The organism is Streptomyces sp. NPDC002788, assembly GCF_053592115.1.
Window position 1 is genome coordinate 112,617 of record NZ_JBSFVB010000015.1, and the last position, 111,891, is coordinate 224,507.

The following is a 111,891-nucleotide window of genomic DNA, read 5'->3' on the forward strand; positions in this document are numbered from 1 at the left end:
TCGGGATCCAGGCGTTGCCGAGCGTGGGCGCGCCGGTGGTCGGACTCACCGGCTGGTTCTTGTCGTCGACGACGGTGAGGCCCTGGACGTCCACCTCGGCGCGGGCCGCGGCGACCCCGTCGACCTGCCGCACCCGCTCGGCGAGCGAGGCCGGAAGGGTGGCCGTCCGGCCCGAGGGAACCGCCCCGTCGAGGTCCTCCTTCGGGCTGACCGTGACATCGGCCGCGGTGGAGGCGAAGAGCCGGTCGAAGGTACGGCTGACGGTGTCCGAGAAGATGAGGCTGCCCGTCACGAACGCGACGGACAGCAGGACGGCGAGCGCCGACAGCAGCAGCCGCCCCTTGTGCGCCAGGAAGCTCCTCAGGGTCGCCTTGAGCACGGGGTCAGTTCCCCTCGCCCGACGCCGGGGCGTCCTCGAACGGGGTCCGGATCACGTCGAACCTCTTCATCCGCTCCAGCACGGCCTCCGCCGTCGGCCGTGGCATCTCGTCGACGATCCGGCCGTCCCCGAGGAAGAGCACCAGGTCCGAGTGGGCGGCGGCGCCCGGATCGTGGGTGACCATGACGACGGTCTGCCCGAGCTGGTCCACGGCCTCGCGCAGGAAGCCGAGCACCTCCAGACCGGCGCGCGAGTCGAGGTTGCCGGTCGGCTCGTCCGCGAAGATCAACTCGGGCCGGGAGGCCAGGGCCCGCGCACAGGCCACGCGCTGCTGCTGTCCGCCGGAGAGCTGCGACGGCCGGTGCCCCAGCCGGTCGCGGAGGCCGAGGGTGTCGATGACCTGGTCCAGCCACGCGTCGTCGGGCTTCTTGCCCGCGATGTCCATGGGCAAGGTGATGTTCTCCAGCGCGTTCAGGGTCGGGATGAGGTTGAACGACTGGAACATGAACCCGATCCGGTCGCGGCGCAGCCGGGTCAGTTCGCGCTCCTTCAGCCCCGTGATCTCGGTGTCGCCGAGCCACACCTGCCCGGCCGAGACGGTGTCGAGCCCCGCAAGGCAGTGCATCAGCGTGGACTTCCCGGAGCCCGACGGTCCCATCACCGCGGTGAACCGGCCGCGGACGACGTCCACGTCCACCGCGTCGAGCGCGTGCACGGTCGTCTCACCCGAGCCGTACGCCTTGGTCAGGCCGCGGGCGCGGGCCGCGATCCCGTCGGACGACGCGAGGCCGGGAGCGTGCTCCGCAGCGGGTGTGGACAAGGCCGTCTCCTCTGTGTGGCGAGTGTGCTGCTCTGCCGTGCTCGTCTTCCTTGTGCCGGCTCTTCCCTGTTCCAGCCGAGGGTAATGTGACCCGGCGCACACTCGGTATCCTCCGCGGGTCGGAGTCCCGCCCTTGCCGGTGCTAGCGTCTGCGCGCTAGCGTCGAGGTATGGCGAAGACCCAGCTGAACGTGCGCGTCGACGAGGGCACTGCCCGCGCCGCCCGCGAACGCGCCCAGGCCCGCGGGATGAGCGTCAACCGCTATATCGAGGAACTGGTCAGACAGGACACCGGCGAGGTCGGCCACACGTTCGTGGAGGCCGCCGCCGACTTCATGAAGCAGTACGAGTCCGTCTTCGCCGACGAGTTCGGCCCGGACCGCGAGGGCGCGCGCGAAGGTCGTCACTGAACCGTTGAACCACCTCGAGATCGATCTCGCCTGGCTGCTGATGCTCGCCGAGCAGAAGACCCCGGGAGACCCCCAGGTCACCGACTGGGGAGCCCTCGTCGCCGCCGTCGCGCGCCACGGGGCCCGGATATTCGGCGTCCCCGTCTACGACAGCCCGCACGCCCGCGCCGCCGCGCTGCTCCAGCTCCTCCTCCACGTCCCCGCGCTGGAACGCTCCAACGCCCTGTTCGCCTCCGCCGTCGCCTACGCCTACCTGGTCGCCTGCGGCGCCAAGGTGGTCACCTCGCCCGAGCAGGTCCGCGACCTGGCCCGGCTGGTCAAGAGCGGCGAGGCGTCCGTACGGGACATCGAGCAGGAGCTGCGCAAGTGGAGCCTGTGACCAGAGCCCGTCGTTCGATCACGCCGGACGGTGACGGGCCGCGGCCGATTCTCCGCGACCCGGTCCGGTCGACGGGCTCAGGGCCCTCTCGTTCGGATCATGCCGGTCTCGCGGGTCTGCCACCCCGCCTGTCATCTCTCGTCAGGGCTCCGCCCTGACTCCCTCCTCGCTTCGTGATCCACGGCACCGGACCCGGTTCCCCGGTGCGGCCGGCTCCGAGCGAAGGACCTTGGGAGGGCGCCCTGGTGCGCCTGGGGACCACGATCTGTGGTCCGAAATGATTCATGGTGTCTTCGCGGTGCCCGTAGGCTCTGGGCGCGCGGTCGACCTCGGGCGCGTCGGGCCTGTGCCCGAGGAGTTCGGCGAAGGGAGCGTCCCGCTGTGACGGATACTCACGAGGAAGAAGTCGCGGCCCGGATCGCCAGGGGGCTCGTCTACACCGAGTCGGAAGCGGCCTTCCAGGCCCCTCGGCGCCGCACGGACCAGATCTTCGAGTACAACCAGACACCACCGAGTGAAACGGAGAGGCGTCGATCGCTGCTCGTCGCGATCTTCGGCTCGGTCGGTGAACGCACGGTGCTGATGCCTCCGTTCCACGCTGGGTTCGGCAGCAACGTCCACATCGGGGACGACTTCTTCGGGAACGTGAACCTGACGTTCGTGGACGACGTGGACATCCGCATAGGCAACGGTGTCATGATCGCTCCCAGCGTGACACTGACCACGACGGGACACCCGGTGCACCCCTCGCGACGCGCCGACTTCGGGCGGTACTCCGAGCCGATCGTGATCGAGGACAAGGTGTGGATCGGCAGCAACGCGGTGGTCCTGCCCGGCGTCCGTATCGGATACGGGTCGGTCATCGGCGCGGGCAGCGTCGTCAGCCGCAGCATTCCCCCGATGACCGTCGCGCTCGGAACACCTTGCCGGGTGGTCCGCCCCATTACGGACGAGGACCTCACCACACGTACTGTCGGGCATTAACCCGACGAAGCACTACCCGGTGCCGATCGGCCGCCACGCGGTGCCGAGCACGCAGTACGAGCTGGGCAGCACCGGTCCCCGCTCCGGCATCATCACCCGTCGGTAGGGGCCGAGTTCGAACCCGGCGTCCCGCAGCGCCCGCACCGGCTCCCGGGCCACGTGACAGCCCCCGTTCAGCACCGGCCACACCGTCCGGTCCAGCGCGTGCTGCGTGAGGACCATCGCCCGGCCGCCACCCCGGCCGTGCTCGAAGAACCGCACCTCACCGCCCGGCCGCAGTACCCGCCGCAGCTCCCCGAGCGCCCGGGGCACGTCCCGCACACTGCACAGCACCAGTGACACCACGGCCGCGTCGAAGCCCTCGCTCTTGACCGGCAGCGCCTCGGCCGCACCCGGCACCACGTCCACCGGCACCTCGGCGCGCAGGGCGGCTTCCACGGCCAGCTGCCGCAGCCGCCGCTCCGGTTCGATCGCCACGACCTCCGAGACGGTCCCCGGGTAGTGCGCGAAGTTCAGTCCGTTGCCCGCGCCGATCTCGATCACCCGCCCGGACAGCCCGTCGAGCAGTCTCCCGCGCACCCCGCCCATGCCCATCCGGGTCTCGGCGGACACGCTGACCCGGGCGTAGTAGCGGGCGAACAGCGGATGGTGCACGGCATCCCGCGGCACCTTGCCGGAGCGGAGCGGCATGGGGACCTCCCTGACGCGGCGGGCCTTTCCGCGATTGTCCCCCGGACGGGCCCGGAGCGCCCCCGCCCGTCACCGCAGCAGTACGTGGCCCAGCACCGGCCGATGGTCACTTCCGGTCGCGGCCAGCGCCGACACGGTCGTCACCTCGACGCCCCTCCCCAGCACCTGGTCGATCCTCGCCACCGGCAGGACGGCCGGCCAGCTGAAGGCGAATCGCGAGGGCGGGTCGTCCAGTTGCGAGGTGAGCGGGCCGAGCCCCCGGTCCCGCACCGTGCCGTTGAGGTCGCCCACGACCAGGAGCCGGTCGGCCGGATCGTTCGCGATCCGGGCCCCGAGCAGGGCGGCGCTCTCGTCCCGGGCCGCCGAGGTGAGGCCTGCCGGGCCCAGCCGGACGGACGGCAGATGGACCACGTACACGGCGACCTCGCCGCCCGGCGCGGACACGGTGGCCCGCAGCCCGCGGCGCCAGCTGTCCGGGAAACCCTCGGGCCGGATGTCCACGGGCCGCACGTCCGACAGGGGCCAGGCCGACCAGAGTCCGACCGTGCCGTGCACCGCCGCGTGCGGGTGGGAGACGCCCAGCACGTCCTGGTACACGGGCCGCGCCGCGGGCGTCAGTTCCTCCACTGCCACCAGCCCGGCACGTGCGGCGAGCAGCGCCCGAGCGGTGCCGGCGGGATCGGCGTTGTCGTCGGCCACGTTGTGCTGAACGACTCTCAGCTCCGACGAGCGCGGGGGTGCGGCGAACCACATCCCGCCGAACATCCAGAGCCAGACGGCGGCGGGTGCCAGGCAGGCGAGCAGTCCCGGCACCGACCGTCTGAGCGCGGCGACGCAGCCGAGAAGCGGCACCGCCGCGCCCAGCCACGGCAGGAACGTCTCCAGCAGGCTCCCCAGACGCCCGACCCCGTTCGGCACAGCGGAGTGCAGGGCCAGCACACCGGCGACGCCGACGGCACCGCCGATCAGCCAGGCGTCCTGGGAGGTCCTGCCGTCGGCGACCACCCTAGGCGAGTTCCGCCGCCAGCAGCTCGGCCGTCCGGGCCACCAGCGGATTGTCGGCCGGGGCGTCCTCCTCCGGCTGGGTGGTCAGAACGGACATCACGATCGGCGTCCCGTCCGGCGGCCAGGTGATGCCCACGTCGTTGTTGCCGCCGTGCCGCCCTCCGCCGGTCTTGTCGGCGATCAGCCAGTCGGCCGGCAGGGCCTTGCGGAACTTCTCGCTGCTCGTGGTGTTGCGGAGCAGCCAGTCCGTGAGCCGTGCCCGGTCCCGGGGCTCCAACGCGTCGCCGAGCACCAGACGGGCGTAGGTCAGGCCGATGGCGCGCGGGGAGGTCGTGTCGGTCACGCGCCATGGTTCCGCGGAGTTGAGCTCGGGCTCCCAGCGGTCGAGCCGTGTGACCCGGTCACCGACCGAGCGGGCGAAGCGCGTGACGGCGGTCGGCCCGCCCAGCTCCTCCAGCAGGAGGTTGCCCGCGGTGTTGTCGCTGAAGCGGATGGTGGCGTCGCACAGTTCCCCGACGGTCATGCCGGTCGCGACGTGGTCCTCGGTGACGGGGGAGTACCCCGACCTCGTGACGTAGTCCTGGGTGTAATGGACGCGCCTGGCCAGGAACTCGCCGTCGCGGTCGAGGTCGCGCAGGACGGCCGCCGCCGCCAGCGTCTTGAACACCGAGGCCATCGGGAAGCGTTCGCCGGCCCGGTACGCCACCGTCCGGCCCGTGCGCACATTGCGCGCGTACACGCCCAGCCGGGCGGTGTGCTCCTGCTCGAGTTCCCTCAGCCGCGCGGTGACGCCGCCCGCGCCGGTCGACGCGTGGGCCGTGCCGCCGCCCAGCGAGAGAGCGGCGGCCGCGCCCAGAGCGAGGGCCGTACGGCGGGACGGGCGTAAGTGCTTCGCGTGCAAGGTGGTCCCTTCGGAGGTGATCACGTACGTGGTTCAACACGCGATCACGCTCGCGCCGGTTCCACCGCGCGCACACCGGGGCGCTCAGGACGCCCGGGCGCCTCCCGCACCCGGAACGCCTCCGCGTCCCACATGCCGTCCAGGCGCGGCGCCAGCCAGTGCGGAGCCGACGACCGGAACTCGGCGGGGGAGAGGGCCCCCGACCCGGCGGGAACCGACCCCAGCAGGGGTGCTGCGGCCACCTCCGGCAGGTCGGCGAGGTTGCAGCGCGCGGCGAGATCCGGCTCGGCGGGCCAGCTGCCGATCACGATCCCTGCCAGGTCCAGCCTCCGGGAGCGCAGTTCACGCGCCGTCAGCTCCGTCGCGTTCAGGGTGCCGAGCCCCGCCGGCACCACGACCAGCACCGGCGCCGACAGCAGCCCGGCCGCGTCCGCCAGGGTGCCGCCGGCCGCGTCGAACCGTACGAGCAGCCCGCCCGCCCCCTCGACCAGCACCAGGTCGTGCTCGGTGGCCAGCTTGGCGGCGGCCTCCGCGACCTCGTGCGGATGCACCGGGGCGCGGCCGGCCCGGCGGGCGGCGGTGGCCGGGGCCAACGGGTCGGGGTACCGGGCGAGTTCGGCCGTCGTCACGGGGCCCGCGAGGCGCGCGACCTCTGCGGCGTCCCCCGGTTCGTCCGGCCTTACACCCGTCTGCGCGGCCTTCAGCACGGCCACCGTACGGCCGGCCGCCAGCGCTGTCGTGGCGACGGCGGCGGTCACGACCGTCTTGCCGACCTCCGTGCCCGTGCCCGTGATCACCAGTACCGGCATGTCATCCCTCTCGTGCCGCCGCGCACACGGCCCGCGCGATCCGCGCCACGTCCGCGTCACCCGTCACGTACGGCGGCATGGTGTAGATCAGATCGCGGAACGGCCGCAGCCACACGCCCTCGCGTACGGCCGCCGCCGTCGCCGCCTCCATGTCCACGGCGTGGTCCAGCTGCACGACCCCGATGGCGCCGAGAACCCGTACGTCCTTCACGCCCGGCAGGTCCGAGGCCGCCGCGAGCCCGTCCCGCAGCCCCGTCTCGATCCGCCTGACCTCGGCGAGCCAGTCCTGCCCGAGCAGCAGCTCGATCGAGGCGCAGGCCACGGCCGCGGCCAGCGGGTTGCCCATGAAGGTCGGGCCGTGCGCGAGCACCGGCACCTCGCCCCGCGAGATGCCGTCGGCCACCCGCGCGGTGCACATCGTCGCCGCCATCGTCAGGTAACCGCCGGTCAGCGCCTTGCCCACACACATCACATCGGGCGTCACGGCCGCGTGCTGCGCCGCGAACAGCGCGCCCGTGCGGCCGAACCCGGTGGCGATCTCGTCGAACACCAGCAGTACGTCGTGCGCGTCGCACGCCTCGCGCAGCACCCGCAGGTAGGCGGGGGAGTGGAACCGCATACCGCCCGCGCCCTGCACCACCGGCTCGACGATCACCGCGGCCAGCTCGTCGGCGTGCCGCTCGATCAGTGACCGCAGGTGCGCGGCGTAGGCCTCCTCGAAATCCGCCGGGGGCTGGTCGGCGAACACCTGGCGCTGGAGCACCCCGGTCCACAGCTCGTGCATCCCGCCCTCGGGATCGCACACGGACATCGGCTGCCACGTGTCGCCGTGGTAGCCGCCGCGCCAGGTCAGCAGCCGCTGCTTGCCGGAGCGGCCCAGCGAACGCCAGTACTGCAGGCACATCTTGACCGCGACCTCGACCGACACCGACCCGGAGTCGGCGAGGAACACGTGCTCCAGCCCATCGGGCGACATGTCGACAAGGAGTTTCGCCAGGCGTACGGCGGGCCCGTGGGTCAGCCCGCCGAACATCACATGGCTCATCCGCCCGAGCTGCTCGCGCGCGGCCTCGTTCAGGACCGGGTGGTTGTAGCCGTGGATCGCCGACCACCAGGACGACATCCCGTCGACGAGCTCTCCCGAGCCGTCGGCGAGCCGGAGCCGCACCCCGCTCGCCGACTCCACCGCAAGGGGTTCCTGCCGGCCGGGCATCGGCCCGTACGGATGCCACACGTGCCGCCGGTCGAGCTCCAGCAGCTCGGGGACCGTCAGCTCAGGCATTGGGCGCGAGGTCCGTCCCGGCGCCCCGGCGGCGCACGGCGACCAGGTCGGTACGCGGCTCGGCGGCCGTTTGTGCCTCGGCGACCTGCGGCGCGGCGTCGGAACCACACGCTCCGCCACCTTCGGGGCCGCACACTCCGCCGCCGTCGTGGCAGCCTCCGGCCCGGTGCTCGGGCAGGGTCACCCGGTCGGTGCCCTCCACCTCGAACCCGGCGTCCGCGATCATCTCCAGGTCGGCCTTGCCCGCCTGGCCCTCACTGGTGAGGTAGTCACCGAGGAAGATCGAGTTGGCCAGGTGCAGGGCGAGCGGCTGCATCGTGCGCAGATGGACCTCGCGCCCGCCCGCGATGCGCACCTCGACGTCCGGGCAGACGAACCGCGTCATCGCCAGGATCCTGAGGCACCGCTGCGGGGTCAGGTTCCACTCCTTGCCGAGCGGAGTGCCCTCGAACGGGATGAGGAAGTTGACCGGAACCGAGTCCGGGTCCAGCTCACGCAGCGAGAAGACGACGTCGACCAGGTCCTCGTCCGTCTCGCCCATGCCGGCGATCAACCCGGAACAGGCGGACAGGCCCGCCGCGTGCGCCTTGTGCACGGTGTCGACGCGGTCGGCGTAGGTGTGCGTGCTCGTGATCTCCCCGTACGTCGCCTCGGACGTGTTGAGGTTGTGGTTGTACGCGTCGGCGCCCGCCTCGCGCAACCGCTCCGCCTGGCCGTCCGAGAGCAGGCCGAGGCAGGCGCACACCTCGACGCCCTCGTTGTTCTCCTTGATGGCCTTGATGGTCTCGGAGACCCGGTCCACGTCCCGGTCGGTCGGACCGCGCCCGCTGGCCACCAGGCAGACCCGCTTGGCGCCCCCGGCCACACCGGCCGCCGCCGCGTCGGACGCCTGGTCGGGTTTGAGCCAGGTGTACTTCAGGATTTCGGCCGTCGAGCCGAGCCGCTGCGAACAGTAGGAGCAGTCCTCCGGGCACAGGCCGGACTTCAGGTTGACGAGATAGTTGAGTTTCACCCGTCGGCCGAACCAGTGCCGGCGCACCTTCCCGGCCGCTGCCACCACATCGAGCAGGTCGTCGTCGGACGTCGCGAGGACGGCCAGTGCCTCGTCACGGGTCGGCAGCTCGCGCCGAAGCCCCTTGTCCACCAGCGTGTTCAGCAGGTCCATGAGAGCCGATCCTGTCCTACGCACCCGCTCGGGGCCAAGGAGACTTCACACAAGAGAGTCGCTTCGAGGTGTGGGTATTGCCACACACTGACCTGCTGGGCGTCCCGCTAGTGTCTGTGCACTGCCTACAAATTCCCCGGAGGACCACCCATGGCGTTCGGCTGGATCGACGAGCAGGCGGAGCTGCGCCGCCACGCCGGACTCGTACGGGCACTGCGCCCCCGTCCGGCCGACTCACCGCTCCTCGACCTGGCGAGCAACGACTACCTGGGGCTGACCCGCCATCCCGAGGTCACCGAGGGCGCGGCCCGGGCCGCACGGGTCTGGGGCGCCGGCTCCACGGGCTCCCGGCTCGTCACCGGCACCACCGAACTGCACACCGAGCTGGAACGCGAACTGGCCGATTTCTGCGGTTTCGAGGCGGCCCTGGTCTTCTCCTCGGGCTACGCCGCCAACCTCGCCGCGGTCACCGCGCTGGCCCCGCACGGCTCGCTGATCGTCTCCGACGCGGGCAACCACGCCTCGCTCATCGACGGCTGCCGGCTGGCCCGCGGAACGACACAGGTCGTGGCGCACGCCGAACCGGACGCGGTGCGCAAGGCACTCCGGACGCATGACGGACCCGCGATCGCCGTGTCCGACACGGTCTTCTCGGTCGACGGCGACGCGGCCCCGCTCACGGCGCTGGCACAGGCCTGCCGCGAGCAGGGCGCAGGGCTCGTGGTCGACGACGCCCACGGCCTGGGCGTCCTGGGCGACGGCGGCCGCGGCGCCCCGCACGCGGCGGGACTCTCCGGCGCGGACGACGTCGTCACGACGGTCACGCTGTCCAAGTCGCTCGGCGGCCAGGGCGGAGCCGTCCTCGGACCCGCACGGGTCGTCGACCACCTGGTCAACGCGGCCCGGACGTTCATCTTCGACACGGGTCTCGCCCCGGCCGCGGCAGGGGCGGCCCTGTCGGCACTGCGGCTGCTGCGCCGCGAACCGGAGCGGGCCGCGCGCGCCCGGGCCGTGGCGGGCGAGCTTTACGCACGCCTGACCGCCGCGGGTCTGGAAGCGGTCCGTCCGGACGCCGCGGTGGTCTCGGTGCGCGCGTCCTCCGCCGAGGACGCGGTGCGCTGGGCGGCCGAGTGCCGCGCGGCGGGCCTGGCCGTGGGATGCTTCCGTCCCCCTTCCGTGCCCGACGGCATCTCACGGCTCAGGCTGACCGCCCGCGCGGACCTGACCGGTGAACAGATCGAACGCGCTGTACGGCTGATCGGCGAGGCGCGGCCATGAGTCGGCGTGACACGGCCGTGCGTCGCGCGATGACGGACTGATCAGGCGGGGTTCACATACGGTCCACAGCGGCCGTGAACCCCGCCCAGCTCTCCGGTGAGAAGAGCAGTGCGGGCCCGTCCGGGTCCTTGGAGTCGCGCACGGCGAGGAGTCCGGCCCAGGGCGGAGTGTCCGGACACGCGGTCTCGACGCAGTTGTTCGCGCCGGTGCTGTAGCTGCTGCGCAACCACCGCACACCGTGCAGTTCGATGCTTGAGGGGACGTGACGAGGCAGTGCACGCATGGTGCCTCCTTACGCGCCGGCGGCTGTCCCGGCGATGAAATCCAACGAGTCCTCGGGCGAGAGGGCGTGGATCTGAAGGGCGTTGAAGGCCTCCGTGTAGGCCTGGAGGTCTTCTTTCCGTTCGAGGTAGAGGCTACTCGTCAAGTGGTCGAGAACAACCACATCTAGATCAGAAGTGCTCGGAAATGAGAAGATAACGAAAGGTCCGGTGACGCCGATGTGCGCCCCCGCGGCGAACGGCAGGACCTGGAGCCGCACTTGGGGCAGCCGCGCCGCCTCGACCAGCCGTTCCAGCTGCCGGGCCATGACGCCGGGCCCGCCCACCTCCCGTCGCAGCACCGCCTCGTCCAGGACGGCGCTCAGTTCCAGGGGAGGATCCGCGCGCAGGACGTCCTGCCGGGCCAGCCGCACCTCGACCAGGGTGTCGATCCGGTCCTCCGGCAGATTCTCCACCGCGGCCTGCGTCACCGCACGCGCGTACTCGGGCGTCTGGAGCAGGCCCGGGACGACGGTCGTCTCCAGCGTGCGCATCGCGGTCGCCTGGGACTCCAGGCTGATGAAGTCGCGGTAGGTCGGCGGCAGCACCCCGCGGTAGGCGTGCCACCAGTGATGTTGGCCGCCACCGTCCTCGGCCCCGGCCAACACCAGGAGCAGTTCGCGAAGTTGTGAGTCCGCCACACCGTAGACGTCGAGAAGTAACCGCACATCGGCCGGTTTCACTCCGCTCGTGCCGGTCTCGATCCGGCTGACTTTCGACTGGTGCCAGCCCACCAGCCGGGCCGCCTCACCGCTGGTGAGCCTCGCCGAGGTGCGCAGCGCACGCAGTTCGGCGCCCAGTTTCCGGCGGCGCACCGCGGGACCGTGCTGCATGGGCTCCTCCTTACTCCTTCCGAGCCACCCAAATACGGTCTCGCGTCGCAGAGTTCACCGCTTTGAGCGACAGATATATGCATATCTTGGTGGATCGCCGTCCTTCGGGGTGTTCTGGTGGCAGTCTGGCGACGAAGCACCAGTCCGGGACCGTACTCGAACCATCCGCTCCTTGTCGGACTGCGGTCCCGTGGGAAAGGGACGACGTCGCCATGGCAGACCATCTGGAAGCATCCGTCACTCTGCCGAGCGATCCCGCCTCGGTCTTCGCAGCGCGCGCCTACGTGGTGGGCACGCTGGCGGAGTGGGGCCTGCCGGCGGGCACGGAAGTGTCCGACGCCGTCCGGCTGATCATCTCCGAGCTCGCCACCAACGCCGTCCAGCACACCTTCGGCCAGTCGCCCACGTTCACCGTGGACGTCGTACTCGACCGCGACGAACACCTGCGCATCGGCGTCACGGACAGCCACCCCCGCTTCCCCAGACGCCTGCCCGCCGCCGTCCAGCAGGACAACGGCCGCGGCCTGGTCATCATCCGCTGGCTGGCCTCGGAATGCGGCGGCAGACTCCGGATCCGCCCCACCCGTGAGGGCGGCAAGACCATCTCGATCGAACTTCCGTGGGTGATCCCGGCCCAGCCCGTGCCGGCGGCGGGCCAGCAGGAGCCCTAGGAGCCCCGCAGTCCCGCGCTCGCGCCTTCCGCGCTCCCTGTGCGGGCACATCCCGGCCTGTCCGACCGGCGGCCCCCGCCGGCGCCGGCCGTCGCTACCGGGCCCTCTTAGGCCCCCTGCGGGCCGCTGCCGCGCGTGTCAGTGGCGCCGGGCCGACGCCTCCCGTTGCCGCCCTCCTCCCCGGACGACCGACGGCTGCATGACGGTGCGCCGCAAGGGCGCGGGGATCTTGACGTCCTCCTGGGGCGTTTCCTCACCAGTGCTCTCGGGGGCGGTCCCGTCCGCCTTCCCGCGCGACCCGACTCGCCGCACCAGCCGCGGCAGCACACCCCACAGACCGACGCAGACCAGGAACGTTCCCGCGCCCGCAGCGATTCCGCCGGCCCGGCCGGTCGTCACATCCACCACCAGCAGGACCGAACCGCTGAACGCGAACACCAGCACGACCAGACCGGTGGTCGCCAGGCGCGAGGAGACCTGCACGATGCGCGGCTTGGCGCCCTGCTGGAAGAGGGAGCGGTGCAGCGCGGCCGGCGCGGTGAAGAGGGCCGCGGCCAGGACCGCCAGCAGCAGCGTGACGACGTAGGTGACGCGCTGGACCGAGTCGAGGTCCCCGAAGCGCGAGGTGAAGGCGAGAGACAACAGGAAGGCGAACAGGATCTGCACGCCCGTCTGGGTGACGCGGAGTTCCTGGAGCAGCTCGACGAAGTTCCGGTCGGCGCGTTGCAGTGGAGTCTCGTTGCGCGCGGTGCAGGGACGGTGCTCGGCCATACCTCGACGGGTATCCACTCGGGCCCGTCTCACGCTCCGGCGTGCGGCGGCGTGTGAGGAACGCCGCCGCACGCCGGGCGGATCACTTCACGCGCCCGTACCAGACGCTCTTGGTCCAGATCTTCTGCAGGCGCACCACGTCCCCGGACTTGGGGGAGTGCCAGAGCTTGTTCTTACCCGCGTAGATACCCACGTGGTACACGTTGCTGCCCGAGTGGAAGAACACCAGGTCTCCCGCCTTGCGGTTCTTGGCGGAGATGTGGCGCGTCTTGTTGTACTGCTGGGCGGCCGTGCGCGGGAGCTTCTTGCCCGCCTTCTTGAACGAGTACAGCGTCAGCCCGGAGCAGTCGAACCGGTGCGGACCGGTGGCCCCGTACTTGTAGGGCGATCCCTTCTTCGATGCCGCTATCTGGAGTGCCTTGGTCGCCGGTGTGGCTGCCGCGGCCTCGGAGGAGAAGCCGGGGGCCACGACCGAGCCGCTTACGGCGGCGATGGTGAGGGCCGAGGCCGTACCGGCCCGGACCATGAGCGACGGGACACGATTGAGCGCAGTCATGCGCAACCCTTCGTCAGCCGCCTGTGAAGGATGACCTGTCGGATTCGGGCTGGCGAAGTTGCCCGGCCGCTGACGCGGCTTCACCCCAAGGGCTGCTCGGGTCCGGTCATGGCGTGACCGTCCCGGCGACCCGTCGTGCTTGGGTCCTCCACTCCTGCCGATCCACTCCTGTCGACCGGTCATCCGGGCGGCGGCAGGACTCGGCGTCCGCCCGGATCGCCCCGCCGCTGTGGCGGGGGCTTGTCGTCAGTCAGGGATCTTGACTCATGGATGTCCCGAAATCCCAACGGAACCGTGGATTTGTGTTGTTCCTCACCACTCACCCGTTCGGGTGGACACGTCTGCGATCGAACCGCCGTCCACCCACCCGCAGGCCGCCGGACCAGCGGTGGAATGTCCTATTCCGCTCCTCGGCCACGCGCGCTGCGCAACTTCGGCGGCCCGAAAATTGGAGGAGCGTCTACTCCGGACAGGGGTACGTCTTTTGGTCCGTTTCGACTCGGAGCCGGACGCTCCGATCGACCCGGCGCGCCTCCGGGCCGAGGATCCGCTTCAACTGACGGACCCCGGGGGCAGCGTGACCCGGGCCGTGCGCCGCTCGCCGTCCAGCCCCCGCAGCGCCCGGGCCGGCGTGCCGGGGTGCAGTTCCGTCTCCCCCGCTGGTGCATCAGGGTGAGCGCGTCACGCAGCCGGTCGCCTTGCCCACCAGGGCCTGGGCCGCGCGCAGTCCGCGGTAGGTGTCGCCGGGCAGTGCCGGATTGATCCGTCCGAGCAGGTCGACGACGTCGAGGTAACGGTCGATCAACTCGGCCTCGGCGTGCGTCAGCGCGGGCAGCGGCGTCGGTTCGGGAGGCAGCACCGCCGGCTCACCTTCCGGTCGGCACGGCCAGGGTGGCCTTGCGATCGGGGACGATCCGGTCCGCCAGGCCGTACCGCACCCCCTCCTGGGCGGTGAGGACCTTGCCCCGCTCGATGTCCGCGCTCACCTGCTCCCGGGTGCGCTCCGTGTGCCGCGCGAGCCTCTCCTCCGTACCGGCCCGGGCCCGCGTCAACTCCCCGGCCCGGATCGTCAGATCGCTCGCCTGTCCGCGGACCGGCTCGGGCAGGGCGGGCTGATGGAGCACCAGGCGTGCGTCGGGCGGCACCGACCGCCTGCCCGGGGTGCCCGCCGCCAGCAGCACCGAGGCGGTGGCGCCGACCTGGCCCAGGCAGATCGTCTGCACAACGCAGGAGACGTAGCGCATCGTGTCGTAGATCGCCGCCATCGCGTGGAACGCGCCGCCGGGCGAGTCGATGCGAAGGGAGATGTCGCGGTCCGGAGCCTGGTGCTCCAGGTGCATGAACCGGGCCATCACATGCTTCGCCGACGTCTCGTCCACCGGCGTCCCGATAAGGACGATCCGCCCTGGGCGTGCGGTCGCTCTGCCGCGGGCGGGGGTCAGCCGACGGTCGCCAGTTCCCGCCCGTCGGCCGCGGTTTCGCTGCCCGCCTTCCGTGCCCGCAGTGAGCTGCCGAGCAGTACGGCGCCCAGGCCCAGCGTCGCCCACCAGGTCAGGGTCAGGGCGGGGCCGGTCGCCGCCGCGCCGTCGAAGTACGTCACCGAGCGCAGCAGGGTCGTGCCCGCGCCGGGCGGCAGCCACTGGCCGATCGCGCCGGCCGGCTCCGGCAGCATCTGCGGGGCCGAGGGGGCGCCGGAGAAGGGGTTGCCGATGAGCATCACCACGGCTGACACGATCCCGGCGCCGGCGGTGCCGACCAGGGCGGCGAGGCCGGCGACGGCACCACTGACGGCCAGCGCCGACAGGCCGAGCACCGCAGCCTCCGCCCACCAGTCGCCCGTGAGGACCCCGAGCCAGCTGTGTGCGATCCCCGCCGCGGCCACGCCCACCAGCGCGGACGCGCCGAGCAGCGCCGTCACGGCCCGGAGGCCGCGCAATCCCAGCAGGGTGACCACCGCGCCGGCCGCGATGCCGGCCAGGCTGAGCGGCAGCACGGCGGCGTTCAGTGCCGCGCCGCGGGGATCGCCCGCCGGGGTGGGCACGACATCGACCGTCTTCATCTGCGCGCCCTCGGCGGCGGCCCGCTGTGTCACGGCCTGCCGCAGGAACTGGGCGACGGCCGGCCCCGCGGCGGACGCGGTGAGCAGTTCGGGCCCCTGGGGTGTGACCACGACCGCGCCGTAGACGCTCCGGTCCTCGACGGCGTCCCGGGCGGCGGCCTCGTCGGCGTAGCGATGGATCTCGAAGGCACCCTCGTGCCGCAACAGTTGCCGCTCGACCCGGGTCGCCGCGGCGGGCGGTCCGGCCACGCCCAGCGGCAGGTCGCGAGGGGCGGTGCGAGCGGCCGGCCAGGCGAAGGCCCACAAGGCCAGGGTCGCGAGGACGGGTACGAGTACGACGACCGCGATCACGTGGCGGGTTCGGGTGGACGGCATGGGGGCTCCTGTCGGCGAGCGGAACGGGACGCTAAAAAGAAGGATCGTTCGTTTTTGCTCTGTCACCACCGTGCTCCGCATGTCCTCCCTTGTCAAGAATGAATATTCGTTTTACGTTGTGGACCATGGCTCGCGTGTCCCAGGAACACCTCGACGCCCGTCGCCGTCAGATCCTCGACGGCGCCGCGCTCTGCTTCGCCCGCAACGGCTTCCACGCCACCTCGATGCAGGACGTGCTGAAGGAGGTCGGACTCTCCGCCGGGGCCGTCTACCGCTACTTCAGCGGCAAGGAGGAGTTGATCGCCGCGATCGTCGGCGAGGTCCTCGACGTCGTGGGCGGCGTCTTCGAGAGCGCGGCCGAGCAGAGCCCGCCACCGTTGCCCGACGAGATGATCCCCAAGCTCCTCACGACCTTGAAGGAGCTCAGGCCCGGAGTCGTCCATGACGGCCAGTGGATCTTCCCTCGCCTGATGCTCCAGGTCTGGACGGAGACCCTGCGCAACGAGGACCTGGCCGACCTGATGCACACCGGCTACGCCCGGGTCCGCGCCGCATGGGTGAAGGTCGTGGAGGGCTACAAGGCCGCCGACCTGATCTCCGGGGACGCCGACGCCGACGCCATGGCACGCGTCATGATCGCCCTCGCGCAGGGCTTCGCGGCACAGATGGCCGTGTTCGGGGAGATGCCGCCGGAGATCCTCCGGGACGGGATCCGGGCGATGACGAGCATGCGTGACCCGCGCACGCGCAGCTGAAAGGATCACAGCTCGGTTAACGTCCCTGAAACCCGGTCCAACTAGCCTGCCGCCACGCCACCAGGGCTTTTCCCCGGGGCTGCGGCAACCCGGGCCCCGCACGGTCCGGAGCGAGGACTGTGAGGTGGGACGTGCAACTGACCCCGCACGAGCAAGAGCGACTGCTGATCCATGTGGCGGCCGACGTGGCGGAGAAGCGCCGGGCCCGCGGCCTGAAGCTCAACCACCCCGAGGCGGTCGCGCTCATCACGTCGCACATCCTCGAAGGCGCCCGTGACGGCCGTACGGTCGCGGAGCTCATGTCCTCCGGGCGCAAGCTCCTGACCAGGGACGACGTCATGGAGGGCATTGCGGAGATGATCCACGACGTCCAGGTCGAGGCCACCTTCCCGGACGGCACCAAGCTCGTCACCGTCCACGACCCGATCGTCTGACGGAGGCGCCGCCGTGATTCCCGGAGAGATCCTTTTCGCCGACGGGCCGATTGCCTACAACGAGGGCCGCGAGGTCACCCGCCTCACCGTCCTCAACGCCGCCGACCGGCCCGTCCAGGTCGGCTCCCACTACCACTTCGCCGAGGCCAACCCCGGTCTGGAGTTCGACCGCGCCGCCGCGCACGGCAAGCGGCTCAACGTCGCCGCCGGCACGGCCGTGCGCTTCGAACCCGGGATCCCCGTCGATGTCGAACTCGTTCCGCTCACCGGCGCCCGCGTCGTGCCCGGTCTGCGCGGGGAGACCGGAGGTGCCCTCGATGCCTGAGATCTCGCGTGCCGCCTACGCCGACCTGTTCGGCCCGACGACCGGCGACCGGATCCGGCTCGCCGACACGGACCTCCTGGTCGAAATCGAGGAGGATCGTTCCGGCGGTCCCGGTCTCTCCGGTGACGAGGCCGTGTTCGGCGGTGGCAAGGTCATCCGCGAGTCCATGGGCCAGGCCCGTGCCACACGTGCGGAAGGCACCCCGGACACCGTCATCACCGGCGCGGTGATCATCGACCACTGGGGGATCGTCAAGGCCGACATCGGCATCCGCGACGGGCGGATCACCGGCATCGGCAAGGCGGGCAACCCGGACACCATGGACGGCGTCCACCCGGACCTGGTCATCGGCCCGGAGACCGAGATCATCGCCGGCAACGGGCGGATCCTCACGGCGGGCGCCATCGACGCGCACGTCCACTTCATCTGCCCGCAGATCGCCGACGAGGCGCTGGCCTCGGGAATCACGACCCTCGTCGGCGGTGGCACCGGCCCGGCCGAGGGATCCAAGGCGACCACCGTGACCCCCGGTCCCTGGCACCTGGCGCGGATGCTGGAGGCCATGGAAGCCCACCCGCTGAACATCGGCCTGCTCGGCAAGGGCAACACCGTCTCCCACGAGGCGATGCTGTCGCAGATCCGGGGCGGCGCGCTCGGCCTGAAACTGCACGAGGACTGGGGCTCCACCCCGGCCGTCATCGACGCCTCGCTGACCGTCGCCGAACAGACGGGCATCCAGGTGGCCATCCACACGGACACCCTCAACGAGGCCGGATTCGTCGGCGACACGCTCGCCGCGATCGCCGGGCGCGGCATCCACGCGTACCACACCGAGGGCGCGGGCGGCGGGCACGCGCCGGACATCATGACCGTGGTGTCCGAGTCGTACGTGCTGCCCAGCTCCACCAATCCGACCCGGCCGTTCACCGTCAACACCGCCGAGGAACACCTCGACATGCTGATGGTGTGCCACCACCTCAACCCGGCGGTGCCGGAGGACCTGGCCTTCGCCGAATCCCGGATCCGGCCCTCCACGATCGGGGCGGAGGACGTGCTGCACGACATGGGCGCCATCTCGATCATCTCCTCCGACTCCCAGGCCATGGGACGCGTGGGCGAGGTCGTCATGCGCACCTGGCAGACCGCGCACGTGATGAAGCGCCGCCGCGGAGCGCTGCCCGGGGACGGGCGGGCCGACAACCACCGCGTACGCCGCTATGTCGCCAAGTACACGATCAACCCCGCCCTCGCCCAGGGACTGGCCCGCGAGATCGGGTCGGTGGAGAGCGGCAAGCTGGCCGACCTGGTGCTGTGGGAGCCGGCGTTCTTCGGCGTCAAGCCGCAGCTCGTCCTCAAGGGCGGGCAGATCGCGTACGCGCAGATGGGCGACGCCAACGCCTCGATCCCCACGCCGCAGCCGATCCTCCCGCGGCCGATGTACGGGGCGATCGGGCGGGCCCCCGCCTCCAACTCCGTCAACTTCGTCGCCCCCCTCGCCGTCGAGGACGGGCTGCCCGAGCGGCTGGGGCTCGGGAAGAGGTTCGTGGCGATCGAGTCCACGCGTGGGGTCACCAAGGCCGACATGCGGGAGAACGACGCGCGGCCCGACGTGCGGGTGGATCCCGACAGCTTCGCCGTGTACGTCGACGGGCAACTGGTCGAGGCCTCGCCGGCGGCCGAGCTGCCCATGGCCCAGCGGTACTTCCTGTTCTGAGGGTGTTCTGATGTCGCGTGCGGCGCTTCTCGTACTGGCCGACGGGCGGTTTCCCGCCGGTGGGCATGCGCATTCCGGTGGGGCCGAGGAGGCCGTCAAGGCCGGACGGATCAGTGGGGCGGCGAGTCTGGGGCAGTTCTGCCGGGGCCGGTTGCACACGGCGGGGCTGACGGCGGCGGGACTCGCGGCGGCCGCGGCGCTCGGCATCGACCCGGTCGCCCTGGACCGTGCGGCGGACGCCCGTACACCCTCACCCGCACTGCGGGCCGCCACGCGGAAACTGGGGCGGCAGTTGATGCGGGCCGCCCGGGCGACCTGGCCCTCCGCCGAACTGGCCGCGTTGGCGCGGGAGTTCCCCAAAGGCGCCCATCAGCCGGTGGTGCTGGGGCTGGCGGCTCGGGCCGCGGGGCTGGGTCCGGTCGACGCGGCGTACTGTGCCGCGTACGAGAGCGTGAGCGGGCCGGCCACGGCGACGGTGCGGCTGCTGAGTCTGGACCCCTTCGACGCGACGGGGGTGCTGGCCCGGTTGGCGCCCGAGATGGACCGGGTGGCGGACCGGGCGGTGGAGGCGGCGCGGCAGGTGGTCGACGAGGGGGTCGACGCGCTGCCGGCCGGGTCGGCACCGCTGCTGGAGATCGGCGCGGAGGCGCATGCGGGGTGGCCTGTACGGCTGTTCGCATCTTAGGCAGTCGATCCCCCCGGTCACCCCCCAATCAGTCATACAAGAACGAAGGAGCCGCGCTCATGCATCTCGACCACACCCACACCCACGACGGCCCGGGGGCCGTCAGCGCCGACGCCCTCCGGCCCGACGGCGGTCGCCGCGCCCTGCGGATCGGACTCGGCGGCCCCGTGGGGTCCGGGAAGACCGCCACCGTCGCCGCGCTGTGCCGGGCGTTGCGGGACGAGCTGTCCCTCGCTGTCGTCACCAACGACATCTACACCCGGGAGGACGCCGAGTTCCTGCTGCGGGAGGCCGTGTTGCCGCCCGAGCGGATCACCGCCGTGGAGACCGGGGCCTGCCCGCACACCGCGATCCGCGACGACATCTCCGCGAACCTGGAGGCGGTGGAGGATCTCGAGGACGCGGTCGGGCCGCTGGATCTGGTGCTCGTGGAATCCGGTGGCGACAACCTCACCGCGACCTTCTCCAAAGGACTCGTGGACGCGCAGATCTTCGTGATCGACGTGGCCGGGGGCGACGACATCCCGCGCAAGGGCGGGCCGGGCGTGACCACTGCGGACCTCCTCGTCGTCAACAAGACCGACCTCGCCCCGTACGTCGGCTCCGACCTCGCGCGGATGGCCGCCGACGCCAAGGCGCAGCGGGCCGAACTGCCTGTTGTCTTCCAGTCGTTGCGCAGCGAGGCCGGCGTGACGGAGGTCGCGGCGTGGGTGCGGGCCCAGCTCGCCGCGTGGACGGCATGACCGCGCACGGCGCGGGCGTCCGGTCCGTTGCGCGGATCGTCGCCCGCGCCGACGGCCGGGGCGGGACCTCGCTGCCCGTGCTGGAGAGCGACGGTCCCCTGGCGCTGCGGCGCACCCGGGCCACCGGCCCCGAGGCGCGGGTCATGCTGGTCGGCGCGATGAGCGGGCCGCTCGGCGGGGACCACTTCACCGTGGAGGGGCGGGTGGAGGAGGACGCACGGCTGACCGTGCGGTCGGCCGCCGCGACCATCGCGCTGCCGGGGCAGGCGAAGGGCGAGGCGCGCTACGACGTCCGGCTCGCTGTGGCCGATCACGCCGAACTGCGCTGGCTTCCCGAGCAGTTGATCTCCGCCCGCGGCAGTGACCTGTACGTCACCACCCGGGTCGACCTCGCCGCCACGGCCCGGCTCGTGCTGCGCGAGGAGCAGGTGCTCGGGCGGACCGGTGAGGAACCCGGGCGGCTGACGAGCCGGCTGACCGTGCGGGTCGCCGAGCGGGTGGTGCTCGACCAGGAGCTGGCCTGCGGGCCCGGCGCACCGGGCGGCTGGGACGGGCCCGCTGTACTCGCCGGGCACCGGGCTGTCGGACAACTCGTGGTGGTGCGGCCGGAGTTCACCACGAAGCCGGTGACGGCCCGGACGGTGGGGGAGGGGGCCTGCGTGGTGCCGCTCGCCGGGCCCGCCGCACTGGTCACCGCCGTCGCGCCGGACGCCCTGCGCCTGCGGCGCCTGCTCGACGAGGCGTTGGAGTTTCTCGCTCAGTGGTCGGCCCGAAATCTTTGATCCTGGTCGGAGTTCCCTCCGGGGCGAACGAGTGGTGGAAGGTGAAGGCGTGCGGCGCGGAGCCGTGGTCGTGGAGGTGTTCCAGCCTGGAAACCCCGTCCTGCCAGGTGGGTATCACGCCGTCGGAGACCCACCAGATCACGTAATTCGGGTGCCCTGTCCTCTCGAACCAGTCGTAACGCCTGTTCAGCGCCTCTCGGTGCAGACCGGTGTAGACGGCGTCGAAGGCGGGGCGCAGGTCGGTCCAGAGTGAGAGGGTCGCGGCCAGCGCGGTGGTTTCCACCGTATGTCCTTTGCCGTACCAAGTCGGTACGGCGAACTCTCCCCATGCACCCCAGTCCGCCTCGAAGAGCATGCCCCGTTCACCGTCTGGCGCTTCAGCACGCGCGAGGTACCCGGGGTGCTGACTGATCTTCCGGTAGACGGCCTCACCGATGTCGCAGAACTCACGCGTGAGAGGTGCGGGATCGGCGAGAGGTGACTTCAGGACGCCGAATGTGTACAGCGCAAGACGGGGCATGCGTCTCTTCCTGGTTGGGGGCCTGGTGTGGGCCCGGTTCGGTGGCTTACGCATGGGGGCGAGGATTCGTGGAGCGTGACCGACTCATCCCCTCGCGGGTGGCTCAGCCTTACGGAACTCCCGTGCGACCATGGGCGATCGCCGAAGACCAGGTGAAGGTAGCTGCCTCCGCGGGTCATGTCGAAGTTGCGTTTTCCCTGTCCAAGTGGCCTCTTGCACTGGTCATCGCGGGGGCTGGGGCCGGTGACGGACGGGGCAGGCTGCGGGGGTACCAGTGATCCCCTTCGGCCGATCGGTTAGCCCGCCGTGTCCATCCGCACCCCTGACGGCAAGGCCTGGATCGCAGGCGTCCGTAGAGCAGCATGACTTCTCCGTTTATCGGATTGGCAAAGAAGGGCTACCACCCCTGTTCTCAGGCACCTCACAGCCGCGAGGATCCCCCGTACTGATCGCAACGATGTACGGGGAGGTCCCACTTGAGGGGTACGAGACCGAAGAGGCGGACGGCGGCGCTCGGTTCGGCCGGCGCGCTCGTCACGGCCACGCTGATAGCCGGCGCCGTCGCGGCGCCCACGGCGAACGCGAGCGCGAGCAGCGGCTCCGGCCACGGCCAGGACCGCGAGGCGCGGGGCGCCGCGATCGCCGCCGCCCGGGCCGCGAAGACCGGCGTCGACTGGCAGGCCTGCCCCGCCGACTGGAATCTGGCCAAGCCGATCCAGTGCGGGTACGTCACCGTGCCGCTCGACTACGCCAAGCCGTACGGCAAGCAGATCAAGCTCGCCGTCGACCGCATCGGCAACACCGGCACGAAGGCCGAGCGGCAGGGCGCGCTCATCTACAACCCCGGCGGCCCCGGCGGCTCGGGACTGCGCTTCCCGGCCCGGGTCACCAGCAAGAACCCCATCTGGGCCAACGCGGCCAAGGCCTATGACTTCGTGGGCTTCGACCCGCGCGGTGTGGGGAAGTCCACGCCCATCTCCTGCGTCGACCCCCAGGAGTTCGTCAAGGCACCCAAGATGGACCCGGTGCCCGACTCCGAGGCCGACAAGCTCGCCCAGCGCAAGCTGGCCCGCGAGTACGCCGAGGGCTGCTACGAGCGCAGCGGCTGGATGCTGCCGCACATGACCACGCCGAACACCGCCCGGGACCTCGACGTCATCCGCGCCGCCCTCGGCGAGAAGAAGCTCAACTACCTGGGCGTCTCCTACGGCACCTACCTCGGCGCCGTCTACGGCACGCTCTTCCCGGGCCACGTGCGCCGCATGGTCGTCGACAGCGTCGTCAACCCGTCCCGGGACAAGATCTGGTACCAGGCCAACCTGGACCAGGACGTCGCCTTCGAGGGCCGTTGGAAGGACTGGCAGGACTGGGTCGCGAAGAACGACGCGACCTACCACCTCGGCACCACCCGTGCCGCCGTCCAGGCGAAGTGGCTGGAGCTGCGGGCCACCGCGAAGAAGAGCCCGATCGGCGGGGTCGTCGGCCCGGCCGAGCTCATCTCCTTCTTCCAGGGCGCCCCGTACTACGACTCCCAGTGGGCCCCGGTCGCCTCGGTCTTCAGCAAGTACGTCGCCGGCGACACCCAGGCGCTCGTCGACGCCGCCGCCCCCGACCTGTCCGACACGGCGGGCAACGCGGCCTCGGAGAACGGCAACGCCGTCTACACGGCCGTGGAGTGCGCCGACGCCAAGTGGCCCACCAGCTGGCGGACGTGGGACCGGGACAACACACGGTTGCACAAGGACCATCCGTTCCTGACGTGGGCCAACGCGTGGATGAACCTGCCGTGCGCCACCTGGCCGGTCAAGCAGCAGACGCCGCTGAACGTCAGGACCGGCAAGGGCCTGCCCGGGGTGCTCATCGTCCAGGCCGAGCGTGACGCGGCCACCCCGTACGGGGGCGCCGTCGAGCTGCACAAGCGGTTCAAGGGCTCCCGCCTGATCACCGAGAAGGACGCGGGCTCCCACGGCGTCACCAGCCTGGCCAACCCGTGCATCAACACCCGGGTGGACAGCTACCTGCTCACCGGCAAGCTGGACGGCGCGGACGTGACCTGCGCGCCGCACGCCACCCCGAAGCCGTAAGCAGTCGTCCGTACGACGGTGAGGGGCGGCCGGGTCATCCGGCCGCCCCTCGCTCATGCCGCGAACCAGGCGTCCTCCGTCGCGTAGTCGAACAGATCCGGATAGATCCGCGCGAGAGAGGGGAACGCCTCCCGCCAGTCTTGCCCGGACAGCCGGCGGGTGAGCCATTCGACCGTCTCCGGCAGGCTGCCGGCGTAGGACACGACCGGCCGGTAGCCCAACTCCCGCTCCGCCGCGGACATGTCGCACACCACCGGCAGCGGCGTCGACCACGGGGAACGACCCACGGCCGGCGACGGTCCCGGCCCGTCCAGCAGCGCGGTCTCCGTCTCCACGCCCATGACCGAGTCGATCGCCGCCCCGATCTCGGCCACCGTCGGCGGCCGCGGGTCGCAGGCGTTGAGCACCCGCGAGCCGGGCAGGGCCGCCGCCAGCCGGACCAGCTCGGCGATGTTGCGGGCGGCGGCCGGGTGAAAGCGGCTCTCGCCCCGGTGGGCGAGCACCCGCCGGCGCCGGCCGTCCAGGTTCCGCTTCACGAAGTACAGCTCGCGGGGGAGGGGGCTGTACGGACCGTGGATCGCGCCCGCGCGCAGCAGGGTCGTCGGCAACCGGTCGCCCGCCGCGAGGAGTTCACGCTCCAAGGCCACCTTGCCGGTGCTGTACGTGGCGTCCCCCGGCGGGACCGTCGGCTGCCCCTCCCGGATCGGTTCGGGGTACCGGGGGAAACCGTCCGGCTCGCTCATGGTGTCGAAGCCGCGGCCCCTGCCGTCCTCGTACACCGACACGCTCGACACGACCACGGCCGAGCCGACGCGGTCGGCCAGCCGCGTCAACTGCCGTGCGTGCCGGGCCCCGTAGGCGACGATGTCGACCACGAGGTCGCAGCCGTCTCTGATCAGCGCGGCCAGCGCCGCGTCGTCCTCGCGGTCCAGTCGCCGCGTCCGGACCTCGCCGGGCCAATTCTGGGCCCTGCCTCCGCCGCGCGACGCGGCCGTCACCTCCCAGCCGTCCCGCGCCAGGGCCTCCACCGTCGGCCGGCCGATCTGCCCGTTGGCCCCGATCACCACAGCTCGTCTCATGCCGTGACCGTAGATCGCCGCAGACCGGCCGCGGAACGGCGTTCTGCCGACGGCAGATCTCATCTCAGCGGCATGCGCCGGAACTTCCGCTCCTTCGTGGCGGCCTCCTCGGCCTTCACGACGGCCGCGTACCGGTCGACGTACTCCTGCTCGGACAGCGAGAGGATCGCGTACATGATCTCGTCGGTGACGGCGCGCAGGATGGCCTTCTCGTTCTCCATGCCTTCGTAGCGGGAGAAGTCGAGGGGCTCACCGAAGCGGATCACGACCGGGTGGATGTTGGGGATGACCTTGCCGGGCGGCTGGGCCTCGAAGGTGCCGATCATCGCGCAGGGCACGACCGGGACGCCGGCCTTGAGTGCCATCACGGCGACCCCGACCTTGCCCTTGTAGAGCCGGCCGTCGTGCGAGCGGGTCCCCTCGGGGTAGATGCCGAGCAACTCGTCCTTGCTCAGCACGCCGAGGCCCTCGCGGATCGCGGCCTGGCCCGCGTCCTTGCCGGAGCGGTCGACCGGGATCTGCCCCGCGCTGCGGAAGAAGAAGGCCGTCAGGCGGCCCTTGATGCCCGGGCCCGTGAAGTACTCGGCCTTCGCGAGGAAGGTGATGCGCCGCTTGAGGATCGCGGGCATCAGGAAGTGGTCCGAGAACGACAGGTGATTGCCGGCGACGATGGCCGCACCCTCCGAGGGGACGTGCTCCAGGCCCTCTATCCGAGGCCGGAAGACCAGTCGCAGCAGCGGGCCCAGCAGCACGTATTTCAGCAGGTAGTAGAACAAAGCGGGCGCTCCTCGACTCTCGCGGTGGCCGCAACCGCCGCGTTCCAGCAGGTCAACCGGCATGTCGTGGGGTGCCAGTCTAGGTGCAGGCGTAACAGCCGGGCACCTCGTGCGGCCGGACGGCACAGATCCTTTGCCGATTGACTGACGGTCAGTCAGGAGGGCGCGACCGTTGGTGCTCATGCGGCTGGGGAGGGCCGCGTGACCGGCGTGCTGCGCCATGCGGATGACGGGCATGCCGAACGGGGGGCGTGGCGGGTTGGCGGGGGTGGGGCGGGGCCGGCTCTTGCGGCGGCCTGCCCCGGCCCCGCGGGGCCGGTGGCGTCGCGGGCACCGCCGAGTAACCTGCCAGACATGCGCATCTCTGTTTCCTCGGACATGGACGAGCCCGTCGCCCGCTCCCTCGTGGCCGCGCTGCGCGACCGGGGGCATGAGGTGCGCCCGCACGGCGCGCTGCGCCCCGGGGACGACCCGCAGTGGGCGGTGTGCTCCGAGGCCGCGGCCCGTGAGGTCGCCGACGGGACGGCCGACCAGGCCGTGGTGTGCTGCTGGACCGGCACGGGCGCCTCGATCGCCGCGAACAAGGTGCCGGGCGTACGGGCCGCCCTGTGCACGGACGCCTACTCCGCCGACGGGGCCCGCCGCTGGAACGACGCCAACGTGCTCGCGCTCAGCCTGCGGCTGACGTCCGAGCCGCTGCTCGGGGAGATCCTCGACGCCTGGTTCGCAGGCGAGCCCAGCAGGGACGCCGAGGACCGGCAGAACGTGGACCGCGTCCGGCTTCTCGATCACGGCAGGTCCCGCCTGTAAGGGGTCCTTGCAGGATGAGCGTCCGACCCGGGCGGGCAGTGCAAGGACCCCTGAGTCACAGACGCACGATGATGAGCGCGGTGTCGTCCGTCGCACCGCCGGGCGGCAGCAGTTCCAGCAGGACGGTGTCGGCTAGGGTCTCGGGGTCCTGGTCCCGGTGCCGGCGCAGGGCGTCGGCGAGCCGGTCCAGACCCGTGTAGATGTCCTCGCGGCGCCGTTCGACCAGTCCGTCGGTGTAGAGCACCAGCGTGGCGCCCGGCGCGAACGTGGTCTCGGCCTGGGGTCTGGCGATCGGGTCGGGGCGGGCGTCGAGCGGCGTGTCCGTGGCCTGGTCGAGGAACTCCGTGCGGCCGTCGGGGTGGACCAGCACGGGTGGGGGATGACCGGCGCTGCTGTACGTGATGACCTGCCGGTCGAAGTCGATGAAGGTCGTCACCGCCGTCGCCGACTCGGCACCTTCGACCACGTGCGCATACCGCCCCAGCACGTCCAGGGCCTGCGCCGGCCCGTCCGCGACCCGGGACGCCGCGCTCAGCGCGCTGCGCAGCTGGCCCATGACCCCGGCGGCCTCCAGCCCGTGCCCGACCACGTCGCCCACGGACACACCGGTGCGGTGGCCGCCGACCAGGTCGACCAGGTCGTACCAGTCCCCGCACACGTTGAGCGCGCCCACGGCGGGCCGGTACCGGACGGCGGCCCGATGGTGGTGCCGGGTCTGCGGACCGGCGGGCAGCATCGCCTTCTGCAACGCCAGCGCCACCTCCCGCTCCCGGGAGTGCGCCAGGCGCAACCGCTCGTTGAGCTCCTGCAGCTCACGGGCGCGGGTGTACAGCTCCGCCTCCAGCATCCGGGCGCGGGTGTTGCGGTGCCCCCCGTGGCGGCCACGGGCTCGGATCAGCTCCGTGACCTCCTCGACGCGGTGCAGGATCAGCGTCACCTTCCCGTCGGGCCCGAGCAGCGGCGCGTTCACCGGGCTCCAGTAGCGCTCCTCCCACTCCCCGGGGCGCTCGGGATCCTCGACGTCGTAGCGCTGCAGAGCCATCGCGTCCCGCTCGCCGGTCGCCAGGACCCGGTACAGCGAGGCCTCCAGGTTCCGCACGCCCGTCGCACCCGGGTTGTTGGGGTTGTCGGGGAAGACGTCGAACAGGTAGCGGCCGACCAACTGCTCGCGCGAGCGGCCGGAGACCCGGACGAACTCCTCGTTGACGTCCGCGTAGACGAGCTCGGGCGTCAAGAGCGCCACCATCCCGGGCAGGGCGTGGAACACCGCCGTGTAGTCGATCGCCGAATCCGTCATGGCTGCTGCCTCACCACTGCCGGGATCATCCCAGTTTCCCACGGAATGGTTCCCACGGAATGGAAGAATCTCGCCCTGGCGTCACTCCCCCGGAGCCGTCAGGGACTGCTCGGCCCAGATGATCTTCCCGTCGGGGACGAACCGCGTGCCCCACCGCTGCGTCAGCTGCGAGACCAGCAGCAGCCCGCGCCCGCCCTCGTCCGTCGTCCGCGGGTGACGCAGATGGGGCGCGGTGGCGCCGCCGTCGAAGACCTCGCACACCAGGGCGCGCTCGCGGATCAGCCGGAGCCGGATGGTGCCGGCGGCGTACCGGATGGCGTTGGTGACCAGCTCGCTCACCACCAGCTCCGTGGTGAAGGCCAACTCCTCCAGGCCCCAGTGCGCCAGCTGGCGGGTGGCCGCGCGGCGGGCCTCGGCGACGACGGCCGGGTCCGAGGGCAGCTCCCAGGCCGCGACCTGCTCGCTGCCGAGACGTTTCGTCCGGGCCATCAGCAGGGCCACGTCGTCGTGGGGGCGGGCGGGGACGAGCGCGTCGACCACGGTCCGGCAGTGCGACTCCAGCGGACCCGCCAGCTCCAGCGCCCGGCGCAGCCGTTCCCGGCCGGCGTCGACGGCCCAGGTCTCGCCCCGGGCCAGCAGCCCGTCGGTGTGCAGGGCGAGCGTGCTGCCCTGCGCGAGGGGCATCTCGACCGCCTCGAAGGGCGGGCCGCCCACGCCGAGCGGTGGCCCCTGCGGGAGGTCGACGAACACGACCGAGCCGTCGGGCAGGACCACGGCCGGTGCGGGGTGCCCCGCGGCGGCCATCGCGCAGCGGCCGTCGACCGGGTCGTAGACGACGTACAGGCACCCCGAGCCCACACGCTGCGTGCCCGCGGATCCCGCCGTACCCGGCTCGGCACCCTCTTCCCGCGCCGACCGCGCCACCAGGTCGTCGAGGTGCGCCAGCACCTCCTCGGGCCGCAGATCCAGAGCCGCCAGGGTCCGTACGGCGGTCCGCAGCTGGCCCATGGCCGCGGCGGCGTCGATGCCGTGCCCGGGCACCTCGCCCACGACGAGCGCCACCCGCGCCCCGGACAGCGGGATGAGGTCGTACCAGTCGCCGCCGAGGCCGGTCAGCTCGTCGGCCGGCCGGTAGCACGCGGCCACCTCGACCGCGTCCTGCTCGGGCAGGCGGTGGGGGAGCAGACTGCGCTGCAGGACGAGCGCGGCGTCCCGCTCACGGGTGTAGCGGCGGGCGTTGTCCACACAGACGGCCGCACGGGCGACGAGGTCCTCTGCCAGGCGCAGATCCTCCTCGTCGAAGGCTTCCCGGCGGTCCCGCCGGAAGAAGGTCGTGAGGCCGAGGGTGATGCCGCGCGACCGGATCGGCACGGTCATGACGCTGCGCAGACCCAGCTCCCGGAACGTGGCGTGCCGGCCGCTCGGGACCTTCGTGGTCCAGTCAAGGGCCTGCGGGTCGAGCCGCTCCCCGCGCCAGGAGCGTCCCGTGGCCAGGCAGTGGACCGGGGGCGTCCCGGCCCGGAACTCCACCATCCCGCCGATCGCGATGACGGCCTCCACGAGGTCGTCCTCCGCCGCCGACCGGTAGCCGGCGCGGCGCAACGGCACCGGGTCCTCCGCGTCCGCGAGCGGCCCCGGAGCCGGTTCGGCGCCCCGCAGCACCGTCTCCAGCAGGTCCACGGTGACGAAGTCGGCCAGTCCCGGCACGGCCACGTCGGCCAGCTCCTGCGCGGTGCGCGTGAGGTCCAGGCTGCGGCCGATGCTCTCGCCGGCCCGGTCGAGCAGCGCCAGCCGCTGTCGGGCGCGGTGCCGCTCGGTCATGTCGACGACCGTGTAGTACACACCTATCGGGTGGCCCTGATCGTCCTCGAGCCGGGTGAACGACAGCATGTGCGCCGTCTCGCGCAGCGGCGCCGACCGCACACGGCCCACGTGCTCGTAGCCGACGACCGCCTCGCCGGTCTCCAGTACGTGCCGCATCTGCGCCTCGACCGCCTGGGCGTCCAGGCCCGGCTGGACGTCCGCGAAGCGCAGGCCGAGCCGGCGCGCTGCCGGTCCGCCGCCGAACTGCTCCAGTGCGGCGTTCGACCACACGAAACGCAGGTCCGTGTCCACGATCGCGATACCGACCGGCGCGTCGGCCACCATCTGCTGCAACACCGTGCGGCTCATGTCCCAGCCGGGGGCGTCGGCCAGCTCCGACAGCAGCATCAGCCACCGCGAGCCGCCGTGCGCCTCGTCGGCCGGGGCGATCCGGACCGCGACCCTCACCGGCTGCCCGTCCTTGCGGCGGGCCGTCAGCAGCCCCGTCCAGCCGCCGTCCCCGCGGCACCGCTCGACCAGGTCCGGCACGCGCTCGGCGTCCTCGGTGACCAGCAGATCGGCCAGCTTCCTGCCGACCGCCTCGGATGCCGGGTACGCCAGCAGCCGCCCGGCATCAGCGGTCCAGCCCGTCACCACGCCCTGCGCATCGAGCAACAGGGGCGCGGCGTCGGCCACGTCGAACCGCTGCCGGGCAACGCCGGACTCCTCGTGTGCGCCCACGGCCGACCTCTCTGTCGCTGAGAGAGTGGTCTACCACCTCTTGCCCCAATCTTCACCCTTCCGGTGAGCGGGGGCGGCTCGTGCGGTCCGGTCGGGGAGGCAGGGGGCGGTTGGGACGGCAGGGCCGGATGCGGTGCGCCTGGGGCCGGATCGTCCGCCCCCAGGTGACTCACCCCAGCGCCTTCTCCAGTGCCCCGAGTGCCCCTCGCAGCTCCTCGGCCGTGATCGTCAGCGGTGGGGCCAGCCGGATCGTCGAGCCGTGGGTGTCCTTGGCCAGGACCCCCTCCCGCATCAGGCGTTCGCTGATCTCGCGGCCGGTGCCGAGGGCGGGGTCGACGTCGACGCCCGCCCACAGCCCGCGTGCGCGGAAACCGACCACACCCTTGCCGACCAGCCCCGTCAGACCGTCGCGCAGGACCACGCCCAGCTCGGCCGCCCGGCGCTGGAACTCGCCCGTCTCCAGCAGCTCGACCACCGCCGTGCCGACAGCCGCCGCCAGCGGGTTGCCTCCGAAGGTCGACCCGTGCTCGCCCGGGTGCAGCACCCCGAGCACCTCCCGGCGTCCGACCACCGCCGACACCGGCACGATGCCGCCGCCCAGCGCCTTGCCCAGGAGCAGCACGTCCGGCACCACCGACTCGTGCTCGACGGCCAGGGTGCTGCCCGTCCGGCCGAGCCCGGACTGGATCTCGTCCGCGACGAACAGACAGCCCTTGCGCCGGGTCAGCTCGCGCACGCCGGCCAGGTAGCCGTCGTCCGGGACGACCACCCCGGCCTCACCCTGGATCGGCTCGATCAGCACCGCCGCCGTCGTCTCGTCGACCGCCGCCTCCAGCGCGGCCAGGTCGTTGTACGGCACGACCCGGAAGCCCGGGGTGAAGGGCCCGAATCCCGCCCGGGCGGTCTCGTCCGTGGAGAAGCTGACGATCGTCGTCGTACGGCCGTGGAAGTTGTCCGCCGCGACGACGATGGTCGCCCGGTCGGCCGGGACGCCCTTGACGTCGTAGGCCCACTTGCGGGCCACCTTCACCCCGCTCTCCACCGCCTCCGCGCCGGTGTTCATGGGCAGCACCATGTCCATGCCGGTCAGCGCCGCGAGCCGCTCGGCGAACTCGGCGAGCCGGTCGTTGTGGAAGGCGCGCGAGGTGAGGGTCAGCCGGTCGAGCTGGCGGTGGGCCGCCTCGATCAGCGCCGGGTGCCGGTGCCCGAAGTTCAGGGCCGAATAGCCGGCCAGCATGTCGAGGTAGCGCCGCCCCTCCACGTCCTCCACCCAGGTGCCCTCGGCGCGGGCGACGACCACGGGCAGCGGATGGTAGTTGTGCGCGAGGACCGGCTCCTCCGCGCGGATCAGCTCCTGCGAGCCTCGGGTCTCCCGCGAGCCCCGGGCCCCTTGCGAGTCCCCGGTGCGGACAGGTGCGGTCATGAGCGGATCTCCCGGATCTCCTGGGTGCAGCACTTGATGCCGCCACCGGCCTTCTGGAACTCGGACAGGTCGACGGGGACCGGGACGTAGCCGCGGTCGGTCAGCTGCCCCGCCAGGCCCCTCGCCCCGGGCGAGATGAACACATGGCGCCCGTCGGAGACGGAGTTGAGCCCGAACGCCATCGCGTCCTCGCGGGATGCGAGCACCGCGTCCGGGTACAAGCGGGCCAGCACCTCGCGGCTGCCCGGCGAGAACGCCTCGGGACAGTAGGCGATGTTCTCCTCGTCGAGGACGAACAGCGCCGTGTCCAGGTGGTAGAAGTACGGATCCACCAGCGTCAGGCTGATCACCGGCACACCGAAGTACTCCTGCGCCTCCCGGTGGGCCTCCCGCGTGGTGCGGAAACCCGTCCCGGCCAGGATCCAGCGGCCGGCCGGCACCAGGTCGCCCTCGCCCTCGCACACCGACTCGGGGTGGTACACCTCGTAGCCCTCCGTCTTGAACCACGCCTCGTACGGCACGGACTCGGGACGGCGCTCGGGCGCGTGGAAGAGGGAGCCGAAGACGCGGCCGTCGACGACGACCGCCGCGTTCGCGGCGAAGACCATGTCGGGCAGGCCGGGAACGGGTTTCACAGCATCCACGGTATGGCCGTGGGCGCGGTACGTGTCGACCAGCGCCTGCCACTGGTCCAGGGCGCGGATGACATCGACGGGTTCGCCGGGACGCATCCACGGGTTGATCGCGTACTGCACGGCGAAGTGTCTGGGTTCGCAGACGAGGTAGCGCCGCCGGCGCGGCACACGGGAGTCGGGCACAGAGGGGTCCCTCCGCTTCCTCACGGTGTGTGACGGGTTGTTGACACAACGGTAGGAACTGGCGGAGGGCCCCGGCAAGGAACAAAGGTTGCGCGTCCGCGCAGGAACACTGCGTCTTGCGGCCGCTCAGCGCACGTTGGCTGCGCCGCCCGGAGATCCCTCAGGCGCCGGCTGGCTGGCCCCGGCCTCCGGGCTCTCCGGCAGCAGATGGGACAGCACCATCACGCTGATCGTCTTCCGGATGAACGGCTCCTGCCGGATCCGCTCCAGCACCTCCTCGAAGTGCTCCACGTCCCGCGCCCGTACGTGCAGCAACGCGTCCGCGCCGCCCGTCACGGTCATCGCCGCCGCGATCTCCGGGTAGTCGCGCACGACCTCGGCCAGCCGCCGCGGCGGCGCCGCGCCCTCGCAGTACACCTCGACATAGGCCTCCGTGCGCCAGCCCAGCGCCGACGGCTTCACCGTGGCCGAGAACCCGGTGATCACGCCCGTCTCGCGCAGCCGGTCGACCCGGCGCTTGACCGCCGTGGCCGACAGCCCGACCGCCGTGCCGATCTCGGCGAACGACGTCCTGGCGTTGGCCATCAAAGCGGTGATGATCTTCCGGTCGAGTTCGTCGAACGGCGTGGACCTGCTGTTCATGCGGGCACTGTATCCACCGGCATCCCGGCCCGCCCCGGCCCGGCGCGGGCACCGTGTCCAGCGCAGACGTCCACCCCCGGCACGTGTCCGGACGCACGGATCGCCCCTACACTCCGGGTTCATGCTGCGCGCCCTGGCTGTCGACGACGAACGCCCCTCGCTCGAGGAGCTCCTCTACCTGCTGCAGGCCGACCCCCGCATCGGCAGCGCGGAAGGCGCCGGCGACGCGACCGAGGCGCTGCGCCGCATCAACCGGGCCCTGGAATCCGGCCCGGGCGGACCCGAGGCCATCGACGTCGTCTTCCTCGACATCCAGATGCCCGGCCTCGACGGCCTCGACCTGGCCCGGCTGCTCACAGGCTTCGCGCAGCCGCCGCTCGTCGTGTTCGTCACCGCCCACGAGGACTTCGCCGTCCAGGCCTTCGACCTGAAGGCCGTCGACTACGTCCTCAAACCCGTACGCAAGGAACGCCTCGCCGAGGCCGTCCGCCGGGCCGCCGAGGTGCGCGGCACCGCCCCGCGCATCCCCGTGCACGAACCCGACCCGGACCACATACCCGTCGAGCTCGGCGGTGTGACCCGCTTCGTCGCCGTCGACGACATCACCCACGTCGAGGCCCAGGGGGACTACGCCCGTCTGCACACCGACAAGGGCAGCCACCTGGTCCGCATCCCCCTGTCCACCCTGGAGGACCGCTGGCGCTCCCGGGGCTTCGTCCGCATCCACCGCCGCCACCTCGTCGCTCTGCGCCACATCGGCGAACTCCGCCTCGACGCGGGCTCGGTCAGCGTCCTCGTCGGCTCCGAGGAGCTCCAGGTCAGCCGGCGCCACGCACGCGAACTGCGCGACCTGCTCATGAGGAGGCCGTGACGGTGCCCCAGGACCACACCGAACGCCGCGTCGTCGTCACCGGCCCGCCCCGCCAGACCCGGCGGGCTTCCGGCTACTACCGCCCGCGCACCGAGATCGACGAACAGACCACCCTCGGCCACACCTACGTCCGTTCCCTGATGCGCACCCAGTTGCGCGCCGCCCTGACCGTGTTCGCGATCCTCGGTCTGCTCGTCGGCCCCCTCCCGCTCCTCTTCGCCGCGATGCCCGACGCCCGCCGCCTCGAATGGGCCGTCCTCGGCTTCGGCCTCTACGCCCCGCTCGTCCTCCTCGCCCGCTGGTACGTCCGCCGCGCCGAACGCAACGAGCGTGACTTCGTGCGCCTCGTCGAAGACCGCTGACCCCCACGCCGATGAACTCCAGCTACGCCGTCCCAGCCGTCGCCCTCGTCGTGGTCGCGACGGTCCTCGTCGGCGCCTTCGGCCTGCGCATCTCCCGCACCACCTCCGACTTCTACGTCGCCTCCCGCACTGTCGGACCCCGCCTCAACGCCACCGCCATCAGCGGCGAGTACCTCTCCGCCGCCTCCTTCCTGGGCATAGCGGGCCTCCTCCTCGTCCAGGGCCCCGACATGCTCTGGTACCCGGTCGGCTACACCGCCGGCTACCTGGTGCTGCTCCTCTTCGTCGCCGCCCCGCTGCGCCGCTCCGGCGCCTACACGCTCCCCGACTTCGCCGAGGCCCGTCTCGCCTCCCAGGGCGTAAGGCGCCTCGCGGGCGCCTTCGTCGTCGGCGTCGGCTGGCTGTACCTGCTGCCCCAGCTGCAGGGCGCGGGGCTCACCCTGACCGTGCTGACCGGGGCGCCCGACTGGCTCGGCGGTGTGATCGTCGCCGTCGTCGTGACCGCCACCGTCGCCGCCGGCGGCATGCGCAGCATCACCTTCGTCCAGGCCTTCCAGTACTGGCTGAAACTCACCGCCCTGCTCGTCCCCGCCCTGTTCCTGGTCCTCGCCTGGCAGAGCGACGGCGCCCCCCGCCACGCCTTCGACGAACCGGCCACCTTCCGCGAGCAGCGCGTCGTCCGCGTCGACGACGGCATCGACCTGAAGCTGGACCGGCCCCTGACCGTCACGGTCACCGGCACCGTCGACGGCCGCACGCACACCGACACCCGCCTGGACCTGCCCGCCGGCAGCCACCACATCGAACGCGGCACCCGGCTCACCTTCGCACGGGGCGCCCCCGTCCCCGAGGCCGAGCGCGGCAACGGCGGCGACCTGTCCCCCTCCCAGGCCGAGAGCCGCGAGGAACGCCCCCTGTACGCCACGTACGGGCTGATCCTCGCCACGTTCCTCGGCACCATGGGCCTGCCGCACGTGGTGGTCCGCTTCTACACCAGCCCGCACGGTGTCGCCGCCCGCCGCACCACCGTCGTGGTCCTCGGCCTGATCGGTGCCTTCTACCTCCTGCCGCCCGTCTACGGCGCCCTGGGCCGTCTCTACGCTCCCGAACTCACCCTCACCGGAGACCCGGACGCCGCCGTCCTCCTGCTGCCCGACCGCATGATCGGGGGACTGGGCGGCGACCTGCTGGGCGCGCTGGTCGCCGGGGGTGCCTTCGCCGCGTTCCTCTCCACGGCCTCGGGCCTGACCATGGCGGTCGCGGGCGTCCTCACCCAGGACGTCCTGCCGTCCCGGGGCGTACGGCACTTCCGGCTCGGGACGGTCCTCGCCATGGCCGTGCCCCTCGCGGCGAGCGTCCTGGTCGGCGGGCTCCCGGTCGCCGACGCCGTCGGGCTCGCCTTCGCCGTGTCGGCGTCCTCGTTCTGCCCGCTGCTCGTCCTGGGCATCTGGTGGCGGCGGCTGACCCCGCCCGGCGCGGCCGCCGGCATGCTGGTCGGCGGCGGCTCCGCCCTGCTCGCGGTCGCCGCGACCATGGTCGGCTACCCGGGCGAGGGAGCCCTGCACGCCCTGCTCGCCTGGCCCGCCCTGTGGTCGGTGCCGCTGAGCTTCCTCACCATGATCCTGGTGTCCCTGGCCACCCCCGGCCGGGTGCCGCCGGGCACGGCGGCGGTACTGGCCCGGTTCCACCTGCCCGAGGAACTGCGTACGGAGGTGACGACATGAGCGGCTTCCTGGCGGGCCTGTGCGTCGCCGTGCTCCCGGTGCTGGCCGTCGGGGTCTGGCTGGGCCGGCGCACCGCCCGGGCCAACAGCCTCGCCGGCCTCGGCACGCCTGTCGAGCACGCCACCTTCGAGACCCTGCACACCGCGTCCCTCGCCGCACCCCCGCTGCGGGCCGGCCTGACCGAGGAGACCGCCCGCAAGTCCGCCCGCAAACTGCGCTCGCTGCTCGGCACCGACGCCCTGTGCCTCACCGACCGCGAACAGGTCCTGGTCTGGGACGGCGACGGCGCTCACCACCGCACCGAGATCATGGAACGCCTCGCGGGCCCCCTGGACACCGGCCGAGGCGAGGCCTTCCGGCTCACCTGCGACAGCCTCGACTGCTCGGTGCGCTGGGCGGTCGTCGCCCCGCTCACCGTCGACGACCGCGTGCACGGCGCGCTGGTCGTCTGCGCGCCCCGCGAGTCCGCCGTCCTGGTCCGGGCCGCCGGCGAGGTCGCCCGCTGGGTCTCGGTCCAGCTGGAGCTGGCGGATCTCGACAGCTCGCGCACTCGTCTCATCGAGGCCGAGATCAAGGCGCTGCGGGCCCAGATCTCCCCGCACTTCATCTTCAACTCGCTCGCCGTGATCGCCTCGTTCGTCCGCACCGACCCCGAGCGCGCCCGCGAGCTGCTCCTGGAGTTCGCCGACTTCACCCGCTACTCGTTCCGTCGGCACGGCGACTTCACCACGCTCGCCGACGAGCTCCACGCCATCGACCACTACCTGGCGCTGGTCAGGGCGCGATTCGGCGACCGCCTCTCCGTGACCCTCCAGATAGCACCGGAGGTGCTGCCGGTCACCCTGCCCTTCCTGTGCCTCCAGCCGCTCGTCGAGAACGCCGTCAAGCACGGGCTGGAGGGCAAGGCCGTGTCCTCGGGCAAGTGCCACATCCAGATCACCGCCCAGGACACGGGCGCCGAGGCGCTCGTCGTCATCGAGGACGACGGCGCCGGCATGGACCCGGACCTGCTCCGCCGCATCCTCGCCCGCGAGACCAGCCCCTCCGGCGGCATCGGCCTGTCCAACGTCGACGACCGGCTCCGCCAGGTCTACGGCGACGACTACGGCCTCGTCATCGAGACCGCCACGGGTGCGGGCATGAAGATCACCGTCCGGCTCCCGAAGTACCAGCCGGGCGTGCACTCGGCGGGCCGGCTGACCCGGCAGTGAGCCCTCAGGTGCTGCTCGAGGTGACCACCATCCCCAAGGTGATCAGGCCCAGGACGACCCAGCCGAACCACAGCCAGCCGTTGCTCCCGAGCGCCACCGTGTAGGCCGTCACGACGACGAGACCGCCGACGGTGAGCACTCCCATGGTCTTCGTCGAGTTGGAACCGTTCGTGGAACCGGGCATCGCGACACCCTCCTCGTGGTCCGGTCCCCCCATGGTGCCTGCCGGACGCCGGGCGCGCACGGGCCTTGCCCGAGCCGTCTTCAGCGCCCCTGCGCGTTCAACGAGGCCAGATAGGCGTTGTACGCCTCCAGCTCCCTGTCCCCGTCCCGGTCGGCGGCCCGGTCCGTGCGCCTGGCATACCGCTGCTCCGAGGCGTACCACTGGAACAGCAGCGCGACCAGGACCAGCACCGACGGGATCTCGCTGAACGCCCAGGCGATGCCGCCCGCCGCGTTCTGGTCGGAGAGCGCCTCGACGCCGAGCGAGGCGGGCGGGTTCTTGAACGTCTCGACCATCGGCTCGGTCGCCATCATCAACGCGATCCCGAAGAACGCGTGGAACGGCATCCCCGCGAACAGCTCCAGCATCCGCATCAGGTAGCCCGGCCGGTGCGGGCCCGGGTCCACACCCATGATCGGCCAGAAGAACACCAGACCCACGGCCAGGAAGTGCACCATCATCGCGATGTGGCCCACCCTGGAGCCCATCAGCGTGTCGAAGATCGGCGTGAAGTACAGCCCGTACAGGCTGGCGATGAACAGCGGGATCGTGAACGCCGGGTGCGTGACGATCCGCATGTACCGGCTGTGCAGGAACATCAGCAGCAGCTCACGCGGCCCCTTGCGGCCCCGCCCTGTCGTGGGCAGGGCCCGCAGCGCCAGCGTGATCGGCGCCCCGAGCAGGATCAGGATGGGCGACACCATGCTGATCACCATGTGCTGCACCATGTGCACGCTGAACATGACCATGCCGTAGTCGTTCAGCTGCGTGCACATCATGAGCATGATGCTCAGCACGCCCAGGGCGTAGGTGACCGTCCGCCCCACCGGCCACTTGTCCCCGCGCCGGACCAGCCGGACGACGCCCCATCCGTACAGGGCCAGCCCCACCAGGCATCCGACGAGAAAGAACGGGTCCGCCGACCACTCCAGCCCTCGTCCCAGCGTGAACGGCGGCAGATCCGTGGTCATGCCGTGCCCGCTGTGATCCATTCCGCCGGCTCCTGTTTCGTGGGGGTGTGCAGCAATCTGTCCGCCCCAAGAGTAGAGCCGCCCCCGGCCGCACGAGCGACCGGGGGCGGTGAGGCGTACTCAGGGGCTCGGCGAACTCAGAGAACACACTCCGCCTCGTCGTACCGGTCCTCCGGCACGGTCTTCAGCGTCTCCACGGCCTCGGCCAACGGCACCATCACTATGTCGGTGCCACGCAGCGCGGTCATCTGCCCGAACTCACCCCGGTGCACAGCCTCCACCGCGTGCCACCCGAACCGCGTGGCCAGCACCCGGTCGTAGGCGGTCGGCGTCCCACCGCGCTGCACATGCCCGAGGATGACCGGCCGTGCTTCCTTCCCCAGCCGCCGCTCCAGCTCCACCGACAGCTGCCGGGCGATCCCGGCGAACCGCTCGTGCCCGTAGATGTCCTTGCCGCCCTCGTCGAACTCCATGGTTCCGGCCCGGGGCTTGGCTCCCTCCGCCGCCACGACGATCGCGAAGCGCTTGCCGGCCTCGAACCGCTCTCCGACCCGCTGGGTCAGTTCCTCTATGTCGAAGGGCCGCTCGGGAACGACGATGGCGTGCGCGCCCGCCGCCATGCCGGAGTGCAGCGCGATCCAGCCGGTGTGCCGGCCCATGACCTCGACGACCAGGACCCGCTGGTGGGACTCGGCGGTGGTCTTCAGCCGGTCCAGCGCCTCGGTCGCCACCCCCACGGCCGTGTCGAAGCCGAACGTGACGTCCGTGACCGCGATGTCGTTGTCGATGGTCTTCGGCACGCCCACGACGGGCAGACCGCTGTCCGACATGAGCCGGGCGGCCTTGAGCGTGCCCTCGCCGCCGATGGGGATGATCGCGTCGAGGCCGAGCTCCTCGACATGGCCCCTGGCCCGCTCCACACCGTCCCGCAGATGGGAGGGCTGGACCCGGGAGGACCCGAGAATCGTGCCGCCGCGGGCGAGGATGCCGCCCACCGCGTCGAGGTCGAGCTTGAGGTAGTCGCACTCCAGGAGACCCTTCCAACCGTCCCGGAAGCCGATGACCTCGTCGCCGTGGTCGACGACGGCGCGGTGCACGACGGACCGGATGACGGCGTTCAGGCCGGGGCAGTCGCCGCCGGACGTGAGGACACCAATGCGCATAGCCCGAAAACCTTCTCCACATGGGCCGGGACCGGACCACGTCGTCCGGCTCGAGTCACCGCCACCCTAGCGGCATCGAGGGGCCGGACCGAAGCACGCGTCCGCCTGCTGGACGACCCCGCTCACCTGTGCGGATGTGCCGTCAGACGGGCTGTTCGACCAGCAGGTTGACGCATCCTCGCCGTACGCTGCCGCGCAGCGCTCAGGCAGGCTGCTCGGCAGCAGCGATGCGCTCGTCGCGCAGTGCCTCGTACCAGCGGTCGTCGGTCGGCGGCAGCGCGTTGACGTCGAGGGCCAGCTTCAGCAGCAGGTCCGCGATCAGCGGGTTGCGCGCGAGCACCGGGCCGTGCATGTACGTGCCGAAGACGGTGTCGTTGTACGCGCCCTCCGTGCCGTCGCCCGTGCCGTTGCCGTTGCCGAAACGCACCCGGGCGAGCGGGCGGGCGGTGGGGCCGAGGTGGGTGACGCCCTGGTGGTTCTCGAAACCGGTCAGCGGGGGAAGTCCCAGGCGCTGGTCGATGTCGCCGAGCACGTCACCGACGCACCGCGCGCCCTCGCCGCGCACCGACACCACGTCCAGCAGCCCGAGGCCGGGCTCGCGCTGGCCGAGGTCGTTGATGAACTCGTGGCCGAGGATCTGGTAGCCGGCGCACACGGAGAACACGATGGCGCCGTTCTCCACGGCCCGGGTCAGCCCGGTGTCCCTGCGCAGCCGCTCGGCGGCGAGCCGCTGCGGGCGGTCCTCACCGCCGCCGATCAGGTAGATGTCGCCGGAGGTCGGGATCGGCTGGTCGCTGCGCACGTCCAGCCGGGCCACGTCCAGGCCGCGCTGCCGTGCCCGGCGCTCCACGACGAGGACGTTGCCCTGGTCGCCGTAGGTGCTGAGCAGGTCGGGATAGATCCAGACGATGCGCAGTTGGTTGTCGCTCACAAAAGTCCCCTGACGTCTCGTGCTCAGTTGCCGACGCGGCGGCGCAGGTCCTGGAACGCCGTGTAGTTGGCGATGACCTCGATCCGGCCCGGCGGGCACGCCTGCACGGCCTGGTCGAGGTTCTCGTAGACCTGGAAGTGCTGGTCGGCGACCTCCAGGCGCACCGCCAGGTCCAGCCTCCGGTCGCCGACGACGCAGATCGGGTGGCCGCTCAGGCGCGTGTAGTCGACGTCCCACAGCCAGGAGGTGTCGGTGCCGTCGGCGGAGCGCGCGTTCACGGACAGGATGACCGGCGCGGGCGGCGGGTCGATCAGGGAGAACGTCTCCAGCCAGCCGGCCGGGTTCTTCGCGAGCAGGAGCCGGAGGTCACGGCCCTGGAACTGGACGACGTCGTACCGCCCGGCCACCGCCTGCACCTGGTACATGCGCTCCAGCGCGACCTGCGGCGGCACCCCGAACACGGCGGCGACGGCGGCCGAGGAGGCGGCGTTGGCCTTGTTGGCGCGGCCGGGGAGCTGGAGGTGGATCGGCCAGGCGGAGCCGTGGGGGTCCAGCACGTGGTCGCCGGAGAGTGCCCAGCTCGGCGTCGGACGGCGGAAGCCGCACTCACCGCAGTACCAGTCGTCGCCCGGGCGCTGCATCACACCACCGCAGGACGGGCAGGACCAGGCGTCGTCCTTCCACATCTGCCCGGCGGCGACCCAGATCACGTTGGGGGAGGAGGACGCCGCCCACACGACCAGCGGGTCGTCGCAGTTGGCCACGACCACGGCCTTGGAACCGGCGAGTCCCTCCCGCCAGTTCTCGGCGAGCATGCGGGTCTCGGCGGCACGGTCGAGCTGGTCGCGGGAGAGGTTGAGCAGCGCGATGCACTTCGGGGCGGTGTCGCGGGCGACACCGGCGAGGTACTTCTCGTCGACCTCGATGACGCCGTACCGGGCGTCCGAGCTGCCGGCGAGGGCCGAGGTGATGCCGGCCGGCATGTTGGCGCCGAGCGCGTTCGAGACGACCGGCCCGGCCGCGCGCAGGGCCTCGGCGATGAGCCGGGTGGTCGTGGTCTTGCCGTTGGTCGCCGAGACCAGGATCACGTCCAGGTTCTGGGCGAGCCGGGCCAGGAGGTCGGGGTCGAGCTTGAGAGCCACCCGGCCGCCGATCACCGATCCGCTGCCGCGTCCCGCGGCGCGGGACGCCGCCGCGACCGCCTTGCCCGCGGTCACGGCCAGCTTGGCCCGCGGCGAGAGCGGGTCCGAGTTGCCTGCCATCAGTTCTCGATCCTCCTTGCGTACGCGCCGCGCCTTGAAGCCTGACGGCCACGTGGTGTGGACCTCAGCCTATCGAGATCCATTCGCACTCCCGAACCGCGGCACTGTGACGAACTCGTGTGGGAGGCGCGGACCGACAGGACCTTACTCTTGCCGCCATGCGACACAGCCCCATCCCAGGTGCCCACGGCCGCGTGAGACCCCTCACCCTGCACGGCGACCCCGTCCTGCACGCGCCCTGCGCGGAGGTCACCGGCTTCGGCCCCGAACTGGCCCGACTCGTCGAGGACTTGTTCGCGACCATGTACGCCGCCCAGGGGGTGGGCCTGGCCGCCAACCAGATCGGCGAGCCGCTGCGCGTCTTCGTCTACGACTGCCCGGACGACGAGGACGTCCGCCACCTGGGCCATGTGGTCAACCCCCGCCTGGTCGAGGCGGACGGAGTGGTGATCCGCGGCCCGGAGGGCTGCCTGTCCCTCCCGGGCCTGGAAGCGGGCACGGAACGTTACGACCACGCGGTGGTCGAGGGCTTCACGGCGACCGGCGACCCGGTCACCGTCCACGGCACGGGCTTCTTCGCCCGCTGCCTCCAGCACGAGTGCGACCACTTGGAGGGCCGGATCTACGCGGATCACCTGACGGGCCGGCGCCACCGCAAGCTGATGCGCCAGATGGCCAGGGCTTCTTGGCACCGCTGAGTGTCCTGGCCATTCAGGGCCGGGGGGAACCGCGCGGACAATCCCCACCGGCCCGCACGCGACGCACGACGGTCAGAACCCCGGACCGCCCACCCGGTCTCCCGCGGCAGCGAGACGTCCCCACAACAGGTCCGCCAGACTCCGCACCAACTCAGCCCGAGAACAGGGCCGTTCCCCCAGCCACCAGTCCCCGGCGGCGTGCATCATGCCGACGATCCCGTGCCCCCACACCCGGGCCAGCTGCTGCCCGCCCGGCCCGAGGTCCAGTCGTTCCCCGATGACCTGGGCGAGTTCCTCGCCCATCCGACGCAACAGCGGCGCACTGTGCTTGCCGACATCGAATCCCGGATCCCCCGGCTGGACCCCCTCCGCCGGATGCATCAGGAACCGGTACACCTGGGGCCGCGCCTCGATCGCCGCCAGGTACGTCTCCAGGGTCGCCTCGACCCGCTCCCGCCGATCCGCCGGCGCGTCCAGCGCCGCTCGCAGCGAGTCCAGCAACGCGTCCGTGTGCCGTTTGGCAAGCGCCGCGTAAAGTCCGCCCTTGTCACCGAAGTGCCGGTAGAAGATCGGCTTGGTGATGCCGGCCTCCGCCGCGATCGCGTTCATCGAGGCCTGCGGGCCGTCGCGCAGCACCACTCGGTCGGCGGCCTCGAGCAGCTCGCGCCGCCGGCGATCGGCGGACCGTTGCTGATCGGTCCGCTGCGTGGTGTCCATGTGCTCTCCCCACCCGTGGTGTTTCCATGACGCCTGCGCAAAGTAACACTGAAGCACGTCCCGGCCATCGGACGGGTGCCGACCGGTCGGTAGGAGTTGACGCGGACTACCCGCCGGTAACAGACTGCTGTTACCGCAAGTAACATGCATGTGCGCCGCTGGAGGGGACCGACATGGCCGAGTTCACCATGGAGCTCAACGACGAACAGAAGGAGGTCCGCGACTGGCTGCACGGCTTCGCCGCCGATGTGATCCGCCCCGCGGCCGCCGAATGGGACGAGCGTGAGGAGACTCCCTGGCCGGTCATCCAGGAGGCCGCCAAGGTCGGCATCTACTCCCTGGACTTCTACGCCCAGCAGTACTTCGACCCCACCGGCCTCGGCATCCCCATGGCCATGGAGGAGCTGTTCTGGGGCGACGCGGGCATCGCCCTGTCCATCGTCGGCACCGGCCTCGCCGCCGTCGGCGTCCTCGCCAACGGCACCGAGGAGCAGATCGGCACCTGGATTCCCCAGATGTACGGCGACGCGGGCGATGTCAAGGTCGCGGCGTTCTGCTCCTCCGAGCCCGACGCCGGCTCCGACGTGGCCTCCCTGCGCACCCGGGCCGTCTACGACGAGGCCAAGGACGAGTGGGTGATCAACGGCACCAAGACCTGGGCGACCAACGGCGGTATCGCCAACGTCCATGTCGTGGTCGCGGTCGTCGACCCCGAGCTCGGCTCCAAGGGGCACGCCTCCTTCATCGTCCCGCCGGGCACCGAGGGCCTGTCCCAGGGCCAGAAGTTCAAGAAGCACGGCATCCGCGCCTCGCACACCGCCGAGGTCGTCCTCGACAACGTGCGGGTGCCTGGCTCCTGCCTGCTCGGCGGCAAGGAGAAGCTGGACGAACGGCTCGCCCGGGCGCGGGAGAAGGCCAGGCAGGGCGGGGAGCGGGTGAAGAACGCGGCGATGGCCACGTTCGAGGCCTCGCGCCCGGCCGTCGGCGCCATGGCGGTGGGCACCGCCCGGGCCGCGTACGAGGTCGCCCTCGACTACGCCAAGACCCGGGAGCAGTTCGGGCGGCCGATCATCGACAACCAGGGCGTGGCGTTCCAGCTCGCGGACATGCGCACGTCCATCGACGCCGCCCGGCTCCTGGTCTGGCGCGCCTCCTGGATGGCGATCAACGGCAAGCCGTTCACGGCCGCCGAGGGCTCGATGTCCAAGCTGTTCGCGAGCGAGACCGCCAAGAAGGTCACGGCCCAGGCGATCCAGATCCTGGGCGGCAACGGCTACACCAGGGAGTACCCGGTCGAGCGGATGCACCGCGACGCGGCGATCTACACCATCTTCGAAGGCACCAGCGAGATCCAGCGTCTGGTGATCGCCCGGACGCTGTCGGGCAAGCCCATCCGCTGACGCCGGCTGAGCGGCGCCGGCTGCTCGATGGTCGTACCTCGCCCGTAGCTCCCGGATCGCCGCGTGATCCTGCGGGGGACCGGCGCTGCCGAGGATCTCCAGCAGTTCCTCGAAGCGCCGCTCGTGATCCGGCGGCGGGCTCGCCTGGATGGTTGCCTTCGCGGGCTCGTCCGTCGGGTTCACTGATGCGTGCGGGGCACCCCCGGGGGTACGGCGATCACCGTTCCCGGTGTCGCCCGCTCCGCCCGGTTGCCCGGGCGGATTCACGCGTCTGCCCGTTGCGTGCGCACACCGGTGCTCTCGATCAGCCGGAGAGCCGGCTGCAGTCGGGGGTGGTCGGCGTGGCGCTCACGCGCCGGTGTAAACCCTGCGATCACCTGCCGGCACGCCGACTTCGCGCCGGACGGCTCCGTATCCGGGGGCGTCGTGCCACGCTCGTCCCGACACCTCGACGACGGAGGACGCGATGACGCACCCGGCCCGGGACCTGCTGAAGACGACCACCGCGGACCTCGCTCCGGACCCGCGGGCCAACCCCTTGGTCCCCCGGATCGCCGACGGCACGGCGCCCCGCTCCACTCTCGCCGCGCTCGCCCTGGAGCAGATGTGGGTGATTCCCGCGGACCGCCGCGCGTTCGAGTACGTGGCGGAGCGTTCCCTCGCGACCGACCCGGAGTCCGCGGCCTTCTTCAGGGCCCTCGCGGAGGGCGAGGCGCTGGCGGGGGAACGGCTGGTGACCTTCGCGCGAGCATGTGGCGTGGACGAGGCCCGGGAGGCGTCGTACGAGCCGCTTCCCGGATGCCAGGCGTACCCCGCGTACGTGGCCTGGCTGGCTCTCAACGCCTCGCCCGCGGATGCCGTCCTGGCCCTGGCCGCCAACTTCTCGGCGTGGGGCGGCTATTGCGCGACGATCGCCGGGGCCCTGCGGGGCCACTACGGTTTCACGGACGGGGCGTGCGCCTTCTTCGACTTCTTCGCGGAGCCGTCACCCGAGCTGGACAGGCTGGCGACGGAGGCGGTGCGGGCGGCTCTGGACGCCGGGCGCCTCGACAAGGCACGAGCACGTGCACACGGCCGACTGCTTCAGACATACGAGGCGATGTTCTGGTCCGCGCTGGTGGATCCGCTCTCGTAGCAGGCGGGGAAACTGCGCGGCCGGCCACAGGGAACCCGCACACGCACAGCTCAGGGCGCGCCCCCACTGCTGTGCGCGATGCAGGCGACATCGATGCGGTCGGCCAGCTTCGCCAGCTCGATCGTCAACGCGGCGACCGTGTCCTCGTCGAGCCCCGACTCCCCGGCCTCGACAAGCCGCACCCACCGGCCCCCCACCGTCCGCAGCAGCTTGCTGACATCCGCCGCAGCCACCTGCAAGGTCCCGCGGTTGTCGACGATCAGAGGCAGAGTCACTTCGCGGTTCACAGACGGGATCGTAGCCCCGCAACACTCACGCACCATGCCAAACAGTGGTGATGTTGCAGAACTCCCGGATTCCGTGCCCGGACAGCTCACGCCCGTACCCGGACCGCTTCACCCCGCCGAACGGGAACGCCGGATGGGAGGCCGTCATCCCGTTGACGTACACACCGCCCGCCTCCAGGTCCCGGACGAACCGGTCCACCTCGGCCTCGTCCCGTGTCCACACGTTGGAACTCAATCCGAACGGCGAGTCGTTCGCGATCAGCACCGCCTCGTCCAGGTCGGCCGCCCGGTACAGGGTGGCGACCGGCCCGAACGCCTCCTCCCGGTGGATCCGCATCTCGCGGGTGATGCCGGCGAGGATGGTCGGCGCGTAGTACCAGCCCGGCCCGTCCGGCCGTTCGCCACCGCACAGCGCCTCCGCTCCGCCGCGCACCGCGTCGTCGACCAGCTCCTCCAGATCGCGCAGCCCCTGCTCGCTGGAGAGCGGCCCGACCTCGGTGTCGTCGGACAGGGGGTCGCCGACCTTCAGCGCCCTCATGCCTTCGGCGAAGCGCTCGGCGAAGGCGTCGTAGACGTCCGTGTGCACGATGAACCGCTTCGCGGCGATGCAGGACTGCCCGGTGTTCTGCACCCGCGCGGTCACCGCGACCTTCGCCGCGCGGTCGAGGTCGGCGGAGGGCATCACGACGAACGGGTCGCTGCCGCCCAGCTCCAGCACCGTCTTCTTGACCATCTCCCCGGCGGTGGAGGCCACCGCGCGGCCCGCGGGCTCGCTGCCGGTGAGGGTGGCCGCCTTGACCCGCTCGTCGCGCAGGATCTCGTCGACCGCGGCGGAGCCGATCAGCAGTGTCTGGAAGCAGCCCTCGGTGAAGCCGGCCCGGTGGAAGAGGTCCTCCAGGTAGAGGGCGGTCTGCGGGACGTTCGAGGCGTGCTTGAGCAGGCCCACGTTCCCCGCCATCAGCGCGGGCGCGGCGAAGCGGATCACCTGCCACAGCGGGAAGTTCCACGGCATGACCGCCAGCACGGGGCCGAGCGGCCGGTAGCGCACCAGGACGCGGGACGCCCCGGAGTCCTTGACGTCGGCGTCGGCGGGTTCCTCGTCGGCGAGGAGTTCCTCGGCGTGGTCGGCGTACCAGCGCATCGCCTTGGCGCACTTCGCGGCCTCTGCCCGGGCCTGCTGGATCGGCTTGCCCATCTCGGTGGTCATCACGCGGGCGATGTCCTGCTGGTCCTCCTCGAGGAGGTCGGCGGCCCGGTGCAGCATCCGGGCCCGCTCGTCGAAGGTCGTCGTCCGATAGGTGCGGAACGTGGCCTCCGCGAGCTGGAGCCGCCGCTCGATCTCCTCCTCGCCCATGGCCTCGTACGTCTTGAGCGTCTCGCCGTTCGCCGGGTTCACCGTCGCGATGGGCATGGCTGACCTCCCTCGGTGCGGGCTGTAGTCCGACCCTCCCGCGTGGCGCAGGTGACCGCAACGCGGGAGCGTCTCCTCAGGGCGAGTGCTCCGCCAGGCGGTCGAGAAACGCCGTCTGCGCCTTGACGATCACCGCGCGGGCCCGGTCGAGGCCGAACCACGCCACCCGGTCCAGCTCGGGGAACTCCTGGAGCTGCCCGGAGCGCGGCGGCCACTCCATCCGGAACGTGCCGGGCGCGATCGTCGCCGGGTCGAGGTCCGCCTCGACCGCCCAGGCCGTGACGATCTTGCCGTTGGTCTGCCGGACCTCGCCCAGGGCGATGGCCTCCCCGTCGGGCGGGGGCAGCCCCAGTTCCTCCTCGAACTCGCGGCGAGCAGCGTCCCAGGCGGGCTCGTCGGGCTCGTACTCGCCCTTGGGGACGGTCCACGCCCCGGCGTCGCGCCGGGCGAAGAAGGGGCCGCCCATGTGGCCGAGCAGCACTTCGAGGCCGTCGTCGGTGGGGTGGAAGAGCAGCAGACCCGCACTGCGCTTCACGGCCTCACCTCCGGATGGGCGGCCAGCAGCGTCTCGACCGTGTCGGCGTCCTCGGGCCGCTTGTCCTCGCGGTAGCGGATCACGCGGGCGAAGCGGAGGGTGACGCCGGCCGGGTAGCGGGTGGAGCGCTGCAGGCCGTCGTAGGCGATCTCGACGACGAGTTCCGGGCGGACGGTCACCACGTGGCCGTTGTCGTCGACGGCGAGCTGCCGGAGCCGTTCGGTCTGCCAGGTGAGCATCGCGTCGGTCATGCCCTTGAAGGTCTTTCCGAGCATGGCGAGGCCGCCGTCGGCCGTGCGGGCGCCGAGGTGGAGGTTGGAGAGCTTGCCGGTGCGGCGGCCGTGGCCCCACTCGGCGGCCAGGACCACCAGGTCGAGGGTGTGGACAGGCTTGACCTTGAGCCAGGACGCGCCGCGCCGGCCCGCGCTGTAGGGGGCGTCGAGAGCCTTGGCGACGACGCCCTCGTGGCCGCGCTCGAGGGTCTCGGCGAGGAACTCCTCCGCGGTGGACGTGCCGTCCGGCCCGGACACCAGCGCACGCCGCACCCGCATCGGCTCGGGCACCAGGCGTGCCAGCTCGGCGTGCCGCTCGGCGAACGGCAGGTCGAGCAGGTCGTGGCCGTCGACGGACAGCGCGTCGAAGAAGACGGGGGAGACCGGGACCGCGCGGGCGGCCGTCGCCACGTCCGTGCGGGAGCCGACCCGTCCGGCGGTCTCCTGGAACGAGCGGGGGCGCCCGGCCTCGTCGAAGGAGATCACCTCGCCGTCGAGGACGAACCGCTCGCCCCGCAACTGAAGGGCGGCGGTCGTCACTTCGGGCAGTCGGTCGGTGATGTCGTCGAGGGTGCGGGTGTAGAGCCGTACGGTGTCGCCGTCCCGGTGCACCTGGACGCGGATGCCGTCCAGCTTCTCCTCGACCGCGCAGGCCCCGAGCTTGTCCACCGCCTCGGCGACCGAGGAGGCGCTGTGGGCCAGCATCGGCAGGACGGGGCGGCCGACGGTGAGGCGGAACCGGTCGAGGGAGGCGGGGCCGTCGGCGAGCAGGGCCTCGGCGACCGCCTGGAGGGAGCCCGCGAGCATCACGGCCCGCCGTACGTCCGCGGAGGGCGCCCCGGTCGCCTGGGCCAGGCCCTCGACCGCGACGGCGTCCAGCGCGCCCTGCCGCACCTCGCCGGTGAGCAGCCCGAGCAGGAACCGCTGCTCGTCCTCGGTGGCCGTGCCCATCAATTCCCCGACCAGCCGGGTGCGTTCCGCCTGGGAGCCGGGGCCGGAGACCTTGGCGAGCGCGGACAGCCGGGCGTCCACGTCCCGGACGGTCAGGCTCGGCTCGGCGGCCGGGGGAACCGGGTGGCCGAGCACCTTCCACCCGACACCGATCCGGCCCTGCGGCAGCCGTCCGGCCAGGTAGGGGATGACGATCGGCACGTCGTCCGCCTCCGCGTCCCGGAAGAGCTCCGCGAGCAGGGCCGTCTTCCTGGACCGCGCCGAGGTGGCGGCGACCTCCTGGGACACTCGGGCCAGCCGGTGCAGCAGCATGCAGTCATGGTGCACCGGAGGGGCCGCCTCCACACCCCGGCCGGGGTGTCACCGGTGAGAGCCCTCAGCGGGCGTCCAGGTCCGCCATCAGCAGATCCCCGACGATCGCGGAGGCCGCCCGGTACCCGCCGCTCGCCGCGTGCACGACCTGCTCGGCGAAGCCGATCGCGTTGCCAGCGGCCCACACGCCCGGCACGGTCGTCAGGCCGTTCGCGTCGACCACCGGGTACGCGCCGAAGGGCGTCTCGTGCAGCTCGGCGCCGAGCCGCTCCAGCAGACCCGTCCGCGGTACCGGTCGCGGGCCGACGAACAGCACTGAGCGGGCGTGCGTCGTGCCGTCGGCCAGCCGGACCCCGGTGAGCCGGTCGTCCTCGACCACCAGCCCCGCGACCTCGCCGGGCACCACATCCACCCCGGCCGCGGCCAGCCTGCGCAGGTCGATGTCGGACAGCTCCTCCTCGGCGACCGTGTGCAGGAAGAACCGCACGTCCTTCGACCACTGGGACACCATCAGCGCCTGGTGCGCGCTCGCCGCGCTGGAGGCCAGCACCCCGAACGGCTGGTCACGCACCTCCCAGCCGTGGCAGAACGGGCAGTGCAGCACGTCCCGGCCGAACCGCTCGGCGACCCCGGGGACGGCCGGCAGCTCGTCCTTCAGCCCGGTCGCGACGACCAGCCGCCGGGCGCGTACGGTCCGGCCACCGGCCAGGACCACGGTGAAGTCCTCGCCCTGCTCGACCTCCACCACCTGCTCCCGCACCAGCTCGACGCCGTAGCGCGCGATCTCCTCCCGGCCGATCGCGAGGAACTCGGCGGGCGGCATGCCGTCCCGCGACAGGTAGCCCTGCATGTGCGCGGCGGGCGCGTTGCGCGGCTCACCCGCGTCGACGATCAGAGTGCGGTGCCGGGCCCGCCCCAGCACCAGCCCGGCGGACAGGCCCGCGGCACCGCCGCCGATGACGACCACTGCGTACTTCTCGGTCATGGGTGACCACCTCCACCGGCGAGCGTCCCTCCGGCCCCCGGTATTGACAAACGTGTTTGCCGAATCTGCAATACGACCATGACTACGGACGAGGTACTGGCGGGCGTCGGCCCTCGGCTGCGGCAGATGCGCAAGGAGCGGGAGGTGACCCTGGCGGCGCTCTCCGAGACCACCGGCATCTCCGTGAGCACCCTCTCGCGGCTGGAGTCCGGCCTGCGCAAACCCAGTCTGGAACTGCTGCTGCCGATCGCGCGCGCTCACCGGGTGGCCCTGGACGAGCTGGTCGGGGCCCCGCCGGCCGGTGATCCGCGGGTGCGGTCGAAGCCGATCGTGATGTTCGGCCGCACCCACTGGCCGCTCACCCGCCGGCCCGGCGGCCTCCAGGCCTACAAAGTGCTCGAACCCCAGCGCCGCCAGGAGCCGGATCCGCGAACGCACGAGGGCTACGAGTGGCTGTACGTGCTGTCCGGGAAGCTGCGCCTGGTGCTCGGCGAGCACGACGTGGTGCTCACGGCCGGCGAGGCCGCCGAGTTCGACACCCGGGTGCCGCACTGGTTCGGGTCGACGGGGGAGGGGCCCGTGGAATTCCTCAGCCTGTTCGGGCCGCATGGCGAGCGGATGCATGTGCGCGCGCGGCCGAAGCGGGCGTGACGTACGGGCATACCGGATGGCCTGACTCATCTGCCGGAGGCTGTTCCCTGATCGGCAAGCGACCGCTTAGTATGCGAACCGACCCCGGTCAGACGAAGCAGTCCCCCGTGGAGGCCCCGCATGCAGGCATGGCACGTGCACGAGAACGGCGAGCCGGGCGAGGTGATGCGGCTCGAGGAGGTGGAGCCGCCCACCCCCGGCGACGGCCAGGTCCTGCTGAAAGTACGGGCGGCCAACATCAACTTCCCGGACGCCCTGCTGTGCCGCGGCCAGTACCAGGTCAGGCCGCCGCTTCCGTTCACCCCGGGCGTGGAGATCTGCGGCGAGACCGCGGACGGCCGCCGCGTGATCGCCAATCCGGCGCTGCCGCACGGCGGCTTCGCCGAGTACGCCGTCGCGGACCTTGCCGCCCTGCTGCCCGCGCCGGACGCCCTGGACGACGCCGAGGCCGCCGCCCTGCACATCGGCTACCAGACCGGCTGGTTCGGCCTGCACCGCCGGGCCGGTCTTGAGGCCGGCGAAACCCTGCTCGTCCACGCTGCCGCAGGAGGGGTCGGCAGCGCGGCCGTGCAGCTCGGGAAGGCCGCCGGCGCCACCGTCATCGGTGTCGTCGGCGGCTCCGCGAAGGCGGCCGTCGCCCGCGAGCTGGGCTGTGACGTCGTGATCGACCGGCACTCCGAGGACGTCGTCGCCGCCGTCAAGGAGGCCACCGGCGGCCGGGGCGCAGACGTGATCTACGACCCGGTCGGCGGCGAGGCCTACACCCAGTCCGCCAAGGCCGTCGCCTTCGAGGGGCGCATCGTCGTCGTCGGCTTCGCCAGCGGCACGATCCCCAGCCCGGGTCTGAACCACGCCCTGGTGAAGAACTACTCGATCCTGGGCCTGCACTGGGGCCTGTACCACACCAAGCACCCGAAGCTGGTCCGGCACTGCCACGAGCAGCTCACCGAGCTGGCCGCCCGGGGCGCCATCAAGCCGCTGGTGAGCGAGCGCCTGCCGCTCGGCGGGGCGGCGGCCGCCGTGCAGAAGGTGGCGGACGGCCTGACCACCGGCCGGATCGCCGTCGTACTGGGGGAGGCAGCGTGACCAGCGCACAGCAGCGCGGTGTGGCCAGCGCCGAGAAACTCGGCCGCCGCACGCGGGAGTTGCTGGCCGCGCATCCGCCCGCCTCGACCGACCGCCTGGACTTCCTCCGGGCCCGCTTCGACGCCGGACTGGCCTGGGTGCACTACCCGGAGGGCCTCGGCGGACTCGGCGCGCCCCGCTCCCTCCAGGCCGTCGTGGACGCCGAGCTGGAGGCGGCCGGGGCGCCCGACAACGACCCGCGGCGCATCGGCATCGGCCTCGGCATGGCCGCGCCGACGATCCTTCAGTTCGGCACCGACGAGCAGAAGCGGCGCTACCTCCGGCCGCTGTGGACGGGGGAGGAGGTCTGGTGCCAGCTGTTCAGCGAGCCGGGCGCCGGATCCGACCTGGCCGCGCTCGGCACCCGGGCCGTCCGCCAGGGCGACGTCTGGGTCGTCAACGGGCAGAAGGTCTGGACGTCCAGCGCCCATGTGGCCCGCTGGGCGATCCTCATCGCCCGCACCGACCCGGACGTGCCCAAGCACCGGGGCATCACGTACTTCGTGTGCGACATGACCGACCCGGGCGTCGAGGTGCGGCCACTGCGGCAGATCACCGGTGAGGCCGAGTTCAACGAGGTGTTCCTCACCGACGTCCGCATCCCCGACGCTCGGCGCCTGGGCGATGTCGGCGACGGTTGGAAGGTCGCGCAGACCACGCTGAACAACGAGCGCGTGGCCATCGGCGGCATGCGACTGCCCCGTGAGGGCGGCATGATCGGCCCGGTCGCCAAGACCTGGCGTGAACGGCCCGAGCTGCGCACCCACGACCTGCGTCAGCGGCTGCTGAAGCTGTGGGTGGAGTCCGAGGTCTCCCGCCTCACCGCGGAGCGGCTGCGCCAGCAGCTCGTCGCGGGCCAGCCAGGCCCCGAGGGCGCCGGCATGAAGCTGGCCTTCGCCCGCCTCAACCAGGAGATCAGCGGCCTGGAGGTGGAACTACTCGGCGAGCAGGGCCTGTTGTACGACGACTGGACCATGCGGCGCCCGGAGCTGGTCGACTTCACCGGCCGCGAGGCCGGCTACCGCTATCTGCGCTCCAAGGGCAACAGCATCGAGGGCGGGACCACCGAGGTCCTGCTGAACATCGTCGCCGAACGCGTCCTGGGCCTGCCCGCCGAGCCGCGCACCGACAAGGACGTCGCCTGGAAGGACCTCGCCCGATGAGCGACCTGTTGTACTCGGAAGAGGAGGAGGCGCTGCGCGCCGCCGTCCGCGACCTGCTCACCGACCACTGCGACGCCCCCGGCGTCATCGCCCGCACCGAGTCGGACGCCCCGCACCACCTGGCCCTGTGGAAGACCCTCACCGACGGCATGGGCCTCGCGGGCCTGCTGGTGCCCGAAGAACTGGACGGGCAGGGCGCAACGCACCGGGAAGCCGCCGTGGTGCTGGAGGAACTGGGCCGCGCGGTCGCGCCCGTGCCGTATCTGACGAGCGCGGTCGTCGTCACGGAGGCGCTGCTGGCCTGCGGCACCGACGACCTCCTCCGCGAACTCGCGACCGGCACGACGATCGGCGCCCTCGCGGTGTCCCTCAATGTCGCCCCGGGCGCCGCCCACAAGGTCGTCCGGCACGAGAGCGGCGTGCTGCGCGGCGAACTGACCGGCATCGCGGACGCGGCCGTCGCCGGCGTCCTGCTCGTACCCGGCGACGACGGCGGCCTGTACGCGGTCGACGCCACCGACGCGACCGTCACCCCGCAGATCTCCCTGGACCTGACCCGGCCGCTCGCGACCGTCACCCTGGACGGGGCGCCGGGCCGACTGCTGGGCGACGCCGAGCCCGCCGTACGCCGGGCCCTGCGCGCCGGAGCCGGACTGCTCGCCTCCGAACAGCTCGGGGTCGCCGAGTGGACGCTCACGGAGACCGTCCGCTACCTCAAGGAACGCAAGCAGTTCAACCGGTCCGTCGGCGGCTTCCAGGCGCTCAAGCACCGCCTCGCCCAGCTGTGGCTGGAGGTCGCTGGCCTCCGCGCGGCCGCACGCAACGCCGCCGACGCCCTGGCCACCGGCGAGGACGCCGACATGGCCGTCACCGTCGCCCAGGCCTACGCGGCACCCGTGGCCGTCCACGCCGCCGAGGAGGCAGTGCAACTGCACGGCGGCATCGGCATGACGTGGGAGCACCCGGCGCACCTGTACCTGAAGCGCGCGAAGGCCGACTCGATCGCCTACGGCACGGCGGGCGCCCACCGGGAGGCACTGGCCGAACTGGCCGACCTCCAGGCCCCTTGACATACACCTGGCCGACTCCGGGCAACAGCCCGGGGAAAGCGCGGAGAAGCCCGTCCCACCAGGGGCGGGCCTTTTCGCGTGCCCCTGCCCGGGTGAAGTGAACGCATGGCGGCAGTCCGGCCAACTCCGTGCACAGGCCTGCTTCTTGGTCCGTCCGGGACCCCATACTCGCAGGGTTCCCGTACGGCACTCCCAGGGAGGCAGAGCATGCTCCTCACCACCCGTCGCAGAGCCCTCACCACCCTCGGCGCCGCCCTCGCGGGCTCGGTCGCCCTCCCCGCCGCCGACGCCCTGGCCGACGAACGACGGCATCGGCCGCGCCCCTTGTGGCGCGCCCACGCCCACAACGACTACGAACACCCGCGCCCGCTGTTCGACGCCCTCGACCACCGCTTCGGCAGCGTCGAGGCCGACATCCACCTCGTGGGCGACCAACTCCTCGTCGCCCACGACCCGGAGGACCTCGACCCCTCCCGCACACTCGAATCCCTCTACCTCGACCCGCTGGCCGCCCGTGTCCGGGCCAACCGCGGCTCGGTGTACCGGGGGCATCGCCGCCCGCTGCACCTGCTCGTCGACATCAAGACCGAGGGCTCGTCGACGTACCTCGAACTCGACCGCCACCTCCGGCGCTACCGGCACCTGTTCACCACATACGCCCACGGCCGGGTCTTCCCCGGCCCCGTCACCGCGGTGATCTCCGGCGACCGCGCGGCCCGTGTGCCCATGGCGGCCCAGACCGTCCGGCGCGCCTTCTACGACGGCCGCCTCGCCGACCTCGGCAGCCAGGCACCGGCCTCCTTCATCCCGCTGATCAGCGACAACTGGACGCTCCACTTCACCTGGCAGGGCGTCGGAGCCTTCCCGGAGGCCGAGCGGAAGAAGCTGCGAGGCATCGTCACGGCCGCCCACGCGCGGAGGCAGCGGGTGCGGTTCTGGGCGACCCCGGACCTGGCCGGACCCGCCCGCGACGCACTGTGGGGCGAACTGCTCGCCGCGGACGTCGATCACCTCAACACCGACGACCTCGCCGGACTCGAGGCGTTCCTGGACGCCCGGCGGGCGGCTTAGGGGTCCTTGCACCATGCCCGCCCGGGTCGCGCGGCCTGGCACCGCGGGGCCGCCCTCCGGGCGACGACGGGAAGGTGACGACAGGCCCCGGGGAAGCCGGGCCCGCGGGTGGACATCACACGTTCGGCGGACAGGTCAGCCGCCCGGACGAACCCTCCGCTGCGCCACACTTACGGCCGAACGCCGTGAACCGCACAAGGCGGCGTGGCGGAGGAGTTGACGATGGCCATTTCCATCTCTGTGGTGCTGCTGCTCTCGATCCTGGCGGTGATCTTCCTGCGCAACGGCGGGCTGAAGGTCTCCCATGCGCTGGTCTGTCTGCTGCTCGGCTTCTACCTGGCCAGCACCAGCATCGCCCCCACCATCCACAGCGGCCTCACGGCCACGGCGGACATCGTCAGCGGCCTGCGGCCCTGACGTCACGTCCCGGAGAACACGCCGATGCCGTTCGGGACGGCCCGTTCGGCACCGCCGCTGGGGTGGTTGCGCACCGCGACGCTGCTCGCGCCCGGCTTCCGGGCCACCAGCGTCGACGACCCGCCGCCGTCCAGGCTGAAGGCGTCGTCGGAGCCCAGCTTCCGCATGATGTCGGCCACTTCGGCGATCGTCAGGCCGCTGCGGTAGGCGGCGGCGCCGTCCAGCGCGAGCAGCAGTACACGCCGTCCGCCGTCGGCGATACCCACGGCCGTACGGACGGCCGACGTCGTGTCGTCCAGACCCGGCAGCGGCCGGTGGCCGGCCAGGACCGGGTAGCCGCCGAGGGCGAGGCGGTACGCGGCGCCGTCCGTGGCCGCCACGAGGCGGTGTTCGACCTCGATCGGCTCGCCCGTGGAGAACTTCCGCAGCCGCTGGGCGCCCGCCTCCCGGCCGACCAGCACGGTCGTCCCCGCTGCGATGGGGCCGCTGCCCGGGGTGTCGACGGCCGACACGACCTCGCCGTCGCGGACCGTCACCTCGTAGGTGTCGGTGCTGCAGGGCGCGGTCCGGTCCGTGTCCGTGCCGCACGTGGCGCGCACCCGGGAGCCGCTGCCCCACTCGGCGGTGAACGCGCCGACCGAACCCACCGGCAGCGCGTACTGGTTGAGGCCGCCGAGCGGCACCTGTGCCTCGGCCGTACGGACCGAGCCGTCCAGGGCGAGCCGGTCCAGCCGCGCCCGCCCCTCGGCGTCCACGCCGAACACGTCCTCGGTGGACGTGCCGGGCGGCAGCGCCGGCCCGAATCGCTGCCCGTTCGGCACGGCCGCCTTGAGCGTCCGGCCGGCCGCGATCGCCGGACCCACGCTCGCACCGGTCGCCTCGACGCCCGGGTACTGCGGCTCGGTGATGTTGAAGAAGTCGCCGTTGACACCGGCGACCGCCCCCTGCGCGTTCGCCATCCGCGAGACCTGGGCGCGCGAGGCCACCGCCCCCGGGTACAGCAGATCGACCCGCACCTGCGGATTGCTCAGGTCGACCCTCAGCACGTGCGCGTGCGTCACCCCCTTGGCCGCCTTGATGTCGAACTCCTCGTACGTGACGCCCGGCGCCACCCGTGCGCCCCTCTGGACGGCGCCGGCCGGAGCCGCCCCCGCCAGGGCCGCGCCGGCCAGCGCGCCGAACGCCGTGAGCGACGCCAGGACCGCTCTGCCTGCTCCCCGTCGCCTGTGACGACCTGCCACCGTGCCCCCTGATGCCTCGTCAACTGTCGGGACGTCTCAGGGGGAGTGCACCAGAGCACGGGGGCCGGCAGGGCTGCTGAGCGCAAACTACGCGGGAACGGCTGAAAGAACGCACCCCTCCGGGTACTTCAGCCGTCACCCGTTCCGGTGGCGTACGGCGTGAAGTGCGCGGGGGTGTGGTCGATCGGCAGGCCGGGCCGCCAGGCGGTGAGGGCCTGCGCGCTGCACACGAACAGTTGCTCCGGCAACCGGTCCAGGTCGAACCAGCGCCAACGGCCCACGCTCTCCCCGGGCTGGTCCGCCGGCTCGCCCCGCCAGGCGGTGACCCGGGCCGCCACGGTCACCCGGACGACACCGCCCACGTCGTCCAGGAGCGTCCCCAGCAGCCGGACGTCCTCCGGCCGGGCCTCGAGCCCGGTCTCCTCGCCGAGCTCGCGCACCACCGTCTCCCGCAGCGACTCCCCGGGCTCCACCGTCCCGCCGGGCAGCTCCCACGTCCCGCGTCGGTGCCGGCCCAGCAGCAGGCCGCGGGGCCCGTACAGCACCGCACCCACCCCGAGCGCCGCGTGCGCAGGCGGCGGCTTGGCGACGCGCGGCCGGGAGGAGACCCGGACGGGTCGTGTCACCTGGAACAGCAGGTAGGACGCGTGGTTGCCGGCCTGCGGCGTGTCGAGGACGTCGACCTGCTCCACGCGCAGTCCGTACTCGGTGAGCAACCCCGTCCAGAGATGCGGTGTGAGGACCCACATGTGCACGGTGACCTCACCGCCACCGGCCAGCCCTAAGGTCTCGGGCCGCGCGGCGATCCGGTCCGAGGGTCCGTCACCGCGCGAGTTGGTGTGCAGCGCCGTGAAGCAGAGCCTGCCGCCCGGCCTCAGCGCCCCGGAGAGGGCGGGCAGCAGCCGGTGCGGGTCGATGAACGGGACGGCGTTGACCGAGTAGATGACGTCGTACGGCTCCGCCGAACGCAGATGCTCCACCCCGTCGGCCAGGATCAGCCGCAGCCCGGGCAGCGAGCCGTAACGGGCGCTCGCCCGTTCGTACTGCCCCGCCGAGGCGTCGACCGCGTCCACCAGCGCGCCCTGGGACCGGACCAGATGGGCGGCGTGCCGCGCGGGACCGCACCCGAGATCCAGCACCCGCCGGCCTGTCAGATCCCCGAGGATCTCGGTGCCCGGCCCGCCGCCCTCGAACCCCCAGTCGATCCGGGCCGCTTCGGACAGCACCGTGCCACGCCGTAGATGGTGTGCCCCGTACGCCTCCCAGGCCCCCGCGTTGACGGCCTCCGGTTCGTCCGCCACGGCTCAGCCTCCCGCCACGGCGTCACGCGGCAGCACCGTGACCCGGTGGAAGTTGCAGCCGACCGGCCGCGGCTCGTCGCCGGCGGGCGGGGTCTGGTGGGCCTTGAGGGCGATGCTCACCAGGCTGAGCAACAGATCGACGTCCGCCTCGCAGTCGAGGTGGACCGTCACCCAGCACGATCCGGGCAGCAGATGGATCGCACTCGAACCGGCCAGGTCGTACCGGAAGCGCTGGATGGCCCGGCGGGTGAGGTGGAGGTCCACGTCCCGTGCCGAGTGGAAGTGGACGATCTCGTCGCGGGCGGAACGAAGCGCCCGTCCGGTACCGCAACTCGCCGGGCCCGCCATCAGGTCGGGCCAGGCCTGCAGGCGCTCCATGGCGCGCTGGGCCAGAGTCATGGTCCTATCGTCGCCTGATCACCCCGCCGCAACCAGAGGTTGAGTGATTTGTCACCGGGACGTGAGGTAGGGAGGAACCAACCGGCGTGTCAAGCGTAGTTCTTGACCAGTCTGAGGTAGCGCTTCCAGTCCCAGTGCCGGCCCGGGTCGGTGTGGTCGCTGCCGGGTACCTCGTGGTGGCCGATGATGTGCGCGCGGTCCGGGGGGATGTCGTACCTCGCGCAGATCGCCGCGGTGAGCCGGGCCGAGCTTTCGTACATGGCGTCGGTGAAGTACTCGGGCCGGCCCACCCAGCCCTCGTGCTCGATGCCGATGCTGCGGGTGTTGTAGTCCCAGTTCCCCGCGTGCCAGGCGATGTCGGCCTCGCGTACGCACTGCGCCACGCGGCCGTCCGACGAGCGCACCACGTAGTGCGCGGACACCTTCTGCCTGGGGTTGCGGAAGACGGACACGGTGCCGGAGTAGGTCGTCTGCGCGACGTGGACGACGACGTAGTTCACGGGATGGGCGCGTGGGCGGTTCGACGGCGTGTAGTTGGCGCGGCTCGCCGGGTGCCACGCGGCACCGGGGTGGTCCACGGCATGGCGCCGGGCGTGGGCCCGGGCGTCGGGGAGCAGGGCGTACGGGACGGCGAGGGCGGCGCCCATCAGGATGCCTCGCCTGCCGGGTAGAGGAGTCGTGCGGTCCATGAGGGTGTCCTTCCGGGGTCGACTGCGGGTATCACTCGATCAACTGCGGAGAGCGGCGGCCGTCGTGGTCGCGGCCCGCGTCGATCAAGTTACGGCGCCTGCCGGTCGGTCAGAAGGAAGCGATGCGATTCCGTGGACGGATCCGGAGATGTGGACAACGCGCTCACCCGGTCGGGGGATTGCAGAAGCGGGTCCGTCCGGTGCCGGTTGGTCTCGAACCGTCTTCAGGGCTGCCCGGCGAACGCCGCCGGGTCGTCCAGGACCGCCCGCACCACCGAGTGCGCGGCTCCGAGCAGCGGACCCTGAGGGCCCAGCCGTGACACGGACACCGGGCAGGCCGGACCCTGCGCGCGTCGTGCCAACTCGTCCTGCAGCGAGGGCAGCAGCCAGGGCGCCAGCCCGGACAGTTCGCCGCCCAGCACGACGCTCTCCGGGTCGAGCAGGTTGACGGCCCCGGTCAGGGCCACCCCGAGCGCCGTGCCCGCGTCGCGCAGGGCGCGGCGGACGTCCTCGTCGCCCTGCGCGGCGCGCCCCGCGAGCAGTCCCACACGGTCCTGGTCCGGCTCCAGACCGGCCGCACGCAGCACCGCCTCCTCACCGGCGTACTGCTCCAGGCACCCGCGCCCGCCGCAGGCGCACTCCGGCCCGTCGGGCCGGACCGGCATGTGTCCCAACTCGCCCGCGAAACCGCGGGTGCCGCGCAACAGTCCCCCGTCCACCACGACCGCCGCACCGATGCCGATCTCCGCCGACACGTGCAGGAAGTCGCGCGGCGTGCCGTCGCCGAGCCACAGTTCGGCCAGCGCACCGAAGTTGGCCTCGTTGTCCACGGTCAGCGGCAGGTCCGCCGGCAGAAGCTCACCGAGGTCGGTGTCGTGCCAGTCGAGGTTCGGGGCGCGGACCACCGTGCGGGCGTCGCGCGCCACCAGACCCGGTACGGCCACGGCCAGCCCCGCCGGCCGCAGGCCCTCGCCCTCCGCCTCGGCGACGACCTGCCGGATCAGCTCGGTGAGCTCCGCTGCCACGGGCCCGGGGGAGCGCCCGCGGTTCGCGCCCTGACGTATCGCCCGCGAGCGCGTCGTGCCGGTGAGGTCGACGGCGCAGACCGCGAGATGGTCGACGCCGACCTCCGCGCCGATCCCGGCCGGGCCGCGTCCGCTGACGGCGAGCGCGGAGCCGGGGCGGCCCACCCGGCCGGGCCGCTCGGGCCCCAGCTCCTCGAGCAGCCCCGAGCGGATCAGTTCGTCGACGAGCGTCGACACCGCCGCCCGGGTCAGGCCGATGCGCGAGGCGACGGCGGCCCGGGAGATCGGCCCTTCGGCGCGGACGGCGTGCATGACACGGGCGAGGTTGCGGCGGCGCATGCCCTGCTGGGTGTCGGGCAGTGCGCGTCGCGGCCCGACGGGGTGAGCATCGTGCAGCGGTGCGGTCATGCCTGACGCCAGTCCTCAGTGGGTGTTCGTGGGCCGCTCCAGCAGCGGAGCCGCGTCGGAGAGTACCCCGGCGATCCTGGCCAGCGTCTCCTCGTCCCGCTCGACGGCGTCGAGCACCGGCCCGGCGGCCGTGTCCCAGCGTCGGGCGACCGCCGCCGGGTCCTCCCCGGTCAGCAGCCCGGCCGCCTGCGCGGCGGCGCCGAGCGCCACCAGTTCCTTGGCCTCGGGCAGCTGCACGGGGCGCCCCGACAGCCGTCGTACGGTCTCCTGCCAGGCCGTGCCCCGGGCGCCGCCGCCGATCAGCAGCAGGGGCGCCGAGGGGTCCGCGTCCTCGTCGAGGACCAGGTCGAGCGCGCCGAGCAGGGAGTGGACGGCACCGTCGTAGGCGGCCTGGAGGAGCTGGCCGGCGGTCGTGTCGTGGCGCAGGCCGTGCAGCAGGCCGGAGGCGTTCGGCAGGTTCGGGGTGCGTTCGCCGTCCAGGAAGGGCAGCAGAGTGACGGCCGTGCCGGGTTCGACGGCCTCGCGGTCCAGGCCCAGCAGTGTCGCCACGCGGTCGACAGCGAGTGTGCAGTTCAGGGTGCAGGCCAGCGGCAACCAGTCGCCGCGGGCGTCGGCGAAACCGGCCACTGTCCCGCTCGGGTCGGTGGGCCTCCGGTGCGACACGGCGTACACCGTGCCCGAGGTGCCGAGGCTCATCACCGGCACGCCCGGACGCACCCCGAGACCGAGCGCCGCGGCGGCATTGTCGCCGGTGCCGGGCGCGACCAGGGTGCCCTTGGAGAACGGCAGGTCATGCCCGTCGCGCACCGTGCCCGCCACCTCGCCGGGCCGGACCACCCGCGGCAGCAGGGCCGGGTCCAGCCCCACGTGCGCCAGGATCTCCTCGTCGTACGCCTCCGTCCCGGACGCCCACCAGCCCGTCCCGGAGGCGTCGCCGCGGTCGGTCGTGCCCTGCCCGGTGAGCCGCTCGGTCAGGTAGTCGTGGGGGAGGCGCACGGACTTCGTGGCGCGGACCGCCTCCGGCTCGTGCGCGGCCAGCCAGGCCCACTTGGTCACCGTGAAGGAGGCGGCGGGGACGCTTCCGGTGCGCTCGGCCCAGAGCTTCGCGCCGCCCAGTTCCTCCGTGAGCCGGCGTGCCTGCGGCGCCGAGCGCACGTCGTTCCACAGCAGGGCGGGTCGCACCGGCTCACCCCGGTCGTCCAGGGTGACCAGGCCGTGCTGCTGACCGCCGACCGAGACCGCGGCGGCCTCGTGCGCCGCGTCACCGCACTGGCGCAGGGCCTCGCACAGCGCGTCCCACCACTGGCGCGGATCGCTCTCGCGCCCGGCCCCCGAGGAGACCGTGTGCGGCGCCTGACCGCTCGCGACGACCCGGCCGGTCGACGCGTCGACGACCAGCGCCTTGGTCGACTGGGTGGACGAGTCCACGCCGACGACGAGCGGACCCTCGGCTGCTGACATCGGGTTTCTCCCTCTGCTCTCGTCCCGAGACACCTTGTCTCTTCCCAGGAAGGTGCTCGCATACTAATTTGTAAATCGGCATGACGAAATAGCCTCAGCGAGCAAGGAGCCGCGGCATGAGCTACCAGCCCACCCCCGAGGACAGGTTCACCTTCGGCCTGTGGACCGTCGGCTGGCAGGGGCGGGATCCCTTCGGCGACGCCACGCGGCGTGCCCTGGACCCGGTCGAGACGGTGCAGCGCCTGGCCGAGCTCGGCGCCCACGGCGTCACCTTCCACGACGACGACCTGATCCCGTTCGGCTCGAGCGACACCGAGCGCGAGGCCCACATCAAGCGCTTCCGGCAGGCGCTGGACGCCACGGGCATGAAGGTCCCGATGGCCACCACCAACCTCTTCACGCACCCGGTCTTCAAGGACGGCGCGTTCACCGCCAACGACCGCGACGTGCGCCGCTACGCGTTGCGCAAGACCATTCGCAACATCGACCTCGCCGTCGAGCTCGGCGCCCAGGTGTACGTGGCCTGGGGCGGCCGGGAGGGTGCCGAGTCCGGCGCCGCCAAGGACGTCCGCGCCGCCCTGGACCGGATGAAGGAGGCCTTCGACCTGCTCGGCGAGTACGTCACCTCCCAGGGCTACGACCTGCGCTTCGCGATCGAGCCCAAGCCGAACGAGCCGCGCGGCGACATCCTGCTGCCGACCGTCGGCCACGCCCTGGCGTTCATCGAGCGCCTGGAGCGTCCGGAGCTGTACGGCGTGAACCCCGAGGTCGGGCACGAGCAGATGGCCGGGCTGAACTTCCCGCACGGCATCGCGCAGGCGCTGTGGGCGGGCAAGCTGTTCCACATCGACCTCAACGGCCAGTCCGGCATCAAGTACGACCAGGACCTGCGCTTCGGCGCCGGCGATCTGCGTTCCGCGTTCTGGCTGGTCGACCTGCTGGAATCGGCCGGCTACACCGGCCCCCGGCACTTCGACTTCAAACCGCCGCGGACCGAGGACCTCGACGGGGTGTGGGCCTCGGCGGCCGGCTGCATGCGCAACTACCTCATCCTCAAGGAGCGCGCCGCCGCCTTCCGCGCCGACCCTGAGGTCCAGCAGGCCCTGCGTGCGGCCCGCCTGGACGAGCTGGCCCAGCCCACCGCCGCGGACGGCCTCCAGGCCCTGCTCGCCGACCGGTCGGCCTTCGAGGCCTTCGACGTCGAGGCGGCCGCCGCCCGCGGCATGGCCTTCGAGCACCTGGACCAGCTGGCGATGGACCACCTGCTGGGCGCCCGGGGCTGACCTCACGCGCGGGTGCGGGGCCGTCGGCCGGTCACTGTGACCGGCCGACGGCCCCGGCATGCTCCGGAATCATGCGATCCACGCCACGAGCCCGTACCGACTTCCCCTGCGCCCCTCCCGCCTTGAACGGAACGCGGCGACTGTGGTCGGTATGGCCATGCCGCCCGTACCGCCTCGCCCGCCCGGACCTCCCCGGCGCCGGAATCCGCTGCTCGTCCTGCTCGCTGTGCTCGTGGCCGCCGCGGCCGTGTCCGTCGTCGTGCTGATGGCCTCGGGACGGGACCGCGCGCCGGACAAGGAGCCGTCCGGCGAGAGCAGCCGCACGCCCGCGCCGTCCTTCGGTATCCCCACCGAGCTGCCCACCACGTTGCCTAGCGAGCTGCCCACCACGTTGCCGAGCGAGCTGCCGCCCCGGCTGCCGTCGGGCTTCCCGACTCGGTTGCCGAGCGGTCTGCCGAGCGACCTCGAATCACTCCTCGCGTCGCCGTACACCGGCGAGCTACTGCCCTGACGCCGCCCTGACGCCGGCCTCGCCGGGAGGCCGGCCCGGAGCGACGAACACCACCATGTCCGTCTCCTCACCCGGCAGCGGTTCGGGCTCCCACCATCCGGCACGGCGGTAGAAGGCGAGCGCGTCCGGCGCCTGGTTCCAGGTCATCAGCCAGGCCCGGCCGCCGGGCGTTTCGGCGCTGAGAGCGGACAGCAACCGCTGCCCCAGACCCGTACCGCGAGCCCGGGAGCGTACGCCCAGCTCGTCGATCTCGAAGGAGCCCACCAGGAGTTCGTCCACCCGATCGGTGCCGAGCCGCCGGGTCACCTTCCCGTAGGCGCGGTCGGTGCGGAAGGGCGCTTGGGTGATCCAGCCGGTGGCGAAGCCGTCCACACCGCCGTCCCCCGACAGTGCCAGCACCGCCCGGAAACCCGGACGGCGCACGTCCTTCTCCAGCCGCTCGCGGAACTCCAGCCGGGTCTCCTCGACGCCCCGGGGCTCCCAGGGCGGTGCGGTGAAGACCTCGGCATACGCCTCGGTGAGCCTGTCGGCGACGGTGAGGACGTCCCGGCCGTATCGGTGGATCGTCACAGGGAGTTCACCCCTCCGGGGACGACGTCCGCCGATGTCAGGGCCGTCGCCGGATCCTGGGCGGCGCCTCCCGCGGGCTGCCAGCGGCCGCGCTCCTTGCGGTACGGCCACCAGCGGCCGTCCCGGCCGAGGCGCAGCTGGACCGGCCTGCCCACGGCCGTCCAGCGGTTGCCGCGGGCCCGCAGCTCCGGCCGCTCGTCCGCGTCCCAGGCCGACTCCAGGGCGGCACGCGCGCGTGCGAGCGCTTCACCCTCCACCGGCCATTCCTCGTCGAGCACGGACAGCGCGTCCGTACCGCCGTGGCGCCAGGCGCGTACGGCCGTCGCCAGCCCCTCCCGGCCGCGTCCCGACCCGTCGGCGAGCCGGTCCGCCACCTCCCGTCCGGGGTCGCCCGCGGCCAGCCGCACCGCGTCCTGCGCCACGGTCAGCTCCTCGTCGAAGGCACCCCGGAGCGCCTCCGCGAGCAGCCGGTGGGCCCGTACGGCGGTCCGTGCGGCCAGGAACTGCAGCGCGGCCGGGTCGATGCCGGGCGCGGGCGGCGTCTCGGTGTCCAGGGACGGCGGTGCACCGGGCTCGTCGGGGAGGCCGGGCGGACCCGGGAGCGGCGGCAGGATGTCACCGGCGGCGTAGGCCTCGGCCGCGTCCACGCCCTCGTGCTCGCAGGAGCCCGCCGCGGACGCGCCGCTGCGCGCCTGCAGGTCCTCCAGCAGGGCTGCTTCGTGACGTCCCCGCAGCAGCAGCAGGACGAACGGATCCTGGTCCAGCAGCCTGGCCACCTGGTAGCAGAGCGCCGCCGTGTGCCCGCAGTGGTCCCAGGCCCCGCAGTCGCACTCCGGCTCCAGATCGCCAAGGCCGGGCAGCAGTTCGACGCCCGCGGCCGCCGCGTCCTCGACCAGGTGCGGCGGCATCTCCCGGTCCAGCAGCGCCGCCACATGACCGGCCCGCTCCACCGTCATGTCCAGGACGCGGTCCCACTGTCCGGGCGAGAGCTCCGCAAGCAGGACGTCGGCCCGGTGCGCCGTTCCGTCGCGGTCCCGCACGACGGCCGTGAGCCGTCCCGGGCGCACCGACACCGCGCCGACCGCTCCCGCGCGGGCGAGCCGGCGGCCCGTCTTGAGCTGCGCCGAGTCCAGCGCCGTGTCCTCCAGTGCCCTCAGCCAGGCCTGGCCCCACCAGGTCCGCGCGAAGCCCCGCCCGCGCGCGGGCGGCAGCGCGGCGAACGTGCGCTGCGTGTCACCGTCGTACCGAGTCATCGCAGGCTCCCTCGCAGTTGGACGAGATCCGCCAGTTCGGCGTCCGTGAGCTCCGTGAGCGCCGCCTCGCCGGAGCCCAGGACCGCGTCCGCCAGCTCCCGCTTGCGGGCCAGCAGTGCGGCGATGCGGTCCTCGATCGTTCCCTCCGCGATGATCCGGTGCACCTGCACCGGCCTGGTCTGGCCGATGCGGTACGCGCGGTCGGTCGCCTGCGCCTCGACGGCCGGGTTCCACCAGCGATCGTAGTGGACGACGTGCTCGGCCCGGGTGAGGTTCAGCCCGGTGCCCGCCGCCTTCAACGACAGCAGGAACACCGGCACTTCGCCGTCCTGGAAGCGCCGCACCATGGCCTCGCGCTCGGCGACGGGCGTCCCGCCGTGCAGGAACTGCGAGGACGCGCCCCGGGCGGCCAGGTGCCGTACCAGCAGTCGGGCCATCTGCACGTACTGCGTGAAGACCAGCACGCCCGCCCGCTCGGCGAGGATCGTGTCGAGCAGTTCGTCCAGCAGCTCCAGCTTCCCGGAGCGTCCGGCGATCACCGGCCGCTCCTCCTTGAGGTACTGCGCGGGGTGGTTGCAGATCTGCTTGAGGCCGGTCAGCAGCTTCACGATGAGGCCGCGTCGCGCCATGCTCCCCGCGCCGGAGATCTCCGCGAGCGCCTCGCGCACCACGGCCTCGTACAGCCCCGCCTGCTCCTGGGTGAGCGACACGGCGTGATCGGTCTCCGTCTTCGGCGGCAGCTCGGGGGCGATCCCCGGGTCCGACTTGCGGCGGCGGAGCAGGAACGGCCGTACGAGCCGGGCCAGCCGGTCCGCCGCGGCCGGGTCCTGACCGCCCTCGACGGCCTCCGCGTACCGCCGGCGGAAGGTGCCGAGGCGGCCCAGCAGCCCCGGAGTCGTCCAGTCGAGGATCGCCCACAGCTCCGACAGGTTGTTCTCCACCGGCGTGCCGGTGAGTGCCACACGCGCGCGTGCGCCGATGGAACGCAGCTCCCGCGCGGTCGAGGAGTACGGGTTCTTCACGTGCTGGGCCTCGTCCGCCACGAGCATGCCCCAGGACGCCTCGGCGAGCCGCGGCGCGTCCAGGCGCATGGTGCCGTACGTGGTGAGCACGAACTCCCCGTCTGCCAGGCCCTCCAGGCTGCGCCGCGGGCCGTGGAAGCGCCGTACGGGTGTGCCGGGCGCGAACCGTTCGATCTCCCGCTGCCAGTTGCCCATCAGGGACGTCGGGCAGACGACCAGGGTGGGCCCGGCGGACTCGGCGTCGGTCTGCCGGTGCAAGTGGAGGGCGATCAGCGTGATGGTCTTGCCGAGTCCCATGTCGTCGGCGAGGCAGCACCCCAGGCCCACCGACGTCATCCCCGCGAGCCAGTTCAGGCCCCGCCGCTGGTAGTCCCGCAGGGGGGCGGCCAGGGCGGCCGGCTGCTCCACGGGCTGCTGCGCCTCGGGGGCCGCGAGCCTCTCCCGCAGCGCCGCCAGCCAGCCGGTCGGCCGCACCTCGACCCGGTGGCCGTCCACCTCCGCCCAGCCGGTGAGGGCCGCGCCCAGCGCGTCCACCGGCGTGACCTTGTGGTCCTGCCGGGAACGTGCCAGACGTACCTCCTGAGGGTCGATCAGGACCCACTGGTCGCGCAGCCGCACCACAGGGCGCTTGGCCTCGGCCAGACGGTCCAGCTCCTCGCGGCTCAGCCGCCGGTCGCCCAGCGCGAAGGACCAGTCGAAGGCGAGCAGTGCGTCGGCGGACAGGAACGACGGCATCGCCGCGAACGCCCTGCCGGACTCCGCATCGTCATCGGAGGGCCCCACCTCCGCGCGCGTGGTGAACTCCCGGGTCAGCCCCTTGGGCCAGTGCACCTCCACTCCGGCCGCCGCCAGCGCTCGGGTACCCGCATCGAGGAGCTCGGTGACCTCCTCGTCGGCGAGTTCGACCGCGTCCGGCACGGCCGCCGACAGCAGGGGGGTGAGCGGGGCCCAGGCCCGGGCAGCCCGGCGCAGGGCGAGCAGCACGTCCATCCGCGTGCGGGGACCGAAGGCCTCGGCCCCGGTGCCGGCCCAGACGTCCGTGGCGTCCGCGACGAGCGCGGGATCGCTCACGCTGTGCACCTGTAGCACGGCCCGGAAGGTCACCTCCGTCTCGTCGGCCGCCGCGTCCGTCAGGCCGTCCGCCTCGATCCGCAGGGAAAGCCGCACACCCGCGTCGAGCCCCGCGGCGACGTCGGCGGCCCAGGCGCGCTGCTCGGGCAGGCGCACAGGCGCGTGCGACGCGTAGGCGGCGCCGCCCGTCACCAGCGGCGCGGCGGGGGAGCGGGGCAGGGTGTCGGCGACCGCGTCCAGGAAGGCGCGCAGGAGCACCTCCGGGTCGGGCAGCCGCAGCCGCCCGGAACCGGCCAGCGGCACGGAATGCGCCTCGGGTGGCATAGCGGCGGCCAGGCGGCGCAGGGCCTCGACGTCCCGGGGACGCAGGGGGCCGGTGCGCCAGGCGTCGTGATCGCCCTGGGAGAGCCCCGGAAGCAGCAGTCCGCGCGCCACGAGGTGCAGCGCGTGCAGGGCTGCCGCGCCCCAGAACACGGTGGAGCGGTGCCCCCGTGCGTCGGCACGCGCGCGCGTGAGGACCGGTAGGGCCGCGCGCACCGGTACCAGGGCGGCGTGCACGCTCACAGCCTCGACCTGACCGCCGCCGGGCACGACGACGGTCAGGTCCGTGGCGGACGCCGACGCCATGAGCGGAGGAGCGGCGCCGTCGGGCCTCCAGAAGGCGACGCCGCCGGCGCGGGCCGGGTCTCCGGGCAGGAACACGGCGCGGCAAAGGGCCGGTTCGGGAATGGCGGAGGAGGGTGCCGGGGGAGTCGGATGCTCGGCTATGGCTGATTCCTCAAATTTGACTAGTGGGCCGGAGTCGCCGAGAGTACAGCACTTTCGGTGCGCATGGGTATGGCTGTGCTGTGAACTGGGTCACCATGGAGGTCTCAGGGGTGCGTCGGGGTCGCACCTCAGGGATGTCTCAGGGTCGCGGTCCGGAACCGCCGTGAGCGCGGGTCCGTTTTCGAGACAGAGAGCGGCAGTGGCCGCGAAGGAGGCGACAGTCATGTCCAAGAACGCCAAGATCGCCGCAGGGGGTGTGGCGGCCGGGCTCATCCTGCTGATCTGGCTGCCCTGGTGGGTATCGCTCCTGATCATCCTGGGAGTGCCGGCCGCCGCGTACCTCACCCTGGACCCGTCGCAGCGGCGCAGGCTGCGCCGTGCCACGCGCAAGGAGATCGGCCGCTGAGGCGCTGACCGGAACGACCGCCTCAAGGGGGCCTCCCGGCCGCACCTGCGGGCGCGGCCGGAGGGAGCCCGGCCGACCGGCTCAGTTCGGCCGCACGGCCATCTTGTCGAGCGCCTCGAGGAGGCCCGGCAGCTCCGGCCCCCGGCCCACCGGCAGGACCTCGCCGGGCTCCTCGTCGAGCAGCACGAAAGCGATGTCGTCGGTCCTGGCCACGAGCGACCAGCCAGGACCGTCGGCCCGCAGGGTGCGGGCATCGCCCGGCGCGAACGACGACCTGACCCGGCCCAGCGGTGGCGGCGTGTCGATGTAGGCGCGGGCCTCCGCGAGGACGCGCCGGATGCCGCTGTGGCCGCCCCTCTGCCCGTTCTCCCCGCTGCTGTCCGGCGTGTCGCCCTCGGCCGCTGACCCCGGCTTGGGGAAGGCCTCGTCGTCGACCTGCTCCCGCCACGTCGCCCACTGCAGGGCGATCTCGTCCGCCCCCAGGCGCCGCTGGGCCGGCCCCCAGACGGTGGTGTCCGGCGGAGCCAGCGGGGGACGGTCGTCGGCCTCAGGGCCGGGATCGTGCGGCGCGGGCACCCCGGGAGCCGCGACCGCGACCGCGAGGGGCCAGCCGGGCAGGGCGGCCACGACCGTGCGCTCGTCCGGCGACAGGTCGTACTCCATGCCGCAGTCCCAGGACGCGATGGCGACGGCCACCAGAGAGACGTCGTCGATGACCACGGTCCACCGGGCGCCCTCGCCGTCCTGCCCGAGCACCAGCCCGTATCCGTCGGCGAGCGGCGCGAGACCGAGCGCCGCGCACGCCTCGGGGTAGTCGTCGCCGAGCACACTCGGGAACTTCGCCGGCGTCAGCAGCACCGCCGTGAGTACATAGAGCGCATCGTCCTCGGCGGCGACGGCGTCCACCTCGTCCGTCCCGGCCATCCCAGCCTCCCCATCGGTTCGTCCAACCGCGCGCACCCTAGTGCGCGCGGAAGCCGCTTGTCACGACCTCGCAGGCGCACGCGAGCTGCAGCTTTCCGGCGGACGGGGCGAATCGGCCGTCCAGGAGGCCGCGTCACCCCCGCGGCAGGCCCAGCAGCTCACGGGCCACGCTCTCGGGTGACTCGCCGCGCTCCCGCGCGAGCGCGATCACGGCCCGGCAGGCCAGCTCGTTCACCCCGAACGACAGCGCCTCCGGTGACACCCAGCCGGCCGCCTCGTCGGCCCGCTCCTGGTCGTCCTCGGCGCAGGCCGTGACATAGCAGGCCGCGGCCTCGAAGAGATTGTGCGGACGCTTGTCCCCCTCGGCCTTCGGCTCCGTGCGCAAGGCATGAGCGACTCTGCCCCCGGCCTTGCGGACCCTGTCCCACATGCGGAACCACCTTCCCCCTGTGCGGTGTCGCGCCGGTCGGTCATCTCCCTGCCACCAACGTAGAGTTGCAGAACCTGCGACAGAAGGGGGACGGCGCGGTGAGGCGCTTCGAACGTCTGGAACAGATCCGGCGGATGGACCCGTACCGGGAGGCCACGGACATCTACCGGTTGAGCGCGGCGTACGAGTTCCCCTGGGACTTCACCCGCGCGCTGGAGCTGGCCCTGTACCGCACGTACGCCGTCCCGAGCATCGGCCGGCTGCTCGCCCGGACCGCGGAGCTCACGGAGCGGACGCAGAAGCGCTACGACGACACGTCGCTCCTTCTGGACACCGTCGTCGAGCACGGCTTCGGCAGCGACCAGGGCAGGACCGCGATCCGCCGCATCAACCAGATGCACCGCAGCTACGACATCAGCGACGACGACATGCGCTACGTGCTCTGCACGTTCGTCGTCATGCCCAAGCGGTGGATCGACGCCTACGGCTGGCGCCGGATGTCCCGCCACGAGATCGTCGCCAGTGTCGTCCACTACCGCACGCTGGGCCGGCACATGGGCATCAAGGGCATCCCCGAGACCTATGAGGAGTTCGAGACCTGCCTCGATGCCTACGAGGCGGCGCACTTCGCCTGGGACGAGGACGCCCGGCGCGTCTCGGACGCCACCCTCGACCTGATGGCCTCCTGGTACCCCGGCCCGCTCGCCCCCCTGCTGCGCACCACGACCCTCTCCCTGCTCGACGACTCGCTCCTGCGCGCCTTCCGCTACACCCCGCCGAGCGCCGCCACGCGTGCGTGGGTGCGTCGCGCGGTCCGGCTGCGGGGACGCGCCGTCCGGCTGCTGCCGCCCCGGCGCGCCCCGCACTTCGCCCGCCAGAACTGGGAGATCAAGGGTTACCCGTACGGCTATCGCATCGCCGACCTGGGCACGCGCCCGGTCCCGGGCGTCCGGGGCTGCCCCGTGCGGCACGGGGAGCCGTCGGACGCCGAGGCCGGGTGAGGCTAGGGCCGGGTCCGCCGCAGGCCGAACCCCGGGTGAGACGCCGGCTGCTTCCGCCGGAGGCCGAATCAGGGTGACGCGTCGGCTCGGTCCGCGCGGACTGCGAGCGCCAGGAAGCGGGAGTCCTCGTCCACGTACGACGTCAGGCGCCACCCGGACCCGGCCAGCAGTGGACGGAGGTTGGGCTCGGCGCGCAGGTCGTCAGGGGTGAGCGGGCGGCCGTGACGGGCAGCGAGGGCCGCCCTGCCGATCGGGTGGAACAGTGCCAGCACCCCGCCGGGGCGCACCACACGCGCCAGTTCGCGCAGGTTCTCGTCCGGACTCGGCAGGTGCGAGATGAGGCCCGCACCGAACACGGCGTCCAGCGACCGTGTGCGCAAGGGCAGCGCGGCGACGTCCGCGAGCAGCAACTGCCCGTCACGGTCCCGTCCGGCCCCCACGGCCTCCCGCAGCATGGCCGGGGTCAGATCGGCCCCGAGCACGACTCCCGAGGGCCCGACGGCGGCACGCAGTGGCGGCAGAGCGCGTCCCGTGCCGCATCCGGCGTCCAGCACACGGTCGCCGGCCCGCAGTCCGAGCTCCGCGACCGCGGCGGTGTAGGCCGGTCCGTCGTAGGGGAACCGGCTGTCCCAGCCGGCGGCGCGGGCGGTGAAGAACTCCTGGACATGCGTCTGGTCGTCGCTCATGTACCGCATGATTCCTCACCGGCACGGATGACGCCTCAGGGGTCCTTGCACTGTGCCCGCCCGGGTCGCGCGGCCTGGCACCGCGCCTCGCGCGCTGCCGAAACGCCCTGGTGGCTCCGCTGTCAGGGTTCTCCGGCGCCGATGCACGGCACCGGACCACGCGACCTGATCGGACGCTCAGAGTGCCAGGACCCTTTAGTGCGCACGTTCGGGCGTGACCCGATCGTTCCGGTACATCCTCGCGTCATATTCCAACGCCTTTCGAAATGCGCCCCCCTCGTGCGCTCCTGCCGGGTCTAGCGTCCCGGAGCCATGGGACACCTGGACCACGCCGCCCTGGGGTGGCTGACCCCCGCGCTGTCATACGTGATGGCCTGCACAGGTGCCGCGCTCGGACTGCGCTGCACCGTTCGCGCGCTCGGCGCCACCGGGCGTTCGCGCCGCAACTGGCTCCTCACCGCCGCCTCGGCGATCGGGACCGGCATCTGGACCATGCACTTCGTGGCCATGCTCGGGTTCAGCGTCTCCGGCACCGACATCCGCTACGACGTGCCGCTCACCCTCCTGAGCCTGCTGGTCGCCATGGTCGTCGTCTGCGCCGGCGTCTTCGCCGTCGGCTACAGCCGCGACCGCGGCCGGGCCCTCCTTCTCGGCGGACTCACCACCGGCCTCGGCGTGGCGAGCATGCACTACCTGGGCATGGCGGCCGTCCGGCTGCACGGCGACGTCGAATACGACCCGGTGCTCGTCGGGCTGTCCGTCCTGATCGCCGTCGTCGCCGCGACGGCGGCCCTGTGGGCGGGGCTCAACATCAAGTCGCCGGTCGCGGTCACCATCGCCTCCCTGATCATGGGTGCGGCCGTCAGCAGCATGCACTACACCGGCATGTTCGCGGTGGCCGTGCGCGTGACGCCCTCCGGGCAGGCCCTGCCCGGGGCCACGGCGATGCAGTTCATCTTCCCCCTCGCCGTCGGCCTCGGGTCCTACCTCTTCCTGACCTCGGCCTTCGTCGCGCTGTCACCGACGGCAGGGGAGCGCGAGGCGTCCGCCTCGGCCCAGCGGCCGGTCGAGAGCGCCGCCTCGTAGGCGCACCGCCCCGTGGCCCAGCGGTCCGTACACGACCTCCGGCGGCCCGGGCGGCACGCCCCCGACCCACTCCCGAGCGAGGAGTCCATGCGCACACCCCCGAGGACCCCCACAGCCGGCGCCGAGGCGCCGCCCCCACCCGTGCGCGGTCGCCGCGCGCACGCCGGGCCACCGGCCGACGAGGGCACCGAGCCGCCACCGGGCACCGCATCGGACGGGCTGCCCACACGCGCGGAGCGCTGGCACATACGCCCGCGTACCGTGCGCGCCAAGATCGTCTGCCTGCTGATGGTGCCGGTCGTCTCCCTCCTGGCCCTGTGGGCCTACGCCACCGTCACCACCGCCCAGGACGTCTCCCGGCTGCGGCAGGTCCAGCGCGTGGACGCCGGGGTCCGCGCCCCCGTCTCCGCCGCGGTCGCCGCCCTCCAGGCCGAACGCGCGGCAGCGGTACGCCGCGCCACCGACCCGTCCGCCGTACGCGCCGACGAGTTGGACGAACTCGCCCGGCGCACCGACCGGGCCGTCGCGAGACTGCGGCTCGGCAAGCACAACACCGTCGCCGACAGCGAGGAACTACCCGCCGGAGTCGCCCGCCGGCTCGAGGAGTTCGTCACCGGTGCCGAGCGACTGCGCCCGCTGCGGACGGCGGTGCTCGACCGCCGTGTGGGCTGGGACGAGACGTACGAGCGGTACACGAGCACCATCGCGACGGCCTTCGGCGCGGTCGGCTCCCTCACCGGGATCCAGGACGCCGCACTCGGTTCCGACGCGCGCGTGCTGCTCGAGTTCTCCCGCGCGGGCGAGGCACTGGCCCAGGAGGACGCGGTACTGGCGAGCGCCCGCCTGACCGGCACCCTCACCGGGGAACGACTCCGGCTGTTCACCGGCGCCGTCCACCTGCGCCGCACGCTCACCGAGTCATCCGTGGCGGACCTGCGCGGCACCGAACGCGCGGCCTGGACCAGCCTCGCCGACCACGGTGCCCACGACACCCTGGGCGCCGCCGAGGACAAGGTGCTGGCCGCCGGCCCGGGCGCCCGCGCGGTGGACGCGGTTCCCGAGGAGACCTGGAACACGGCCCACACGCGCGTGCGGAACGGCATGCGCACCATCGAGGACGACGCGGCCCGCGGTGTCGCGGAGCGGGCCGACCCGTTCACCCGAGGCCTCCTCAGCCCGGCCGGCGCCGCCGTCCTGCTCGGTCTCGCCGCCGTCGCCGCCTCGCTCGTCATCTCCGTGCGCATCGGACGCGGCCTCGTGGTGGAACTGGTGAGTCTGCGCAACAGCGCTTTGGAGATCGCCCGGCGCAAACTCCCCGATGCCATGCGGAAACTGCGCGCCGGCGAAGAGATCGACGTCCGCGCCGAGGCACCGCCGGGGGCACCCGCGGACGACGAGACCGGCCAGGTCGCCGAGGCCCTCACCACGGTCCACCGCGCCGCGCTTCGAGCCGCCGTGGAACGCGCCGAACTCGCCAGCGGCATCTCCGGCGTCTTCGTCAACCTCGCCCGCCGCAGCCAGATCCTCGTCCACCGGCAGCTGAGCCTGCTGGACAGCATGGAACGCCGCTCCGAGGACCCGAACGAGCTGAGCGACCTCTTCCGCCTCGACCATCTCACCACCCGCATGCGGCGCCACGCGGAGAGCCTGATCATCCTCTCCGGAGCCGCCCCCGGCCGCGCCTGGCGCATGCCCGTCTCCCTGACAAGCGTGGTCCGCGCGGCCGTCTCCGAGGTCGAGGACTACGCGCGCGTGGAGGTACGGCAGCTCCCCGAGGCGGCCGTCGTCGGTACGGCCGTCGCCGATCTCACCCACCTGCTGGCCGAACTCATCGAGAACGCGGCCCAGTTCTCGCCGCCCCACACACGTGTGCGCGTCACCGGCGAACCCGTCGGCAACGGCTACGCCGTCGAGGTCGAGGACCGCGGCCTCGGAATGGGCAGGGAGACCCTCGCCGAGGCCAACCGCCGCATCGCGCAGTCCGAGGCGCTCGACCTGTTCGACAGCGACCGGCTCGGCCTGTTCGTCGTCAGCAGGCTCGCCGCCCGGCACGAGGTCAAGGTGAACCTGAGGACCTCGCCGTACGGCGGCACCACCGCGGTCGTCCTGCTGCCCACCGCCCTGCTGCACACCGGGGCGGCGGAACGTTCTCCCCGCGCGGCGGCCCACGTGCCCCGTCAGGAGGAACGAGCCCACGCGCGCGAGCCCGACGCCGGCCCGCTCCAGGACGCCGTCCCCGCACACGCCGACCGGCGCGCCCTGGTGGCCCCCGTACCGGCCGTTGCCGAGACGACCAGTCACACGGAGACCCCGAGCCACACCCCACCGCCAGGAGTCGCCACCTTGCGACTGCACCGTCCTCCGGAGCAGCCCGAGGGCTCCGACGACCTCCCGCGCCGCGTGCGCCAGGCCAGCCTCGCCCCCCAACTGCGCGACGGGCGCCCCGAGGAACCGCTCCCGACGCCCGCACCCCGTGACGACGAACGCACCCCCGAACTCGTACGGGAGCGCATGGCGGCCTACCGCGACGGCTGGATGCGCGGCGGCGGTCGACCCGGCCGCGGAACCACGCCCGGCCCGGTGGCCGGCCGCGACAGCAGCGAAGGAGACCCCGCATGATCCAGGACCCGAGCACACAGGACGCCCCCCGCTCCGGCGAACTCGACTGGCTGCTGGACGACCTGGTGCTCCGCGTGAGCGAGATCCGGCACGCCGTGGTGCTGTCCAACGACGGCCTCGCCGTGGGCGCCTCGAGCGACCTGCGCCGGGAGGACGCCGAACACCTGGCCGCGGTCGCCTCGGGCTTCCACAGCCTCGCCAAGGGAGCCGGACGGCACTTCGGGGCCGGGGGTGTCCGCCAGACCATGGTGGAGATGGACGAGGGCTTCCTGTTCGTGGCCGCGGCGGGCGACGGCTCCTGTCTCGCCCTCCTCACCGCCGTGACCGCCGACATCGGCCTCGTGGCCTACGAGATGGCACGCCTGGTCAAACGCGTCGGCGAGCACCTCGGCACCGCGCCCCGCGTCGGCGCGCGCCCACCAGCCGCCGGATGAACGGGGAGAACGGTCCGCGCAGATGACCGAGGACATGACGGGCGCCCCGCACGAGCAGGGCAGCCAGTGGTTCGACAACGAGGCCGGTCCGCTCGTCCGCCCCTACGCCATGACGGGCGGACGGACCCGGCCCGGCCCCACCGGCGTGCGGTTCGATCTGATCGCCCTGGTCACGCTGGACCCGCGAGCACCCGGCGTGGACGACGCCCTGCTCGGCCCGGAACACCGCGGCCTCCTCGACCTGTGCCGCACGGAGACCCAGTCGGTCGCCGAACTCGCAGCCGGTGCGGACCTGCCCGTCGGCGTGGTCAGAGTCCTCCTCGGCGACCTCCTGGAACTCGGCCGCGTCACCGTCAGCCGCCCCGTACCGCCCGCGCAGCTGCCCGACGAACGCATCCTGCGCGAGGTGATCGAGGGCCTGAGGGCGCTGTAGATGAACGCCCACCCCACCCGCATGTACGTCACCCGTTGCCGGCACTCCCGAGAGAAGTGATCAATGGTCTCCGAGCACTCCGACGCCGCAGGCGGCGAGACCGCCGCGCTGGCGTTGAAGATTCTGGTCGCCGGCGGGTTCGGCGTGGGCAAGACCACGCTGGTGGGCGCCGTCAGCGAGATCCGGCCACTGCGCACCGAGGAACTGCTCAGCGAAGCAGGCCGGTCGGTGGACGACACCGACGGCGTGGACCACAAGACCACCACGACCGTCGCGATGGACTTCGGACGCATCACCATCCGGTCCGGCCTCTCCCTGTACCTGTTCGGCACGCCCGGCCAGGACCGGTTCTGGTTCCTGTGGGACGAGTTGTCGCAGGGGGCGCTCGGTGCGGTGGTCCTCGCGGACACCCGGCGCCTGGAGGACTGCTTCCCCGCGGTCGACTACTTCGAGCACCGGCGCATCCCGTTCGTGGTGGCCGTCAACTGCTTCGCGGGCGCCCGGCGGCACGGCGCCTCGGACGTGTCGCGCGCCCTCGACCTGGACCGGGGCACGCCCGTGGTGCTGTGCGACGCGCGGGACCGCGACTCGGGGAAAGAGGTGCTGATCCGGCTCGTCGAGTACGCCGGGCGGATGCACACCGCCCGGCTCCTCGACTCGGTCGGCTGACGGGCTGCCCGGCGGTCGGTCCGCGCGTAGCGCACCGCCGGAGACCGGTCGATGGTGACGCGGACGAGGAGTTCGCCCCGGGACGCCGCTGCGGGCACCGAACTCCTCGGCGCGCTCCTCGCCCGTGTATCGGGCGCCGACGCGGGTGGCCCGGTGCCGTATCTCGTCGAGGTCCTCCGAGACGCGGCAGCCCCACAGCACCACGAAGGAGTACGGCGGCCGGTCGTCGTCCACACACAGGGCGACCCGGCCGTCCCGGACGAGGTTGCGCCCCTCCACGCTGTCCTCGGCGGTGTCGAACCCCAGCTCGTCCGCGTCCATCACGCATTGCACCGGGGGCACGTGCGGGCTGCCGTCGGCCCCGGACCGTGGACTGCCGTCCGGTGCGGGTGCCGTGGGAGACCAACTCCCGCCCTTCGCGCGTCGGTCATCTTCTGCCATGGCTCCCTTCCTCCTTGCCCCGGCCGCGGTCCTGGGGAAGGCTGGCGTGGAGATCCTCCGGCAAGGAGGAGAATCGCACGGGGAGAAAACGGGGAGAGCGGAACATGGCGCACAACCAGGGACTCGGCTGGCTGCTGGACGACCTGACCGAACGCGTCCACGAGGTGCGGCACGCACTGGTCCTGTCCAACGACGGCCTGGTGACCGGGGCGAGCACCGGACTGCGCCGCGAGGACGCAGAGCACCTCGCGGCCGTCTCGTCCGGACTGCACAGCCTGGCCAAGGGGTCAGGGCGGCATTTCGGCGCGGGCAGCGTACGCCAGACGATGATCGAGTTCGACGACGCGGTGCTGTTCGTCACCGCGGCCGGCACGGGCAGCTGTCTGTGCGTCCTCAGCGGCGCGGAGGCCGACATCGGCCGGATCGCGTACGAGATGACACTTCTGGTCAACCGGGTCGGCGAGCACCTCGACGTGGACGCACGCCATCCCGAGAAGCCGAGCACGGACCTCTGACCCGCAGGTTCGTCATCCCCTGTGGGTTTCTCACAAGCTGACCACGCAGTGCGGTGAACCGGCTCCGTCTGTTCCGGCGATCGCACAGGGCGTGAGCCGTCGCTCCCGGGGGAGACCGACCAGGTTCCAGGGGCCGGCAGTCCGCGGGGTGGCCCCGCGGCGCCGCGACATCCCGACGGGCTACCGATGAGTTTCCGGATGCGCACCGGTCGGACTTCCGAGGACACTGTGCCCAGGAGGCGATCATGTTCCGTACCACGAAGGCGTACAGCGGCTTCTCCGTGAACGACATCGAAGCGGCCAGGAGGTTCTACGGCGACACGCTCGGGCTCCGGGTGTCGGAGGAGCACGGCATGCTGATCCTGCACATCGCGGGGGACCGGGACACCCTGGTCTACCCCAAGCCGGACCACACCCCGGCGACGTTCACCATCCTCAACTTCCCCGTCGACGACATCGAGGCCGCGGTCGAGGAGCTGGGCAGGAGAGGCGTGCGGTTCGAGCGCTACGACCACCTCAAGACGGACGACAAGGGAATCTTCCGTGGCGGCGGCCCGCTGATCGCCTGGTTCACGGACCCGGCGGGGAACGTGCTGTCCGTCCTCCAGGAAACCTGACGCCCCGGTCATGCCCGAACTCCCCGACGTCGAGGGCTTCCGGCAGGTGCTCGAGTCCTGCGCGAAAGGGCGCGTCATCCGGCACGTCGACGTGCGGGACGCGGGTGTCCTGCACGGGGTCGACGAGAGGCGGCTGCGCGACGCGCTGGAGGGGCGGCGGTTCGGCACGCCGCAGCGGCACGGAAAGTGGCTGCTCGCCCGCACCGGCGGGCCCACCCTCGTGCTGCACTTCGGCATGACCGGCCGGCTGGTCTGCGGGCAGTCCGACGACGCCGTCGAGGCCCATGACCGGGTGCTGTTCACCCTGGGCGGTGGCCGCCAGCTGCGCTTCCGTGACCAGCGCAAACTCCAGGGGCTCTGGCTGGCCCACGACGAGTCCGACATCGACCGGCTGCTCGGGCGGCAGGGCCCCGACGCGCTGGCGGTGGAGCGGGCGGAGTTCGAGAGCGTGCTCGCGGCACGGCGCGGCGTGCTCAAGACGGCGCTCACCGACCAGTCGGTTCTGGCCGGGCTCGGCAACCTGCTCGCCGACGAGATCATGTGGCGGGCGCGCCTGCGCCCCGACCGTCCGGCGCGTGATCTCACCCAGGCCGACCGTCGTCTCCTCTACAGCGAGATGCGGCGCACCCTGCGCTCATCGGTCACCGCTGGCTGCGTGCCGCCGCGTGACTCCTGGCTCACCGGGCACCGCGACGACCCGGACCCGAGGTGCCCGCGCTGCGGCACCGGCCTGCGCCGGTCCCGGCTGGCAGGCCGTGGCACGGTGTGGTGCCCGCGGTGCCAGCCGGACGGCTGAACCGAGCCAGAGGGCGACAACGGGCAAACCAGCCGACAGGAGGCGGTCGCCGAGCGCGGTCGGACCGTTATGCCCTCCGCCCGGCCTGTCACCGGGGCTCTGCTTGTGGCCTTCTCGCTCTCAGGGCGCTGCCGCTTTCCGGCGCTCCTCGTCCGGAGCCACCAGCGACTGGGCGAACGGGATCCGGGCCAGCGTGAGGACCCCGGCGGCGATCAGCGCGACGCCGAACAGCTGGGGCACCAGCCACCACCCGGAGCGGATGGTCTCCTCGTACAGGAGGATGCCGAGGGTGAGGCTCACCAGCGCGTCACCGAGGGTGAGCGCGGGCTGCGAGGCGACCAGCGGGCCGGCCTGCATGGCGTTCTCCAGCAGGAACAGCGCGCACACGCCGGTGACGGCGAAGGCATAGGTCTGCCAGCTGGTGAGGAAGCCCACGAGTCCCTGGTCGTCGAGGATGTGCATGGCGGCCTTCATCAGGGCGGCGGTCACCGCGTAGCTGATGGCCGTCGCGGTTCCCAGGCATGCCGCCCGGGCGCGGCCCTCCGGGCGACGCAGGGCCGTGAGGGAGAGGGCGACGACCGCCGCCGCGCACACGGCGAGTGCGGGGATCCAGCGGTCCAGGGACACATGGGTGCGGTTGCCGGCGGGGGAGGCGGCGGCGAGGGCGACCGCCAGTCCGGCCACCACCACCGCCACGGCCAGCCAGCCCGCTCCCGGCAGATGCCGGTGCATCAGCAGCGACGCGACGACCAGGGTGAGCGGCAGCTCCAGCACGAACAGCGGCTGCACGATCGTCAGCGGCCCGGTCGCCAGCGCCAGCGCCTGGCAGACGGCGGCGGCGATCACCGCGAGGATGCCGGCCAGCCAGACGGGCCGCCGCAGCAGATCGACGAGCAGCCCGGCCCGGAACCCCTGGGAGCTCGGCACGGTGAGCGCCGCCTTGCGCTGCAGCACCGTCGCGACGGCGTTGCTGAGGGCCGCGCAGACGGCGAACACGACGGGGAACACGGTGTGCAGCGCGGTCACCTCCTGGATCGGCGGGCGTGCGACGCCGGCTGGGCCTTCTCCTGACATGGTCACCGGAGCGGGCCACGGGCGCGATCGGAGACCCGAAGGCGCCGGGCCCGCGATCGGCGAAGTGCCAGGTCAGCCCAGCTTCCGGAAGAGCCCCTCCTGCACGACCGATACGACCAGCCGGCCCTCCAGGTCGTAGATCCGGCCCCGGGCCAGACCACGGCCGCCGACCGCGATGGGCGACTCCTGGTCGTACAGCAGCCATTCGTCCGCGCGGAACGGACGGTGGAACCACATGGCGTGGTCCAGCGACGCCATGTCGAAGCCCCGCGGGCCCCACAGCGGCTCCACCGGGATGCGGACGGCGTCCAGGAGGGTCATGTCGCTGGCGTAGGTGAGGGCGCAGGTGTGGACCAGCGGGTCGTCGCCGAGCGGTCCGACGGCGCGCATCCACACGGCGCTGCGCGGTTCGGCGTCCCGGACCTCCTCGGTGGTCCAGCGCAGCCGGTCCACGTAGCGGATGTCGAAGGGCTGGCGGCGGGCCATCCGCTCCAGCTGTTCGGGCAGCGAGCCCAGGTGCTCCCGGATCTCGTCGGTGACCGTGGGCAGGGACTCGGGGTCGGGGACCTTGCGGGCGGGCGGCAGCTGGTGCTCGAAGCTGCCCTCCTCCGGCTTGTGGAAGGAGGCCGTGAGGTTGAAGATCGTCCGGCCCTGCTGCACGGCCGTGACCCGCCGAGTGGTGAACGACCGCCCGTCGCGCACGTGCTCGACCTGGTAGACGATCGGCACGCCCGGCCGGCCCGGGCGCAGGAAGTACGCGTGCAGCGAGTGCACGGGGCGGTCGCCCTCCGTGGTGCGGCCCGCGGCGACCAGAGCCTGGCCCGCCACCTGGCCGCCGAAGACCCGCTGCAGGGACTCCTGCGGACTGCGGCCGCGGAAGATGTCGACCTCGATCTGCTCCAGGTCGAGCAGGTCGACGAGCCTCTCGGCCGGATTCGTCGTCATGGGTGGGATTCTCCTGTGCTCGCTGCTGCCCTGCCGGTCACAGCTGGCCGACGTCGGTGACGCGGACGACCGCGCGGCCCTCCGCGTCCGAGGCGGTGAGGTCGACCTCCGCGCTGATGCCCCAGTCGTGGTCGCCGTTCGGGTCGTGGAAGATCTGCCGGACCCGCCACAGGGCGTTCTCCGGCTCCTCCTCGATGATCAGCAGTTTCGGGCCGCGGGCGTCGGGGCCGGTGCCGAGGTCGTCGTACTCGTCCCAGTACTGGTCCATGGCCTCGCCCCACGCTTCGGCGTCCCAGCCGGACTCCGCGTCCATCTCGCCCAGTTCCCCGACCTGGTCGAGGGCGGCGAGCTCCACGCGGCGGAACAGGGCGTTGCGGACCAGAACCCGGAAGGCGCGGGCGTTGGCGGTGACCGGCTTGACCTCGTCGGCCTTCTCCTGGGCCTCCTCGGCGGTCATCTCCTCCGGGTTGGCGAGCTGCTCCCACTCGTCCAGCAGGCTGGAGTCGACCTGGCGCACCATCTCGCCCAGCCACTCGATCAGGTCCTGGAGGTCCTCCGACTTGAGGTCGTCCGGGACGGTGTGGTCGAGGGCCTTGTAGGCGCTGGCCAGGTAGCGCAGCACGATGCCCTCGGTGCGGGCCAGCTCGTAGTGGGACACCAACTCGGTGAAGGACATCGCCCGTTCGTACATGTCCCGGATGACCGACTTCGGCGACAGCGGATGGTCGCCGACCCAGGGGTGGCTCTTGCGGTACGTGTCGTACGCGTGGAAGAGCAGCTCCTCCAAGGGCTTCGGGTACGTGATGTCCTGGAGGCGCTCCATGCGCTCCTCGTACTCGACGCCGTCGGCCTTCATCGCGGCGACGGCCTCGCCGCGCGCCTTGTTCTGCTGGGCGGCGAGGATCTGCCGCGGGTCGTCGAGCGTCGACTCCACGACGGACACCATGTCGAGCGCGTACGACGGCGACTCGGGGTCGAGCAGCTCGAACGCGGCGAGCGCGAACGTGGACAGCGGCTGGTTGAGGGCGAAGTCCTGCTGGAGGTCGACCGTGAGGCGGACGACCCGGCCCTCGGCGTCCGGGGCGTCGAGCTTCTCGACGATGCCGCCGTCCAGCAGCGAGCGGTAGATGGCGATGGCCCGGCGGATGTGGCGCAGCTGCTGCTTGCGCGGCTCGTGGTTGTCCTCCAGCAGGTGGCGCATCGCCTCGAAGGCGTTGCCGGGGCGGGCGATCACCGACAGCAGCATGGTGTGCGTCACCCGGAACCGGGAGCTCAGCGGCTCCGGTTCGGAGGCGATGAGCTTCTCGAAGGTCTGCTCCGACCACGCGACGAAGCCCTCCGGGGCCTTCTTGCGGACGACCTTGCGGCGCTTCTTCGGATCGTCGCCGGCCTTGGCGAGGGCCTTCTCGTTCTCCACGACGTGCTCGGGCGCCTGTGCGACGACGAAGCCCTCCGTGTCGTAACCGGCCCGCCCGGCACGGCCCGCGATCTGGTGGAACTCCCGGGCGCGCAGGGTGCGTACGCGGGTGCCGTCGTACTTGGTGAGGGCCGTGAACAGCACGGTGCGGATGGGCACGTTGACGCCCACGCCGAGTGTGTCCGTGCCGCAGATGACCTTCAGCAGACCGGCCTGCGCCAGCTTCTCCACCAGACGCCGGTACTTGGGCAGCATGCCGGCGTGGTGCACGCCGATGCCGTGCCGGACGTAACGGGAGAGGTTGCGGCCGAACTTGGTGGTGAAGCGGAAGTTGCCGATCAGGTCGGCGATCTGCTCCTTCTCCTCACGCGAGCACATGTTGATGCTCATCAGCGCCTGCGCCCGCTCCACGGCCTGCGCCTGTGTGAAGTGCACGATGTAGACGGGTGCCTGCCGGGCCTGAAGCAGGTCGGTGAGCGTCTCGGTGAGCGGGGTGAAGCGGTACTCGTAGGACAGCGGCACCGGGCGGGTCGCGGAGCGGACCACCGCCGTCGGGCGGCCGGTGCGGCGGGTGAGGTCCTTCTCGAAGAAGGAGACGTCGCCGAGTGTCGCCGACATCAGCACGAACTGTGCCTGCGGCAGCTCCAGGATCGGGATCTGCCAGGCCCAGCCGCGGTCGCCCTCCGCGTAGAAGTGGAACTCGTCCATCACGACCTGGCCGACGTCCGCGTTCTTGCCGTCGCGCAGCGCGATCGACGCGAGCACCTCGGCGGTGCAGCAGATGACGGGGGCGTCGGCGTTGACCGAGGCGTCGCCGGTCAGCATGCCGACGTTCTCGGTGCCGAAGATCTTGCACAGTTCGAAGAACTTCTCCGACACCAGCGCCTTGATCGGGGCGGTGTAGAAGGTGACCTCGTCCCGGGCGAGGGCGGCGAAGTGGGCGGCCGCCGCGATCATGCTCTTGCCGGAGCCGGTGGGCGTCGACACGATCACGTTCGCGCCGGAGACCACCTCGATCAGCGCCTCCTCCTGGTGGGGGTAGAGCGTGAGCCCCCGCTCGCCGGTCCACGACTCGAAGGCTTCGTACAGGGCGTCGGGGTCGGCGGTCCGCGGCAGCTGATCGATGAGGGTCACGCCCCCATCTTGCCTGGCCCCGTGCCCGATGCGGGAATCGGCTGTGGGCCCGAAGATCACCAGCGCTACGCTGGGGCGCCGACGGGACGTCAGCGCACCCGGTCAACTGGACAGCGGCACATGAGGAATGGGGCGGGCCACGGCCATGATGGGACCAGCACACTCACTGTCGGGCGCCGCCGCCTGGCTCGGCGTCGGTGCCGCCGCCGCGGCGGCCGGGCACCCGATGCCCTGGCCGGTCCTCCTCGTCGGCGCCCTGATCTGCGCCGGTGCCGCCCTCGCCCCGGACCTCGACCACAAGGCGGCCACCATCTCCCGGTCCTTCGGACCGGTGTCGCGCTGGTTGTGCGAGATCGTCGACAAGTTGTCCTACGCCGTCTACAAGGCCACGAAGAAGCAGGGCGACCCGCGCCGCTCCGGCGGGCACCGCACGCTCACGCACACCTGGCTGTGGGCGGTGCTGATCGGTGCGGGCACCTCGGCCGTGGCGATCACCAGCGACCGCTGGGGGGTGCTGGCGATCCTCTTCGTGCACATGGTCCTGGCCATCGAGGGCCTGTTGTGGCGGGCGACGCGCGGCTCCAGCAGCGAGGTCCTGGTGTGGCTGCTGGCCGCGACCACCGCCTGGATCCTCGCGGGCGTCCTGGACAAGCCGGGCAACGGCGCGGACTGGCTGTTCACCGCGCCGGGCCAGGAGTACCTGTGGCTGGGGCTGCCGGTCGTGCTGGGCGCGATCGTGCACGACATCGGGGACGCGCTCACCGTCTCCGGCTGCCCGATCCTGTGGCCCATCCCCGTCGGCCGCAAGCGCTGGTACCCGATCGGGCCGCCCAAGGTCATGCGCTTCCGGGCCGGCAGCTGGGTCGAGCTCAAGGTGCTGATGCCGGTGTTCATGCTGCTCGGCGGGGTGGGCTGCGCGGCGGCGCTCAACGTGATCTGAACGCGCCCGAGTCCGCACGTGAGGGGGCCGCCCAGGCGGAACGTCCTTCTCAGCCGCTGCCGTACCGCCGCTCGAACGCCGCGTCGCGGCCCTCCGTGTCCACCGTGCGGGCCTTGCCCATGCAGAAGGGGTGGCTCTCCGAGGAGATCTCCGCGTCCACGGCCGGGTATGTCTCGCCGTCCCCATCGACGGTCTGGTCGCTGGCTGGGTCGTGGTGGGCCGGGTGAGGAACGCGCGACCGGCGGCGCGGTCGGAAGACGACGGGGTTGGTCGGGGTGCTCGTCCTGCTGCACCAGCGGCTCGGGCCGGTACCGCGATCAGCCGGACAGGGCGTCCTCGTCGACGATGTGCACGGCGGCCTCCTCGGCCGACGCCGCGGCACCGTCGATGCCTACGTCCATGGCGACCAGCGCGGCCTCCTCGTCCTCGTGGGCGCCCTCGTCCGGTGCCACGAGGCGGCCGGAGCGGGCCGCGCCGACCTCGTTGTCCAGGAGTTCCCCGTCGGTGCCCGCGCAGTCCCCGAGGCCGTCACCGTCGGGGGCGACGGTCTCCGGCAGCTCCTCGGAGAGCCGCTGGTCCAGCGTCTCGCCCCGCTGCCGCTCGGCCGCCGTCACGCCGAGGTGTTCGACCGCCCAGGGCCGCTCCGGAGGGGACCAGCCCCGGTCGAGGGGATCGTCGACGCCGTCGTACTCCAGGGTGTCCTCGGCGTCGAGCAGCCCCGTGTCCTCTCTCTGCTCGTCTTGATCCGGCTGGTAGACGTCGTCTCCCCAGCCGTCGGAGCTGTTCACGGGTACCTCCAGGGGGTGGGGACGGGCCCGTTCTCACCGGGCCGCGCCGGGCCGCCGCCACGCACGGAGCACTGGCGCGCCCGTCGCCGAACCACTGCCGCGGTTCCCGGGCGTTCCCCGAGCCGGTGCCTGATTCCAGCCTTCCACCGAGCCTCGGGACTGCGCAACGCCAAGGATCGCAGGCCGCTCGGACGGTGCCTCCGTCCCCGCCCCTCATCCGTGCCAGGACCTCCACAAGGCCGCGTACGCCCCGTCCGCCGCGACCAGCTCGTCGTGGCTGCCCAGCTCGCTGATCCGGCCGTTCTCGACCACCGCGATGACGTCCGCGTCATGCGCGGTGTGCAGCCGGTGGGCGATGGCGACGACCGTACGGCCGTCCAGCACTCGGGCCAGGGAGCGTTCCAGGTGGCGGGCGGCGCGCGGGTCGAGCAGGGACGTCGCCTCGTCCAGGACCAGCGTGTGCGGGTCGGCCAGCACCAGGCGGGCCAGCGCGATCTGCTGGGCCTGCGCGGGAGTGAGCGCCAGGCCGCCCGAGCCGACCTCCGTGTCCAGACCGTCGTCGAGCGCCCGGGCCCAGCCGTCCGCGTCGACCGCGCCCAGCGCCGCCCACAGCTCGGTGTCGACGGCCCCGGTCCGGGCGAGCCGGAGGTTGTCGCGCAGGGACCCCACGAAGACGTGGTGCTCCTGGTTGACGAGCGCGACGTGCTCACGGACGCGCTCGGCGGGCATCCGGGACAGCTCGGCGCTGCCCAGCGTGATCCGGCCGTCCCGGGGCGCGTAGATCCCGGCGAGCAGCCGGCCCAGCGTGGACTTGCCCGCACCCGAGGGGCCGACGAGGGCCAGCCGGGTGCCGGGGGAGACCTCCAGGGAGACCTTGCGCAGGACGTCCACGCCCTCCAGGTAGCCGAAGCGCACCCGGTCGGCGTGCACGTGGCGTCCCTCGGGTGCCACCGTGTGATCCCCCTCGTCCGGCTCGATGTCCCGGACCCCGACGAGCCGGGCCAGCGACACCTGCGCCACCTGCAGCTCGTCGTACCAGCGCAGGATCATGCCGACCGGGTCGACGAGCATCTGGGCGATCAGCGCGCCGGTCGTGAGCTGGCCGACGTCGATCCACCCGTGGAGGGCGAACACGCCGCCGATCATCAGGACCGAGGCGAGCACGGTGAAGTGGGTGACGTTGATGACCGGGAAGAGCACCGACCGCAGCCAGAGCGTGTACCGCTCCCAGGCGGTCCACTCCCGGATCCGGCGTTCCGACAGCGCGATGCGCCGGTCGCCGAGGCGGTGGGCCTCGACGGTGCGCCCGGCGTCCACCGTCTCGGCGAGCGCGGCGGCCACGGCGGCGTACCCGGCGGCCTCGGAACGGTAGGCGGCCGGCGCCCGCCGGAAGTACCAGCGGCAGCCGATGATCAGCAGCGGCAGGGCGAGCAGTACGGCGAGCGCCAGCGGCGGCGCCGTGACGACCAGTCCGCCCATCAGCAGGACCACCCACACCACGCCGATCGACAGCTGCGGCACGGCCTCGCGCATCGCGTTGCCCAGCCGGTCGATGTCCGTCGTGATCCGCGACAGCAGGTCCCCGGTCCCGGCCCGCTCCAGCACTCCGGGCGGCAGCCCGACCGACCGGACGAGGAAGTCCTCGCGCAGGTCGGCCAGCATCCGCTCGCCCAGCATCGCCCCGCGCAGCCGCACCTGACGGACGAACACGGCCTGCACGGCCAGCGCGGCCACGAAGAGCCCCGCGGTGAGTTCCAGCCGCAGCTCCCGGGTCCCGTCGGACACCCGCTCCACAAGCCCGCCCAGCAGCCACGGACCGGCCATCGAGGCGATGACGGCCGCCGTGTTGACGGCGACCAGCAGCAGGAACGCCCGGCGGTGCCGGCGCAGCAGTTCGACCACGTAGGCGCGGACGGTCGCGGGGGCACCGACCGGCAGGGTGTTCGCCGTCGTCGGGGCCGCCGGGTCGTACGCCGGTGGCGCGACGCCGATCATGCCTTCTCCTCGATCTCTTCCAGTTCGCGCAGTACGCCGCCTTCATGCAGTACGCCGTCTTCGCGCAGTACGTCGTCTTCGTGCGGTGCGGCGTCCGTGCGGAGTACGCCGTCTTGGTGGAGTGCGGCGTCCTCGTGCGGTACGTCGTCACGAACGACCCCGCCGGCCCGTGCGCGCAGGGTGGCCTCGTCGTCGGTCTCGCGGGTGACCACTGCCCGGTACCGCGGCTCGCTGTGTACCAGCTCGCGGTGGGTGCCGACCGCCGCCACCTCGCCCTCGTGCAGGAACACCACCCGGTCGGCCCGGTCCAGCAGCAGCGGGGAGGAGGTGAACACCACGGTCGTGCGCCCCGCGCGCAACTCCCGTACACCCTCGGCGACTCGGGCCTCGGTGTGCGAGTCGACGGCCGAGGTCGGTTCGTCCAGGACGAGCACCTCCGGGTCGGTGATCAGCGACCGGGCGAGCGCGAGCCGCTGGCGCTGACCGCCGGACAGGGACCGGCCGCGTTCGGTGATCCGTGCGTCCATGGGGCCGGCGGCGTCCAGCGAGCCCTGTACCAGCGCCGCCAGCACGTCGTCGCACTGCGCCGCAGCCAGCGCGTCGTCCGGCTGCACGTCGCCCGAGGCGGGTACGTCGAGCAGCTCGCGCAGCGTGCCCGACAGCAGCACCGGATCCTTGTCCTGGACGAGGACGGCGGTACGGGCACTGTCCAGCGGGAGGTCGTCGAGCGGCAGTCCGCCCAGCAGCACCGAGGTGCCCTCCTGCGAGGGGTGCCCGCCGAGCCGTTCGGCCAGCAGGCCCGCCGCGTCCGGGTCGCCGCACACCACGGCTGTGAGCCGGCCGGCCGGCGCGAGCAGCCCCGTCTCCGGGTCGTACAGCTCCCCGGAGGGCGCGTCGGCCGCACGCGACCCGGCGGCGTCCGTGGCCCGCTCCAGCGACAGCACACCCGCGGCCCGTGTGGCCGAGGGCCGGGAGAAGGAGTACGCCATGGCGATCTCCTCGAAGTGCCGCAGCGGATAGGTGAGGATCATGACCGAGCTGTAGACGGTGACCACTTCGCCGACCGTGATCCGGCCCTGGCCCGCCAGATGCACACCGTGCCAGACGACGGCGACGAGCAGCAGCCCGGGCAGCAGGACCTGGATCGCGGAGATCAGCGACCACATGCGGGCGGTGCGCACGGCCGCGTGGCGGACTTCCTGGGAGGCGCGGCGGTAGCGGTCGAGGAACAGTTCCTCACCGCCGATGCCGCGCAGCACGCGCAGGCCGGCGACGGTGTCCGTGGCGAGTTCGGTGGCGCGTCCGGCCTTCTCGCGCTGGACGTCCGCCCGTTGGGTGGCGCGGGGCAGCAGGGGCAGCACGGCGAGCGCCAGCACGGGCAGGCCGACGGTGACGACCACGCCGAGGGCCGGCTGGTACACGAGCAGGCCGACGCAGACCAGCACGACGGTGACCACGGCCGCGGTGAACCGGGACAGGGCCTCCACGAACCAGCCGATCTTCTCGACGTCACTCGTGGAGACGGCCACGACCTCACCGGCCGCGACGCGCCGGGTCAGCGCCGAGCCCAACTGGGAGGCCTTGCGGGCGAGGAGCTGCTGGACGCGGGCGGCCGCCGTGATCCAGTTGGTGACGGCGGCGCGGTGCAGGAAGGCGTCGCCGACCGCGCTGCCGACGCAGGCCAGCGCCAGCAGGCCGCCCGCCAGGGCGAGCCGCGAGCCGGAGCGGTCGACGACGGCCTGCACGGCGACACCGACGCAGAACGGCAGCGCGGCCACGGAGCCGAACTGCAGCAGTCCCCAGGCGAGCGCCTTGAGCTGCCCGCCCAGCTGATTCCGGAAGAGCCACCACAGGAAGCGGGGACCAGAACGCGCGTCCGGCACGCCCGGGTCGGGGTACGGAAGGTCTTGAATCTGCATGACGTCCCAGTGGCTCGTGTCAGGGAGGGGGAGGAGGCGGGAAAAAGGAGCGGGCTGAAGGCAGCAAACCGTGACAGGTTCGCGTCGCCACGAGGCCGGGGGCAACAGGTTTTCCGTCAACCGGCCGGAACCGGCCGACAGGGGGAGCACGGCCGCCTCGGCCGACCTGTGCTCAGTGCGGAGGCGTCGGCCTCCCCGTAGGCACCGCCCATGAAGAGCCAGATCGTCATGTCCATGCTTGCCTGAGCGACCCTCCTGGCGAGTGCCCTCCTCGGAGCCGGCCCCGCCGATGCCGCCGACGTCTCCGCCGAGTTCGGCACCGACTGGCACGACCCGGTCACGGCCGCCCTGCCCGTCGAGAGGCCGCCGTCGGGCGCGTCCTGTGAAGTCACCGTCGCCGAGGCCCAGTTCCGCGACGGGTCCGTGGAGAAGGACGTCACGCGCTACAGCGACGCCTGCCGCGAACGCGGGGACGTCGAGATGCTCACCGGGAACGTCGTCGAACGCGTGTGACGCGCCTCACGCCCGGCTTTTTACATGGCTGAAACGTTGCGGTCTTGTACGCGATCAAGACAGCCTCCAGAGTGTTCGCTCACGGAAAGCACTTTCCGTATAGCAGAAGTCCCCTCCGGCTTCTGGGTGTCCCGTTCCCCTAGGAGGCCTCGTGCCACCGTCCGTACCGTCCCTGCCGCGGCGCGTCGCACGCACCCTGCGCACCTCGCTCTTCGTGCAGGTCCTCTGCGCGCTCGTCCTCGGAATCATCGTCGGAAAGCTGTGGCCGGAAACGGCCACTGCTCTCCAGCCGCTCGGCGACGGTTTCACCCGCCTCATCAAGACGGTGATCTCCCCGCTGGTGTTCTGCGTGGTCGTCGTCGGCATCGCCAAGGCGGGTGACCTGAAGGCCTTCGGGCGGATCGGGGTCAAGGCCCTGATCTGGTTCGAGGTCGCCTCCACGGCCGCCCTCGTGATCGGTCTCGTCGCCGCCAACGTGGTCGGCCCCGGCAAGGGCATGAACGTCGACCCCTCCTCGCTGAACGCCGCGGCGGTGGACGAGACGACGGGCGGCGGTCATCTGCCCACGACGGCCGAGTTCGTCCTGAACGCCCTGCCGCAGAGTTTCGTCGGGGCCTTCGCCGAGAACGAGCTGCTCCAAGTCCTCATCCTGGCCTGCCTGGTGGGCGCCGCCCTGCTGCACCTCGGGCACACCAAGGTGCCGAAGATCCTGCCCGCGATCGAACAGGCCCAGGAGATCGTCTTCGCGGTCGTCGGCTTCATCATGCGACTGGCCCCGCTCGCGGTGTTCGGCGCGATGGCCCACCTGGTCGGCAACTACGGCCTAGGCGTGATGAAGAAGTACGCCGAGCTCATCGTGCTCTGCTACGCCGCGGCGGCGCTGTTCATCGCCCTGCTCGCCGTCGCCCTGCGGGTGGTGACCGGGCTCAGCCTGTGGAAGTTCCTGCGCTACATCCGCGAGGAGATGCTGCTCGCGCTCGGCACCGCGTCCACCGAGTCGGTCATGCCGCGCGTGATGCAGAAGCTGCGCCGGGCCGGCGCCCGCGACGACGCGGTGGGCCTGGTGCTCCCGACGGGCTACTCCTTCAACCTCGACGGCGCCTCGCTCTACCTGTCCATCGGCACGCTGTTCATCGCCCAGGCGGTGGGCGTGGACCTGAGTCCGGGGCAGCAGATCACCGTGGTCCTGGTGCTGATGTTGACCAGCAAGGGCATGGCGGGCATCCCCGGATCGGCGTTCCTGGCCCTGTCCGCGACCGCCTCCTCCCTGGGGGCGATCCCCGCAGGAGCCGTCGCCCTGCTGCTCGGCGTGGACCGCATCATGGACTCGATGCGCGTCGTCACCAACCTGCTCGGCAACTGCGTCGCCGTCTTCGCGGTGTCCCGCTGGGAGGGGGCGCTGGACATCGAGCGGGCGAGGAAGACGCTCGACGGAGAGGTCGCGGCCGGACCGGAGGACGACGGAGAGGGTGCCGGGGTGAAGGGCCTCGCCGGCGCCAGTGCCGGTGGCGGTGTCATCGAGGCGCCGGTGCCGGAGTTCCCCGGACCGAAGGCGAAGGAACCCGCCCCCGAGGCCGGCTGACCGCCCGTCGACCCGTCACGGCCGCCACTGTTCCGACAGAAGTGGCGGCCGCGGCCTTGCGTGCGGGCCGGAACGTCGGCGACGCGTTCCGTGCCGCATCAGGCAGAACGAATGCCCTGCCGGATCGGCGTAGACACGCCGGCCCGCCCCTCCCCGCCCTCGTCCAGCGCCGCGGTCGCACCTCATTCCGGGGCATGCCGCCCCTCACCCGCGTGAACAACCCTGCGTGGTCATGCCGTCCAGGGCGGGCAGCGGTGGGCCGTCAGCGGCGCTCCACCGGCACCGCGTGCATCCAGGGCGGTCAGCAGCGCTCCACCGGCACTCCGTCGATCAGCGTGTTCAGCAACTCCCCGAGCGCCTCCCGCTGATCCCCCGTCAGCGGAGCGAGGATCTCCTCCGCCGCCGACCTGCGCACCGCTCGCAGCTCGCGCAGTGTGCTCCGCCCGTCGTCCGTGAGCGCGATGCGGATCACCCGCCGGTTCGCCGGGTCCGGGACCCGCCGCACCTTGCCGCTCGCCTCCAGTCCGTCGACCAGCGTCGTCACGGCCCGCGGCACCACCTCCAGCCGCTCGGCCAGGTCGGCCATCCGCGGCGGCGAACCCCAGTGCGCGAGCGTGCGCAGCAGCCGGGACTGGGCCGGCGTGATGCCGAGCTCGCGCTGCGCCAGATGGCGCTGCTGGATGCGGTGCACCCGGCGGGTGAGCCGGAGCAACTGCTCGGCGAGGAGGCCGTCGGGGTCGGGCGTGGTCATGCGGGGAACAATATCAGGATGTCGTTCATTGTGAGTATAGGTAACAATGGGCTGCGATCCGCCCCGCCGTCTCAGCCTCGGCCCTATCACCTGCGAAGGAGCCCATGCGTCCCGACCACGAAGCCCCTTGGACCCCGCCGGACGGCATGAAGGAGCAGCCCCGGCAGGTGCACCGCATCCTCCACCTCTTCCGCCCCTATCGGGGCCGCCTCGCGATCGTCGGCCTGCTGGTCGGCGCCGCGTCGCTGGTCTCGGTCGCCACGCCCTTCCTGCTGAAGGAGATCCTCGACGTCGCGATCCCCGAGGGGCGCACGGGCCTGCTCGGCCTGCTCGCCCTCGGCATGATCCTCAGCGCCGTCCTCACCAGCGTCTTCGGCGTCCTCCAGACCCTGATCTCCACGACGGTCGGCCAGCGCGTCATGCACGACCTGCGCACTGCCGTCTACGGCCGGCTCCAGCGCATGTCGCTCGCGTTCTTCACGCGCACGCGCACGGGCGAGGTGCAGTCCCGCATCGCCAACGACATCGGCGGCATGCAGGCCACCGTCACCTCCACGGCGACCTCACTGGTCTCCAACCTCACCAGCGTGGTCGCCACCATCGTCGCGATGATCGTCCTCGACTGGCGCCTGACCGTCGTCTCACTGCTGTTGCTGCCGGTCTTCGTGTGGATCAGCCGCCGCGTGGGCAACGAACGCCGGAAGATCACGACCCAGCGCCAGAAGCAGATGGCCGCGATGGCCGCCACGGTCACCGAGTCGCTCTCCGTCAGCGGCATCCTGCTAGGCCGCACGATGGGCCGCTCCGACTCGCTGACGCGGTCGTTCGCCGACGAGTCCGAGGAGCTCGTCGACCTCGAGGTCCGGTCCAACATGGCCGGGCGGTGGCGCATGGCCGTCATCACCATCGTCATGGCCGCCCTGCCCGCCGTCATCTACTGGACCGCCGGCATGGCCCTCCAACTCGGCGGTCCCGAGGTCTCCATCGGCACGATCGTCGCGTTCGTCTCGCTCCAGCAGGGCCTGTTCCGCCCGGCCGTGAGCCTGCTGTCGACCGGAGTGCAGATCCAGGCCTCGCTCGCCCTGTTCCAGCGCATCTTCGAGTACCTCGACCTGCCCATCGACATCACCGAACGCCCGGACCCGGTCCGCCTCGACCGCGTCAAGGGTGAGGTCCGCTTCGAGAACGTCTCCTTCGGTTACGGCGACAAGGGCGGCCCGGTCCTCGACGGCATCGACCTCACCGTCCCGGCCGGGAGCAGCCTCGCCGTCGTCGGCCCGACCGGCGCAGGCAAGTCCACACTCGGCTACCTGGTGCCCCGCCTGTACGACGTGACCGGCGGCCGCGTGACCCTCGACGGGGTCGACGTCCGCGACCTCGACTTCGACACCCTGGCCCGCGCGGTGGGCGTCGTCTCGCAGGAGACGTACCTCTTCCACGCCTCGGTCGCCGACAACCTGCGCTTCGCCAAGCCCGACGCCACCGACGGGGAGCTGCGCCAGGCGGCGAAGGCCGCGCAGATCCACGATCACATCGCCTCCCTGCCCGACGGCTACGACACCGTCGTCGGCGAGCGCGGCCACCGCTTCTCCGGCGGTGAGAAGCAACGCCTGGCCATCGCCCGCACCATCCTGCGCGACCCGCCGGTCCTCATCCTCGACGAGGCCACCAGCGCGCTGGACACCCGGACCGAGGCGGCCGTCCAGGACGCCATCGACGCGCTCTCGGCGAACCGCACCACGCTGACCATCGCTCACCGGCTGTCCACGGTGCGGGGCGCCGACCAGATCGTGGTCCTCGACTCCGGGCGCGTGGTCGAACGCGGGACGCACGACGAACTCCTGGAGCGGGACGGCCGGTACGCGGCACTCGTACGCCGGGACGCCCAACTGCAACCGACAAAATGAAGATATGCCGGGTTTGTGACGATATGCGGGTTACCGTGCCCGCATGCAGAAGAACACTCCGCCACGGAGCACGATTCGACTGACGCGCCGGGGCCGTATCGCCCTCGTCGCGACCGGAGCCGTCGTGGTCGGTACCGCCGTGGCGGTGCCGCTGCTGACCCTGGCGCCCGAGGAGGAGGGTCGGCCCGCGACCCTGGTCGTCCCGGAGGGCTGGCGCGCGAGCCAGGTCTACGCGGCGGTCGACAAGGCCCTCGCCCTGCCCCCCGGCAGCACCAGGAAGTCGCTCGCGAAGGCCGCGCTGAAACTGCCGAACGACGCCGAGGGGAACCCGGAGGGCTACCTCTTCCCGGCGACGTATCCGCTGCAGGAGAAGGCGACGCCCGAGAAGGTGCTGTCGCTGATGGTCGACACCGCGAACGAGAAGTTCAACCGCGCGCCCATCGCCGCGGGGGCGCAGCGCAACGCCATGAACGTCTACCAGGCCGTCACCATCGCGAGCATCGTCCAGGCGGAGGCGGCCACCAGGGCCGACATGGGCAAGGTCGCCCGGGTCGTCTTCAACCGCCTCGAACGCGGCATGCCGCTGCAGATGGACTCCACCCTCAACTACGCCCTCGGCCGCTCCACCCTCCGTACGACGGTGAGAGACACGCAGCTCGACAGCCCCTACAACTCGTACCGGCGCATGGGCCTGCCGCCCACCCCCATCGACAACCCTGGCGAGGAGGCCATGCGCGCGGCCATCAACCCGCCCCCGGGCGACTGGTTGTACTTCGTCACCGTCCGCCCGGGCGACACCCGCTTCACCGCGGACTACCGGGAACACCAGCGCAATGTCGCCGAGTTCAACGCCCAGCGGAAGAGCGCCGGCAAGCAGGCGGCCGGGTGAGAGCCCTGCGGCCCCCGGCCCGCGTCACGCGGCGACCGGCTCCCGTGCGAGCAGCCGCCTGATGTCCCGTACGGCCGCGCGGCCGGCGCGGTTGGCGCCGACGGTGCTGGCCGACGGGCCGTAGCCGACGAGATGGATCCGGGGATCGGCTGCCGCGTGCGTGCCCTCCATGCGGATGCCGCCGCCGGGGGCACGCAGCCGCAGCGGGGCGAGGTGGTCGATGGCGGCGCGGAAGCCGGTGGCCCAGAGGATGACGTCCGCGTCTGCGTGCCGGCCGTCCTCCCACTCCACCCCCGTGGGCGTGACGCGGTCGAACATCGGCTGCCGGTCGAGCACCCCGTCCTCGATGCCCTGCCGGATCGCGTCGTCGAGCGGCAGTCCGGTGACCGAGACGACACTGCGGGGCGGCAGGCCCTGCCGCACCCGTTCCTCGACGAGTGCGACCGCCGCCCGGCCCGCGTTCTCGTCGAACGGCCCCTCACGGAAGACGGGCGGGCGCCGGGTCACCCAGGTGGTGGCCGCCGCGTACTCGGCGATCTCCAGCAGATGCTGGGTGCCGGAGGCGCCGCCGCCCACCACCACGACCCGCTGCCCGGCGAACGCCTCGGGCCCGGGGTACTGGGCGGTGTGCAACTGCCGCCCCCGGAAGGTCTCCTGGCCCGGACAGCGCGGCCAGAACGGCCGGTCCCAGGTGCCGGTCGCGTTGATCAGCGCCCGCGCCGACCACACGCCCTCCGAGGTCTCCACGAGCAGCCTGCCGCCGGAGCCCTCGCGGACGGCCCGCACGTCGACGGGGCGCCTGACCCGCAGGTCGAAGGCCCGCTCGTACCGGTCGAAGTACTCGCTGATCACCTCGGCCGACGGGCGTGCCGGGTCCGCGTCCGTGAGTTCCATCCCCGGTAGCGCGTGCATCCCGTGCACCCTGCCGTACGTCAGCGACGACCACCGGAACTGCCAGGCGCCGCCGGGGCCGGGGGAGTGGTCCAGTACGACGAAGTCGCTGTCCGGCTCGAATCCGGAGCGCCGCAGGTGATAGGCGCCGGCCAGACCGGCCTGGCCGGCGCCGATGACGACTGCCTCGACCTCGCGTGCGCTGTTCACGTTTCTGCCAACCGTGCGGGGGCCGGGGATCTTCCCGTTGCTGGGCCTGGGCGGCCGGGGCGACCGGTTGCCGCACAGCGCATGGGTCAGGATGGAGGGCATGTCAGATGTCTTCACCACCCGAGTCCTGAACATCAGCACCGGATCCACGGAGAGGGTCCTCGACATCACCGGCGACTGCGAGTCCTTCCTGCGCGAGGCGGCCGCCGGCCGCGACGGCCTGCTCAACGTCTTCGTCCCGCACGCCACGGCCGGGATCGCGGTGCTCGAGACCGGCGCCGGCAGCGACGACGACCTGCTGTCCGCGCTGCACACCCTGCTGCCCGCCGACGACCGCTGGCAGCACCGGCACGGCAGCCCCGGCCACGGCCGCGACCACGTCCTGCCCGCCCTCGTCCCGCCCCACGCGACCCTGCCGGTCCTCGGCGGCCGGCTGGAGCTCGGCACGTGGCAGTCGGTATGCCTGGTGGACACCAACAAGGACAACCCGGAACGCAAGGTGCGGTTGAGTTTCCTGGGATGAGCACGGTCCGCCGGGCCGGACGCGCCCTCTCACCCTGTCCCGGGCGCTCCGGCACACCGTGACGCATGCCCGTAATGCCCGTATCCTCATCAGTGCAAAGAATCTCTTCCGAGCAGCGGGTGATCGCGGGCGCAAGTGAGGCGGAGCGTGGATCGGTCCGGTGAGGAACCCCAGCCGGCGGGTCGTGTGACTGTAGGCACCGGGCCCGCTCGTCTGCGCGAGCGGTTCCTTCAGGGCGAGCCGGTCGACACGGGCGTGCGGTCGCCCATCCTGAACTCGTGGCGGCGCTGCCGGTCCCTGGGCCTGTCGCCGGACACGGTCGACCTGCCCTACCGGGAGGACTTCGACCCGCGTGGCCGTATCGTCCGCGCGGCCGTACCGGTGCTCGACCGGCTGCAGGCCGCCTTCTCCGGCAGTCAGGTCAACATCTCCGTCGCCGACGGGAACGGGACGGTCCTGCTGCGCCGCTTCGGGGACGCCTCGATGGCCAGAAGCCTCCCGGCCATCCAGGTCGTCCCGGGGTTCGTCTTCGCCGAGCAGGTCGCCGGCACCAACGGCATCGGGCTGGCCCTGGCGGAGCGGCAGCTCATCCATGTCTACGGTGCCGAGCATTTCGCGGAGCGCTCCCAGCAGAGCGCCTGCGTCGCGCTGCCCGTCCGTGACCCGCTCAGCGGACGCATCGAGGGCGTCCTGTGCTTCGGCTATCCGCGCGGCTTCGAACGGCCCGGGCTGGCCGTCGCCATCCGCGGGGCGGCCGAGGCCATCGAACGGCGGCTGCTGGGGCAGAGTTCCGCGCACGAGCGCGCCCTGCTGCGGGCGTACCTGGCCGACGGCGTCGGCGCGCGCCGCGGTGTCGCGATGGACGCGCTGGCCGGCGAGTTCCACCCGCGTGACCAGGCGATGCTGAGAGAGAAGGCCGCCGAGCTGATCTCCCGGGCGCAGCGCGGCGCCGTCGACGTGGCCCTGCCCGACGGCCGACGGGTGACCCTCGTGAGCCGCCCGATGACAAGCGCCTCCGGAGTGCGGGGCATCGCCATCGAAGCCGTGCTGCCCGGCTCGCCGGCCGGGGATCACCCGGGGCGGCACCTCGTCATACCGCATCAGGTGGACGAGATACCGCACGAGGTCGACGAGCTGTCCGGTCTGTCGGCCCCGGGCGTCCCGCTCGCCGTGCGCCCCTCGATCGTGCTGCCTTCCGGGCAGTTCGTGGCCTCGTCCGGTCCGCTCGTGAGGGCCGACGGGGAGGAAGGCCCCGCCGAACCCGGCCCGGCCGTCACGAGCGACGGCGACGGCGCCCGGGGCGCCGCCGGGCCGGGCAGTTCCGTCACGGCCGGCGAAAGCCGGGACACGTCCGGCCATGACCGGGACGCGCCTGGCCATGACCGGGGCCCTGGCCATGACGGGGGCGCGCCCGGAGGCCACACCGAGGAGTCGTTCCCGGCCCGAGGTCTCGTGATGCTGGGGGAGCCGCAGGTGGGGGCCTACGCCCTGGCCGCCCGGAGGCGTCTGGAGCTGCTGTCCGAGGCCAGCACCCGCATCGGCACCACCCTGGACGTGCGCCGTACCGCCGAGGAACTGGCCGAGACGGCGGTCCCGCGGCTGGCCGACTTCGTCACCATCGACCTGCCCGACGCCGTCCTGCGCGGTGAGGAGTCCGCCGACCCCCTCGCCGACCTGCGCCGCACGGTGCTGTACGGCGTCCGCGAGGGCCTGCCCTTCACCCCGCCCGGCAAGCGCATCGACTTCGGTCCGACCGCGCCCCAGTTGCGCTGCCTGACCAGCGGCGAGGCGGTGCTGGAACCGGACCTGAAGGCCGCCGCGGGCTGGCTCGCCCAGGACCCGGAGCACACCGCACGGCTGCTGGCCCACGTGCACTCCCTGATCGCGGTGCCCCTGCTCGCCCGCGGTGTCGTCCTGGGTATCGCCAGCTTCTACCGCGCCGGGGGTTCCTTCGGGGACGACGACCGCTCCCTGGCCCAGGAACTCGCCGGCCGCGCCGCCCTGTCCATCGACAACGCCCGCCGCTACACCCACGAACGCACCATGGTCCTGGCCCTCCAGCGCCGCCTGCTCCCGCACGGCCTGCCCGACCAGGACGCCGTCGAGGTCGCCCACCGCTACCTGCCGGCCGAATCCGACGTGGGCGGGGACTGGTACGACGTCATCCCGCTCTCCGGCGCCCGGGTCGGGCTGCTGGTCGGCGACGTCGTCGGCCACGGCATGCTCTCCGCGGCCACCATGGGGCGACTGCGCACCGCGGCCCGCAGCTTCGCCGAGCTCGACTTCCCGCCGGACGAGGTCCTCACCCACCTGGACAACCTCGTCGGGCGACTGGACCGGGAGGACCCCGACGGCAAGGGCGCCGGCGTCATCGGCGCCACCTGCCTGTACGCCGTCTACGACCCGGCCGCGCAAAGCTGCCTGATGGCACGCGCCGGCCATCCGCCCCCCGCGCTCGTCCACCCCGACGGTGCCGTGACCTACCCCGACCTCCCCGCCGGTCCCCCGCTCGGCCTCGGGGGCCTGCCCTTCGACGCCGTCGAGGTCGACCTCCCCGAGGGCAGCCAGCTGGTCCTGTACACCGACGGGCTCATCGAGGACCGGCACCGCGACGTCGACATCGTCCTGGAGCAGCTGCGCACGGCCCTGGCCCATCCGGAGCGTGCGCCGGAGGAGACCTGCCAGGCGGTCCTGGACACGGTGGCGCCCGCGCATCCGCACGACGACATCGCCCTGCTCGTGGCCCGCGTCCACGCCCTGGATCCCGGCCGGATCGCCACCTGGGAGCTGTCCGCCGACCCGGCCCTCGTCGGCGAGGTCCGGGCCTCCGCGATGCGGCGCCTGACCGACTGGGGGCTGGAGGAGACCGCGTTCGCCGCGGAGCTGATCCTCAGCGAGCTGATCACCAACGCCATGCGGCACGGCGCCGGGCCCATCCGGGTGCGGCTGCTGTACGGACGCACGCTGATCTGCGAGGTCTCCGACGCCAGCAACACCGCCCCGCACCTGCGCCGGGCGGCCAGCACGGACGAGGGCGGGCGCGGCCTGTTCCTCGTCGCGCAGCTCTCGCAGAGCTGGGGCACCCGCTACCTCCCCGAGGGCAAGGTCATCTGGGCCGAATGCGGTTTCGACGCCGCCTGATCCGGCCCCCGGGCCCGTCGGCGCGACGGCACGGCTGAAATATGCCCGAAATGCTGTAATTTGTTCAGGTGTCCGACGCTCCCGATCCCTCGACGAAGGCAGCCTCGCCCCTCGACCCGGAGCCACTGGTCCGTGTCCGCGGGCTCGGCAAGCGCTTCGGCGGGACCGTCGCGCTGGCCGGGGTCGACCTCGACGTCCACGCCGGCAGCGTCCTCGCCCTCCTCGGGCCCAACGGCGCCGGGAAGTCCACGCTCATCAAGATCCTCGCCGGCGTCCACCAGGCCGACGCGGGGCAGATCACCGTCGCCGGGCAGCCCCTCGGCAGCCACACCGCCGCGCGCAGCATGTCCTTCATCCACCAGGACCTCGGTCTCGTGGAGTGGATGACGGTCGCCGAGAACATCGCCCTGACCACCGGGTACGGGCGCCGGGCCGGGCTGATCTCCTGGCGGCGCACCCGCGAGCGCTGCGTCGACGCCCTGGGGATCGTCGCCGGCCATCTCGACCCCGACGCACCGGTCTCGGAACTCGCGCCGGCCGACCGCTCGCTGGTGGCGATCGCCCGGGCCCTGGCGGCACGCGCCCGGCTCCTCGTCCTCGACGAACCCACCGCCCGTCTGCCCGCCGCCGACAGCGCCCGGCTCTTCCGCGTCCTGCACGACCTGCGCGACCGGGGTCACGCTGTCCTCTACGTCAGCCACCGCCTGGACGAGGTCTACCAGGTCGCCGGCACCTTCGCCGTCCTGCGCGACGGCCGGCTCGTCAGCCACGGCCGGCTGGCGGACCACAGTCCTGCCCGACTGGTCCGCGACATCGTCGGCGAGGAGGAGGAACCGGCCGCCCGCCGCCCCTGGGGCGTCCCGGCCGCCGCACCGGCCGTCCTGACCCTCGACGGCGTACGCACCGCCCGTACGGGACCGGTCGGCCTGCACCTCGCGGCCGGGGAGGTCCTCGGCCTGGTCGGTCTCTCCGGCGCCGGGCACACGGACCTGGGCCGAGCCCTCGCCGGTGCCCGGCCGCTCGTGGGCGGGCAGGCCGTGCTCCACGGGCGGCCGTACCGTCCCCGCACGGTCGCGGAGGCCGTCGCCCGCGGGGTCGGCTTCGTGCCGGGCGACCGGCTGCGGGAGGGCTGCCTCACCGAGCTGACCGTACGGGAGAACCTCCTGGCCAACCCCCGCGCGGGCGGCGCGACTGCACCGCGCTGGATCGGCCCCCGCCGCGAACGCGCCCGGGCCGTCGCCCTGATCGACCGGTTCTCGGTGCGCCCCCGCGACAGCGAGGCCGCCATCGCCACGCTCTCCGGCGGCAACCAGCAGAAGGTCATGCTCGGCCGGTGGCTGCGGACGGACCTGCGGCTGCTGATCCTCGAGGAGCCGACCGCGGGCGTGGACGTCGGGGCCAAGGCCGCGCTCCACCGCCTGCTCCGCGAGGCGCTTCAGTCGGGCCTGGCGGTCCTGCTGCTGTCCACGGACTTCGAGGAGGTGGCGAGCGTGTGCCGGCGCACCCTGGTATTCGTCCGCGGGACCGTGACGGCCGGGCTGAGCGGCCCCGCCCTCACCGTCACCGGACTCACCCGGGCGGCCTCGGCCATGCCCCCGTCCACCGTCGAGCGGCCATGACCCCGCCGCCCCCGCCTCCGCCGCAGCGCCCCGGACGCCTGCACCGCCAGGGCGGCCACCACATCGGCGCCTACGGGCTGCTCGCCCTGACCGCCCTGCTCTACCTGCTCTTCTCCCTGACCCTGCCGGACACCTTCCCCACGCTCGACACGGTCGACTCGATCCTGTCCAACCAGTCGATCCCGGCCGTCCTCGCCCTCGCCGCCATGGTGCCCATCGTCACCGGCGCGTTCGACCTCTCCATCGGCTACGGTCTCGGCCTGGCCCATGTGATGGTGATGCAGCTCGTCGTCGGCCAGGGCTGGCCCTGGCCGCTCGCCTGCCTCACCGTGATCGCCGGAGGGCTGGTCGCAGGCGTCATCAACGGCGTCATCGTCGAGTTCGGCCGGATCGACTCCTTCATCGCCACCCTCGGCACCGGCAGCATGATGTACGCCGTGACCGGCTGGATCACCGACGGCGGCCGGATCGTCCCCGGCCCCCAGGGTCTCCCGCCCGCGTTCACGGACCTCTACGACTCCTCGTTCCTCGGCCTGCCGGTCCCCGCCTTCTACGTGCTCGCCCTGGCGGTCGCCCTCTGGCTGGTGCTGGAACGACTGCCGCTCGGCCGCTCCCTGTACGTCGTCGGGTCGAACCCGCGCGCGGCAGACCTGGTCGGCATCCCGACCCGCAGGTACACCGTCTACGCGTTCGCCGCGTCCGGGCTGATCGTCGGCTTCGCCGGGGTACTGCTCGCGGCCCAGCAGCAGATCGGCAATCCGAGCGTCGGGCTCGACTACCTGCTGCCCGCCTTCGTCGGCGCCCTCCTCGGCTCCACCGCGATCAAACCCGGCCGGCCCAACGCCCTCGGCACCGTCGTCGCCGTCGCCGTCCTCGCCGTCGGCCTCACCGGCATCGCCCAGCTGGGTGCCGACTTCTGGACGGTGCCGCTGTTCCACGGCGGCACCCTGCTCGTCGCCGTGGGTCTCGCCGGATACGCCGCCCGCCGCCGGCTGCGCGGCGGTGCCACCCGCGACGCCCCCGCCGCGCCGCCCCCGCCCCCGCCCGCCGCGGCGCCGGAGGGCGGCACGGCGGGCACACCCCCCTGACCCCCTCGACGCGTCCCTTCGCGCCGACCCCCTCACAGGAGCTCCCGTGCACCGCACCCGCAAGGCCGCCCCCGCCGCCCGCACCGCGCGGCTCGTCTCCAGCGCCCTGCTCGTGACGGCCACCGCCCTCATCGGCTGCGAACGCGGTTCCTCGGAGGGCGCGGACGAGACGGCGACGGGTCCCGGCGGATGCCCCGCCGTCCACGCCAGGGCCCGGGAAGCCGTCACCCGGGCGGAACGCACCGACATCCCCTGGGGCGGCCCCACCAGCGGCCCGAAGGCGGTGCCCGGCAAGACGATCGTCTACGTCGCACAGACCATGACCAACCCCGGTGTCGCGGGCGCCGCGCACGGGGTGCGGGAAGCCGCGCGGTCCATCGGCTGGGACGTCCGGGTGATCGACGGCCAAGGCACCCCGGCCGGCATCCAGGCGGCCATGAGCGAGGCCGTGGCCCTCAGGCCCTCCGGCATCGTCATCGGCGGCTTCGACCCCGACTCGACGGCACAGCAGGTCACCCGCGCCAACGCGCAGCGCATCCCGCTCATCGGCTGGCACGCGGTCCCCGAGCCCGGCCCCAGCCGACGACCCGACCTCTTCACCAACGTCACCACCCGGGTCCAGGACGTGGCCCGCATCAGCGCGCAGTGGATCATCGCCGACTCGAACGGCCGCGCCGGGGTCGTGCTCATCACCGACGCCTCGATCCCCTTCGCGCGGAACAAGTCCGACCTGATCAGGAAGGAACTGGCGAGCTGTCGGGGTGTGCGGCTGCTCGCGGTGGAGAACATCCCGATCCCGGACGCGAGCAGCCGCACGCCGCGGGAGATCTCCTCGCTGCTCTCCCGGTTCGGGGACCGGTGGACCCACTCCGTCGCCATCAACGACCTGTACTTCGCCGATGCCGCCCCCGCCTTCCGAGCGGCCGGCGAGAAGGGCTCGGGGCCGCCCTTCAACATCGGCGCCGGAGACGGCGACCCGTCCGCGTTCCGGCGCATCGACAGCGAGCAGTACCAGGCCGCCACCGTGCCCGAGCCGCTGTCCCTCCAGGGCTGGCAGATCGTCGACGAGTTCAACCGCGCCTTCTCCGGCCGCCCCGCCAGCGGCTATGTGGCTCCCGTCCACGTCGCCACGGCCGACAACAGTGACGGAGCCTCGGCCTGGGATCCGTCCGGCTACCGGGAGGCGTACCGGAGGATCTGGGGGAAGTGAGGGCCGATCAGGTGCAGGTCTCTTCACGGAACTTGCACGGAATCCCGCAGTTCCTTGAGTTTTCAAGCGCTAGTGTCACCGTCAGTCGAGTGACCGCCGAGGTCGAGCCGAGCGGGGCCCGTCCGCGGCGGCACTCGATCTCCCCCCACCCTGCACAGGAGACTCGGTGTGTACGACGGTGACGTAGTGGTGATCGGCGGCGGTTACGCCGGTGTCCGGCTGGCGAGGAAGCTGGACGGCACGGCCCGGGTCACCCTGGTGGACCGCAAGGAGGTCTTCTTCCACCGCGTCGCCTCCCTGCGCGCCGGGGTCCACCCCGAGTGGACGCACACCCCCTTCATCCCGTACGACCGGCTGCTGCGCCACGGCCGGGTCGTGACCGGCAAGGCCGTCCGGATCGACACCGCCGAGCGGCAGGTCGTCCTCGCCACGGGCGAGCGGCTGCCGTACGACGTGGTCGTGATCGCCACCGGTGCCGACTACCCCGAGCCCGCCCGCTTCACCGGCACCACCACCGAGGAGGCCGCCAAGTCGTTCGCCGAGCACCAGCGCAGCATCGCCGCGGCCGAGCACGTCCTCGTCGTCGGCGGCGGCCCCGGCGGCGTCGAACTCAGCGCCGAGATCCGCCTCGCCCGCCCGGACGCCCGGGTCACCCTCGCCCACTCCGGGCGCGCCCTGCTCGACTCCACGGGCAGCGAGCGGCCGGGGCGCAAGGCCCTGGCCTGGCTGGAGTCCCACGACGTCGAGGTGCGGCTCGACTCCTTCATGTCGCCCGGCCACGAGTTCGGCACCTACCGGGACGCCCGCGGCGCCGTCATCGAGGCCGACCTGTCCTTCTGGGCGACCGGTACCACCCCCAACACCCTCTGGTTGCGCCTGGCAGGTCACGGCGCCTGGCTGAACGCGTCCGGGCACGTGAAGGTCGACCGCACCCTCCGGCTCGAGGGCCGGCTCGACGTGTTCGCCGTCGGTGACGTCAACGACGTCACCGAACTCAAGATCACCCCCGCCGCCCTCGCCCAGGCGGACAGCGCCGCCCACAACATCCGCGCCTACCTCCAGAGTTCGGGCAAGCACCGCAAGGAGCCGCGCCACTACCGCCCGACCCCCCGCACGCCGCTCATCGTGCCCTTCGGCCCGGCCGACGGACTGACCGTGCTGCCCGTGCCGGGCGGCGATTCAGCGGTCCTCGGCAGCCGCACCACCACCCTGGCCAAGGCGAGAACCCTCATGACGCCCTACATGCGGCGCCAGCTGGGTTACACCGCCGCCTGATATACGGTGGGGGCCGCCCCCCGCACCCCCCCGTCGTTACCCGCCGGTTCGGTCTGGGGTAGGGTCCCCACCGTTTCCGGCTACCGACTGATGGTGTGCCGGTACAGGGCGTGTCGGAGGGTGGCAAGAAAGTGGAATCCCAGTGGGGTGACGGCGGATCCGTGGACCTGGACGACACACGGTTGGAGACTCTGAGTCCCGAACCGCTGCTGACCCGGGACTACGAGACACGTCCCTCCCTCGTGTACGAACGGCTGCGGCACCAGCACGGCCCGGTCGCACCGGTCGACCTGCTCGGGGTGCCCGCCTGGCTCGTCCTCGGCTACCGCGAGGCGCTCCAGGTGCTCCAGGACGACGACGGCTGGCCCAAGGGCCTGGAGAACTGGCGGGCTCGCTCCGAGGGCCGCGTCCCGGCCGACTGGCCGCTCGGGCCGTCCCTGGAGGTCAACCACATCCTGATCCAGGGCGGTCCCGGATACCGCCCGCTGCGCACGGCCTGGGACGTCGCCCTCAAGCCCTTCCAGGACCCCCGCCACCCGCAGGCGAAGCGCCTCAAGGCCGCCGTCACCGCCTACGCCGACGAACTGATCACCCTGGTCGGGCAGGGCGGCAGGACCGGCGTGGCGGACCTGTCCGCGCAGTTCTCCCGGCCGCTGCCGCTGATGGTGGCCAGCCATCTGCTCGGCTTCCCCGGCTCGCAGGGAGACGACGCGCTGATGGACATGTGGCGGGTGCTCGACGCCGGTCCGGACGCCGAAGCCGCGCTGGAGCGCCTGCTGGCGACGCTGGCGGATCTGGCCGCGCTGAAGCTGGAGAAGCCGGGGGACGACTTCCCCTCCTACCTGCTGGCCGCGCACCCGGGCCTGTCGCTCGACCACCTGGCCCGCGAGCTGTTCATGCTGCTCGGCATGACCTCCGACCACGTCGGCATCCTCATCTCCAACACGGTCGTTGAGGTCCTCTCGGGCGAGGGCAGCGTACGCGCGAGCCTGTCCGCCGGAATGGTCAGGGAGACCATGAACCGGGTGGTCATGCGCAAGCCGCCGCTGGTGAACTTCGTCCCGCGCTTCGCCGCCCAGGACACGCCCCTCGGCAACTACACGATCCGGGCCGGCGATCCGGTGTGGGTCTCCTCGGCCGCCGCGCACGCCGACCCGCTCTTCGCCGACCACGTCGCCTCCGGCACCGCGATCAGCACCCGGGCGCACCTGTCCTGGGGTGCGGGTCCTCGCCAGTGCCCGGCGCGGGAACTGGCCTCGACGGTCGCGGCGGCCGGTGTGGGGCGCCTGTTCGAGCGGTTCGACTACCTCGACCTCGCCCTGCCCGCGGACCAACTGCCCTGGCGCTCCTCGCCGTTCATGCGGGGCCTGCGCTCGCTGCCCGTGCGGTACGAACTCGCCTCGGCGCCGCCCGCGCGGCCTCGGGCGGACGCCCCCGCGGCGGAGGTGGCCGAGGAGATCCTGCCGGACCCGTCCGCGCGGCAGCGCTCCTCGCTGTGGCGCTATCTGACCGGCCTGATCCGCGGCGGCCGCTGACCGGAGGGGCCGCCGCCCGGGAACGGGTGAGTCGAACGCCCGTCCCGTAGCGACGCGGGCACCGTCGACGTCTCGCGCACCTGGCGTCCGCGGACGCTGCACGAGCGGCTGCGGGTGCCGACAGGCACAACCGCTCGGCGATCTCCCGGGTGGGCGTGCCGTCGGCGGTGAGTCGCAGCACCCGTTCTCCTCGCCCCAGGGCCGGTGACGGAGTGAGCGCACGCCTCAGGAGTGCCCGACCGCCGCCGGACGGGGCTGCCGGTGGTCGAGTGGTGAGGTCCTGGAGGCGGGCGTACCGTCGAACGGTGGACACCGCAGGCAGCAGCCCGCAGCCGGCCGCCCCACAGACGACCACCATCCGGGAACCCGGTGGTGGCGGAAGCGCTATGGCGCTTCTGGTCATCGCCTCGTGCCAGCTGATGGTGGTGCTCGACATCACCATCGTCAACATCGCGCTGCCACACATCCAGAGTTCCCTGGACTTCTCCACCACCAGTCTGTCGTGGGTGGTGAACGCCTACACCCTCACCTTCGGCGGCCTGCTGCTGCTCGGCGGCCGGGCCGGCGACATCCTGGGCCGGCGGCGCGTCTTCATCTTCGGCGTGCTGCTGTTCGTGCTCGCCTCCCTGCTCGGCGGGTTCGCCCAGAACTCCGGCCAACTCCTCGGCGCACGCGCACTACAGGGCGTCGGCGGCGCCATCGCGTCCCCGACCTCCCTCGCCCTGATCAGCACCACCTTCCGCGAGGGACCGGAACGCAACCGCGCCTTCGGCGTCTTCGCCGCGGTCTCCGCGGGCGGCGGCGCCATCGGCCTGCTCGCGGGCGGCATGTTGGTGGAGTGGCTGAACTGGCGGTGGGTGCTGTTCGTCAACGTGCCCATCGGCCTGCTCATCGTGCTCGCGACACCCAAGTGGATCAGGGAGTCCGAACGCCACCCCGGGCGCTTCGACGTCATCGGCGCCCTCACCTCCACCGCGGGCATGGTGCTGCTCGTCTACGGATTCATCCGGGCCGCGCAGGACGGCTGGCGCGACGCGCTCACGCTGGCCTCGTTCGCCGGGGCGGTCGTCCTCCTGGTGGGCTTCGTGCTGATCGAGCGGCGCTCCAGACAGCCCATCACGCCGCTGCACATGTTCGCCGACCGCAACCGCGCGGGCACCTACGGCATCATGTTGTGCCTCGCCGCCGCGATCTTCGGGATGTTCTTCTTCCTCACGCTCTTCGTGCAGAACGTGCTGGAATACAGCCCCTTGGCCGCCGGACTCGCCTTCCTGCCGGTGAGCGCGGTCATCGCCGTCGGCGCCGGACTGGCCTCGCGGTTCCTGCCCGTCTACGGGCCCAAGCCGTTCATGGTGCTGGGCGCGATCCTGGCCGCGGCCGGACTGGCTTGGCTCACCCTGACCGACGTCCACTCCACCTACGCGGGCAGCGTCCTGGGCCCGATGCTCGTCTTCAGCCTGGGCATGGGCATGGAGTTCGTGTCGCTGACCCTCATGGCGCTGTCCGACGTGCCCACCCCGGAGACGGGCGCGGCTTCCGGACTCCTCAACGCCACCCAACAGGTCGGTGGTTCCCTCGGCCTGTCCATCCTGGTCACGATGTACGGCACGGCCAGCACGAACGAGGCGCAGAAGCAGGTCCCGGACTTCCTGCGGCAGGCAAGCCCGGCCGAACGTCTGCGGTTCGAACGCACCGGGCAACTGCCCAAGCCCTGGTCCGACGAGATCCTCACCGCCGGCGTCTCGGCCTCCTTCATCGTGGCGGCCGTCTTCACCGCCGTCGCCGCGCTCATCGCCCTGCTCGTCATCCAGGTCCGCCCCTCCGACCTGGAACGCCTCAAGGGTGGGACGGGCCCCGGCCCGGTGTGAGGCCCGCCCCGGTCGACACCGCTACGATCCGATCCTCGCCGCGATGACCGGCGCCAGCCGGTCTGCGACGGCCCGGTGCCCCCGGTCGTTGGGATGCACCGCGTCCGTCAGATCGCCCGACCCCAGCCAGCCGGTCGTGTCGACGAAGGAGACCCGCGTGTCGCCACCGGCGGCGGCGGCCCTCACCGCGGCCTCGGTCTGCGGCACGTACCGCCCGCGGAACGTCTCCAGCGCGAAGATCCACGCCTGGGGGTACGCCGCCCGCACCTTGCGCAGCAGGCTGCTGTACGCCGACTGGAACTGCGCCGAACTCACGCCATGGCCCACATCGTTGGTGCCGAGATTGATGACGACCGCGTCGGCCCGGTAGCGGGAGAAGTTCCAGTCCGGCGTCGCGGCGTTCGGGTTGAGCTTGGTGAACTGCCGCTCCAGGCCGACGCATCCGTCCGCTGCGGCCACCAGGCACGCACCACCCTGTGCGATCTGCGTGTGCTCGACGCCCAGCCGCTCCCCGATCAGCCAGCCGTACGCGGTACGGGCGTTCTGCGAGCTCGTCGTGCCCACGGTGATCGAGTCACCGACGAACTCGACCAGCTTGGCCGGCGCCGGCGGTGCGAACGTCGTCGCGCCACTGTCCAGGACAAGCCCCTGGAAGACGGCGTCGCCCTTGTACGATCCGGCCACCACCTGGTAGTTGACCTGGAGCGTGTGGTTGCCGGGGGAGAGGGCCGCCGGGGTCAGGTTCACCGTTCCCTTGACGTCGTCGTAGAACTTCACGGGCCCGTTGTCGATCCGCGCCCACAGGTCGATCGTGCCCCGCTGCTTCAGCTTGACCGTCCGCCCGGTGAAGCCGACCCGGTAGTAGGCGCCCGCCCAGTACGGGGTGTACGCGGTACTGGAGCTGGTGGTGTCCCAGCGGCCGACGAACTTGATGTTCGGGTCGCCGGGCTGCCCGGGGGCGGCGGCCTTCACTTCGGCGGACTCGGTGCGCAACGTGGTGCCGTCGTGGTCGCCGCGAGCGGCCTGGGCCGGCGAGCCGCCCGTCAAGGACAGCAGACAGGCCAGCAGCGCGGCCGTGAGGAGAGCGGGCAGGACGCGTCCGGGGGAGGGGTGGGGAGAGGTCTGCACGGGGTTCCCTTCACGTGGGGGTAGTTGGGAGCGCTCCCATAGGCAGCTTTTCGAGAGAATCAGTGAAACGGTTCAGCGTCAAGTGCTCCGGTGCTCTCGGGAGTTGAGGGAGGCCGGTCCCGTGACGCCTGGGCGAGTGGACCGGACCCGCCCGCTCGGGCCTGCGGCCCGAGGCGTCCTGGCAATGCCGTACGGGCCCGCGGAGCTGTGGAGGTTCCGGGCGTCGAATGAGGAGGCATCGGGCACAGCGGAACGGGGCGGCCGCCGTGACCCGGCCCGGCACCGCGCCGCGGCAGCGCCCACGCCCCGTGCCTCAGCGCACGCCTGTCACGGCCGCGGCCGGGGAAACGTCTCCAGCGCCTCGGCCAGCCCCGCCGCGTCCGTGCCGATCTTGCGGTACACGGAGGAGAGCAGCTGCCGTACCCCCTGCTCGGTGAGGTGCAGCCCCGTGGCGATGACTGCCGCCGGGTGACCCTGGGCCGTCAGCTCGGCCGCCTTGCGCTCGTGCGCGGTGAGGGTGTCGGTCTGGGCGTAGCGCAGGGGCAGCGGACGCAGTCCGGCGGCGGAGAGTTCCCGCCTGGCCCGGGCGGCCAGGCCCTCGGCGCCGCAGTGCACCGCGCTTTCGAGGCCCTGGTAGAGCCGGTCGGCGGCCTCGTGCAGACGGCCGTTGCGGGCCAGCGCGGCGCCGTGGCCGACCAGGGCGCGGGCCAACTCGTACGCGGCGGGCGACTGCTGCAGCCGGTCCACGGCCTCCGCGTGCAGATCGAGCGCGGCCTCCCCGCCCGTCACCTCCGCCTGGGTGTGCAGCGCCTGGCCGATCGCGGAGGCCGCGCCGAAGTCCCGGGCCCGCTTCACGGCGTCCTTCGCGTGCCGCACCGCCCGGTCGGGAGCGCTGCGGACCAGCGCCTTGGCCAGACCAAGCTGCCACGGGCACCAGGCGGGGTTGCGCCAGTCCCGGCCCTCCAGCCATTCCCCCACGCCGGACAGCAGGGGCACGGCCTCGTCGGGCCGGCCTTCCGCCAGAAGCAGCTCGGCGTACACGGTGCGCGGGTCGGGATAGATGACGGCGTTGGGGACGGCGTCGCCGTAGCGGTACCGGTTGGCGAGCCGGCGGGCCGCCACGGGCCGGCCGCGGGCCAGGAGGGTCTGGATCAGGATGCCGACGGCGAACCACTGGGCGGGCACCGCGCCCTCCACCCGGTCGGCGATGCCCAGCCCCTCCCGCACCAGGTTCTCGGCCTCGGCCAGGCAGCCCCGGCGGTAGCGGATGTACGCGGAGAGCGTCTGGCCCAGCGCCAGGTGGGAGCCGTGCCAGCCCTTCGACTCGCATTCGGCCATGCCCCGTGCGAACAGCTCCTCGGCCCGGCGTGGCTGGTCGCAGTACATGAACACCAGGGCCACCGAGACGGGTACCTCGAAGCCCCGGTTCTCATGGGTCCAGCTCAGCCCGCCGCG

At 72.4% G+C, this 111,891-nt stretch carries 106 protein-coding genes and 5 pseudogenes (2 of these 111 running past the window's edge); 52 read left to right on the forward strand and 59 right to left on the reverse strand.

The window, feature by feature from the left end:
* Both ACWD1U_RS26625 and ACWD1U_RS26630 read right to left on the reverse strand, forming a co-directional pair.
* On the reverse strand, positions 1-379 hold the start of the coding sequence (locus tag ACWD1U_RS26625) for an ABC transporter permease (RefSeq protein ID WP_451111166.1). It extends 2,189 nt beyond the left edge of the window; only the first 379 of its 2,568 coding nucleotides appear in the window; its start codon is at positions 377-379; its stop codon lies off the left edge, out of view.
* A 4-nt stretch (positions 380-383) separates the two neighbouring features.
* Positions 384-1,199 (reverse strand): ABC transporter ATP-binding protein, encoded by an 816-nt coding sequence (locus ACWD1U_RS26630; RefSeq protein WP_451111168.1) that lies wholly within the window; start codon positions 1,197-1,199, stop codon positions 384-386.
* Positions 1,200-1,368: 169 nt separating this feature from the next.
* Between ACWD1U_RS26630 and ACWD1U_RS26635 the strand changes: the two genes are divergently transcribed.
* The 3 genes from ACWD1U_RS26635 (at position 1,369) to ACWD1U_RS26645 (ending at position 2,971) form a co-directional block, all read left to right on the forward strand.
* A complete protein-coding gene (locus ACWD1U_RS26635) occupies positions 1,369-1,608 on the forward strand; it encodes a toxin-antitoxin system HicB family antitoxin (protein WP_451111169.1) in 240 nt (79 codons plus the stop codon).
* Between the two features lie 4 nt (positions 1,609-1,612).
* On the forward strand, positions 1,613-1,987 hold the full coding sequence (locus tag ACWD1U_RS26640) for a fic family toxin-antitoxin system, toxin component (RefSeq protein ID WP_451111170.1): 375 nt from the start codon (positions 1,613-1,615) through the stop codon (positions 1,985-1,987).
* Between the two features lie 381 nt (positions 1,988-2,368).
* On the forward strand, positions 2,369-2,971 hold the full coding sequence (locus ACWD1U_RS26645; protein ID WP_451111172.1) for a sugar O-acetyltransferase: 603 nt from the start codon (positions 2,369-2,371) through the stop codon (positions 2,969-2,971).
* A 12-nt stretch (positions 2,972-2,983) separates the two neighbouring features.
* Here ACWD1U_RS26645 and ACWD1U_RS26650 read toward each other — a convergent pair whose 3' ends face one another.
* The 6 genes from ACWD1U_RS26650 to bioB form a co-directional block, all read right to left on the reverse strand.
* Entirely contained in the window at positions 2,984-3,661 is a 678-nt protein-coding gene (locus ACWD1U_RS26650) for a class I SAM-dependent methyltransferase (RefSeq protein ID WP_451111173.1), read from the reverse strand.
* A gap of 69 nt (positions 3,662-3,730) precedes the next feature.
* A complete protein-coding gene (locus ACWD1U_RS26655; RefSeq protein WP_451111174.1) occupies positions 3,731-4,666 on the reverse strand; it encodes an endonuclease/exonuclease/phosphatase family protein in 936 nt (311 codons plus the stop codon).
* Between the two features lies 1 nt (position 4,667).
* Positions 4,668-5,567: a class A beta-lactamase gene (bla, locus tag ACWD1U_RS26660; protein ID WP_451111176.1), complete on the reverse strand. Its 900-nt coding sequence runs from the start codon at positions 5,565-5,567 to the stop codon at positions 4,668-4,670.
* Positions 5,568-5,611: 44 nt separating this feature from the next.
* Complete coding sequence (bioD, locus tag ACWD1U_RS26665; protein ID WP_451111178.1) at positions 5,612-6,376, reverse strand: dethiobiotin synthase; 765 nt, start codon at positions 6,374-6,376, stop codon at positions 5,612-5,614.
* Between the two features lies 1 nt (position 6,377).
* Positions 6,378-7,658 (reverse strand): adenosylmethionine--8-amino-7-oxononanoate transaminase, encoded by a 1,281-nt coding sequence (locus ACWD1U_RS26670; protein ID WP_451111180.1) that lies wholly within the window; start codon positions 7,656-7,658, stop codon positions 6,378-6,380.
* Positions 7,651-8,823, reverse strand: coding sequence for a biotin synthase BioB (gene bioB / locus ACWD1U_RS26675; RefSeq protein ID WP_451111182.1), 1,173 nt, complete (start codon positions 8,821-8,823; stop codon positions 7,651-7,653). Before bioB ends, ACWD1U_RS26670 begins: the two co-directional genes overlap by 8 nt.
* A gap of 150 nt (positions 8,824-8,973) precedes the next feature.
* On the opposite strand from bioB, the gene ACWD1U_RS26680 reads away from it, so the two are divergent.
* Positions 8,974-10,101: an 8-amino-7-oxononanoate synthase gene (locus ACWD1U_RS26680; RefSeq protein WP_451111184.1), complete on the forward strand. Its 1,128-nt coding sequence runs from the start codon at positions 8,974-8,976 to the stop codon at positions 10,099-10,101.
* 52 nt (positions 10,102-10,153) lie between these two features.
* Here ACWD1U_RS26680 and ACWD1U_RS26685 read toward each other — a convergent pair whose 3' ends face one another.
* Positions 10,154-10,384, reverse strand: coding sequence for a DUF397 domain-containing protein (locus ACWD1U_RS26685; protein WP_451111186.1), 231 nt, complete (start codon positions 10,382-10,384; stop codon positions 10,154-10,156).
* A gap of 9 nt (positions 10,385-10,393) precedes the next feature.
* On the reverse strand, positions 10,394-11,254 hold the full coding sequence (locus ACWD1U_RS26690) for a helix-turn-helix domain-containing protein (RefSeq protein ID WP_451111188.1): 861 nt from the start codon (positions 11,252-11,254) through the stop codon (positions 10,394-10,396).
* A gap of 212 nt (positions 11,255-11,466) precedes the next feature.
* Here ACWD1U_RS26690 and ACWD1U_RS26695 point away from each other — a divergent pair, with 212 nt between their 5' ends.
* Positions 11,467-11,925 carry an ATP-binding protein gene (locus ACWD1U_RS26695; RefSeq protein ID WP_451111190.1) on the forward strand — a complete coding sequence of 153 codons (459 nt, stop codon included), beginning with the start codon at positions 11,467-11,469 and terminating at the stop codon, positions 11,923-11,925.
* A 138-nt stretch (positions 11,926-12,063) separates the two neighbouring features.
* Here ACWD1U_RS26695 and ACWD1U_RS26700 read toward each other — a convergent pair whose 3' ends face one another.
* From ACWD1U_RS26700 to ACWD1U_RS26720, 5 genes and pseudogenes are all read right to left on the reverse strand, one after another.
* Positions 12,064-12,696, reverse strand: coding sequence for a DUF6328 family protein (locus ACWD1U_RS26700; protein WP_451111192.1), 633 nt, complete (start codon positions 12,694-12,696; stop codon positions 12,064-12,066).
* An 82-nt stretch (positions 12,697-12,778) separates the two neighbouring features.
* Complete coding sequence (locus tag ACWD1U_RS26705; RefSeq protein WP_451111193.1) at positions 12,779-13,252, reverse strand: C40 family peptidase; 474 nt, start codon at positions 13,250-13,252, stop codon at positions 12,779-12,781.
* Between the two features lie 552 nt (positions 13,253-13,804).
* Positions 13,805-14,111 (reverse strand): annotated as a pseudogene (locus ACWD1U_RS26710) (hypothetical protein).
* Between the two features lie 7 nt (positions 14,112-14,118).
* Entirely contained in the window at positions 14,119-14,694 is a 576-nt protein-coding gene (locus ACWD1U_RS26715; RefSeq protein ID WP_451111355.1) for an ATP-dependent Clp protease proteolytic subunit, read from the reverse strand.
* Positions 14,691-15,686, reverse strand: coding sequence for an ABC transporter permease (locus ACWD1U_RS26720; protein ID WP_451111195.1), 996 nt, complete (start codon positions 15,684-15,686; stop codon positions 14,691-14,693). Before ACWD1U_RS26720 ends, ACWD1U_RS26715 begins: the two co-directional genes overlap by 4 nt.
* Positions 15,687-15,811: 125 nt before the next feature.
* Between ACWD1U_RS26720 and ACWD1U_RS26725 the strand changes: the two genes are divergently transcribed.
* The 7 genes from ACWD1U_RS26725 (at position 15,812) to ACWD1U_RS26755 (ending at position 21,124) form a co-directional block, all read left to right on the forward strand.
* Positions 15,812-16,441, forward strand: a complete 630-nt coding sequence (locus tag ACWD1U_RS26725) for a TetR/AcrR family transcriptional regulator (protein ID WP_451111197.1) — start codon at positions 15,812-15,814, stop codon at positions 16,439-16,441.
* Between the two features lie 131 nt (positions 16,442-16,572).
* Positions 16,573-16,875, forward strand: coding sequence for an urease subunit gamma (locus tag ACWD1U_RS26730; RefSeq protein WP_328429229.1), 303 nt, complete (start codon positions 16,573-16,575; stop codon positions 16,873-16,875).
* A 13-nt stretch (positions 16,876-16,888) separates the two neighbouring features.
* Positions 16,889-17,200: an urease subunit beta gene (locus tag ACWD1U_RS26735; RefSeq protein WP_451111199.1), complete on the forward strand. Its 312-nt coding sequence runs from the start codon at positions 16,889-16,891 to the stop codon at positions 17,198-17,200.
* On the forward strand, positions 17,193-18,914 hold the full coding sequence (locus ACWD1U_RS26740; protein ID WP_451111200.1) for an urease subunit alpha: 1,722 nt from the start codon (positions 17,193-17,195) through the stop codon (positions 18,912-18,914). The genes ACWD1U_RS26735 and ACWD1U_RS26740 overlap by 8 nt, the downstream gene beginning before the upstream one ends.
* Before the next feature lie 10 nt (positions 18,915-18,924).
* Positions 18,925-19,599, forward strand: coding sequence for an urease accessory protein UreF (locus ACWD1U_RS26745; protein WP_451111202.1), 675 nt, complete (start codon positions 18,925-18,927; stop codon positions 19,597-19,599).
* 59 nt (positions 19,600-19,658) lie between these two features.
* Positions 19,659-20,342, forward strand: coding sequence for an urease accessory protein UreG (ureG, locus tag ACWD1U_RS26750; RefSeq protein ID WP_451111203.1), 684 nt, complete (start codon positions 19,659-19,661; stop codon positions 20,340-20,342).
* Complete coding sequence (locus ACWD1U_RS26755; RefSeq protein WP_451111357.1) at positions 20,339-21,124, forward strand: urease accessory protein UreD; 786 nt, start codon at positions 20,339-20,341, stop codon at positions 21,122-21,124. The genes ureG and ACWD1U_RS26755 overlap by 4 nt, the downstream gene beginning before the upstream one ends.
* Here the strand turns inward: ACWD1U_RS26755 and ACWD1U_RS26760 are convergent.
* On the reverse strand, positions 21,033-21,644 hold the full coding sequence (locus ACWD1U_RS26760; RefSeq protein ID WP_451111205.1) for a DUF3291 domain-containing protein: 612 nt from the start codon (positions 21,642-21,644) through the stop codon (positions 21,033-21,035). The genes ACWD1U_RS26755 and ACWD1U_RS26760 overlap by 92 nt on opposite strands.
* Before the next feature lie 476 nt (positions 21,645-22,120).
* Here ACWD1U_RS26760 and ACWD1U_RS26765 point away from each other — a divergent pair, with 476 nt between their 5' ends.
* Complete coding sequence (locus tag ACWD1U_RS26765) at positions 22,121-23,728, forward strand: alpha/beta hydrolase (protein ID WP_451111206.1); 1,608 nt, start codon at positions 22,121-22,123, stop codon at positions 23,726-23,728.
* A gap of 53 nt (positions 23,729-23,781) precedes the next feature.
* On the opposite strand, the gene ACWD1U_RS26770 is transcribed toward ACWD1U_RS26765, so the two are convergent.
* Both ACWD1U_RS26770 and ACWD1U_RS26775 read right to left on the reverse strand, forming a co-directional pair.
* Positions 23,782-24,807, reverse strand: coding sequence for an NAD-dependent epimerase/dehydratase family protein (locus ACWD1U_RS26770; protein WP_451111208.1), 1,026 nt, complete (start codon positions 24,805-24,807; stop codon positions 23,782-23,784).
* A 59-nt stretch (positions 24,808-24,866) separates the two neighbouring features.
* Positions 24,867-25,583, reverse strand: a complete 717-nt coding sequence (locus ACWD1U_RS26775) for a lysophospholipid acyltransferase family protein (protein WP_451111358.1) — start codon at positions 25,581-25,583, stop codon at positions 24,867-24,869.
* A gap of 354 nt (positions 25,584-25,937) precedes the next feature.
* On the opposite strand from ACWD1U_RS26775, the gene ACWD1U_RS26780 reads away from it, so the two are divergent.
* Entirely contained in the window at positions 25,938-26,393 is a 456-nt protein-coding gene (locus tag ACWD1U_RS26780) for an RpiB/LacA/LacB family sugar-phosphate isomerase (protein ID WP_451111210.1), read from the forward strand.
* A gap of 55 nt (positions 26,394-26,448) precedes the next feature.
* Here the strand turns inward: ACWD1U_RS26780 and ACWD1U_RS26785 are convergent, their stop codons facing one another.
* From ACWD1U_RS26785 to ACWD1U_RS26805, 5 genes are all read right to left on the reverse strand, one after another.
* Positions 26,449-27,690 (reverse strand): PP2C family protein-serine/threonine phosphatase, encoded by a 1,242-nt coding sequence (locus tag ACWD1U_RS26785; protein ID WP_451111212.1) that lies wholly within the window; start codon positions 27,688-27,690, stop codon positions 26,449-26,451.
* An 81-nt stretch (positions 27,691-27,771) separates the two neighbouring features.
* Positions 27,772-30,234 (reverse strand): SpoIIE family protein phosphatase, encoded by a 2,463-nt coding sequence (locus ACWD1U_RS26790; RefSeq protein ID WP_451111214.1) that lies wholly within the window; start codon positions 30,232-30,234, stop codon positions 27,772-27,774.
* 169 nt (positions 30,235-30,403) lie between these two features.
* Positions 30,404-31,657 (reverse strand): ornithine--oxo-acid transaminase, encoded by a 1,254-nt coding sequence (gene rocD, locus ACWD1U_RS26795; protein ID WP_451111216.1) that lies wholly within the window; start codon positions 31,655-31,657, stop codon positions 30,404-30,406.
* Complete coding sequence (ddaH, locus tag ACWD1U_RS26800; RefSeq protein ID WP_451111217.1) at positions 31,654-32,475, reverse strand: dimethylargininase; 822 nt, start codon at positions 32,473-32,475, stop codon at positions 31,654-31,656. The genes rocD and ddaH overlap by 4 nt, the downstream gene beginning before the upstream one ends.
* A gap of 126 nt (positions 32,476-32,601) precedes the next feature.
* Positions 32,602-33,117: an Lrp/AsnC family transcriptional regulator gene (locus tag ACWD1U_RS26805; RefSeq protein ID WP_451111219.1), complete on the reverse strand. Its 516-nt coding sequence runs from the start codon at positions 33,115-33,117 to the stop codon at positions 32,602-32,604.
* A 121-nt stretch (positions 33,118-33,238) separates the two neighbouring features.
* Here ACWD1U_RS26805 and ACWD1U_RS26810 point away from each other — a divergent pair, with 121 nt between their 5' ends.
* Genes ACWD1U_RS26810 through ACWD1U_RS26825 form a run of 4 tightly spaced genes read left to right on the forward strand, consistent with a single transcriptional unit; the run spans position 33,239 to position 37,285 of the window.
* Complete coding sequence (locus tag ACWD1U_RS26810) at positions 33,239-33,988, forward strand: LytR/AlgR family response regulator transcription factor (protein WP_451111221.1); 750 nt, start codon at positions 33,239-33,241, stop codon at positions 33,986-33,988.
* Positions 33,989-33,990: 2 nt separating this feature from the next.
* The gene (locus ACWD1U_RS26815) at positions 33,991-34,350 is read left to right on the forward strand and encodes a hypothetical protein (protein ID WP_451111360.1); all 360 of its coding nucleotides are present in this window, start codon (positions 33,991-33,993) and stop codon (positions 34,348-34,350) included.
* An 11-nt stretch (positions 34,351-34,361) separates the two neighbouring features.
* A complete protein-coding gene (locus ACWD1U_RS26820) occupies positions 34,362-36,074 on the forward strand; it encodes a sodium/solute symporter (RefSeq protein ID WP_451111222.1) in 1,713 nt (570 codons plus the stop codon).
* On the forward strand, positions 36,071-37,285 hold the full coding sequence (locus ACWD1U_RS26825; RefSeq protein WP_451111224.1) for a sensor histidine kinase: 1,215 nt from the start codon (positions 36,071-36,073) through the stop codon (positions 37,283-37,285). Before ACWD1U_RS26820 ends, ACWD1U_RS26825 begins: the two co-directional genes overlap by 4 nt.
* 4 nt (positions 37,286-37,289) lie before the next feature.
* On the opposite strand, the gene ACWD1U_RS26830 is transcribed toward ACWD1U_RS26825, so the two are convergent.
* The 5 genes from ACWD1U_RS26830 to ACWD1U_RS26850 form a co-directional block, all read right to left on the reverse strand.
* A complete protein-coding gene (locus ACWD1U_RS26830; RefSeq protein WP_451111225.1) occupies positions 37,290-37,469 on the reverse strand; it encodes a hypothetical protein in 180 nt (59 codons plus the stop codon).
* A gap of 80 nt (positions 37,470-37,549) precedes the next feature.
* The gene (locus tag ACWD1U_RS26835; RefSeq protein WP_451111226.1) at positions 37,550-38,500 is read right to left on the reverse strand and encodes a cytochrome c oxidase assembly protein; all 951 of its coding nucleotides are present in this window, start codon (positions 38,498-38,500) and stop codon (positions 37,550-37,552) included.
* 116 nt (positions 38,501-38,616) lie between these two features.
* Positions 38,617-39,642: a 6-phosphofructokinase gene (locus ACWD1U_RS26840; RefSeq protein ID WP_451111228.1), complete on the reverse strand. Its 1,026-nt coding sequence runs from the start codon at positions 39,640-39,642 to the stop codon at positions 38,617-38,619.
* A gap of 202 nt (positions 39,643-39,844) precedes the next feature.
* The gene (locus ACWD1U_RS26845) at positions 39,845-40,573 is read right to left on the reverse strand and encodes a type 1 glutamine amidotransferase (RefSeq protein ID WP_451111229.1); all 729 of its coding nucleotides are present in this window, start codon (positions 40,571-40,573) and stop codon (positions 39,845-39,847) included.
* Positions 40,574-40,596: 23 nt separating this feature from the next.
* A complete protein-coding gene (locus ACWD1U_RS26850; RefSeq protein ID WP_451111231.1) occupies positions 40,597-41,835 on the reverse strand; it encodes a MurT ligase domain-containing protein in 1,239 nt (412 codons plus the stop codon).
* Positions 41,836-41,993: 158 nt separating this feature from the next.
* Here ACWD1U_RS26850 and def point away from each other — a divergent pair, with 158 nt between their 5' ends.
* Positions 41,994-42,533: a peptide deformylase gene (gene def / locus ACWD1U_RS26855; RefSeq protein WP_451111233.1), complete on the forward strand. Its 540-nt coding sequence runs from the start codon at positions 41,994-41,996 to the stop codon at positions 42,531-42,533.
* A 72-nt stretch (positions 42,534-42,605) separates the two neighbouring features.
* Here the strand turns inward: def and ACWD1U_RS26860 are convergent, their stop codons facing one another.
* Positions 42,606-43,250 (reverse strand): TetR family transcriptional regulator, encoded by a 645-nt coding sequence (locus tag ACWD1U_RS26860; RefSeq protein WP_451111235.1) that lies wholly within the window; start codon positions 43,248-43,250, stop codon positions 42,606-42,608.
* A 173-nt stretch (positions 43,251-43,423) separates the two neighbouring features.
* Here ACWD1U_RS26860 and ACWD1U_RS26865 point away from each other — a divergent pair, with 173 nt between their 5' ends.
* On the forward strand, positions 43,424-44,650 hold the full coding sequence (locus ACWD1U_RS26865) for an acyl-CoA dehydrogenase family protein (RefSeq protein ID WP_451111237.1): 1,227 nt from the start codon (positions 43,424-43,426) through the stop codon (positions 44,648-44,650).
* Here the strand turns inward: ACWD1U_RS26865 and ACWD1U_RS26870 are convergent.
* Positions 44,650-44,904: pseudogene (locus ACWD1U_RS26870) on the reverse strand (cupin domain-containing protein); the annotation flags it as partial. The gene ACWD1U_RS26865 and the pseudogene ACWD1U_RS26870 overlap by 1 nt on opposite strands.
* 212 nt (positions 44,905-45,116) lie before the next feature.
* Here ACWD1U_RS26870 and ACWD1U_RS26875 point away from each other — a divergent pair.
* On the forward strand, positions 45,117-45,785 hold the full coding sequence (locus ACWD1U_RS26875) for a thiaminase II/PqqC family protein (RefSeq protein ID WP_451111239.1): 669 nt from the start codon (positions 45,117-45,119) through the stop codon (positions 45,783-45,785).
* A 50-nt stretch (positions 45,786-45,835) separates the two neighbouring features.
* On the opposite strand, the gene ACWD1U_RS26880 is transcribed toward ACWD1U_RS26875, so the two are convergent.
* The 5 genes from ACWD1U_RS26880 to ACWD1U_RS26900 form a co-directional block, all read right to left on the reverse strand.
* Positions 45,836-46,072 (reverse strand): DUF6213 family protein, encoded by a 237-nt coding sequence (locus ACWD1U_RS26880; RefSeq protein WP_451111241.1) that lies wholly within the window; start codon positions 46,070-46,072, stop codon positions 45,836-45,838.
* A gap of 25 nt (positions 46,073-46,097) precedes the next feature.
* Positions 46,098-47,483, reverse strand: a complete 1,386-nt coding sequence (locus ACWD1U_RS26885) for an NADP-dependent succinic semialdehyde dehydrogenase (protein WP_451111243.1) — start codon at positions 47,481-47,483, stop codon at positions 46,098-46,100.
* Between the two features lie 76 nt (positions 47,484-47,559).
* On the reverse strand, positions 47,560-48,018 hold the full coding sequence (locus ACWD1U_RS26890) for an NUDIX domain-containing protein (protein WP_451111245.1): 459 nt from the start codon (positions 48,016-48,018) through the stop codon (positions 47,560-47,562).
* Positions 48,015-49,553 carry an ATP-dependent DNA ligase gene (locus ACWD1U_RS26895; protein ID WP_451111246.1) on the reverse strand — a complete coding sequence of 513 codons (1,539 nt, stop codon included), beginning with the start codon at positions 49,551-49,553 and terminating at the stop codon, positions 48,015-48,017. The genes ACWD1U_RS26890 and ACWD1U_RS26895 overlap by 4 nt, the downstream gene beginning before the upstream one ends.
* Before the next feature lie 64 nt (positions 49,554-49,617).
* Entirely contained in the window at positions 49,618-50,538 is a 921-nt protein-coding gene (locus ACWD1U_RS26900; protein ID WP_451111248.1) for an NAD(P)/FAD-dependent oxidoreductase, read from the reverse strand.
* A gap of 78 nt (positions 50,539-50,616) precedes the next feature.
* Here ACWD1U_RS26900 and ACWD1U_RS26905 point away from each other — a divergent pair, with 78 nt between their 5' ends.
* The 6 genes from ACWD1U_RS26905 (at position 50,617) to ACWD1U_RS26930 (ending at position 56,035) form a co-directional block, all read left to right on the forward strand.
* Positions 50,617-51,189: a helix-turn-helix domain-containing protein gene (locus ACWD1U_RS26905; protein ID WP_451111250.1), complete on the forward strand. Its 573-nt coding sequence runs from the start codon at positions 50,617-50,619 to the stop codon at positions 51,187-51,189.
* 120 nt (positions 51,190-51,309) lie between these two features.
* Positions 51,310-52,275, forward strand: coding sequence for an NADPH:quinone oxidoreductase family protein (locus tag ACWD1U_RS26910; RefSeq protein WP_451111252.1), 966 nt, complete (start codon positions 51,310-51,312; stop codon positions 52,273-52,275).
* Positions 52,276-52,295: 20 nt separating this feature from the next.
* Positions 52,296-53,477: an acyl-CoA dehydrogenase family protein gene (locus ACWD1U_RS26915; protein WP_451111361.1), complete on the forward strand. Its 1,182-nt coding sequence runs from the start codon at positions 52,296-52,298 to the stop codon at positions 53,475-53,477.
* A complete protein-coding gene (locus tag ACWD1U_RS26920) occupies positions 53,474-54,547 on the forward strand; it encodes an acyl-CoA dehydrogenase family protein (protein ID WP_451111254.1) in 1,074 nt (357 codons plus the stop codon). The genes ACWD1U_RS26915 and ACWD1U_RS26920 overlap by 4 nt, the downstream gene beginning before the upstream one ends.
* A gap of 207 nt (positions 54,548-54,754) precedes the next feature.
* Positions 54,755-55,618 carry a phosphatidylinositol-specific phospholipase C/glycerophosphodiester phosphodiesterase family protein gene (locus ACWD1U_RS26925; protein WP_451111256.1) on the forward strand — a complete coding sequence of 288 codons (864 nt, stop codon included), beginning with the start codon at positions 54,755-54,757 and terminating at the stop codon, positions 55,616-55,618.
* Positions 55,619-55,840: 222 nt separating this feature from the next.
* Positions 55,841-56,035, forward strand: coding sequence for a hypothetical protein (locus ACWD1U_RS26930; protein ID WP_451111258.1), 195 nt, complete (start codon positions 55,841-55,843; stop codon positions 56,033-56,035).
* A gap of 2 nt (positions 56,036-56,037) precedes the next feature.
* On the opposite strand, the gene ACWD1U_RS26935 is transcribed toward ACWD1U_RS26930, so the two are convergent.
* The 6 genes from ACWD1U_RS26935 to xylB all read right to left on the reverse strand — a co-directional run bounded on the left by ACWD1U_RS26935 (position 56,038) and on the right by xylB (position 62,559).
* Positions 56,038-57,276 carry a phosphodiester glycosidase family protein gene (locus ACWD1U_RS26935; RefSeq protein WP_451111260.1) on the reverse strand — a complete coding sequence of 413 codons (1,239 nt, stop codon included), beginning with the start codon at positions 57,274-57,276 and terminating at the stop codon, positions 56,038-56,040.
* A gap of 128 nt (positions 57,277-57,404) precedes the next feature.
* Positions 57,405-58,577: a bifunctional class I SAM-dependent methyltransferase/NUDIX hydrolase gene (locus tag ACWD1U_RS26940; protein ID WP_451111262.1), complete on the reverse strand. Its 1,173-nt coding sequence runs from the start codon at positions 58,575-58,577 to the stop codon at positions 57,405-57,407.
* Between the two features lie 3 nt (positions 58,578-58,580).
* The gene (locus tag ACWD1U_RS26945; protein WP_451111264.1) at positions 58,581-58,976 is read right to left on the reverse strand and encodes a luciferase domain-containing protein; all 396 of its coding nucleotides are present in this window, start codon (positions 58,974-58,976) and stop codon (positions 58,581-58,583) included.
* 89 nt (positions 58,977-59,065) lie between these two features.
* Positions 59,066-59,665: an N-acetylmuramoyl-L-alanine amidase gene (locus tag ACWD1U_RS26950; RefSeq protein WP_451111265.1), complete on the reverse strand. Its 600-nt coding sequence runs from the start codon at positions 59,663-59,665 to the stop codon at positions 59,066-59,068.
* Positions 59,666-59,889: 224 nt separating this feature from the next.
* Positions 59,890-61,098 (reverse strand): ROK family protein, encoded by a 1,209-nt coding sequence (locus ACWD1U_RS26955; RefSeq protein ID WP_451111267.1) that lies wholly within the window; start codon positions 61,096-61,098, stop codon positions 59,890-59,892.
* A 15-nt stretch (positions 61,099-61,113) separates the two neighbouring features.
* On the reverse strand, positions 61,114-62,559 hold the full coding sequence (gene xylB, locus ACWD1U_RS26960; RefSeq protein ID WP_451111269.1) for a xylulokinase: 1,446 nt from the start codon (positions 62,557-62,559) through the stop codon (positions 61,114-61,116).
* 116 nt (positions 62,560-62,675) lie between these two features.
* On the opposite strand from xylB, the gene xylA reads away from it, so the two are divergent.
* Both xylA and ACWD1U_RS26970 read left to right on the forward strand, forming a co-directional pair.
* The gene (xylA, locus tag ACWD1U_RS26965) at positions 62,676-63,842 is read left to right on the forward strand and encodes a xylose isomerase (RefSeq protein ID WP_451111271.1); all 1,167 of its coding nucleotides are present in this window, start codon (positions 62,676-62,678) and stop codon (positions 63,840-63,842) included.
* Positions 63,843-63,993: 151 nt separating this feature from the next.
* The gene (locus tag ACWD1U_RS26970; protein WP_451111273.1) at positions 63,994-64,353 is read left to right on the forward strand and encodes a hypothetical protein; all 360 of its coding nucleotides are present in this window, start codon (positions 63,994-63,996) and stop codon (positions 64,351-64,353) included.
* Here ACWD1U_RS26970 and ACWD1U_RS26975 read toward each other — a convergent pair.
* Genes ACWD1U_RS26975 through ACWD1U_RS26985 form a run of 3 tightly spaced genes read right to left on the reverse strand, consistent with a single transcriptional unit; the run spans position 64,342 to position 68,896 of the window.
* Positions 64,342-64,923 (reverse strand): GNAT family N-acetyltransferase, encoded by a 582-nt coding sequence (locus tag ACWD1U_RS26975; RefSeq protein ID WP_451111275.1) that lies wholly within the window; start codon positions 64,921-64,923, stop codon positions 64,342-64,344. The two genes, ACWD1U_RS26970 and ACWD1U_RS26975, sit on opposite strands and share 12 nt — an antisense overlap.
* Positions 64,920-66,176, reverse strand: coding sequence for an SWIM zinc finger family protein (locus ACWD1U_RS26980; RefSeq protein WP_451111277.1), 1,257 nt, complete (start codon positions 66,174-66,176; stop codon positions 64,920-64,922). The genes ACWD1U_RS26975 and ACWD1U_RS26980 overlap by 4 nt, the downstream gene beginning before the upstream one ends.
* Entirely contained in the window at positions 66,173-68,896 is a 2,724-nt protein-coding gene (locus ACWD1U_RS26985; protein ID WP_451111363.1) for a DEAD/DEAH box helicase, read from the reverse strand. The genes ACWD1U_RS26980 and ACWD1U_RS26985 overlap by 4 nt, the downstream gene beginning before the upstream one ends.
* Before the next feature lie 364 nt (positions 68,897-69,260).
* Here ACWD1U_RS26985 and ACWD1U_RS26990 point away from each other — a divergent pair, with 364 nt between their 5' ends.
* Positions 69,261-69,443 (forward strand): hypothetical protein, encoded by a 183-nt coding sequence (locus ACWD1U_RS26990; protein WP_451111279.1) that lies wholly within the window; start codon positions 69,261-69,263, stop codon positions 69,441-69,443.
* A gap of 81 nt (positions 69,444-69,524) precedes the next feature.
* Here the strand turns inward: ACWD1U_RS26990 and ACWD1U_RS26995 are convergent, their stop codons facing one another.
* Positions 69,525-70,367, reverse strand: coding sequence for a hypothetical protein (locus tag ACWD1U_RS26995; protein ID WP_451111281.1), 843 nt, complete (start codon positions 70,365-70,367; stop codon positions 69,525-69,527).
* A gap of 133 nt (positions 70,368-70,500) precedes the next feature.
* Positions 70,501-70,797, reverse strand: coding sequence for a hypothetical protein (locus ACWD1U_RS27000; RefSeq protein ID WP_451111283.1), 297 nt, complete (start codon positions 70,795-70,797; stop codon positions 70,501-70,503).
* A gap of 98 nt (positions 70,798-70,895) precedes the next feature.
* Here ACWD1U_RS27000 and ACWD1U_RS27005 point away from each other — a divergent pair, with 98 nt between their 5' ends.
* Positions 70,896-71,798, forward strand: coding sequence for an oxygenase MpaB family protein (locus tag ACWD1U_RS27005; RefSeq protein WP_451111285.1), 903 nt, complete (start codon positions 70,896-70,898; stop codon positions 71,796-71,798).
* A 68-nt stretch (positions 71,799-71,866) separates the two neighbouring features.
* Here the strand turns inward: ACWD1U_RS27005 and ACWD1U_RS27010 are convergent, their stop codons facing one another.
* Positions 71,867-72,484 carry a class I SAM-dependent methyltransferase gene (locus ACWD1U_RS27010; RefSeq protein WP_451111287.1) on the reverse strand — a complete coding sequence of 206 codons (618 nt, stop codon included), beginning with the start codon at positions 72,482-72,484 and terminating at the stop codon, positions 71,867-71,869.
* Between the two features lie 312 nt (positions 72,485-72,796).
* Here ACWD1U_RS27010 and ACWD1U_RS27015 point away from each other — a divergent pair, with 312 nt between their 5' ends.
* The 5 genes from ACWD1U_RS27015 to ACWD1U_RS27035 all read left to right on the forward strand — a co-directional run bounded on the left by ACWD1U_RS27015 (position 72,797) and on the right by ACWD1U_RS27035 (position 77,725).
* Entirely contained in the window at positions 72,797-73,570 is a 774-nt protein-coding gene (locus tag ACWD1U_RS27015) for an MHYT domain-containing protein (protein WP_451111288.1), read from the forward strand.
* An 87-nt stretch (positions 73,571-73,657) separates the two neighbouring features.
* Entirely contained in the window at positions 73,658-76,189 is a 2,532-nt protein-coding gene (locus tag ACWD1U_RS27020) for a nitrate- and nitrite sensing domain-containing protein (protein ID WP_451111290.1), read from the forward strand.
* The gene (locus tag ACWD1U_RS27025) at positions 76,186-76,623 is read left to right on the forward strand and encodes a roadblock/LC7 domain-containing protein (protein ID WP_451111292.1); all 438 of its coding nucleotides are present in this window, start codon (positions 76,186-76,188) and stop codon (positions 76,621-76,623) included. The genes ACWD1U_RS27020 and ACWD1U_RS27025 overlap by 4 nt, the downstream gene beginning before the upstream one ends.
* A gap of 22 nt (positions 76,624-76,645) precedes the next feature.
* Entirely contained in the window at positions 76,646-77,056 is a 411-nt protein-coding gene (locus ACWD1U_RS27030; RefSeq protein ID WP_451111294.1) for a DUF742 domain-containing protein, read from the forward strand.
* A gap of 63 nt (positions 77,057-77,119) precedes the next feature.
* Positions 77,120-77,725, forward strand: a complete 606-nt coding sequence (locus ACWD1U_RS27035) for a GTP-binding protein (RefSeq protein WP_451111296.1) — start codon at positions 77,120-77,122, stop codon at positions 77,723-77,725.
* 44 nt (positions 77,726-77,769) lie between these two features.
* Here the strand turns inward: ACWD1U_RS27035 and ACWD1U_RS27040 are convergent.
* Positions 77,770-78,156: pseudogene (locus ACWD1U_RS27040) on the reverse strand (PPOX class F420-dependent oxidoreductase); the annotation flags it as partial.
* 114 nt (positions 78,157-78,270) lie between these two features.
* Here ACWD1U_RS27040 and ACWD1U_RS27045 point away from each other — a divergent pair.
* From ACWD1U_RS27045 to ACWD1U_RS27055, 3 genes are all read left to right on the forward strand, one after another.
* Complete coding sequence (locus ACWD1U_RS27045) at positions 78,271-78,681, forward strand: roadblock/LC7 domain-containing protein (protein WP_451111297.1); 411 nt, start codon at positions 78,271-78,273, stop codon at positions 78,679-78,681.
* Between the two features lie 245 nt (positions 78,682-78,926).
* Entirely contained in the window at positions 78,927-79,298 is a 372-nt protein-coding gene (locus ACWD1U_RS27050; protein WP_451111298.1) for a VOC family protein, read from the forward strand.
* Between the two features lie 10 nt (positions 79,299-79,308).
* Positions 79,309-80,094 carry an Fpg/Nei family DNA glycosylase gene (locus ACWD1U_RS27055; RefSeq protein ID WP_451111300.1) on the forward strand — a complete coding sequence of 262 codons (786 nt, stop codon included), beginning with the start codon at positions 79,309-79,311 and terminating at the stop codon, positions 80,092-80,094.
* 120 nt (positions 80,095-80,214) lie between these two features.
* On the opposite strand, the gene ACWD1U_RS27060 is transcribed toward ACWD1U_RS27055, so the two are convergent.
* The 3 genes from ACWD1U_RS27060 to ACWD1U_RS27070 form a co-directional block, all read right to left on the reverse strand.
* Positions 80,215-81,111, reverse strand: coding sequence for a DMT family transporter (locus tag ACWD1U_RS27060; protein ID WP_451111365.1), 897 nt, complete (start codon positions 81,109-81,111; stop codon positions 80,215-80,217).
* Positions 81,112-81,240: 129 nt separating this feature from the next.
* Positions 81,241-82,113 carry an acyl-CoA thioesterase gene (locus ACWD1U_RS27065; RefSeq protein ID WP_451111302.1) on the reverse strand — a complete coding sequence of 291 codons (873 nt, stop codon included), beginning with the start codon at positions 82,111-82,113 and terminating at the stop codon, positions 81,241-81,243.
* A 37-nt stretch (positions 82,114-82,150) separates the two neighbouring features.
* Positions 82,151-84,664 carry a DEAD/DEAH box helicase gene (locus tag ACWD1U_RS27070; protein ID WP_451111304.1) on the reverse strand — a complete coding sequence of 838 codons (2,514 nt, stop codon included), beginning with the start codon at positions 84,662-84,664 and terminating at the stop codon, positions 82,151-82,153.
* Between the two features lie 145 nt (positions 84,665-84,809).
* On the opposite strand from ACWD1U_RS27070, the gene ACWD1U_RS27075 reads away from it, so the two are divergent.
* On the forward strand, positions 84,810-85,604 hold the full coding sequence (locus ACWD1U_RS27075; protein WP_403581918.1) for a metal-dependent hydrolase: 795 nt from the start codon (positions 84,810-84,812) through the stop codon (positions 85,602-85,604).
* Between the two features lie 49 nt (positions 85,605-85,653).
* On the opposite strand, the pseudogene ACWD1U_RS27080 reads toward ACWD1U_RS27075, so the two are convergent.
* The 4 genes and pseudogenes from ACWD1U_RS27080 to ACWD1U_RS27095 form a co-directional block, all read right to left on the reverse strand.
* Positions 85,654-85,897 (reverse strand): annotated as a pseudogene (locus ACWD1U_RS27080) (type B 50S ribosomal protein L31).
* Between the two features lie 24 nt (positions 85,898-85,921).
* Entirely contained in the window at positions 85,922-86,392 is a 471-nt protein-coding gene (locus tag ACWD1U_RS27085; protein WP_451111306.1) for a DUF5709 domain-containing protein, read from the reverse strand.
* Positions 86,393-86,605: 213 nt separating this feature from the next.
* Entirely contained in the window at positions 86,606-88,387 is a 1,782-nt protein-coding gene (locus ACWD1U_RS27090; protein WP_451111308.1) for an ABC transporter ATP-binding protein, read from the reverse strand.
* A complete protein-coding gene (locus ACWD1U_RS27095) occupies positions 88,384-90,306 on the reverse strand; it encodes an ABC transporter transmembrane domain-containing protein (protein WP_451111310.1) in 1,923 nt (640 codons plus the stop codon). Before ACWD1U_RS27095 ends, ACWD1U_RS27090 begins: the two co-directional genes overlap by 4 nt.
* A gap of 255 nt (positions 90,307-90,561) precedes the next feature.
* Between ACWD1U_RS27095 and ACWD1U_RS27100 the strand changes: the two are divergent.
* Positions 90,562-90,810 (forward strand): annotated as a pseudogene (locus tag ACWD1U_RS27100) (hypothetical protein); the annotation flags it as partial.
* Between the two features lie 160 nt (positions 90,811-90,970).
* On the forward strand, positions 90,971-92,401 hold the full coding sequence (locus ACWD1U_RS27105; protein WP_451111312.1) for a cation:dicarboxylate symporter family transporter: 1,431 nt from the start codon (positions 90,971-90,973) through the stop codon (positions 92,399-92,401).
* Between the two features lie 301 nt (positions 92,402-92,702).
* Here ACWD1U_RS27105 and ACWD1U_RS27110 read toward each other — a convergent pair whose 3' ends face one another.
* Positions 92,703-93,152, reverse strand: a complete 450-nt coding sequence (locus tag ACWD1U_RS27110; protein ID WP_451111316.1) for a MarR family winged helix-turn-helix transcriptional regulator — start codon at positions 93,150-93,152, stop codon at positions 92,703-92,705.
* A gap of 104 nt (positions 93,153-93,256) precedes the next feature.
* Here ACWD1U_RS27110 and ACWD1U_RS27115 point away from each other — a divergent pair, with 104 nt between their 5' ends.
* Entirely contained in the window at positions 93,257-95,059 is a 1,803-nt protein-coding gene (locus ACWD1U_RS27115; RefSeq protein WP_451111317.1) for an ABC transporter ATP-binding protein, read from the forward strand.
* A gap of 43 nt (positions 95,060-95,102) precedes the next feature.
* Positions 95,103-95,948, forward strand: coding sequence for an endolytic transglycosylase MltG (mltG, locus tag ACWD1U_RS27120; protein ID WP_451111319.1), 846 nt, complete (start codon positions 95,103-95,105; stop codon positions 95,946-95,948).
* A gap of 24 nt (positions 95,949-95,972) precedes the next feature.
* On the opposite strand, the gene ACWD1U_RS27125 is transcribed toward mltG, so the two are convergent.
* Entirely contained in the window at positions 95,973-97,049 is a 1,077-nt protein-coding gene (locus ACWD1U_RS27125) for an NAD(P)-binding domain-containing protein (protein ID WP_451111321.1), read from the reverse strand.
* Positions 97,050-97,149: 100 nt separating this feature from the next.
* Here ACWD1U_RS27125 and ACWD1U_RS27130 point away from each other — a divergent pair, with 100 nt between their 5' ends.
* The 8 genes from ACWD1U_RS27130 (at position 97,150) to ACWD1U_RS27165 (ending at position 109,308) form a co-directional block, all read left to right on the forward strand.
* Positions 97,150-97,572, forward strand: a complete 423-nt coding sequence (locus ACWD1U_RS27130) for a secondary thiamine-phosphate synthase enzyme YjbQ (RefSeq protein ID WP_451111323.1) — start codon at positions 97,150-97,152, stop codon at positions 97,570-97,572.
* Positions 97,573-97,719: 147 nt separating this feature from the next.
* Positions 97,720-100,713: a SpoIIE family protein phosphatase gene (locus ACWD1U_RS27135; RefSeq protein ID WP_451111325.1), complete on the forward strand. Its 2,994-nt coding sequence runs from the start codon at positions 97,720-97,722 to the stop codon at positions 100,711-100,713.
* A 68-nt stretch (positions 100,714-100,781) separates the two neighbouring features.
* Positions 100,782-102,332, forward strand: coding sequence for a sugar ABC transporter ATP-binding protein (locus ACWD1U_RS27140; protein ID WP_451111327.1), 1,551 nt, complete (start codon positions 100,782-100,784; stop codon positions 102,330-102,332).
* Positions 102,329-103,420 (forward strand): ABC transporter permease, encoded by a 1,092-nt coding sequence (locus ACWD1U_RS27145; protein ID WP_451111328.1) that lies wholly within the window; start codon positions 102,329-102,331, stop codon positions 103,418-103,420. Before ACWD1U_RS27140 ends, ACWD1U_RS27145 begins: the two co-directional genes overlap by 4 nt.
* Before the next feature lie 46 nt (positions 103,421-103,466).
* Complete coding sequence (locus ACWD1U_RS27150) at positions 103,467-104,630, forward strand: substrate-binding domain-containing protein (protein ID WP_451111330.1); 1,164 nt, start codon at positions 103,467-103,469, stop codon at positions 104,628-104,630.
* 168 nt (positions 104,631-104,798) lie between these two features.
* Positions 104,799-105,905 (forward strand): NAD(P)/FAD-dependent oxidoreductase, encoded by a 1,107-nt coding sequence (locus tag ACWD1U_RS27155; protein WP_451111332.1) that lies wholly within the window; start codon positions 104,799-104,801, stop codon positions 105,903-105,905.
* Between the two features lie 131 nt (positions 105,906-106,036).
* Positions 106,037-107,440: a cytochrome P450 gene (locus tag ACWD1U_RS27160; protein ID WP_451111334.1), complete on the forward strand. Its 1,404-nt coding sequence runs from the start codon at positions 106,037-106,039 to the stop codon at positions 107,438-107,440.
* Positions 107,441-107,826: 386 nt separating this feature from the next.
* Entirely contained in the window at positions 107,827-109,308 is a 1,482-nt protein-coding gene (locus tag ACWD1U_RS27165; RefSeq protein ID WP_451111367.1) for an MFS transporter, read from the forward strand.
* Positions 109,309-109,329: 21 nt separating this feature from the next.
* Here the strand turns inward: ACWD1U_RS27165 and ACWD1U_RS27170 are convergent, their stop codons facing one another.
* Both ACWD1U_RS27170 and ACWD1U_RS27175 read right to left on the reverse strand, forming a co-directional pair.
* Positions 109,330-110,436, reverse strand: coding sequence for a GDSL-type esterase/lipase family protein (locus tag ACWD1U_RS27170; RefSeq protein ID WP_451111336.1), 1,107 nt, complete (start codon positions 110,434-110,436; stop codon positions 109,330-109,332).
* Positions 110,437-110,763: 327 nt separating this feature from the next.
* A protein-coding gene (locus tag ACWD1U_RS27175; RefSeq protein WP_451111338.1) for an ATP-binding protein crosses the window boundary here: on the reverse strand, positions 110,764-111,891 show its final stretch. The gene runs 1,782 nt beyond the window's last position; 1,128 of the gene's 2,910 nt are visible here — the last part of the coding sequence; its start codon lies beyond the right edge, outside the window — the gene reads right to left on this strand; its stop codon occupies positions 110,764-110,766.

What these genes read in the sequence shown, in the direction of transcription:
- ACWD1U_RS26830 (WP_451111225.1), bottom strand. Translation starts at nt 37,469, where the DNA reads ATGCCCGGTTCCACGAACGGTTCCAACTCGACGAAGACCATGGGAGTG.
- ACWD1U_RS26705 (WP_451111193.1), bottom strand. Translation starts at nt 13,252, where the DNA reads ATGACTGCGCTCAATCGTGTCCCGTCGCTCATGGTCCGGGCCGGTACG.
- ACWD1U_RS26780 (WP_451111210.1), top strand. Translation starts at nt 25,938, where the DNA reads ATGCGCATCTCTGTTTCCTCGGACATGGACGAGCCCGTCGCCCGCTCC.
- ACWD1U_RS26865 (WP_451111237.1), top strand. Translation starts at nt 43,424, where the DNA reads ATGGCCGAGTTCACCATGGAGCTCAACGACGAACAGAAGGAGGTCCGC.
- ACWD1U_RS26725 (WP_451111197.1), top strand. Translation starts at nt 15,812, where the DNA reads ATGGCTCGCGTGTCCCAGGAACACCTCGACGCCCGTCGCCGTCAGATC.
- ACWD1U_RS26905 (WP_451111250.1), top strand. Translation starts at nt 50,617, where the DNA reads ATGACTACGGACGAGGTACTGGCGGGCGTCGGCCCTCGGCTGCGGCAG.
- ACWD1U_RS26690 (WP_451111188.1), bottom strand. Translation starts at nt 11,254, where the DNA reads ATGCAGCACGGTCCCGCGGTGCGCCGCCGGAAACTGGGCGCCGAACTG.
- ACWD1U_RS26810 (WP_451111221.1), top strand. Translation starts at nt 33,239, where the DNA reads ATGCTGCGCGCCCTGGCTGTCGACGACGAACGCCCCTCGCTCGAGGAG.
- ACWD1U_RS26820 (WP_451111222.1), top strand. Translation starts at nt 34,362, where the DNA reads ATGAACTCCAGCTACGCCGTCCCAGCCGTCGCCCTCGTCGTGGTCGCG.
- ACWD1U_RS27030 (WP_451111294.1), top strand. Translation starts at nt 76,646, where the DNA reads ATGACCGAGGACATGACGGGCGCCCCGCACGAGCAGGGCAGCCAGTGG.
- ACWD1U_RS27130 (WP_451111323.1), top strand. Translation starts at nt 97,150, where the DNA reads ATGTCAGATGTCTTCACCACCCGAGTCCTGAACATCAGCACCGGATCC.
- ACWD1U_RS27115 (WP_451111317.1), top strand. Translation starts at nt 93,257, where the DNA reads ATGCGTCCCGACCACGAAGCCCCTTGGACCCCGCCGGACGGCATGAAG.
- ACWD1U_RS27090 (WP_451111308.1), bottom strand. Translation starts at nt 88,387, where the DNA reads ATGATCGGCGTCGCGCCACCGGCGTACGACCCGGCGGCCCCGACGACG.
- ACWD1U_RS27075 (WP_403581918.1), top strand. Translation starts at nt 84,810, where the DNA reads ATGATGGGACCAGCACACTCACTGTCGGGCGCCGCCGCCTGGCTCGGC.
- ACWD1U_RS26875 (WP_451111239.1), top strand. Translation starts at nt 45,117, where the DNA reads ATGACGCACCCGGCCCGGGACCTGCTGAAGACGACCACCGCGGACCTC.
- ACWD1U_RS26950 (WP_451111265.1), bottom strand. Translation starts at nt 59,665, where the DNA reads ATGGACCGCACGACTCCTCTACCCGGCAGGCGAGGCATCCTGATGGGC.
- ACWD1U_RS26770 (WP_451111208.1), bottom strand. Translation starts at nt 24,807, where the DNA reads ATGAGACGAGCTGTGGTGATCGGGGCCAACGGGCAGATCGGCCGGCCG.
- ACWD1U_RS27045 (WP_451111297.1), top strand. Translation starts at nt 78,271, where the DNA reads ATGGCGCACAACCAGGGACTCGGCTGGCTGCTGGACGACCTGACCGAA.
- ACWD1U_RS27050 (WP_451111298.1), top strand. Translation starts at nt 78,927, where the DNA reads ATGTTCCGTACCACGAAGGCGTACAGCGGCTTCTCCGTGAACGACATC.
- ACWD1U_RS26885 (WP_451111243.1), bottom strand. Translation starts at nt 47,483, where the DNA reads ATGCCCATCGCGACGGTGAACCCGGCGAACGGCGAGACGCTCAAGACG.
- ACWD1U_RS26925 (WP_451111256.1), top strand. Translation starts at nt 54,755, where the DNA reads ATGCTCCTCACCACCCGTCGCAGAGCCCTCACCACCCTCGGCGCCGCC.
- ACWD1U_RS26760 (WP_451111205.1), bottom strand. Translation starts at nt 21,644, where the DNA reads ATGCCCCGTCTTGCGCTGTACACATTCGGCGTCCTGAAGTCACCTCTC.
- ACWD1U_RS26850 (WP_451111231.1), bottom strand. Translation starts at nt 41,835, where the DNA reads ATGGCAGGCAACTCGGACCCGCTCTCGCCGCGGGCCAAGCTGGCCGTG.
- ACWD1U_RS26860 (WP_451111235.1), bottom strand. Translation starts at nt 43,250, where the DNA reads ATGGACACCACGCAGCGGACCGATCAGCAACGGTCCGCCGATCGCCGG.
- bioD (WP_451111178.1), bottom strand. Translation starts at nt 6,376, where the DNA reads ATGCCGGTACTGGTGATCACGGGCACGGGCACGGAGGTCGGCAAGACG.
- mltG (WP_451111319.1), top strand. Translation starts at nt 95,103, where the DNA reads ATGCAGAAGAACACTCCGCCACGGAGCACGATTCGACTGACGCGCCGG.
- ACWD1U_RS27010 (WP_451111287.1), bottom strand. Translation starts at nt 72,484, where the DNA reads ATGAGCGACGACCAGACGCATGTCCAGGAGTTCTTCACCGCCCGCGCC.
- ACWD1U_RS27015 (WP_451111288.1), top strand. Translation starts at nt 72,797, where the DNA reads ATGGGACACCTGGACCACGCCGCCCTGGGGTGGCTGACCCCCGCGCTG.
- ACWD1U_RS26635 (WP_451111169.1), top strand. Translation starts at nt 1,369, where the DNA reads ATGGCGAAGACCCAGCTGAACGTGCGCGTCGACGAGGGCACTGCCCGC.
- ACWD1U_RS27025 (WP_451111292.1), top strand. Translation starts at nt 76,186, where the DNA reads ATGATCCAGGACCCGAGCACACAGGACGCCCCCCGCTCCGGCGAACTC.
- ACWD1U_RS26650 (WP_451111173.1), bottom strand. Translation starts at nt 3,661, where the DNA reads ATGCCGCTCCGCTCCGGCAAGGTGCCGCGGGATGCCGTGCACCATCCG.
- ACWD1U_RS26835 (WP_451111226.1), bottom strand. Translation starts at nt 38,500, where the DNA reads ATGGATCACAGCGGGCACGGCATGACCACGGATCTGCCGCCGTTCACG.
- ACWD1U_RS26900 (WP_451111248.1), bottom strand. Translation starts at nt 50,538, where the DNA reads ATGACCGAGAAGTACGCAGTGGTCGTCATCGGCGGCGGTGCCGCGGGC.
- ACWD1U_RS27110 (WP_451111316.1), bottom strand. Translation starts at nt 93,152, where the DNA reads ATGACCACGCCCGACCCCGACGGCCTCCTCGCCGAGCAGTTGCTCCGG.
- ACWD1U_RS26955 (WP_451111267.1), bottom strand. Translation starts at nt 61,098, where the DNA reads ATGACCGCACCGCTGCACGATGCTCACCCCGTCGGGCCGCGACGCGCA.
- ACWD1U_RS26745 (WP_451111202.1), top strand. Translation starts at nt 18,925, where the DNA reads ATGTCGCGTGCGGCGCTTCTCGTACTGGCCGACGGGCGGTTTCCCGCC.
- ACWD1U_RS26840 (WP_451111228.1), bottom strand. Translation starts at nt 39,642, where the DNA reads ATGCGCATTGGTGTCCTCACGTCCGGCGGCGACTGCCCCGGCCTGAAC.
- ACWD1U_RS26670 (WP_451111180.1), bottom strand. Translation starts at nt 7,658, where the DNA reads ATGCCTGAGCTGACGGTCCCCGAGCTGCTGGAGCTCGACCGGCGGCAC.
- ACWD1U_RS27035 (WP_451111296.1), top strand. Translation starts at nt 77,120, where the DNA reads ATGGTCTCCGAGCACTCCGACGCCGCAGGCGGCGAGACCGCCGCGCTG.
- ACWD1U_RS26990 (WP_451111279.1), top strand. Translation starts at nt 69,261, where the DNA reads ATGTCCAAGAACGCCAAGATCGCCGCAGGGGGTGTGGCGGCCGGGCTC.
- ACWD1U_RS26945 (WP_451111264.1), bottom strand. Translation starts at nt 58,976, where the DNA reads ATGACTCTGGCCCAGCGCGCCATGGAGCGCCTGCAGGCCTGGCCCGAC.
- bioB (WP_451111182.1), bottom strand. Translation starts at nt 8,823, where the DNA reads ATGGACCTGCTGAACACGCTGGTGGACAAGGGGCTTCGGCGCGAGCTG.
- ACWD1U_RS27095 (WP_451111310.1), bottom strand. Translation starts at nt 90,306, where the DNA reads ATGCAGATTCAAGACCTTCCGTACCCCGACCCGGGCGTGCCGGACGCG.
- rocD (WP_451111216.1), bottom strand. Translation starts at nt 31,657, where the DNA reads ATGACCGCACCTGTCCGCACCGGGGACTCGCAAGGGGCCCGGGGCTCG.
- def (WP_451111233.1), top strand. Translation starts at nt 41,994, where the DNA reads ATGCGACACAGCCCCATCCCAGGTGCCCACGGCCGCGTGAGACCCCTC.
- ACWD1U_RS26995 (WP_451111281.1), bottom strand. Translation starts at nt 70,367, where the DNA reads ATGGCCGGGACGGACGAGGTGGACGCCGTCGCCGCCGAGGACGATGCG.
- ACWD1U_RS26920 (WP_451111254.1), top strand. Translation starts at nt 53,474, where the DNA reads ATGAGCGACCTGTTGTACTCGGAAGAGGAGGAGGCGCTGCGCGCCGCC.
- ACWD1U_RS26740 (WP_451111200.1), top strand. Translation starts at nt 17,193, where the DNA reads ATGCCTGAGATCTCGCGTGCCGCCTACGCCGACCTGTTCGGCCCGACG.
- ACWD1U_RS26930 (WP_451111258.1), top strand. Translation starts at nt 55,841, where the DNA reads ATGGCCATTTCCATCTCTGTGGTGCTGCTGCTCTCGATCCTGGCGGTG.
- ACWD1U_RS26755 (WP_451111357.1), top strand. Translation starts at nt 20,339, where the DNA reads ATGACCGCGCACGGCGCGGGCGTCCGGTCCGTTGCGCGGATCGTCGCC.
- ACWD1U_RS27020 (WP_451111290.1), top strand. Translation starts at nt 73,658, where the DNA reads ATGCGCACACCCCCGAGGACCCCCACAGCCGGCGCCGAGGCGCCGCCC.
- xylB (WP_451111269.1), bottom strand. Translation starts at nt 62,559, where the DNA reads ATGTCAGCAGCCGAGGGTCCGCTCGTCGTCGGCGTGGACTCGTCCACC.
- ACWD1U_RS26695 (WP_451111190.1), top strand. Translation starts at nt 11,467, where the DNA reads ATGGCAGACCATCTGGAAGCATCCGTCACTCTGCCGAGCGATCCCGCC.
- ACWD1U_RS26895 (WP_451111246.1), bottom strand. Translation starts at nt 49,553, where the DNA reads ATGCTGCTGCACCGGCTGGCCCGAGTGTCCCAGGAGGTCGCCGCCACC.
- ACWD1U_RS27055 (WP_451111300.1), top strand. Translation starts at nt 79,309, where the DNA reads ATGCCCGAACTCCCCGACGTCGAGGGCTTCCGGCAGGTGCTCGAGTCC.
- ACWD1U_RS26720 (WP_451111195.1), bottom strand. Translation starts at nt 15,686, where the DNA reads ATGCCGTCCACCCGAACCCGCCACGTGATCGCGGTCGTCGTACTCGTA.
- ACWD1U_RS26825 (WP_451111224.1), top strand. Translation starts at nt 36,071, where the DNA reads ATGAGCGGCTTCCTGGCGGGCCTGTGCGTCGCCGTGCTCCCGGTGCTG.
- ACWD1U_RS27145 (WP_451111328.1), top strand. Translation starts at nt 102,329, where the DNA reads ATGACCCCGCCGCCCCCGCCTCCGCCGCAGCGCCCCGGACGCCTGCAC.
- ACWD1U_RS26785 (WP_451111212.1), bottom strand. Translation starts at nt 27,690, where the DNA reads ATGACGGATTCGGCGATCGACTACACGGCGGTGTTCCACGCCCTGCCC.
- ACWD1U_RS26980 (WP_451111277.1), bottom strand. Translation starts at nt 66,176, where the DNA reads ATGACTCGGTACGACGGTGACACGCAGCGCACGTTCGCCGCGCTGCCG.
- ACWD1U_RS26805 (WP_451111219.1), bottom strand. Translation starts at nt 33,117, where the DNA reads ATGAACAGCAGGTCCACGCCGTTCGACGAACTCGACCGGAAGATCATC.
- ACWD1U_RS27165 (WP_451111367.1), top strand. Translation starts at nt 107,827, where the DNA reads ATGGCGCTTCTGGTCATCGCCTCGTGCCAGCTGATGGTGGTGCTCGAC.
- ACWD1U_RS27065 (WP_451111302.1), bottom strand. Translation starts at nt 82,113, where the DNA reads ATGACGACGAATCCGGCCGAGAGGCTCGTCGACCTGCTCGACCTGGAG.
- xylA (WP_451111271.1), top strand. Translation starts at nt 62,676, where the DNA reads ATGAGCTACCAGCCCACCCCCGAGGACAGGTTCACCTTCGGCCTGTGG.
- ACWD1U_RS26970 (WP_451111273.1), top strand. Translation starts at nt 63,994, where the DNA reads ATGGCCATGCCGCCCGTACCGCCTCGCCCGCCCGGACCTCCCCGGCGC.
- ACWD1U_RS26700 (WP_451111192.1), bottom strand. Translation starts at nt 12,696, where the DNA reads ATGGCCGAGCACCGTCCCTGCACCGCGCGCAACGAGACTCCACTGCAA.
- ACWD1U_RS26985 (WP_451111363.1), bottom strand. Translation starts at nt 68,896, where the DNA reads ATGGCGTCGGCGTCCGCCACGGACCTGACCGTCGTCGTGCCCGGCGGC.
- ACWD1U_RS26680 (WP_451111184.1), top strand. Translation starts at nt 8,974, where the DNA reads ATGGCGTTCGGCTGGATCGACGAGCAGGCGGAGCTGCGCCGCCACGCC.
- ACWD1U_RS26685 (WP_451111186.1), bottom strand. Translation starts at nt 10,384, where the DNA reads ATGCGTGCACTGCCTCGTCACGTCCCCTCAAGCATCGAACTGCACGGT.
- ACWD1U_RS27000 (WP_451111283.1), bottom strand. Translation starts at nt 70,797, where the DNA reads ATGTGGGACAGGGTCCGCAAGGCCGGGGGCAGAGTCGCTCATGCCTTG.
- ureG (WP_451111203.1), top strand. Translation starts at nt 19,659, where the DNA reads ATGCATCTCGACCACACCCACACCCACGACGGCCCGGGGGCCGTCAGC.
- ACWD1U_RS26910 (WP_451111252.1), top strand. Translation starts at nt 51,310, where the DNA reads ATGCAGGCATGGCACGTGCACGAGAACGGCGAGCCGGGCGAGGTGATG.